This window comes from Kribbella hippodromi (genome assembly GCF_039531045.1).
Lineage (GTDB): Bacteria > Actinomycetota > Actinomycetes > Propionibacteriales > Kribbellaceae > Kribbella > Kribbella hippodromi.
In genome coordinates this window covers 1-115,343 of sequence record NZ_BAAAPH010000018.1, presented here as the reverse complement: position 1 = coordinate 115,343, position 115,343 = coordinate 1, and the positions used below count along the sequence as shown (strand labels likewise).

General features: G+C 68.0%; 99 protein-coding genes and 1 riboswitch (1 of these 100 running past the window's edge). Of the genes, 57 read left to right on the top strand and 42 right to left on the bottom strand.

The window, feature by feature from the left end:
• On the bottom strand, positions 1-73 hold the 5' portion of the coding sequence (locus ABD260_RS25980) for a GNAT family N-acetyltransferase (protein WP_344237307.1). 440 nt of this gene lie to the left of the window's left edge; 73 of the gene's 513 nt are visible here — the first part of the coding sequence; its start codon is at positions 71-73; its stop codon lies off the left edge, out of view.
• Between the two features lie 83 nt (positions 74-156).
• Here ABD260_RS25980 and ABD260_RS25975 point away from each other — a divergent pair, with 83 nt between their 5' ends.
• The gene (locus ABD260_RS25975; protein WP_344237305.1) at positions 157-1,728 is read left to right on the top strand and encodes a glycoside hydrolase family 10-like protein; all 1,572 of its coding nucleotides are present in this window, start codon (positions 157-159) and stop codon (positions 1,726-1,728) included.
• A gap of 3 nt (positions 1,729-1,731) precedes the next feature.
• On the opposite strand, the gene ABD260_RS25970 is transcribed toward ABD260_RS25975, so the two are convergent.
• Positions 1,732-4,110, bottom strand: a complete 2,379-nt coding sequence (locus ABD260_RS25970; RefSeq protein WP_344237303.1) for a hypothetical protein — start codon at positions 4,108-4,110, stop codon at positions 1,732-1,734.
• A gap of 57 nt (positions 4,111-4,167) precedes the next feature.
• Here ABD260_RS25970 and ABD260_RS25965 point away from each other — a divergent pair, with 57 nt between their 5' ends.
• The 3 genes from ABD260_RS25965 to ABD260_RS25955 are packed head-to-tail and all read left to right on the top strand — an operon-like array spanning position 4,168 to position 6,396.
• Positions 4,168-4,419 carry an acyl carrier protein gene (locus ABD260_RS25965; RefSeq protein ID WP_344237301.1) on the top strand — a complete coding sequence of 84 codons (252 nt, stop codon included), beginning with the start codon at positions 4,168-4,170 and terminating at the stop codon, positions 4,417-4,419.
• Positions 4,416-5,657 (top strand): AMP-binding protein, encoded by a 1,242-nt coding sequence (locus tag ABD260_RS25960; RefSeq protein ID WP_344237300.1) that lies wholly within the window; start codon positions 4,416-4,418, stop codon positions 5,655-5,657. Before ABD260_RS25965 ends, ABD260_RS25960 begins: the two co-directional genes overlap by 4 nt.
• Positions 5,650-6,396 (top strand): SDR family NAD(P)-dependent oxidoreductase, encoded by a 747-nt coding sequence (locus tag ABD260_RS25955; protein WP_344237298.1) that lies wholly within the window; start codon positions 5,650-5,652, stop codon positions 6,394-6,396. The genes ABD260_RS25960 and ABD260_RS25955 overlap by 8 nt, the downstream gene beginning before the upstream one ends.
• On the opposite strand, the gene ABD260_RS25950 is transcribed toward ABD260_RS25955, so the two are convergent.
• Positions 6,393-7,781, bottom strand: a complete 1,389-nt coding sequence (locus ABD260_RS25950) for an FAD-binding oxidoreductase (RefSeq protein ID WP_344237296.1) — start codon at positions 7,779-7,781, stop codon at positions 6,393-6,395. The two genes, ABD260_RS25955 and ABD260_RS25950, sit on opposite strands and share 4 nt — an antisense overlap.
• Before the next feature lie 133 nt (positions 7,782-7,914).
• Here ABD260_RS25950 and ABD260_RS25945 point away from each other — a divergent pair, with 133 nt between their 5' ends.
• Positions 7,915-9,120 carry a DUF2786 domain-containing protein gene (locus ABD260_RS25945; RefSeq protein ID WP_344237294.1) on the top strand — a complete coding sequence of 402 codons (1,206 nt, stop codon included), beginning with the start codon at positions 7,915-7,917 and terminating at the stop codon, positions 9,118-9,120.
• The gene (locus ABD260_RS25940) at positions 9,117-9,644 is read left to right on the top strand and encodes a dTDP-4-dehydrorhamnose 3,5-epimerase family protein (RefSeq protein ID WP_344237292.1); all 528 of its coding nucleotides are present in this window, start codon (positions 9,117-9,119) and stop codon (positions 9,642-9,644) included. The genes ABD260_RS25945 and ABD260_RS25940 overlap by 4 nt, the downstream gene beginning before the upstream one ends.
• Here ABD260_RS25940 and ABD260_RS25935 read toward each other — a convergent pair.
• Positions 9,622-10,212, bottom strand: coding sequence for a TetR/AcrR family transcriptional regulator (locus ABD260_RS25935; protein WP_344237291.1), 591 nt, complete (start codon positions 10,210-10,212; stop codon positions 9,622-9,624). The genes ABD260_RS25940 and ABD260_RS25935 overlap by 23 nt on opposite strands.
• A 124-nt stretch (positions 10,213-10,336) precedes the next feature.
• Here ABD260_RS25935 and ABD260_RS25930 point away from each other — a divergent pair, with 124 nt between their 5' ends.
• Positions 10,337-11,806 carry an MFS transporter gene (locus tag ABD260_RS25930; protein ID WP_344237289.1) on the top strand — a complete coding sequence of 490 codons (1,470 nt, stop codon included), beginning with the start codon at positions 10,337-10,339 and terminating at the stop codon, positions 11,804-11,806.
• On the opposite strand, the gene ABD260_RS25925 is transcribed toward ABD260_RS25930, so the two are convergent.
• From ABD260_RS25925 to ABD260_RS25910, 4 genes are all read right to left on the bottom strand, one after another.
• Complete coding sequence (locus tag ABD260_RS25925; protein WP_344237288.1) at positions 11,795-12,775, bottom strand: GNAT family N-acetyltransferase; 981 nt, start codon at positions 12,773-12,775, stop codon at positions 11,795-11,797. The genes ABD260_RS25930 and ABD260_RS25925 overlap by 12 nt on opposite strands.
• A gap of 36 nt (positions 12,776-12,811) precedes the next feature.
• Positions 12,812-13,846 carry an alpha/beta hydrolase-fold protein gene (locus tag ABD260_RS25920; protein WP_344237287.1) on the bottom strand — a complete coding sequence of 345 codons (1,035 nt, stop codon included), beginning with the start codon at positions 13,844-13,846 and terminating at the stop codon, positions 12,812-12,814.
• A 16-nt stretch (positions 13,847-13,862) separates the two neighbouring features.
• On the bottom strand, positions 13,863-15,545 hold the full coding sequence (gene argS, locus ABD260_RS25915) for an arginine--tRNA ligase (protein ID WP_425553393.1): 1,683 nt from the start codon (positions 15,543-15,545) through the stop codon (positions 13,863-13,865).
• Positions 15,546-15,674: 129 nt separating this feature from the next.
• On the bottom strand, positions 15,675-17,897 hold the full coding sequence (locus tag ABD260_RS25910; protein ID WP_344237285.1) for a bifunctional glycosyltransferase/CDP-glycerol:glycerophosphate glycerophosphotransferase: 2,223 nt from the start codon (positions 17,895-17,897) through the stop codon (positions 15,675-15,677).
• A 24-nt stretch (positions 17,898-17,921) separates the two neighbouring features.
• Here ABD260_RS25910 and ABD260_RS25905 point away from each other — a divergent pair, with 24 nt between their 5' ends.
• A complete protein-coding gene (locus ABD260_RS25905) occupies positions 17,922-18,695 on the top strand; it encodes a Fic family protein (protein WP_344237284.1) in 774 nt (257 codons plus the stop codon).
• A 285-nt stretch (positions 18,696-18,980) separates the two neighbouring features.
• Here the strand turns inward: ABD260_RS25905 and ABD260_RS25900 are convergent, their stop codons facing one another.
• Positions 18,981-19,772, bottom strand: coding sequence for an HAD family hydrolase (locus ABD260_RS25900; RefSeq protein WP_344237282.1), 792 nt, complete (start codon positions 19,770-19,772; stop codon positions 18,981-18,983).
• Between the two features lie 412 nt (positions 19,773-20,184).
• Between ABD260_RS25900 and ABD260_RS25895 the strand changes: the two genes are divergently transcribed.
• Together ABD260_RS25895 and ABD260_RS25890 are read left to right on the top strand one after the other, a co-directional pair.
• Positions 20,185-21,864 (top strand): chitinase, encoded by a 1,680-nt coding sequence (locus ABD260_RS25895; RefSeq protein ID WP_344237280.1) that lies wholly within the window; start codon positions 20,185-20,187, stop codon positions 21,862-21,864.
• A gap of 2 nt (positions 21,865-21,866) precedes the next feature.
• Positions 21,867-22,769, top strand: a complete 903-nt coding sequence (locus ABD260_RS25890) for a helix-turn-helix domain-containing protein (RefSeq protein WP_344237278.1) — start codon at positions 21,867-21,869, stop codon at positions 22,767-22,769.
• A gap of 1 nt (position 22,770) precedes the next feature.
• Here the strand turns inward: ABD260_RS25890 and ABD260_RS25885 are convergent, their stop codons facing one another.
• On the bottom strand, positions 22,771-23,220 hold the full coding sequence (locus ABD260_RS25885; protein WP_344237276.1) for an aminoacyl-tRNA deacylase: 450 nt from the start codon (positions 23,218-23,220) through the stop codon (positions 22,771-22,773).
• A 4-nt stretch (positions 23,221-23,224) separates the two neighbouring features.
• Positions 23,225-24,442, bottom strand: coding sequence for an MFS transporter (locus ABD260_RS25880; RefSeq protein WP_344237274.1), 1,218 nt, complete (start codon positions 24,440-24,442; stop codon positions 23,225-23,227).
• A gap of 71 nt (positions 24,443-24,513) precedes the next feature.
• On the opposite strand from ABD260_RS25880, the gene ABD260_RS25875 reads away from it, so the two are divergent.
• Both ABD260_RS25875 and ABD260_RS25870 read left to right on the top strand, forming a co-directional pair.
• A complete protein-coding gene (locus ABD260_RS25875) occupies positions 24,514-25,401 on the top strand; it encodes a LysR family transcriptional regulator (RefSeq protein WP_344237272.1) in 888 nt (295 codons plus the stop codon).
• A 78-nt stretch (positions 25,402-25,479) separates the two neighbouring features.
• On the top strand, positions 25,480-26,277 hold the full coding sequence (locus tag ABD260_RS25870; protein WP_344237270.1) for an SGNH/GDSL hydrolase family protein: 798 nt from the start codon (positions 25,480-25,482) through the stop codon (positions 26,275-26,277).
• Positions 26,278-26,373: 96 nt separating this feature from the next.
• On the opposite strand, the gene ABD260_RS25865 is transcribed toward ABD260_RS25870, so the two are convergent.
• Positions 26,374-27,912, bottom strand: a complete 1,539-nt coding sequence (locus ABD260_RS25865) for a cellulose binding domain-containing protein (protein WP_344237268.1) — start codon at positions 27,910-27,912, stop codon at positions 26,374-26,376.
• A 28-nt stretch (positions 27,913-27,940) separates the two neighbouring features.
• A complete protein-coding gene (locus tag ABD260_RS25860) occupies positions 27,941-29,698 on the bottom strand; it encodes a glycosyl hydrolase family 18 protein (protein WP_344237266.1) in 1,758 nt (585 codons plus the stop codon).
• A gap of 230 nt (positions 29,699-29,928) precedes the next feature.
• Between ABD260_RS25860 and ssd the strand changes: the two genes are divergently transcribed.
• From ssd to ABD260_RS25820, 9 genes are all read left to right on the top strand, one after another.
• On the top strand, positions 29,929-30,966 hold the full coding sequence (ssd, locus tag ABD260_RS25855; protein ID WP_344237264.1) for a septum site-determining protein Ssd: 1,038 nt from the start codon (positions 29,929-29,931) through the stop codon (positions 30,964-30,966).
• A 45-nt stretch (positions 30,967-31,011) separates the two neighbouring features.
• A complete protein-coding gene (locus ABD260_RS25850; protein ID WP_344237262.1) occupies positions 31,012-32,646 on the top strand; it encodes a TadA family conjugal transfer-associated ATPase in 1,635 nt (544 codons plus the stop codon).
• Entirely contained in the window at positions 32,643-33,479 is an 837-nt protein-coding gene (locus ABD260_RS25845; protein WP_344237260.1) for a type II secretion system F family protein, read from the top strand. The genes ABD260_RS25850 and ABD260_RS25845 overlap by 4 nt, the downstream gene beginning before the upstream one ends.
• Before the next feature lie 51 nt (positions 33,480-33,530).
• A complete protein-coding gene (locus tag ABD260_RS25840) occupies positions 33,531-34,250 on the top strand; it encodes a type II secretion system F family protein (protein WP_344237258.1) in 720 nt (239 codons plus the stop codon).
• A gap of 711 nt (positions 34,251-34,961) precedes the next feature.
• Positions 34,962-35,141 (top strand): DUF4244 domain-containing protein, encoded by a 180-nt coding sequence (locus ABD260_RS25835; RefSeq protein ID WP_344237256.1) that lies wholly within the window; start codon positions 34,962-34,964, stop codon positions 35,139-35,141.
• A gap of 323 nt (positions 35,142-35,464) precedes the next feature.
• Positions 35,465-36,316: a TadE family type IV pilus minor pilin gene (locus ABD260_RS25830; protein WP_344237254.1), complete on the top strand. Its 852-nt coding sequence runs from the start codon at positions 35,465-35,467 to the stop codon at positions 36,314-36,316.
• Complete coding sequence (locus ABD260_RS37645) at positions 36,313-37,071, top strand: Rv3654c family TadE-like protein (RefSeq protein ID WP_425553391.1); 759 nt, start codon at positions 36,313-36,315, stop codon at positions 37,069-37,071. The genes ABD260_RS25830 and ABD260_RS37645 overlap by 4 nt, the downstream gene beginning before the upstream one ends.
• Before the next feature lie 184 nt (positions 37,072-37,255).
• Positions 37,256-37,876, top strand: coding sequence for a response regulator (locus tag ABD260_RS25825; RefSeq protein WP_344237252.1), 621 nt, complete (start codon positions 37,256-37,258; stop codon positions 37,874-37,876).
• A 180-nt stretch (positions 37,877-38,056) separates the two neighbouring features.
• Positions 38,057-38,617 (top strand): hypothetical protein, encoded by a 561-nt coding sequence (locus tag ABD260_RS25820; RefSeq protein ID WP_344237250.1) that lies wholly within the window; start codon positions 38,057-38,059, stop codon positions 38,615-38,617.
• A 252-nt stretch (positions 38,618-38,869) separates the two neighbouring features.
• Here the strand turns inward: ABD260_RS25820 and ABD260_RS25815 are convergent, their stop codons facing one another.
• The 8 genes from ABD260_RS25815 to ABD260_RS25780 all read right to left on the bottom strand — a co-directional run bounded on the left by ABD260_RS25815 (position 38,870) and on the right by ABD260_RS25780 (position 49,249).
• A complete protein-coding gene (locus ABD260_RS25815; RefSeq protein WP_344237248.1) occupies positions 38,870-40,117 on the bottom strand; it encodes a CehA/McbA family metallohydrolase in 1,248 nt (415 codons plus the stop codon).
• 144 nt (positions 40,118-40,261) lie between these two features.
• Positions 40,262-41,503: an ABC transporter ATP-binding protein gene (locus ABD260_RS25810; protein ID WP_344237246.1), complete on the bottom strand. Its 1,242-nt coding sequence runs from the start codon at positions 41,501-41,503 to the stop codon at positions 40,262-40,264.
• A gap of 67 nt (positions 41,504-41,570) precedes the next feature.
• Positions 41,571-42,392 (bottom strand): carbohydrate ABC transporter permease, encoded by an 822-nt coding sequence (locus tag ABD260_RS25805; RefSeq protein WP_344237244.1) that lies wholly within the window; start codon positions 42,390-42,392, stop codon positions 41,571-41,573.
• Complete coding sequence (locus ABD260_RS25800; RefSeq protein ID WP_344237242.1) at positions 42,389-43,327, bottom strand: carbohydrate ABC transporter permease; 939 nt, start codon at positions 43,325-43,327, stop codon at positions 42,389-42,391. Before ABD260_RS25800 ends, ABD260_RS25805 begins: the two co-directional genes overlap by 4 nt.
• Entirely contained in the window at positions 43,327-44,763 is a 1,437-nt protein-coding gene (locus ABD260_RS25795) for an extracellular solute-binding protein (RefSeq protein ID WP_344237240.1), read from the bottom strand. Before ABD260_RS25795 ends, ABD260_RS25800 begins: the two co-directional genes overlap by 1 nt.
• 638 nt (positions 44,764-45,401) lie before the next feature.
• Positions 45,402-46,181 (bottom strand): hypothetical protein, encoded by a 780-nt coding sequence (locus ABD260_RS25790; protein WP_344237238.1) that lies wholly within the window; start codon positions 46,179-46,181, stop codon positions 45,402-45,404.
• Positions 46,182-46,510: 329 nt separating this feature from the next.
• Positions 46,511-46,903 (bottom strand): hypothetical protein, encoded by a 393-nt coding sequence (locus ABD260_RS25785; protein WP_344237236.1) that lies wholly within the window; start codon positions 46,901-46,903, stop codon positions 46,511-46,513.
• Positions 46,904-46,939: 36 nt separating this feature from the next.
• A complete protein-coding gene (locus ABD260_RS25780; protein WP_344237234.1) occupies positions 46,940-49,249 on the bottom strand; it encodes a DEAD/DEAH box helicase in 2,310 nt (769 codons plus the stop codon).
• 173 nt (positions 49,250-49,422) lie between these two features.
• On the opposite strand from ABD260_RS25780, the gene ABD260_RS25775 reads away from it, so the two are divergent.
• The 8 genes from ABD260_RS25775 to ABD260_RS25740 all read left to right on the top strand — a co-directional run bounded on the left by ABD260_RS25775 (position 49,423) and on the right by ABD260_RS25740 (position 58,961).
• Positions 49,423-49,782, top strand: coding sequence for an STAS domain-containing protein (locus tag ABD260_RS25775; RefSeq protein WP_425553390.1), 360 nt, complete (start codon positions 49,423-49,425; stop codon positions 49,780-49,782).
• A 237-nt stretch (positions 49,783-50,019) separates the two neighbouring features.
• Positions 50,020-52,320: a sodium-translocating pyrophosphatase gene (locus tag ABD260_RS25770; protein ID WP_344237232.1), complete on the top strand. Its 2,301-nt coding sequence runs from the start codon at positions 50,020-50,022 to the stop codon at positions 52,318-52,320.
• Between the two features lie 199 nt (positions 52,321-52,519).
• Positions 52,520-53,671, top strand: coding sequence for a DUF4142 domain-containing protein (locus ABD260_RS25765; protein ID WP_344237230.1), 1,152 nt, complete (start codon positions 52,520-52,522; stop codon positions 53,669-53,671).
• 275 nt (positions 53,672-53,946) lie between these two features.
• On the top strand, positions 53,947-54,939 hold the full coding sequence (locus tag ABD260_RS25760; RefSeq protein WP_344237228.1) for an ABC transporter ATP-binding protein: 993 nt from the start codon (positions 53,947-53,949) through the stop codon (positions 54,937-54,939).
• A 1-nt stretch (position 54,940) separates the two neighbouring features.
• The gene (locus ABD260_RS25755) at positions 54,941-55,705 is read left to right on the top strand and encodes a hypothetical protein (protein ID WP_344237226.1); all 765 of its coding nucleotides are present in this window, start codon (positions 54,941-54,943) and stop codon (positions 55,703-55,705) included.
• A 182-nt stretch (positions 55,706-55,887) separates the two neighbouring features.
• The gene (locus ABD260_RS25750; RefSeq protein WP_344237224.1) at positions 55,888-56,676 is read left to right on the top strand and encodes a DUF2785 domain-containing protein; all 789 of its coding nucleotides are present in this window, start codon (positions 55,888-55,890) and stop codon (positions 56,674-56,676) included.
• Positions 56,677-56,978: 302 nt separating this feature from the next.
• On the top strand, positions 56,979-58,283 hold the full coding sequence (locus tag ABD260_RS25745) for a cytochrome P450 (RefSeq protein WP_344237222.1): 1,305 nt from the start codon (positions 56,979-56,981) through the stop codon (positions 58,281-58,283).
• 180 nt (positions 58,284-58,463) lie between these two features.
• Positions 58,464-58,961, top strand: a complete 498-nt coding sequence (locus ABD260_RS25740; RefSeq protein WP_344237220.1) for an NUDIX domain-containing protein — start codon at positions 58,464-58,466, stop codon at positions 58,959-58,961.
• Here the strand turns inward: ABD260_RS25740 and ABD260_RS25735 are convergent.
• Complete coding sequence (locus ABD260_RS25735; RefSeq protein ID WP_344237218.1) at positions 58,958-59,761, bottom strand: TIGR03619 family F420-dependent LLM class oxidoreductase; 804 nt, start codon at positions 59,759-59,761, stop codon at positions 58,958-58,960. The two genes, ABD260_RS25740 and ABD260_RS25735, sit on opposite strands and share 4 nt — an antisense overlap.
• 193 nt (positions 59,762-59,954) lie before the next feature.
• Here ABD260_RS25735 and ABD260_RS25730 point away from each other — a divergent pair, with 193 nt between their 5' ends.
• Both ABD260_RS25730 and ABD260_RS25725 read left to right on the top strand, forming a co-directional pair.
• Positions 59,955-61,511, top strand: coding sequence for a GGDEF domain-containing protein (locus ABD260_RS25730; RefSeq protein ID WP_344237216.1), 1,557 nt, complete (start codon positions 59,955-59,957; stop codon positions 61,509-61,511).
• 19 nt (positions 61,512-61,530) lie between these two features.
• Entirely contained in the window at positions 61,531-63,096 is a 1,566-nt protein-coding gene (locus ABD260_RS25725; protein ID WP_344237214.1) for a GGDEF domain-containing protein, read from the top strand.
• Between the two features lie 18 nt (positions 63,097-63,114).
• On the opposite strand, the gene ABD260_RS25720 is transcribed toward ABD260_RS25725, so the two are convergent.
• Entirely contained in the window at positions 63,115-64,557 is a 1,443-nt protein-coding gene (locus tag ABD260_RS25720) for a DUF7059 domain-containing protein (protein WP_344237212.1), read from the bottom strand.
• A 202-nt stretch (positions 64,558-64,759) separates the two neighbouring features.
• On the opposite strand from ABD260_RS25720, the gene ABD260_RS25715 reads away from it, so the two are divergent.
• From ABD260_RS25715 to ABD260_RS25700, 4 genes are all read left to right on the top strand, one after another.
• A complete protein-coding gene (locus tag ABD260_RS25715; RefSeq protein ID WP_344237210.1) occupies positions 64,760-66,154 on the top strand; it encodes an alpha/beta hydrolase family protein in 1,395 nt (464 codons plus the stop codon).
• A gap of 220 nt (positions 66,155-66,374) precedes the next feature.
• Complete coding sequence (gene topA, locus ABD260_RS25710; RefSeq protein ID WP_344237208.1) at positions 66,375-69,119, top strand: type I DNA topoisomerase; 2,745 nt, start codon at positions 66,375-66,377, stop codon at positions 69,117-69,119.
• A gap of 42 nt (positions 69,120-69,161) precedes the next feature.
• Positions 69,162-69,593 (top strand): Fur family transcriptional regulator, encoded by a 432-nt coding sequence (locus tag ABD260_RS25705; protein WP_344237206.1) that lies wholly within the window; start codon positions 69,162-69,164, stop codon positions 69,591-69,593.
• A 160-nt stretch (positions 69,594-69,753) separates the two neighbouring features.
• Positions 69,754-72,537 (top strand): glycoside hydrolase family 2 TIM barrel-domain containing protein, encoded by a 2,784-nt coding sequence (locus tag ABD260_RS25700; RefSeq protein WP_344237204.1) that lies wholly within the window; start codon positions 69,754-69,756, stop codon positions 72,535-72,537.
• A gap of 7 nt (positions 72,538-72,544) precedes the next feature.
• Here ABD260_RS25700 and ABD260_RS25695 read toward each other — a convergent pair whose 3' ends face one another.
• From ABD260_RS25695 to ABD260_RS25685, 3 genes are read right to left on the bottom strand one after another with little or no spacing between them, the layout of a single operon-like run.
• Positions 72,545-72,952 carry a type II toxin-antitoxin system VapC family toxin gene (locus tag ABD260_RS25695; protein ID WP_344237202.1) on the bottom strand — a complete coding sequence of 136 codons (408 nt, stop codon included), beginning with the start codon at positions 72,950-72,952 and terminating at the stop codon, positions 72,545-72,547.
• Positions 72,949-73,224, bottom strand: a complete 276-nt coding sequence (locus ABD260_RS25690) for a type II toxin-antitoxin system Phd/YefM family antitoxin (RefSeq protein ID WP_344237200.1) — start codon at positions 73,222-73,224, stop codon at positions 72,949-72,951. Before ABD260_RS25690 ends, ABD260_RS25695 begins: the two co-directional genes overlap by 4 nt.
• A gap of 37 nt (positions 73,225-73,261) precedes the next feature.
• Positions 73,262-74,674, bottom strand: a complete 1,413-nt coding sequence (locus ABD260_RS25685; protein ID WP_344237198.1) for an aminotransferase-like domain-containing protein — start codon at positions 74,672-74,674, stop codon at positions 73,262-73,264.
• 63 nt (positions 74,675-74,737) lie between these two features.
• Between ABD260_RS25685 and ABD260_RS25680 the strand changes: the two genes are divergently transcribed.
• The 7 genes from ABD260_RS25680 (at position 74,738) to ABD260_RS25650 (ending at position 83,747) form a co-directional block, all read left to right on the top strand.
• Complete coding sequence (locus ABD260_RS25680) at positions 74,738-75,835, top strand: pyridoxal phosphate-dependent aminotransferase (protein WP_344237196.1); 1,098 nt, start codon at positions 74,738-74,740, stop codon at positions 75,833-75,835.
• Between the two features lie 9 nt (positions 75,836-75,844).
• Entirely contained in the window at positions 75,845-77,830 is a 1,986-nt protein-coding gene (gene tmk / locus ABD260_RS25675; RefSeq protein ID WP_344237194.1) for a dTMP kinase, read from the top strand.
• On the top strand, positions 77,827-79,035 hold the full coding sequence (locus tag ABD260_RS25670) for a DNA polymerase III subunit delta' (protein WP_344237192.1): 1,209 nt from the start codon (positions 77,827-77,829) through the stop codon (positions 79,033-79,035). Before tmk ends, ABD260_RS25670 begins: the two co-directional genes overlap by 4 nt.
• A gap of 135 nt (positions 79,036-79,170) precedes the next feature.
• Positions 79,171-79,830 carry a DUF4190 domain-containing protein gene (locus ABD260_RS25665; protein ID WP_344237190.1) on the top strand — a complete coding sequence of 220 codons (660 nt, stop codon included), beginning with the start codon at positions 79,171-79,173 and terminating at the stop codon, positions 79,828-79,830.
• Positions 79,831-79,856: 26 nt separating this feature from the next.
• Positions 79,857-80,903, top strand: a complete 1,047-nt coding sequence (locus tag ABD260_RS25660) for a DUF4190 domain-containing protein (protein ID WP_344237188.1) — start codon at positions 79,857-79,859, stop codon at positions 80,901-80,903.
• 193 nt (positions 80,904-81,096) lie between these two features.
• A complete protein-coding gene (locus tag ABD260_RS25655; protein ID WP_344237470.1) occupies positions 81,097-82,209 on the top strand; it encodes a PSP1 domain-containing protein in 1,113 nt (370 codons plus the stop codon).
• A complete protein-coding gene (locus ABD260_RS25650) occupies positions 82,206-83,747 on the top strand; it encodes an alpha/beta hydrolase (RefSeq protein WP_344237186.1) in 1,542 nt (513 codons plus the stop codon). Before ABD260_RS25655 ends, ABD260_RS25650 begins: the two co-directional genes overlap by 4 nt.
• Before the next feature lie 66 nt (positions 83,748-83,813).
• On the opposite strand, the gene ABD260_RS25645 is transcribed toward ABD260_RS25650, so the two are convergent.
• Positions 83,814-84,440 carry a hypothetical protein gene (locus ABD260_RS25645; RefSeq protein ID WP_344237184.1) on the bottom strand — a complete coding sequence of 209 codons (627 nt, stop codon included), beginning with the start codon at positions 84,438-84,440 and terminating at the stop codon, positions 83,814-83,816.
• An 88-nt stretch (positions 84,441-84,528) separates the two neighbouring features.
• On the opposite strand from ABD260_RS25645, the gene ABD260_RS25640 reads away from it, so the two are divergent.
• Complete coding sequence (locus ABD260_RS25640; RefSeq protein ID WP_344237468.1) at positions 84,529-84,867, top strand: sterol carrier family protein; 339 nt, start codon at positions 84,529-84,531, stop codon at positions 84,865-84,867.
• A gap of 71 nt (positions 84,868-84,938) precedes the next feature.
• Here ABD260_RS25640 and ABD260_RS25635 read toward each other — a convergent pair whose 3' ends face one another.
• The gene (locus tag ABD260_RS25635; protein WP_344237182.1) at positions 84,939-85,769 is read right to left on the bottom strand and encodes a hypothetical protein; all 831 of its coding nucleotides are present in this window, start codon (positions 85,767-85,769) and stop codon (positions 84,939-84,941) included.
• 212 nt (positions 85,770-85,981) lie between these two features.
• Between ABD260_RS25635 and ABD260_RS25630 the strand changes: the two genes are divergently transcribed.
• The 5 genes from ABD260_RS25630 to ABD260_RS25610 all read left to right on the top strand — a co-directional run bounded on the left by ABD260_RS25630 (position 85,982) and on the right by ABD260_RS25610 (position 91,471).
• Complete coding sequence (locus ABD260_RS25630; RefSeq protein ID WP_344237180.1) at positions 85,982-87,268, top strand: MFS transporter; 1,287 nt, start codon at positions 85,982-85,984, stop codon at positions 87,266-87,268.
• 13 nt (positions 87,269-87,281) lie between these two features.
• Positions 87,282-88,253, top strand: a complete 972-nt coding sequence (locus ABD260_RS25625) for a hypothetical protein (protein WP_344237178.1) — start codon at positions 87,282-87,284, stop codon at positions 88,251-88,253.
• A 40-nt stretch (positions 88,254-88,293) separates the two neighbouring features.
• Positions 88,294-88,477: riboswitch (cobalamin riboswitch) on the top strand.
• A gap of 26 nt (positions 88,478-88,503) precedes the next feature.
• Positions 88,504-89,526, top strand: coding sequence for an ABC transporter substrate-binding protein (locus tag ABD260_RS25620; protein ID WP_344237176.1), 1,023 nt, complete (start codon positions 88,504-88,506; stop codon positions 89,524-89,526).
• Positions 89,523-90,506 carry a FecCD family ABC transporter permease gene (locus tag ABD260_RS25615; RefSeq protein WP_344237174.1) on the top strand — a complete coding sequence of 328 codons (984 nt, stop codon included), beginning with the start codon at positions 89,523-89,525 and terminating at the stop codon, positions 90,504-90,506. Before ABD260_RS25620 ends, ABD260_RS25615 begins: the two co-directional genes overlap by 4 nt.
• Positions 90,507-90,541: 35 nt before the next feature.
• Positions 90,542-91,471, top strand: coding sequence for a FecCD family ABC transporter permease (locus ABD260_RS25610; protein WP_344237172.1), 930 nt, complete (start codon positions 90,542-90,544; stop codon positions 91,469-91,471).
• 94 nt (positions 91,472-91,565) lie between these two features.
• Here ABD260_RS25610 and pdxR read toward each other — a convergent pair whose 3' ends face one another.
• Entirely contained in the window at positions 91,566-93,038 is a 1,473-nt protein-coding gene (gene pdxR, locus ABD260_RS25605; RefSeq protein WP_344237170.1) for a MocR-like pyridoxine biosynthesis transcription factor PdxR, read from the bottom strand.
• Between the two features lie 28 nt (positions 93,039-93,066).
• Here pdxR and ABD260_RS25600 point away from each other — a divergent pair, with 28 nt between their 5' ends.
• The 4 genes from ABD260_RS25600 to ABD260_RS25585 all read left to right on the top strand — a co-directional run bounded on the left by ABD260_RS25600 (position 93,067) and on the right by ABD260_RS25585 (position 97,968).
• Positions 93,067-93,867, top strand: coding sequence for a methyltransferase (locus ABD260_RS25600; RefSeq protein ID WP_344237168.1), 801 nt, complete (start codon positions 93,067-93,069; stop codon positions 93,865-93,867).
• Complete coding sequence (locus ABD260_RS25595) at positions 93,864-94,004, top strand: hypothetical protein (protein WP_344237166.1); 141 nt, start codon at positions 93,864-93,866, stop codon at positions 94,002-94,004. The genes ABD260_RS25600 and ABD260_RS25595 overlap by 4 nt, the downstream gene beginning before the upstream one ends.
• Before the next feature lie 31 nt (positions 94,005-94,035).
• Positions 94,036-95,598: a CYTH and CHAD domain-containing protein gene (locus tag ABD260_RS25590; RefSeq protein WP_344237164.1), complete on the top strand. Its 1,563-nt coding sequence runs from the start codon at positions 94,036-94,038 to the stop codon at positions 95,596-95,598.
• 879 nt (positions 95,599-96,477) lie between these two features.
• Complete coding sequence (locus tag ABD260_RS25585; RefSeq protein ID WP_344237162.1) at positions 96,478-97,968, top strand: family 43 glycosylhydrolase; 1,491 nt, start codon at positions 96,478-96,480, stop codon at positions 97,966-97,968.
• 80 nt (positions 97,969-98,048) lie between these two features.
• On the opposite strand, the gene ABD260_RS25580 is transcribed toward ABD260_RS25585, so the two are convergent.
• From ABD260_RS25580 to ABD260_RS25525, 12 genes are all read right to left on the bottom strand, one after another.
• On the bottom strand, positions 98,049-98,462 hold the full coding sequence (locus ABD260_RS25580; protein ID WP_344237160.1) for a MerR family transcriptional regulator: 414 nt from the start codon (positions 98,460-98,462) through the stop codon (positions 98,049-98,051).
• 142 nt (positions 98,463-98,604) lie between these two features.
• Positions 98,605-100,233 carry a solute symporter family protein gene (locus tag ABD260_RS25575; protein WP_344237466.1) on the bottom strand — a complete coding sequence of 543 codons (1,629 nt, stop codon included), beginning with the start codon at positions 100,231-100,233 and terminating at the stop codon, positions 98,605-98,607.
• Positions 100,234-100,244: 11 nt separating this feature from the next.
• Positions 100,245-100,586 carry a DUF485 domain-containing protein gene (locus ABD260_RS25570; RefSeq protein WP_344237158.1) on the bottom strand — a complete coding sequence of 114 codons (342 nt, stop codon included), beginning with the start codon at positions 100,584-100,586 and terminating at the stop codon, positions 100,245-100,247.
• Positions 100,587-100,804: 218 nt separating this feature from the next.
• The gene (locus ABD260_RS25565; RefSeq protein ID WP_344237156.1) at positions 100,805-102,331 is read right to left on the bottom strand and encodes a sodium/solute symporter; all 1,527 of its coding nucleotides are present in this window, start codon (positions 102,329-102,331) and stop codon (positions 100,805-100,807) included.
• 2 nt (positions 102,332-102,333) lie between these two features.
• Positions 102,334-102,714 (bottom strand): hypothetical protein, encoded by a 381-nt coding sequence (locus tag ABD260_RS25560; protein ID WP_344237154.1) that lies wholly within the window; start codon positions 102,712-102,714, stop codon positions 102,334-102,336.
• A gap of 33 nt (positions 102,715-102,747) precedes the next feature.
• Positions 102,748-103,077, bottom strand: coding sequence for a LytR/AlgR family response regulator transcription factor (locus tag ABD260_RS25555; protein WP_344237152.1), 330 nt, complete (start codon positions 103,075-103,077; stop codon positions 102,748-102,750).
• A 13-nt stretch (positions 103,078-103,090) separates the two neighbouring features.
• On the bottom strand, positions 103,091-103,492 hold the full coding sequence (locus ABD260_RS25550) for a response regulator (protein ID WP_344237150.1): 402 nt from the start codon (positions 103,490-103,492) through the stop codon (positions 103,091-103,093).
• A gap of 30 nt (positions 103,493-103,522) precedes the next feature.
• Positions 103,523-103,714: a hypothetical protein gene (locus tag ABD260_RS25545; RefSeq protein ID WP_344237148.1), complete on the bottom strand. Its 192-nt coding sequence runs from the start codon at positions 103,712-103,714 to the stop codon at positions 103,523-103,525.
• Positions 103,715-103,770: 56 nt separating this feature from the next.
• On the bottom strand, positions 103,771-104,985 hold the full coding sequence (gene fdhA / locus ABD260_RS25540) for a formaldehyde dehydrogenase, glutathione-independent (RefSeq protein ID WP_344237146.1): 1,215 nt from the start codon (positions 104,983-104,985) through the stop codon (positions 103,771-103,773).
• A gap of 202 nt (positions 104,986-105,187) precedes the next feature.
• Complete coding sequence (locus ABD260_RS25535; RefSeq protein WP_344237144.1) at positions 105,188-106,318, bottom strand: histidine kinase; 1,131 nt, start codon at positions 106,316-106,318, stop codon at positions 105,188-105,190.
• Positions 106,319-106,335: 17 nt separating this feature from the next.
• On the bottom strand, positions 106,336-107,073 hold the full coding sequence (locus tag ABD260_RS25530; RefSeq protein WP_344237142.1) for a metallophosphoesterase family protein: 738 nt from the start codon (positions 107,071-107,073) through the stop codon (positions 106,336-106,338).
• 55 nt (positions 107,074-107,128) lie between these two features.
• Positions 107,129-108,310, bottom strand: a complete 1,182-nt coding sequence (locus ABD260_RS25525; protein WP_344237140.1) for a hypothetical protein — start codon at positions 108,308-108,310, stop codon at positions 107,129-107,131.
• A gap of 179 nt (positions 108,311-108,489) precedes the next feature.
• Between ABD260_RS25525 and ABD260_RS25520 the strand changes: the two genes are divergently transcribed.
• Complete coding sequence (locus ABD260_RS25520) at positions 108,490-109,896, top strand: serine/threonine-protein kinase (protein WP_344237138.1); 1,407 nt, start codon at positions 108,490-108,492, stop codon at positions 109,894-109,896.
• Here the strand turns inward: ABD260_RS25520 and ABD260_RS25515 are convergent.
• Positions 109,893-110,828, bottom strand: coding sequence for a hypothetical protein (locus tag ABD260_RS25515; protein ID WP_344237136.1), 936 nt, complete (start codon positions 110,826-110,828; stop codon positions 109,893-109,895). The genes ABD260_RS25520 and ABD260_RS25515 overlap by 4 nt on opposite strands.
• 122 nt (positions 110,829-110,950) lie before the next feature.
• Here ABD260_RS25515 and ABD260_RS25510 point away from each other — a divergent pair, with 122 nt between their 5' ends.
• From ABD260_RS25510 to ABD260_RS25495, 4 genes are read left to right on the top strand one after another with little or no spacing between them, the layout of a single operon-like run.
• Entirely contained in the window at positions 110,951-112,285 is a 1,335-nt protein-coding gene (locus ABD260_RS25510) for a dipeptidase (protein ID WP_344237134.1), read from the top strand.
• Between the two features lie 43 nt (positions 112,286-112,328).
• Positions 112,329-113,453 carry an NAD(P) transhydrogenase subunit alpha gene (locus ABD260_RS25505; protein WP_344237132.1) on the top strand — a complete coding sequence of 375 codons (1,125 nt, stop codon included), beginning with the start codon at positions 112,329-112,331 and terminating at the stop codon, positions 113,451-113,453.
• Complete coding sequence (locus ABD260_RS25500; protein WP_344237130.1) at positions 113,450-113,755, top strand: NAD(P) transhydrogenase subunit alpha part 2; 306 nt, start codon at positions 113,450-113,452, stop codon at positions 113,753-113,755. Before ABD260_RS25505 ends, ABD260_RS25500 begins: the two co-directional genes overlap by 4 nt.
• The gene (locus ABD260_RS25495; protein ID WP_344237128.1) at positions 113,752-115,122 is read left to right on the top strand and encodes an NAD(P)(+) transhydrogenase (Re/Si-specific) subunit beta; all 1,371 of its coding nucleotides are present in this window, start codon (positions 113,752-113,754) and stop codon (positions 115,120-115,122) included. The genes ABD260_RS25500 and ABD260_RS25495 overlap by 4 nt, the downstream gene beginning before the upstream one ends.
• Positions 115,123-115,343: the final 221 nt, after the last annotated feature.

Genomic DNA, 115,343 nt, shown 5'->3' with positions numbered 1-115,343 from the left:
CATCCCGATTGGCCTGCTGATTCCGCATGGTCAGAATCAAGCCGACATCGGCGTCGGTGGCGGTCCGCAGCATGCGCCTAACCTAGCGTCTTCTCATCAAAGCCCCGATGTGTAAACATCTTTCGACTTCACCTTGATCGACGGTCGGAGAGTGACATGAGAGTCTGGCGAGCCATGGGTGTACTGGGCGTGACGGCGGGGTTGCTGGTGAGCGGACTCACGAGTACGGCAACCGCCGCCGAAGCTGATCAGCAGAAATGCGCGCCCAGCACGAGTACGCCGCTCCGGCAGTTCCGGGCGAGCTGGGTCTCATCGGTGGTGAACATCGACTGGCCGTCGAAGACCGGGTTGAGTGCCGCGCAGCAGCAGGCCGAGCTGATCGGCTGGCTGGACGACGCGGTGCGGCAACGTCACAACGCGGTCGTCCTGCAGGTACGCCCGACCGCGGACGCGTTCTGGCCGTCGAAGGTCGAGCCCTGGTCGCAGTACCTGACCGGCCGTCAGGGTGGCGACCCCGGGTACGACCCGCTGGCGTTCGCGGTCGCCGAGGCGCACAAGCGGAACCTCGAACTGCACGCCTGGTTCAACCCGTACCGGCTGTCGATGGGTACTGACCTCAACGCGCTGGTGCCGACCCACCCGGCGCGGCAGCACCCGGACTGGGTGGTCAAGTACGGCGGCAAGCTGTACTACAACCCCGGCATCCCGGCCGCCCGCAAGCTGGTCGAGGACGCGATCATGGACGCGGTCGCGAACTACGACATCGACGGCGTGCACTTCGACGACTACTTCTACCCGTACCCGGTGGCCGGCCAGACGTTCGACGACGCCGCGACGTTCGCCCAGTACAACGACGGCTACACGAACCTGCAGGACTGGCGGCGGCACAACATCGACCTGCTGATCAGCGAGCTCAGCCAGAAGATGCACGCGCTCAAGCCGTGGATCAAGTTCGGCATTTCCCCGTTCGCGGTCTGGCGGAACAAGGCGACCGATCCGGAGGGCACCGACACCACCGCGGGCGTGCAGACGTACGACGACCTCGCCGCGGACACCCGGAAGTGGGTGCGCGAGGAGTGGATCGACTACATCGTCCCGCAGGTGTACTGGGCCCGTGGCTTCGCGCCGGCCGACTACGACAAGATCGTCCCGTGGTGGGCGGAGCAGGTCCGCGGTACGCACGTACACCTGTACATCGGCGAGGCGACGTACAAGGTCGGGACGTCCACGCAGTCGCCCGGCTGGTCCGTACCCACCGAACTGAGTGACCACCTGGCCCTGGACAGCACGATCCCCGAGGTCAAGGGCAACATCTACTTCTCCGCGAAGGACGTCCGCGCCGACCGGCTCGGTGCGACGTCGCTGGTCAACAGCACCTGGTACTCCAAGCCCGCACTGATCCCCGCAATGCCCGCGCTGGACTCCCGTCCGCCCCTCTCGGCCCACGCCGTACGCGCGACCCGCACCGCGGCAGGCGTACAGCTCAACTGGTCCAGGACGTCCAAGGACACCACCTCGTACGCCATCTACCGCCGCGAACTCCGAGGCACCGACCACTGCCCCGACAACGACGCCCGCAACCTCCTGACCACCCTCCGCGCCACCGGCCCCACCCAGACCTACACAGACCCCACCGCAACCCCCGGCACCGCCTACATATACACCGTCACCACCCTGGACCGCCTGTCCAACCAAGGCGTCGGAATCCCAGCAGTGTCACTCCGCTAGACGCTACGGCGACTGGAGCCCCGGCGTGGTGGGGAGTTGCGTTGGGGCTGGGGCTGTCGGGTAGGTCGGGGTTGTTGTGGTGGGGGAGGTGGGGAGGCTGTAGGTGGGTTGGGTGGGGAAGCTGGGGGTGGTGGGTGAACCCGGCGTGGGAGTTGAGCTGGGTGTGGAGGTTGGGCTGGGTGTGGGGGAGGGGGATTTGGTGGGGTACGGGGTTTCTGGTGGGGGTGGGTAGAGCTGGTAGACGCGGACGGTGCCCTGCTGGAATCTGAGGTCTGTCAGTTTGTCCAGGTTTTTGGGTGGGGTGCTGACTCGGTCGTCGAGGAGGAGCCACTGGACGCCGTACGTGGTGCGGAGGGTCTCGATCAGCTGGCGGGTGGGGTTGGTGAAGACCTCGTCGTTCAGGCTCAGTTGGTCCTGGTTCCAGTACGGGCCCTGGACGCCGGCGGGATACATGTCGTCGGCGCGGGTCTGGAACGACCAGCCCTGGACCAGTACGCGGCGTTCGGCGTAGCCGGCGATCCAGTACGAGCCGGTGGTGCAGTGGGATGACCTTGCTTGGTGGCAGTGCACATTCGTGGCGATGCGGTCGTCCGCGCCGGAGTTGCGGCGGATGAAGCGTGCTGCCTCGATACCGCCTGGTGCGATCGACTCGTACTCGGTCAGTGGCGGACTGGCGAATCGGCGTACGGACGCGACTGTCGGCGACACGGTCGTACCCACCAGCACTGCGACGGTGATCACAGCCCAGGTACGCCGGGAACCGCGCAATACCAGGCCGAACACCCCGATGCCGATTGCCGCGATCACCAGTGCGACTACCAGGCCCTGCCCAAAGCAGCTGGTCGATGTACACGATCCGTCAGACCGGTAGCGCCCCCAGTAGATCGCAGCGACACCAATCCCCAACGCCACCGCAGCGATCCAGTACTGCCTGCCCTGCAAAGACCCAAGACCCCAGCTAGCAAGAAGCACGCCCAGCACAAACCCGGTGCGTACGAAGAACAGCTGTGTGTCGCCCTGATCTGCCAGCAGTGATGCACCGAGCACCGCTGCGACAAAGCCGGCTACCAGGAACACCACCATCGGATCCCGGGCCAACCGCCGCTTGATCAGCAGTGCACCAGCCAACGGCATGACCCAGCCGACCACGACCACCACTGCGATCACCGGGACAGCACGACCACCGCCCATCCGGTCGGCCAAGCTGTCGAACGTCGCGCCCGGATCGAACCGCACACTCGACGCCACACCGCGCAGTACCAGGAAGAACGTCAGCGCGTACGCCGCCGCAACGCCCACACCGAGCAGTAGTGCCCGCAGGTTGAGTCGGCCAGCCCGGACAGTCAGGTAGATCCACGCAACAGCCAGTCCGGTCGCGTAGACAGGCAGTGCGGTCGCTTTGGTCAGTGCTAGCGCGGCAACAAGTACCCCAGCAGCTACGAACAGCCGGAACAGCTGCCCACGGGTCGTACCAGGACGGCGTCGCAGCAGTACCGCAGTGACGGCGATCAGGGGTAGCAGCAACACAGTGGAGAACGCCTGCGGCGGATTGGTCAGCTGACCCAAGGAGAACGGCCCGTCCGCGAACACCCGGTCGGACACCGCCCACGGCCAGGCCACCAGGTCACCACCGGCAACCACCAGGCCCGCAGCGATCGGTGCGGCAACTGAGCGACCGGTCAGCACCATCGCAACAGCAGCGGCACCCAGTACGGTCAGCAGGATCCACGCGAACGGCACCATCCGATGCGTCAGTACGTCCAGCGGCACGCTGGTGATCCAGTGCGCTGACGCGATGTGGTCGTACGCACCCCAGTGGCCGGTCAGCCATTTCCCATCGGCGTACGGCACCCGTGGCGGGAAGTGGTGTGCCAGCTCACCAGCCAGGGCCAGATTGTGCGGGGCGTCCGTGGCTGGTCGCAGTGCCTCCGGCCCGTTGAGTGGGATGAGCCGTGCGCCGACGCGTACGAACCACGCGGCCGCTGCGCCGACTGCAACCATCAGGCCGGCGATGGCCCACCAGGGCGTCGGCCGCTCCTGCAGTTTGCGCCGTGGCAGTGCGCGCCACACGCCGAAGGCCAGTGCGGGCATCAGCAGCGCGGCGAACGGCAGGTGGAAGAGCATCCCGAGCGGGTAGAGCAGCGCCTCGCAGGCGAGTCCGAACGCCGTACCCAGGATGACGTCCGCGGCGAACCAGCCGACGCCACCGGTCAGCCGCCGCCAGAACATGGTGCCCGGTACGACGATGACGACGAGCAGGTAGCCGAGGTACGCGGCCGGCATCCACGGCGGATGCTCCTGCAACGCCACGAACCAGGCCAGCGGCAGCACCGGCAAGCTCGCCAACGCCGCGGTCCGCTTGCCACGCCCGGCTCTGATCATCGCCAAAGTGTATGAGCCCAGCACGTCACCAAGACCGATGCCTTAGGCTTCATGACTATGAGTTCGGTGGCGCGGGGTCGGGTCCGGGAGATGATGGGTGAGGTAATGACGGCCCAGGGCCGCTCGTTGCCGGGTGATGACGCGGCGGACCTGCGCGAGATCGGGTTCCGGTCGCTGGACTTCTCCGAGCTGGCCCTCCGGGTGGAGGACGAGCTCGGTGACGAGCTGAATTTCGACGCCCCTGGGCTGCGCCGGATCGCGACGGTCGGCGACGTACTGGACTTCATCGAGCAACTCCAGTCGGCGTGAGCACGCGGCGCCGCACGACCGCCCTGATCGGCGACGACAACACCGTCGTCGTCGCGGGCAAGCGCCTGACCTGGCGGACCCTGCGCAAGCTCCCGCAGCTGCCGTCACCGGCGGCGGTGCTGGTCGACAACGGTGCGGACGCTCTGGCCGCGCTGCGGCACCACGCAGTCCACGGGACCGAGTTACTCGTCGCCACTGAGTCCCGCGTCGATGAGCTGATGCGAGAAGAGCTCGGCGAGTCCGGCTTTGCCGTTGTGCTGCCTGACGGCACGGTGACGCCCGCCAAGCTGCGGCGAGTGGAGGAGTCCGGGAGGGCCTGGCTGCTCACCTCTGGTTCCACCGGTCGGCCAAAACGCATCGGCCACACGCTGGAGACCCTGACCACAGTCACAGCGGATCAGCCGGCACGTACGTGGCTACTGCCCTACTCACCAGGGACGTACGCCTGGTGGCAGGTCGTGACGCTCTCACTCACTCAGCCCGACCAGGGCCTGGTAGTGATCGAGCCACACGAGCTGGAGGACTGGCCGGCCGTTGCCACTGAGCATGGCGTTACCGCTGCATCGGGTACGCCGACGTTCTGGCGGCAGGCGATCTACCGGGACGCGGAGGCGCTCGCGGGCGTACCGCTGGAGCAGATCACGCTCGGTGGTGAGCCGGTTGACCAGGCGATCCTCGACCAGCTCCGGGAGATCTTCCCGGCGGCGCGGATCTCCTGGATCTACGCCTCGTCCGAAGTCGGTGCGTCGATCGTGGTCCACGACGGCAAGGCCGGCTTCCCGAAGGCCTGGCTGGACCGGGAGCCTGACCCGGAGCGACCGGCGCTGTCGGTGGAGAAGGACGAGCTGATCATCCGCTCGCCGCACCACGGAGCCGGCCTGGTCGGTGCGGTCCACACCGGTGACCGGGTCGAGTACGACGGTGACCGGGTCCTGATCACCGGGCGGCTGGACAGCGACGAGATCAACGTCGGCGGCTCCAAGGTGTCGGCCGGTGTGGTCCGCAACGTGCTGATGGGACACCCGGGCGTCGCCTGGGCGCGCGTCTTCGCCCGCAAGGCCCCGCTGGTCGGCCGGATGGTGGCGGCCGAGGTAGTACCGAATCCGGCGCTCGGTCCGATCACCGACGCCGACCTGGTCCAGTGGTGCTCGAGCCGGCTACCGGACTACGGCGTACCGCGCCGGATCAAGTTCCTCGACCAGATCCCGCAGAAGGAAACCCTGAAGAGCGATGTCTGAAGTCAGCGTTGTCCCGCCCGCGTCGGTGGTCCTGGTGTCGGGCGGTTCCCGCGGCCTCGGCCTGGCGATCGTCACCGACCTGCTCGCGTCCGGCCTCAAGGTCGCGGCGTTCGCGCGTACGGTCACGCCCGAGCTGACCGCGCTCGGCGAGAAGTACCCCGAGCAGCTGCACTACGGTTCGGTCGATGTGAACGACGCGGCCGCCGCGCAGGCGTTCGTGAAGGCGGTCGAGGCCAAACTCGGTCCGATCGACGGGCTGGTGAACAATGCCGCGATCGGGCAGGACTCGCTGCACGTCCACACCTCCGCCGATCACCTGGCCGGCATCATCCAGACCAACCTGACGTCGCCGCTGGTGCTGACCCGGTTCGTCCTGCGCCGGATGCTGGCCAAGGGCCTGAAGGGCCGGATCGTCAACATCACCTCGATCTGCGCGCAGCGCGGGTTCCCGGGCCTGGTCGCGTACTCCGCCACGAAGGGCGGCATGGATGCGGCCACCCGCTCGCTGGCCCGCGAGCTCGGCGGCCGCATCCTCGCCAACGCGGTCGCACCCGGCTTCTTCGCGTCGGAAATGTCCGCGGTGCTCGGTCAGACCCAGCTCGACCAGATCGTCCGGCGCACCCCGACCGGCCACCTGACCGAACCGGACGACGTCCTCCCCGTCGTCCGGATGCTGCTGCTCGACAACACCAACATCAACGGCCAAGTACTCACCATCGACGGCGCCGCCTCAATCTAGGGCTTGATGTTCTGGTTTCGGTGGAAGACGTTGGCTGGATCATACTTTCGTTTCAGCTCGACCAGACGTTCGTACTTTCCGCCGTACGCCGCCCGTAGCCGCTCCGTGTCGAGGTCGGCCATGCCGTTCACGTAACTGCCGATGCCGATCGTGTAGGGCTGCAGCGCCGACCAGAACCTGCGCACCCACGTACGCTCCGCATCGAGTGTCTCGAGCTGGGGCGTGGTCGCGATGATGAACATGGCGTACCGCTTGGTGCGTTGCCCACTGAACGCGGTGGCGTCGTCCGCGGTCTCCAAGTACGCCTGGTCGAGGTGGTACAGCATCGAGACGGACATCGGTGAAGTCTTGCGGGGCATCTGCTCCGTGATCACCTCGATCGCCTCATCGGACAGTTCCTCGAGGTACGTGCCCTTCTCGTAGTGGTACATCCCCCACGCGTTCGGTTCGTCGAGCAGTTGCTGCACGGCGGCGTACGGCATCGGTGTCGCGAACTCGAAGAGCGGTGGCGCCATCTCGCGTACCCGCTCCATCGCCTCGGCGTGCTGTTCGGCCGATCCGAAACCGACCACGATCAGCGCGTACCCGAGCTTGAACTGGTGTTCTTCCGGTACGAACGGCGCCGGTGGTGCGTTCAGGCAGGCGATCAACGCGTTGATCTCCCGCGGCAACGCCGGGATCACGTCACGAGCCGCCCGGAGCAGATCCGTGCCCTGCTCCTGGCCCCAGAACGCGAGACCGTACTGCACGATCGGCCCGACCTCATGCAGCCGGAACTCGAACTCAGTGACCACACCGAAGTTCCCGCCACCACCTCGAACCGCCCAGAACAGGTCCGGGTTCTCGTCCTCGGCCGCACGCAATGCCTGTCCGTCGGCGGTGACTACCCGCACCGACTCCAGGTTGTCGATGCTGAGCCCGTGCATCCGGCTCAGCAGCCCCATACCGCCGCCGAGCGTCAATCCACCGACTCCGGTGTGGCTGACGACACCGGCCGGTACGGCCAGGCCATGCGCTTGCGTGGCGCTGTCGAGGTCCCCGAGCAGTGCGCCGCCGCCGACCCGGGCGCGCCGACCTGCTGCGTCCACCGAGACCTGGTTGAGCAGGCTGAGGTCGATCATCAACCCGCCGTCGACCGACGACAGTCCGGCCATGTTGTGGGCGCCGCCGCGAACCGCGATCTCCAGTCCTTCGGCCACCGCGTACCGGACGGCGGCCTGGACGTCCGCTTCGGAGCGTACTCGCGTGATCACCGCCGGCCGTCGGTCGTATTCACTGTTCCACAGCTGCCGCGCGCCGTCGTACCCGTCCTCGCCGGGTATCAGCACCGCTCCTTCCAGCGCGGCGCGCAGTGCGTCGACACTGGATTCCGCAAGCTGAGTCATTGCCGTTCCCCCTGTCCTTGCCGCCAGGCCTGATGCCTGACCCCCGTGGTCAGCATCCTGAGGTCCGGGTTTGTCCACAAGGGAACGGATTCCCGTTTGGGCGGGAACTTCGCGGAGTGTCAGACTCGTCCGCGTGAGTGACGAGGAGATCCGGCGATTGTTGCCGGTGACGGCAGCCGTGGTCGCCGTGCGTGACGATCGCGCCGACGCGCACCTGGCCCGGCTGGGTGCCTACGACGAGCGCGACCAGGCGCAGGTGGATCGCTGCGTGCGGGACTTTCTCAATGAACTGGTCCGCACGGCTTGGGAGCGCGGCTGGACGCCCGCCGACCTCGTCCGGCACGGCCGTCGCACACTGGACCCGGGCGGCGAGCCGCTGTTGCTGGCCGCGATCTCTTCCGAACACGTGAAGTATCGAGTCGCCACCATCGATCCTCGCTGGCTGGATCAACTGGACGAGTTCGGCGTCCCGCAACCCTTCGCCGAGCTGAGCCTGACGGCCTGGGCCGCCGCCGCGCGCGTCGGCCGCTTCCTCACTCTCCATCACGCCTTGTTCGTGGCCGGTTTCCTCCAGACCTTGCCGGTCCTTGCGCGGCTCGTTCCACTGCCGGGTGCTCCGGTGCGCCGCGAGCAACCTGCCATACCGGCGAACGGGAAGATGCTGGCGCGCATCCGTGCTCTGCTTGCGAAGGCGGAAGCGACCGAGTTTCCCGAGGAGGCAGAGGCCCTGTCTGGCAAGGCACAGGAGCTGATGGCCAAGTTCTCCCTCGACACCGCGTTGGTGCAGGCGGACGTGGAGATTCCGGACGACTCTGCTGCCTGCCGGATCTGGCTCGACACTCCTTACGTGTCGGCGAAGGCGCAGCTGGTCGGTGCGGTCGCCGCGGCGAATCGCTGCCGTACGGTCGTGATCGAGGACCTGGCCGTGGTGACGATCGTCGGCGCCGAGCTGGACCTCCGCCACACGGAGCTGCTCAGCACATCCCTGCTGGTACAGGCGAACCGGGCGATGCTTGCTGCTGGCAAACACTTTGGTCATCGTGGTGAGTCCAGGACACGATCGTTCCGGCAGTCGTTCCTGATGGCGTACGCGCAACGGATCGGCGAGCGCCTCGAGCAGACGACCGCCGCGACTCAAGCGGCCGTCTCCGAGGCGGATGCCGGCCGATTGCTGCCGGTGCTGGCGAAACGGGAGGAGCAGGTGGACGCGCTGTTCACCCAGCTGTTCCCGAAGACGACGACCCGGCGGACGCGGATCACCAACGGCGCCGGCTGGGAAGCAGGGCTCTCGGCTGCTGACCAGGCCCAACTGGAAGCGCGCCGGCAGGTACGCCGATGAACATCCACGAAACCACGATTCCTGGGGTGCTGCGGATCGAGCTGGAGGTCAAGGCCAATCCGGACGGCTGGTTCAAGGAGAACTTCCACCGGGAGAGGCTGGCCGCGCTCGGCCTGGAGGTCGTGCAGCACAACGTGGCGTACTTCGCGACGCCCGCGATCGTCCGGGGCATCCACGCCGAGCCGTGGGACAAGTACCTGTCGCCGTCGTCCGGCCGGGTGTTCGTCGCGCTCGCCGATCTGCGCGCCAACGACACCTTCGGCCGGGTCGAGACCTTCGAGCTCGGTACGTCGGACGCGCTTTTCGTACCGCGCGGTGTCGGGAACTCGTTCTGTACGGTGGCCGCGCACACCACGTACAACTTCCTCGTGAACGAGCTTTGGTCGCCCGAGCGCATCACGGTCGACCTGTTCGACCCCGAGCTCCACATCGATTGGCCGTACGAGCGCGCGCGACTGAGCTACACCGAACGGGACGCCGGCAACCCGCCGCTCGCCGAGCTCAGGACGCAGCTGCGGGTTTAGCCGGCCGGAGACCGCAGAGCACGATGTCGAGCAGCCGGTGGGCCTGCTCGGTCTCCATGTCGCGGCCCATGTTGATCCCGCCGACCAGCCGCATGATGTCCATCAGCTCCAGCTCGGGCCGGACATCGCCGGCCGCCTTCGCCTTGTCCAGCAGCAGCGCCCCGGCCTCCTGGACATTCACCTTGCAGGACTGGAAGAACGGCGAATCCTTGCCCAGCGCAACGGTCAGCTCCGAGGCCAGGCTGCCCTTGGACAGGCCGTACCCGAGGAAGCTGCGCAACCACGCGGCCAGCGCCTCGAACGGCTCGAGCTGCCGGTCGAACTCGTACGCCCGGTCGCAGACGGACTGGATCTCCTCGACGTAGACCGCCTCGAGCAGCGCGGTCCGGCTCGGGAACCGGCGGTACAGCGTGCCGATGCCGACGCCGGCGCGGCGGGCGATCTCCTCCAGTGAGGTGTCGGTGCCGTGCTCGGCGAACGTCTCCCGGGCGGCCGTCACCAGCCGGTCGTAGTTCCGCGCGGCGTCCGCGCGGGCCGGCCGCGTGCACGGCAGGGGTTGCGGCGCCATCCAGCCTCCTCCACACGAGTTCCGCCACAATAACGCTTGCAAAGTGGAGGGTGCCTCCGTATCGTATCCGGAGGAGCGCTCCGCTTTCTCTCTCAACTGTAACCCCCACGGGGTAAGGAGCAATATGTCGGCAACATCAGTCGGTTCCGGTACGCCGGTCCGGCGGCCGGGGGTGGTTCTGGCGGTCATCCTGGTCACCCAGCTGATGGTGATCCTGGACGGCACCGTGGTGAACATCGCCATGCCGCACATTCAGCAGGCCCTGCACTTCAGTCCGTCCAGCCTGTCCTGGGTCCAGAACGCGTACGCACTCGCCTTCGGCGGGTTGCTGCTGCTCGGTGCCCGCGCCGGTGACCTGCTCGGTCGCCGCCGCGTGTTCATCACCGGCATCAGTGTTTTCACGCTCGCCTCCCTGCTCGGCGGTCTGGCGCCGAACGCGGAGCTGCTGCTCGCCGCGCGAGTGCTGCAGGGCATCGGTGGTGCCATCGCCGCACCGGCGGCGCTGACCTTGCTGATGCTCACGTACCGCGAAGGTCCCGAGCGGATGAAGGCACTCGGCTACTACAGCCTGGTGTCGTCCGGTGGCGGTAGCGTCGGGCTGGTCCTCGGCGGCATGCTGACGGACTGGGTGTCCTGGCGCTGGGGTCTGTTCATCAACGTCCCGATCGGCATTGTGCTGGTCTTCGCTGCCCGCCGGGTGCTGACCGAGACCGCGCCGGAGACCGGCCGGTTCGACGTGGCCGGCGCACTCACCTCCACGCTCGGCATCACGTCGCTGGTGTTCGGCTTCATCCGGGTCGCCGAGAAGGGCTGGTCGTCGCCGGAGGTGCTGGCCGCGTTCTCGGCAGGTGTCGTACTGCTGGTGTCGTTCGTGCTGATCGAGCGCCGGGTCAGCCACCCGATCGTTCCGTTGCGGCTGTTCAAGTCCGCTCAGCGGTCGGCGTCGTACCTGACCATGCTGCTGGTGGTCGGGACCATGTTCGGGATGTTCTTCTTCCTGACGCAGTACCTGCAGGGCGTGCTCGCGTTGAGTCCGCTCGCGGCCGGTCTGGCCTTCCTTCCGCTGACCGGGTTGCTGTTCACCGCGTCGCGGGTCGTACCGAAGCTGGTGGCCCGGATCGACGGCGGGAAGCTGATGCTGACCGGGTCGGTGCTGATCACGCTCGGCACGATCTGGCTGACCCGGCTGGGTGCACACAGCGCGTACCTGCACGATGTGGTCGGTCCGCTGCTGCTGTTCGGCGCGGGCGCCGGGATGATCTTCATCCCGCTGGTCGGCCGCGCGATCGCGGGCGTCGCGCCGGAGGACTCGGGCGCCGCATCCGGCATGCTGAACGTGGTCCAGCAGGTCGGCGGCGCGCTCGGCCTGGGCATCCTGGTGACGATCTTCGGTACGGCGAGCCGCAACTCGACGTCGACGATTCCCCGCGAGGTGCTGGTCGACGGCGTGCACGCAGCCTTCATCGGCTCGCTCGTCTACGCGGCGGTGAGCCTGACCATGATCATCGTCACCGTCCGCCCGTGGAACTGGTTCCGGTCGCAGCCGGAGCCGGTCGAGACCCCGGCTCCGGCCGTCGTCGACTCACACGTCTGACGGCATCGGCAAGCTGTAGTTGATGTACTTGGAGTGAGTGGTGAAGCCGAGGCCCTCGTACAGGCCGAGCGCACCAGTGGGGTTGTCGGCGTCGACGCCGAGAGCACCCCGCTGGTACCCGGCCTGTGCGGCCTCGGCCAGCACCTTCGCCAGGGTCGCCCTGGCCAGACCGCGCCCGCGGTACGCCCGGCGGGTGCCGACCTGGCCGATGTACAGCTCCCGCACGCCGGTAGCGGCGGTGTTGGCGTCGTACTCGTAGCAGAGCACGTACGCCGCGATCGTCTCCCCGTCCATCGCCAGGTACGACTGGCCGCCCCGGAATGCCCGCGTCCCGGTGGTCCGGTTGGCCCAGGTCTCCGGGTCGCGTGGCGTCGAGCCCCAGTGATCCTGGAACGCCTCGTTGTGCGCCTGCCGGACCGCGTCGTCGTACGCCCGGTCGAACGGCATCACCCGGAACCCATCGGCCACCGGCACCTCGGGTACGGGCTGGTCCAGCGGCCGGCGCATGTCGATGTAGTACCGCACTTCTTCGAAACCGAAGCCGCTGAGCATGGTCGTCGCACCGGCATTGGTACTGATCGTGCCGGCACCGACCAGACCAGGCACTTCCGGGTGGTTTTCCGCATGCAGCTCTTGCGCCCGGCGGATCAGCCAGCGCACGAGTGCCGTACCCAGCCCCTGCCGGCGCCACTCCGGATGCACCGCGCCTTCGGTACGCACCCGGTCGACGTCCACCACGGCGGAGGAGACGACGGCCATGCCGAAGCCGATCATCCGATCGCCGGCCCACAGCCCGATGGTGTCCCGGGCCAGGTCGAGCTTCGGCGCCTCCAGTTGCTCGGCGAGATCCTCGACCCCGAGGTTCACGCCGTCCTGGTCGACCTTCTCCACGTCGGCGGCCAGCACGGCCCACGCCTCGACGTCACTCTTGTCGAGGGGGCGCGCCTCGATCCCATTCGGCCAAGTCATGGCTCGAAGGTACGGCGTCCGCACCGTGACAGCACGTCAATTAGCCGCGAGTTCTTGAGCCAGCCAGCGCACCGCCAGCGGATACCGGTACTCGATGCCGCCATGCGTCCCGTCGAACAGCTCGAAGTGCATCCGGTCGTCGGGTACGCCGGCCTGTTGCGCCGCCCGGTGGAACGCGGTCGCGCCGAGATCGAGGTAGTACTCATCCTCCCGGCCGGCGTCGATCCACACTGCCCGCAGCGAGCGCAGTGCGTCGGCGTACTGCGGCTCCTTGACCATCTCCACCGGGTCGCGGGACAGCCAGCGGGACCAGACCTCCGGGACGATCGCGCCCAGGTCGTCGAACGGCAGTAGTACGGTGCCGTCCGGTTCGGCTGAGTACGCCGATGCGTAGCCGTAGATCTCCAGCAGGTGCAGGTCCTCGTTCGTCGTACGCCCGGTCCGGGTCGCAAGTACCTCGAAGTACTTGTCGTAGCTGCCGTCGTACTTGTCCCGCAGGGTCCTGGCCCGGTCCGGGAACTCAGGGCGGTAGCAGACGTCGAACAGTGCGTCACCGGCGTGCGTAGCGAGCGCACCGAAGACATCCGGCCGCAGCAATGGAGTCACCATCGCCGTGTAGCCGCCACTCGACTTGCCGGTGACAGCTCGGTGATCGCGGTCCGGGATGGTCCGGTACGTCGCATCCACCCACGGCACGATCTCGTCGCACAGATACGACTGGTACTGCCCGGTGCCAGGGGAATCCAGGCATTGGCTGCCGCCGTACTTGGTCCACGAGTCCACGAACACCACTACTGCCCGCGGCACGCTCTCGTCCTGGAACATCGCGTCCAGCAACTCCGGGTACGGCTGCCGGAACGGCACGCGGTTGAACCACATGCCGACGTGGCCGGTGTAGCCCATGGTGACGTAGATGGACGGGTACCGGTCGTCCGACTCGTCATAGCCCGGTGGCAGGTACACGAGCACGGGGCGCTCGTGTGGATCGTCTAGCGGGTTCCCACGGAGCAGTTCACTCGTGTACGTCGTCTGTTCCAGGCGACCGGCGAAGTCGGCGGACCACGGCAGCATCAGCACCTCCGGTGACTTACATGGCGTTGGGGGCCTCGATACCGAGCAGGCCGAGTCCATCCTGCAACACATGCCGGGTCGCTGTGCAGAGTGCGATCCGGCTTGCGCGGGTCGCTCCGGCACTGCTGAGAACGGGGCACTGCTCGTAGAACACCGACAACGCGGACGCCAGCTCATAGAGGTACGTACACAGCTTGTGCGGCTGGAGCGTCTCCGCGACCTGGTTGACGGTACTAGCGAAGCCAGTGAGGAGGAGGGCGAGCCGCTGTTCCGCAGGTTCCTGCAGCTCGGTTACCTCACCACCTGTCGTTCCAGCCTTGCCCAGGAGCCTGGTGAGCCGGGCATGCGCGTACTGCAGGTACGGGCCGGTGTTGCCAGTCATAGCGACCATCCGGTCCAGGTCGAACACGTAGTCATTGCCCCGGTCGCTCGACAGGTCCGCGTACTTGACCGCACCGATCCCGACTGCCCGCGCGGTCGCCGCCCGATCAACACCCTCTCGTCCGGCAAGCAGGGCATCCGCTCTGGCCACAGCACTGTCCAGTAGCTCGACCAGCTTCACCGTGCCGCCGGCTCTTGTTTTGAAGGGCCTTCCGTTCGGCCCGAGTACGGTGCCGAACGAGACGTGCTCTGCTGGGACAGTGGTCGGTAGCCAGCCGGCTGTCCGGGCCAGTGTGAAGATCTGGTCGAAGTGCAATGCCTGCCGGTGGTCCACGACGTACACGATCCGGTTCGCGTGCAGCGTGCTCACCCGGTGCCGTACGGCGGCCAGGTCCGTTGCGCTGTAGCCGAAACCGCCATCTGACTTCCGGACGATCACCGGCAGCGGACTGCCGTCCCGGCCGAGGAACCCAGGCAGGAAAGCGCACATAGCGCCCTCTGACTCGGTCAGTAGCCCCTGCTGTTCCAGCTCCGCGACAACTCTCGGCAGGTCGTCGTTGTACGCACTCTCGCCAACTACATCGCTCCTTGTCAGTGCGGAGCCCAGGAGCGCGTACACCCGCTCGAAGTCATCCAGCGACACGTCCACCATGTGCCGCCAGATCGCCCGCGTTTCCGGATCACCTGACTGCAGCAGTACTACTCTGCCGCGGGACAGGTCCGCAAAGGTGCCGTCGGCATCGAAGTGCTTCCGGCTCCGCTCGTACAGGTGCTGCAAGCCCACCAGATCAAGGGATTCAGCCGTCAGCCCCTCCTCCAGGAGTTGCTCGATCATCATCCCGTACTGCGTACCCCAGTCGCCCACGTGGTTCTGCCGGATCACCTCGTAGCCGACGTGGTTCAGTACGTTGCAGAGCGCGTCACCGATGACGGTGGAACGGAGATGACCCACGTGCATCTGCTTCGCGACGTTCGGTTGGGAGTAGTCGACTACTACCCGTTGGCCGTTGCTGGTGAACGACTGTGGTTCGTTGACTGCCTTGGCCAGGGTGGACGGCAGTAGCGTCAGGTTGATGAAACCGGGACCGGCGATGGTGGGCGGTGCACACAGGTCGTCCAGCCGCATTGCTGCGACCAGGCGTGCGGCAACGTCCCGCGGCGATTGGCTGAGCGCATTGCCGAGCCGGAGCGCAAGATTGCTCTGGTAGTGCCCGAACTCGGGTTTGGTGGCCGACCGCAACTCCGGATCGACGTCGGCGTACGACGAGCCGAACGCGGCCGCGGCGGCAGCGGACAGTCTGGTGGCCAGGACAGGCAGAACTGCGGACATGGCAGAGTCCTTCGGGGAGACGCGACTGGAACAGGCTGGGGTGTTCAGACAGTGCGTCGTCGTCGCAGGCTGAAGCGCACGCGCAGAGCGTGGACGGGCTTCAAGCTGATCGACATGTCAGCCATTATGCACGAAGTACGCCGATGGTGCTGGTGAGCGGTCCGCCAACGGCACGACGGCTGGTACTTCGGTCTCGCCCAGGAACACCCGGCGTACGACCCGCTCGGCCGCCTGCCCGTCGTCGAACTCACAGAACCGCTCGCGGTACAGCTGCCGGTGCTTGGCCGCCTCCGGACTCGCGAAGGTGCCGTTGCGCAGCGCGGCGAACAGCTCCTCGGCGGACCGAGCCACCACCCCGGGTGGGAAGTCGGTGACGTCGAAGTACATGCCGCGCCGGCCACTGTAGAACCCCTGGTCCTCGACGTGCAGCATGATCGGGCGGTCCAGGTTCGCGTAGTCGAAGGTGATCGACGAGTAGTCCGAGATCAGTACGTCGGCCGCCAGCATCAGGTCCTCGACGCGCGGGTGCCGGGACACGTCGATCACCCGCCCGGAGTGCGATTCCGGTGCCTTCGACAACGAATAGTGCGTCCGGACCAGCACCCGGCCGTGCTCGCCGGCGGCGGCCGCCAGCCGGTCCAGGTCCAGCTGGATGCCGGAGCCGCCGAGGTCCATCAAGCCGGTCGGCATCCGGACCGAGTCGACCCCATCACGGAACGTCGGCGCGTACAGGATGACCAGGTGCGAGTCGTCGAACCCGAGCGCGGCCCGGATCGCCCGGACATCCTCGAGGCTCGCGGACAGCAGGCGATCGTTGCGCGGGTAGCCGTACTCCAGTTCCTCGAAGCGCGCCGGGTACGTACGCTCCCAGATCTCCGAGGAGTACCGGTTCGAGGACAGGTTGAAGTCCCAGCGGTCGACCTGGCGCATCAGCTCGTCGAGATCCAGGTCCTGCCCGGCGCGCGGGAAGTGCCGTAGATCGGTCCCCATCGTCTTCAGCGGCGTGCCGTGCTGGGTCTGCAGGTGGATCTGCCCCTCGCGTTTCACCAGGCCCTTCGGCCAGTTCATGTTGCTGATGAAGTACGTCGCCTTGCCGAGCAGCTTCTCGTACGCGGGGGAGTCCGCGACGACGTACTCGACGCCTTCGGGGACTGCGCTGAGCTGGTCGTTGTCGATCACCCACACCCCGCGGAGCTGCGGTGCGAGCTCGGCCGCCTTCTCGAAGATCGCCCGCGGGTTGCAGGCGTACTGCTTGAACCAGTACGCCGCGTACACGGCCAGGTTCGGGTCGAGCTTGCCGCGGCGGAGCAGCTTGCTGACGGCCTTCGGTGGCGTCGACGCGCGTAGCATCCGGGCGCTCAGCTTGAGCGTCGAGTACGTCGCGTAGTCGTCGTGGATGAGCAGCCAGCGCTTGAACCCACGGGCGGTCCTGTCGGTGCTGTACCCCTCCGGCTTCCAGCGCTTCGCGAACGCGTGCGCCGCGTGGAAGAAGTCGGCCCGGTCGTCGGCGTCGATCCGCTCCGGCTTCGCGAGTACGGCGAGGATGTGGTCGAGCGACCGGTCGAACGCGAACCGCCGCCAGCCGGCCAGCTCCGGGTCGGACTGGATGAAGGCGTGCACCCGGTCGTACTGGTCGAAGATGTCCCACTGCTGCCGGCCGCTGGTGGCGTGAATGTTCCCGCCGGTGCGGTGCTGGCGGTAGTGCACGACGACCTTGTCCAGGGTGGCGATCCGCTCGGCGGTCAGCATCGTCGAGTACGTCCACGGCGCGTCCTCGTAGAAGCCGGCGGTGAACGCGAAGCCGTGCCGGGTCAGGAACTCCCGGCGGTACGCCTTGTTCCAGACCACTTCGAGGAAGGTGAGGAAGATCGGCCGTTCGGCCGCCGTGAACACCCCGGCGCCCTCGCGGGCGAACGCGTCGTGCCGCTGGTTCCGGACCACGCGCCCGTCCCAGAAGATCCGCTCGTAGTCGAACAGCACGATGTCGGGCTGGCCGGCGGCGTCGATCCGGGCCGCGATCGCCTCCAGCGACCCGGGCTGCCAGACGTCATCGGCGTCCAGGAACAGCACGTACTTGCCGCGGCACTCCTTCAGCCCGGCGTTCCGGGTCGGCCCGAGACCGACGTTCTCGTCCAGGTGCACCACATGCACCCGCGGGTCGGCGGCCGCGTACTCGTCCAGAATCCGCCCGGACGAGTCCTGGTCGGCATCATCCACCCCGATCACCTCGAAGTCGGTGAACGACTGCCCGAGCACCGAGTCCAGACACGGCCGCAACCAGGCCCGCGAGCCATGGCAGGGGACCACGATGCTGAACCTGGGGACGGTGCCGAGCGCCATGCCACGTCATCCTAGGCTGCGGGTATGAGTGTTGATGTGTTCGAGCCGCTTGCGGGGCTGGAAGGGGTCGGGTCGGCGGCTCGGGCGGCGCGGGATGCGGTGGACGTGTTGCTGCGGGATCGCGGGCTGCGCCGGGTCAGCTCGGACGTGACCGCCGAGGCGCTGCTGCGGGGCGCACACGCCTCCGCCGCACTCGCGGGTAGTACGGCGACACCGGACGACGTACGCCGTGGTGCGGCCGACGGACTGGCCTCCGGAGCGGTCCGGATGACAGCCGAACTGATGACCTTGGCACCGCAGGTGGACACCGCGCCGGTGCAGGTCTGGACCAGACTGCACCAGCTGGCCGCGGCCGACTTGGGCCCGGCCGCTGAGCTCGGCCACCTGCGCACCGCCGCCGAGCCGATCCCGGACGACATCCCCGGCCTCCCGCCCGCGCCACCCGCCGCCGAAATGTGGGAACGGCTGAGCGCGCTCGCACAGAACCTCACCCGCCTGACCAAGGCCCCCGGACTGGTGGTGGCCGCGATCGTGCACGCCGAGCTGGCCGTGCTGCGTCCGTTCCCGACCGCGAACGGCCTCGTCGCACGCGCCGCCGAACGCTGCCTGCTGGTTGCCCGAGGCATCGACCCGGTCGCGGTCACGGTGCCGGAAGGCGGTCACTACCTGTTGCAGGCGTCGTACGCCGGCGGGCTCACCGACTACACAGAGCGAGGGCTGACCGGCGTCCGTGACTGGTTGCTGCGGTCCTGCGAAGTGCTGACAAAAGGTGCCGAGCTGTCGCCGCTGGTCTCCTGAGGTAGTTGCCCTCCGGACATGCCGACGGCGCTCTCGAGTGAGAGCGCCGTCGCTGGCACGCCATCCTGGTTACCATGCGTGCACCGGTTTGCCGCCACAGGACGAGGCCTGGGTCGCGCTGCCCGTTTGGGATGGGCTGGTCGCCGCGTGGGTACCGGGCTGGCGTGCAATCTCTATCCGGATCCGGAGATCCTTTGTTGATTCCTTTGTACTCCTGAAACCCCTTTCTGGGAAGGGGAAGCGGTGCCTTCATGGAGTTGAGAACAATGAAGCTATCTTCAGCTTTCAGGCCGTCCGGAACCGTCGGCGGTACGCCAGCAGCAGCGCGCCGGCAGCCACCGCCGCGACCAGGCCGGCGGCTACCGCGGGTCGCCGGACCCGGCCGACGCGCTCGCCCGGCTCGGTGAACTCCAGCACCGGCCAGCCGCGCTCGATCGCGATCCGGCGCAGCGCCTTGTCCGGGTTGACCGCATGCGGATGGCCGACCGCCGCGAGCATCGGCTCGTCGGTGATCGAGTCCGAATAGCCGTACGAGCTCGCCAGGTCGTACCCCTCGACCGCCGCGAGCGCCGCCATCGCGGTCACCTTGCCCGGACCGTACGCGTACTCGGCGATCTCGCCGGTGTACTTGCCATCGGCAACGACCATCCGGGTGGCGATCACCTTGTCCGCGCCGAGGATCGCACCGATCGGCTCCACCACCTCGGCGCCGGACGACGACACGATCACCACGTCCCGGCCGGCCGCGTGGTGCCGGTCGATCAGCTCGACCGCCTCGGCGTGGATCATCGGCCGGACGATGTGGTCGAGCGTGTCGGCGACGATGCCCTGCACGGTCGCGACGTCCCAGCCGGTGCACATCGCCGAGATGTACTCGCGCATCCGCTCCATCTGGTCGTGGTCCGCGCCACCGAGCAGGTACACGAACTGGGCGTACGCGCTGCGCAGCACGGTTCTTCGGTTGATCAGTCCACCGGCGTAGAACGGGCGCGAGAACGCGAGCGTGCTCGAGCGGGCCAGAATGGTCTTGTCCAGATCGAAGAAGGCCGCCGAGCGAGCCGTGCCGGGGTGCGCCATGGACCGAGCATAGGCAGCCGGGAGAAACGCCGGGGACCCCCGGGCTTTTGCGTCGGCCGGTATCCCGTTAGACTGGGGATCAGTGTGACAGTGGCTCTGTTTCGGGCCCTGGGTGGCGCGATCCGGTTGAGATTCAACTGAGATGTGTAGCACCAGGTCTCGGGGGGTACATAACTCCCTGACAGTGGCAGACTGTCGCCTCCTGAACGGCCCCCGGCTCCTCCCCCCGAGCCCGTGGCCGAAGACGGCCCCCGGTCACCCCCCCGCCGGGGGCCGTCGCCTTTCCTCTTACTGCTGGCTTGGTGCTGGCCTCGCGGGTAGCAGTAAAGATTTTCGCTTTCCTGCGCGTGGGAGCGTTCTCATTTTATGCAGGGTCTTGACAATGTAATCGCGCGGTCACAGTTTGTAGGGCATGAACCCGCCTGCACACCGCCCCCAGGCAGCGGTCCTCATCAGCCTGCTCGCCGTATTCATGGCCTTTCTGGTCCCCAGCTCCGCCACCGCGGCCACCAATCTCGTCACAAACGCCGGCTTCGAGTCCGGCACCTTGTCGGGGTGGAACTGCCCAGCCGGCGGCGTGACGACGACCGCACCCCACTCCGGCGCGTACGCCCTCCAGGCCGCGCCCAGCGGAAGCGACATCGCCCAGTGCTCACAGTCAATTGCGGTCCAGCCCAATACCGCCTACACGCTGTCGGCTTGGGTGAAAGGGTCGAATGTCTATCTCGGAGTCGACGGTGGTCCTAGTACGTGGACGACGAGTTCCAGCTGGAGTCAGCTGACCGTTCCGTTCACCACTGGTGCGTCAGCGACGTCGGTGACGATCTACGTCCACAGCTGGTACGCGCTGCCGGCGTACCAGGCTGATGACGTGGTGCTGGACGGACCTGGTGGGACGGCGGACACCACGCCGCCGTCGACGCCGACAGGTCTTGCTGTCGGTAGTCCTACGTCGAGCTCGCTGAAGCTGAGCTGGTCGGCGGCGTCGGACGCGAATGGCATCGACCACTACGACGTGGTCCGGGGTACGGGCGCGGCGCAGGGCGTCGGCAATGTGACCGGGTGGACAGCTACTGGGCTGACTGCGGCCACGACGTACTCATTCAAGGTGCGGGCGTGTGATCCGAGCGGCAACTGCTCGCCTTACGGAGCGGCTGTGTCGGGTACCACCTCCGACGGCGGCACCAACCCACCAGCAGGCAATCTGCCGGCGCATGTGCTCACTGGGTACTGGCAGAACTTCAACAACGGTGCGACCGTGCAGAAGATCTCCGACGTGCCGGCAGCGTACGACTTGATCGCAGTCGCCTTTGCGGATGCCGACGCGTCAAGGCCGGGTGGCATCACGTTCAACCTGGACAGCGCCGGACTCGGCGGGTACACCGTCGCGCAGTTCAAGGCGGACATCGCGGCGAAGCAGGCGGCCGGCAAGAAGGTGATCCTGTCCGTCGGCGGCCAGAACGGCACCATCTCGGTCGCTGACCCCACCGCTGCCGCGAACTTCGCATCGAGCGCACTGTCGGTGCTGCGGGAGTACGGGTTCGACGGGATCGACATCGACCTGGAGAACGGCGTCAACGCGCAGTACATGGGTCAGGCGCTGCACAGCCTGCAGAGTCAGTTCGGCAGCGGACTGGTAGTGACGATGGCGCCGCAGACGATCGACATGCAGAGTACGTCGGCCGAGTACTTCAAGCTGGCGCTGGCGATCAAGGACATCCTGACCATCGTCAACGTGCAGTACTACAACTCCGGCTCCATGAACGGCTGCGACGGTCAGGTCTACTCACAGGGCTCGGTCGACTTCATCACCGCGCAGGCCTGTCTGATGCTGCAGGGCGGTCTGCGTCCCGACCAGGTCGGTCTCGGTCTGCCGGCGTCATCTCGTGCCGCCGGTAGTGGGTACGTCTCGCCGTCTGTCGCCAACAACGCGCTGGACTGCCTCACCAAGGGCACCGGTTGCGGCAACTACAAGCCGAGCACGCCGTGGCCGTCGCTGCGTGGTGCGATGACTTGGTCGACCAACTGGGACGCGACGAACGGCAACCAGTTCGCGACCCAGGTCGGCGGCCATGTGCATTCGCTGCCCTGATCATGCACAGCTATCAACCGGCTCCGGTGCTGGAGGCGCTCGGTGTCTGCTCGGAGGACGAGCAGCTCTACCGGGTGCTTCTGGCCCGCCCGGAGTCCACTGCGACTGATCTGGCTGCTCTGGTCGACTGGCCCGCCCATCGGGTCAGTCGGCATCTCCGGTCGCTGCTGTCGCTCGGTCTGGCGTCCCGTACGCCAGGCCGTCCGGCTCGGTACGTTCCGGCTGTACCGGAGGCTGCGGTCGAGCTACTCGCGCTACGCAAGCAGGCGGCGATCGTGGAGGCCCGGCTGGGTGCGTCGGTGCTGACAGCCGAGTTCCGGCAGCCGGATGCGTTCACGGTCATCCGGGGTACTGAGGCGATCGCGCAGCGGTTCTACCAAGCGCAGCAGTGCGCTCGGGAGGAGGTACTCGTACTGGATCGGCTTCCATACACATTGCTGCGGGTAGGGCGCGGTGTTTCGTACCGGACGATCTATGACATGGCCTCGCTGGCTGAACCGGATGAGCTGGTAGCGGCACGTTCCACTGGGTGCCGGATGCTGCGTGACGTACCGCTGAAGCTCATGCTGGTGGATCGCCGGGCTGCACTACTCCCGACTGCGCCGGACGTGGTTGTGGAGCTTGGTCCGTCGAGCTTGCTGGACGCACTGCTCCGGCTGTTCGACCTGCTCTGGCATCAGTCGAGCCCGCTCACGCCCACGCTCTCCGGCGGTCCTTTGAGTTCAGAGGACCAGCAGCTCCTATCACTGGCCGCGGCTGGGTTGACGGATCAAGCCATCGCCCGTCGCCTGGGCGTGGCGCAGCGAACCGTGGAGCGCCGGATGCAGCGCATCCTGCGTTCTCTCGACGCCACCACCCGCTTCCAAGCCGGCCTGCGCGCCGGGCAGCAGGGGCTGCTCGCCTGAATCAGTCAGTCACATCCGCCACGGTGGCGCCCAGGGCCTTCGTCAGCGCCTGCGCGTCCACCGTGATCCCGACTCCGTGGTCACCGCCGCCGATCGAGATCGTCCCGGTGATCCGCTCATCCGCGATCACGGGCCAGGCCTGCGTACTTCCGAGCGGTGTGATCGTTCCGCGTACGTAGCCGGTGACCTCGTACGCGGTGTCCTTGTCCGGCATCGACATGCGCTTCACACCGAGCAGCGCCCGCAGCTTCGGCCAGGCGATCTCGCGGTCACCAGGTACCAGGACGAACCGGTAGTCGTCATCCGACAACCGCACGACGATCGTCTTGATCAGCTTGGCCGGTTCGATCCCGCGCGCCGCCGCGGCTTCCTCCAACGAGTTGACCCGGCCGTGCCTCGTCACCTCGTACGTGAGTCCCAACTGGTCAGCCGCATCGGTAGCTTTGGTCACTCAGCTAGTTTGGCACCCGGCTGGGAACGTTCTTGAGCAATAGCGCGAGGACGAAGGTCACACCGAACAGGACACCGGCCTCGGCCGCTACACCGGTCCACTGAGCGCGGCTCCACGCCGTACCCGCTAATCCTCCGAAGACCGAGGACCCCAAGTAGAACGAGAACAGGTACATGCTGGACGCCTGTCCGGTACCTACTCCACTGGCGTGCGCCCGGGCAGGTACCCAGCCGCTGGCGACGCCGTGTACCGCGAAGAACCCTGCTGTCATCACAGCGAGGCCTAGCACGATGAACGGCAGTGGAGCAGCCAGTGTGATCGCCACACCGGCCAGAGTGATCAGGCAGCCCACTGGTACGACAGCGCGGCGGCCGAAGCGGTCTGCCAGCGATCCAGCGGTCGCAGAGCCCGCGGACCCGAGTAGGTAGACGCAGAACACCAGCCCGGCGGCGCCTGCGCTCAGCTGGTACGGCGATCCGGACAGGCGGAACACCGCTCCGTTGTAGATCGCTACGAACGCGCCTACTGCGGTCGCTGCGATCCCGTACAGCGCGAGGAGTGCGGGATCACGCAGTACTCGTCCGGAGAACAGGTCGCGTGGACGTGCTGCACTGGGTTGGAAGTTCCGCGAGGCCGGCAGGAGCAGCCAGACGACGGTCGCGCACAGTACGCCGACGACCGCGATGCCGGCGGTTGCGAAGCGCCAGCCGCCGGCGTCGGACAGTCCGCCGGCAATGAGGCGTCCCGCCATCCCACCAACCGCCGTACCCGCGATGTAGAGGCCGCTGGCCCGCGCGTGACTGTCTTGGTGCACCTCCTCCCGCAGGTAGGCCATCGCAACAGCGGGTAGGCCGGCCATTGCGATGCCCTGCAGACCGCGCAGTACGAGCAGGGTGTTCCAGGTCGGTGCGAAGGCACTCAGCAGGGCGAACAGGGAGGTCGCAGCTACCGACCAGCGCATCAGGTTGGTCCGGCCGAGTACCTCCGAGGCTGGACCGGCCACCAGGAGTGCCAGGCCGAGGCCGAACGTCGCGATCGAGACGCTGAACGCACTCTGGCTGGGGGAGATGTGGAATGCGGTGACGAGCTGTGGGAGCAGCGGCTGGGTGCTGTAGAGCAGGGCGAACGTCGCGAGTCCGGCCGCGAACAGTGCGACGGAGAGCTTGCGGTACTCCTTGTCGCCGGGCAGGTACCCGGGCTGGTGCGCGACGGATTGGTGCATGTCTTCGACGGTCGCACGCGGAACGTGATACGTAAAATGTCGATCTCGGCAGAAATCGATACGATTTCAGTATGCATGTCGAGGATCTCCGGTGGTTCGTCGTCCTCGCGGACACCGAACACCTGACCGCAGCGGCGGCCGCACTGGGTACCAGCCAGCCGAACCTGACACGTTCGCTGCAACGGGTCGAGCGCGCTTTCGGCGTCGCACTGTTCGAGCGGGAACCACGGGGCGTCCGGCTGAACCCGTACGGGCGGCTGGTACTGGAGGCCGCGCGTACTGGAACGGCGGCCGTGGATACCGCCAAGCGCCGGATCGACGCGCTGCTCGACCCCGACTCCGGGACAGTGCGGCTGGCGTTCCTGCACTCGGTCGCGACCAGCCTGATGCCCGACCTGCTGAAGGAGTTCCGGGCGGCGGCGCCGCAGGTGGAGTTCGAACTCCGGCAGGAGCCGGCGCACGACATCGTCCAGGACCTCGAGTCGGGTGAGGCCGAGATCGCGATCCTCGCGCCCCGTGCGGACCCCGCGCTGTACGGCTGGCACCTGCTGGAGCGGCAGCGGCTGTGCCTGCACGTACCGCCTGGGCACGCGCTGGCGTCGCGGCACCGGGTCGAGCTGGAGGCGGCGCGGGACGAGGCGTTCGTCGGACTGCAGCCCGGCTTCGGGTTCCGGCGGGTGACGGATCGGCTGTGTCGCGAGGCGGGTTTCAGTCCGCAGCTGGCGTTCGAGGCGACCGACCTCGCGACCATCGACAGCTTGGTCGGCGCCGGGCTCGGGGTGGCGATCCTGCCCGCCGGATCGGTGCGTGGAAACGACAGTGGCGCGGTCTCCGTACCGCTGGCCGGCGTTCAAGCCCGGCGGGAGATCGGGTTGTCGTGGCGGTTGAGTACACCGCTGACCCCGGCGGCGGAGCGGTTCCGGACGTTCTTCCGGACTCGGCCGGTGACGTCCAGTTGACAACGATTGCCGGAGCGTTCGCTGAGAATCCAGGTGTCGACTTGCGGTGACAGGCCTTTCCCGCGCACTCTTTCCTGCGTGAGAAAGCCTCAGGATTCGTTCCGCCCGAGTCGCCGGCTGCTGTTCGCGGCCGGAACAGCGGCGGCCGCGTCGACAGTCGCGGCCTCAGCGGCTCCGGCCTCGGCGGCCGAGGCGGCGGCAGGCTCCCCGGCGGCGGCGATGGCGGCCGCCGATGGACTCACCTCGCTCGGCAACTACGGCTCCGGCGTGCTCGGCGCGTGGGACCGGCAGGCCCGGGCGATCTCGAACGAGGCACAGATCCGCCGGACCCGGGAGAGCGACGGCGTCTTCATGTTCGGCGACAGCATCGGCGTCCAGGACGGTCCGCCGCTGGCGCGGCAGCTGTCGAAGCTCGGGATCAGCATCGCCGTACACAACTGGGCCGGCCGTCCGGTGACACCGGCGGTGGATGCGCTGGAGACGTGGGCACAGGACTACGGCTTGCCGCACCGGATTCTGATGTCTGTCGGCTCCAACGACATCTTCACGCCGCCCGCGGTGGCCGCGCAGGTCGACCGGACGATGCAGATCGTCGGCGAGGAGCGGACCGTGTACTGGGTGAACGTGCAGGCCGCCCGGACCGCGCACGGCCCTGACGTCAAGGTCGCGGACCAGCGCAACAGCGCCTGGATCAACCTGCAGCTGGCCGACGCCCAGCGCCGCTACGACAACCTGCGGATCGTGCACTGGGCCGAGCACCTGGCCTCCAGCCCGAACCGGCTGGCCCGCTACCTGCGCGACGGCCTGCACCCGTCCGTGACGCTCGGGCAGAACGCCCGCAACGGCCTGATCATCGACGCGATCAAGGCCGGCTGAACGCGGGGTTGCGCTCAGCCGGCCTCCTCTAGAAGCCCGCGGTCGCCCTGTCTTGCTTAGGAGCCGGTGGGATCGCGGTTAGCCGGCCTGTCTTGTCTAGAAGCCCGCGGTGATGCGGGTGAAGTCCCAGTCGCCCTGGGCGATTCCACTGCAGTTGGACACCACCCCGCCACCGGCGCAGCCTCGATCCCGGTTCACGGACCAGAACGCCAGCCGGCCGAGCCCGTTGCTCTTCGCCCAGTTGGTGATGTTCTGCCAGGCCGCGGTGGTGGTCATCTCCTGCTGGTCGGACACTCCGTTCATACCGGAGATGCCCTGGTGCGCGTACGCCTCGGCGGTGGACCAGCCGAAGGTCGACTTCAGCTTGTTGTTCAGGCCCTGCGACGCGGCGACCGTGTCGTTGTAGATGTTCGAGCTGCCGAAGTCGAACGGCATCAGCGTGAAGATGTCGATGTTCGCGCCGAGGGCCTTGGACCGGTCGATCAGCCGGTTGCCGTAGTACGTCGGCCCGGTGGTCGACGTACCGAACGTGACGACCGTCTGGATGCCCGGGTTGTTCTGCTTGATGATCTTCAGCGCGGTCAGGATGCGGTCCTGTACGGCCTCGTTCTCGAACTCGTCGGAGTTCTCGATGTCGATGTCGATCGCCTTCAGGTGGTACGCGTTGATCACCTGCTGGTACGCGCCGGCGAGTGCTTCCGGCGTACTGCAGTTCGGCCCGAGCTTGTTGCCACTCCAGCCGCCGAACGACGGTACGACGTCACCACCGGCCGCACGGATCGCGGCGATCGCGTTGGCGTCCGCACTGCCCTGTAGCGGGCGGCTGCCGTCCCACGCCGGGTTGCAGCCACCGGACGAAAGCACGAACGCCATCGTGAACCACTTGATCCCGGTCGCGTTCATGACGGTTGCGGGGTTGGGCGGGTCGCCCCAGCCCATGTACAAGTACGGTGCTGCTTGCTTCGTACCCGTACTGCCGCCGGTGCCGGTCTTGACGGAGACGCTGCTGCTCTTCGGCCCTTCACCAGCACTGTTGGACGCACTGACCTGGTAGCTGTAGGACGTGTTCGCAGCGAGACCAGAGTCCGTGTACGACGCGCCTGTGGGGGAGCCGACCTTCGTACCGTTCCGGTAGACGTTGTAGCTGGTTGCACCGGAAGTTGCTGACCACGTAAGGCTGACGGTTGACGCGGACGCCGTACCGGACAGGCCCGTTGGCGTGCCGGGGACTGTGCCGCCACCGCCACCGGAGCAAGAGCCGCCGTTCAGTCGGCAGGAGGCGACGCCGGCGAAGTTACCCGGACTGCCGTTGAAACCGAAGCTGGTCGTCGCGCCCGGGGCTAGCGGTCCGGCCCAGCTTGGCGGAGTGAAGGTGTGGGTCTGTCCACTGCTGGTGTGGTTGGCGTCCCAAGTGCTGGTGACGGTGTAGCCGGACGGGAAGTCGAGAGCGACCGACCAAGTGCTGAGCGAGCTGGTAGTGCTGTTGGTGACGGTCACCTTGCCTTCGAAGCCACTGCCCCAGTCAGACACTTTGGTGAAGGTGGCGGTGACTCCTGCGGCGCTGGCCGCTGGTGCGGTGAGCAGGGCGACAACTACTGCGGTGATGGCCGCAATCGCCAGGGAGATGCGTTTCATGATGCTCCGATCAGTGGGCGGTGCTTGATCAGACCCGGCTCCAGAGGGCGGGGACGTTCGGGGGCTCCCAACCGGTCAGGGAGGTGTGACCCTGGATGCACTTGTAGGTGACGCCGTTGTAGGTGACTAGCGCACCCGTCGCGTACGCCGTGTTCGGCGCCCACGGGGTGGCGGTGCCTGGTGGTGTCGTGGGCGGCGTGGTTGGGGGCGTGGTCGGCGGTGTCGTGGGTGGGGTCGTCGGCGGCGTTGTCGGTGGCGTGGTCGGCGGGGTAGTAGGTGGCGTGGTGGGTGGGCCGCTGCATCCTGCTGTGCCGGCGTTGACCGCGTCGACCACGTTGTTGAAGAGGGTGACGTTCGGGTCCAGCGCCTCGAGCGAATACATCATTGCTCCGGCCAGCCCGTTGCAGTGCTGGTAATCGGCCTTCGCCTTGATCGACTGAGCATTGTCACCCGACCAGAACGTGCCGTTGCTGTAGAACCACGACGACTTGGTGACGTCGTCGAAGTGCGTCGCCGACGGGTTGTCGACGAAACCGGTCAGCTCCTTGTAGAACGAGACACCCGGAACGTTGCCGCTCAGTGCATGGCCGTCCGCCGGGCCGGTCGCCGTCTGGTACTTGCCGTTGTCAGTTGCCGGAACGCCCTTCCAGCCCCTGTAGTAGAAGGGGTATCCGATGCTCAACTTGTTCGCGGGGAATCCGCCAGGGATGCCGTACGCCGCGTCGCCGGTCGTCCATGCCTTCACCGCGGAGTCGATCGAGTACTTGCCCTGACCTGGCGGGATCGGATTGCTCGGGTCGTTGGGCGCGGTGTAGAGCGGGTCCTGGAAGTTCGTCGGACCGGTTGCCTCCCAGCCGCCATGCATGTCGTACGTCATCACGTTGTTGTAGTCGAGGTACTGCCCGATCTTGTTGGTCTCGATCGTGGCGATCTTGTCCTGACCGGCCGGGGTGGCCGCGGTGAGGTAGTACTTCTTCCCGGTCTGGTTGCCGTAGGCATCGAGTTGGGCACGGAACTCGGCCAGGAGCAGGGTGAAGTTCTGCTTGTCCGCCGCGCTGTAGTGGTTACCGGTGTGGCCGCCCGGAGAGCCCGGGTACTCCCAGTCGATGTCCACCCCGTCGAAGATTCCGGCTCCGGTACCCGGTCCGCCGAACCCGTCGATCACCGGCAGGTCACCCTTGAGGAACATGTTCACACATGAGCTGACGAAGGCCTTGCGCTTCGCGTCCGTGGAGGCGGCGTCGGAGAAGTACTTCGAGTACGTCCAGCCGCCGATCGATATCAGGATCTTCAAGTTCGGGTACTTCGCCTTCAGCTTCTTGAGCTGGTTGAAGTTCCCCTGGATCGGCTGGTTCCACACGTCACCGACCCCGTCAACGCTGATGTCGGCGCCGTACGACTTGCCGTAGTCGGCGAACGCGTCACCCGCGCCGTCACCGGCATTCGGGTTGTTCTCGTCCTGCGATGCGGCCTTGTTGGCCATGAAGCAGGTGTGATCGGTCGGGTGGATGTTCGCGAAGGCGTAGTTCAGGAAGTCCAGCTTGCCGGCCACGCCGGTCGTGATCAGGTTCTTCGGATAGAAGGCGTTGGCGTAGATCCCCCACTGGGTGAAGTACGCCGTCTTGACGCCGCCGCTGGTCGCCTGTGGCGCGGCAACGGCTGCATTTACTGGGGTTGCCGCGTCGGCGGCGCGGGCGTCCGGGCTCGCGAGCGAGACGCCGGCGGCGGCGATCAGGGCGGTGGCCGCGACGGTGGCCGTGGCGACGAGCGTGCGTAATCGACTCATCAGATTCCTCCGGAGCGTGGGGCGGAAGCGGTCCGGTGACTTTAGTTAAAGACGCTTCGAAAGGAACGGTAACCCTTCCCGGCGGCTTGGTCGCCGCCTCGCCGTGGCGGGTTCCCGCTGCTGACGGAAACCCGACAACCCCTTTGTCCACAGGGAATTCACTGCCGGTCCGAAACACCCCCCGGCAACGGCATCTTCTAGGCATGGACCCACAACCACCCTCGGTGCTGATGGCAACTACCAACGACGACCTACTCGAAGATCTGCTCCGCCTGACCGCGGCCGCCGCGGTCACCCCACTGGTCGAGCCCGACCTGCTGGGCCTCCGGCGCAGCTGGCACAGCTGCAATCTGGTGGTCGTCGGCAGCGACCTGGCCGAGCCGCTGGCCCGCGTTCGGCCCGCGCACCGTCCCGGCGTCGTCGTGGTCGGTTCGGCCTTCGACGGCGACGAGCTCTACCGCTGCGCTTTCGACGTCGGTGCCGATGTCGTCTGCCGGCTGCCCGACGACGAGGCGGTGCTGGCCGGCAAGATCTCCGACGCCCTGGACGGCGCCACCCGCACGGCCGTCACGCTCGCCTTCGTCGGCGGCTGCGGCGGTGCCGGTTCAACCACCCTCGCCGCCGCCGTGGCCCTGCTCGGCAGTCGTCGCGGCTTCCGCACGATGCTCATCGACGGCGATCCGTTGGGCGGCGGAATCGAGCTGGCCCTCGGCATCGAACACGACCCCGGCGATCGCTGGCCCAAACTCCTGAATGCCTCCGGCCGCATCAGCGCAGCCGCTCTCCGCTCCGCCCTGCCATCCGTCGACGACCTGGCCGTCCTCTCCTGGGACCAGTCCGACGTGACCGTCCTCCCACCCGAAACCATGACCTCGGTCATCGACGCCGCCCAACGCAGCAACGACTTGGTGGTCCTGGACCTCCCTCGCCGCCCCGACCCAACCGCTGAGGAAGGCTTCATCCGGGCCACCGCCACCCTCTTGGTAGTCCCCTGCGACGTCCGCTCCACCGCCGCCGCAAAACGCCTGACCGGTCCCCTCCGCACCGTAGCCGCCGACCTCCGCTTGGTAGCCCGCCAGTCCCGCCACGCCCTCTCCGCCAACGACGTGGCGACTCACCTCTCCTTGCCCCTAGCAACACAACTCGGCACCGACCGAGCCCTCCCGCTAGCCATGGACCAAGGCCGCTTCACCCCGACTCCCCGAAGCCCCCTAACCCAAGCCGCCACCACTCTCCTAAGCCTCTTCAACCCACCCATCCAGGCCTAATGCCGACCCGACCTGCACCAGCCCCGATCAACCAAGGCGGCCCGCATGCTCACCCCACTCGCCAACCGCACCACCACTGCCGACGTCCCACCGGACCTCCTGGACCGAGTCCGCACCACCCTCGCCCTGACCGGTGCCGCCCCAACGCCCACCAACGTCGCAGCCGCCCTCCGTGCCGACGGCACCGTCTGCGGCGACGCAATGGTTCTCGCAGTAGTGACAGCGCTCCGCAGAGAAGCCCTCGGCGCCGGCCCCCTCGACACTCTCCTCGCCGAACCAGGCGTCACCGACATCCTGGTGAACGGCCCCGGCGAGGTCTACATAGACCGCGGCCACGGCCTGGAGCTGGTCCCCATCCACACCGGCGACGAGCCATCCATCCGGCGCCTGGCCACTCGCCTGGCCGCCGCAGCCGGCCGCCGCCTCGACGACTCCACTCCCTACGTAGACGTACGCCTCTCCGACGGCACCCGCTTCCACGCCATCCTTGCCCCCATCGCCTCACCCGGCACGTGCTTGTCGCTTCGAGTCCCCGCCCGCCGAATCTTCACCCTAGAAGACCTCATCGCCGCCGGCGCCCTACCCGAAGCCGGCGCCACGATCCTCCAAGACCTGCTCGACTCCCGCGTCGCGTTCCTGATCAGCGGCGGTACCGGCACCGGCAAAACGACGCTGCTCAACTCCCTCCTCTCCCTCACCGACCCAGACGATCGCCTGGTACTCGTAGAGGACGCCAGCGAGCTACACCCGGCCCACCCGCACGTGGTCCGCCTGGAAGCCCGCCCACCCAACATCGAGGGCTCCGGCGAAATCTCCCTCCGAGACCTGGTCCGCCAAGCCCTCCGCATGCGCCCCGACCGCCTAGTAGTAGGCGAGGTAAGAGGTCCCGAGGTAGTTGACCTCCTGATCGCCCTGAACACAGGTCACGAAGGCGGCTGCGGCACCATCCACGCCAACTCCGCCGCCGACGTCCCAGCCCGCCTGGAAGCCCTGGGCGCCCTGGCAGGCCTCCCACAACAAGCCATCCACAGCCAAGCCGCCTCCGCCCTGCACGCCGTAATCCACCTGACCCGAACCCCCACCGGCCACCGCCGAATCTCCGAAATCCACACCCTCACCAAATCCCCCCAAGGCCCCCTGACCACCCACCCCGCCGTCACCTTCCACCCCGACAACACCCTCACCCTCCACCCACCCGCCCACCTCTTCACCACCCGCACACCCACCGACCTCGCCCAAGCCGACCTCGCCCAAGCCGACCTCGCCCAAGCCGACCTCGCCCAAGCCGACCTCACCCAAGCCGACCTCACACGGCCCCTCGCCACCCGCCCAACCACGCACCCAGCCCAAGCCGACCTCACCCGGACCCTCGCCACCCGCCCACCACGATCCCCCACGCGCCCGACCACCCCACCTGTGCGCCCAGGAACAACGAACCCCGCAACCGCACCCCGCCAGCCCGGCCCGCCACGCCCCACAACCCCACCCACCCAGCCCGGCCAGCCCCGCCCCGCAACCTCACCCACCCAGCCGGCCGCACACCCCACGACCCCAGCCGCGCATCGCTCAGCCCCCTACAGCCTCCCCAACGCACCCGCTCCTGCTACCCCAAGCTCCGCCCCGCCCGCCGCGCTCGCCGCACCTCACCTTGCGCCAACCGCATCGACGCGTACCCGATGACCGCCCCATTCCTCGCCGCCTTCCTAGCTTTCCTGACCTGCACCCTCGCCTTCCCCTCCCGAACCTCCAGCCTCCACCGCCTGAACCCCTCAAAGCGCCTGCCACCAACCTCCGCGCCACCGCCAAATCCCCACCACTCCCAGCGAAAACACCTCTGGACCCGACACCCCCAAGCCTGGCTCCTCGCCCCACCAGCCCTCCTGATCACCGCACTCCTCGGCTCCCAGGCCATAGCCATAACCCTCGCAATCGCGACAGTTCTAGCCCTAGTAGCGACCCAAAGAGCCCGCCACCAGCAAGAGAAATCCGAAGCATCCCGCCGCACCCAAATCATCGAAGCCCTGGACGTACTAGCCGCAGACCTATCGGCCGGCCGCCCACCAATAGCCGCCCTGGAAGGCGCCGCCTCCATCAGCCCAGACCTGGAAGTAGTCCACGCCGCAGCCAAACTCGGCGCGGACGTCCCCACCGCCCTCACCCGAGCGTCAACCACCCCCGGCGCCTCAAGCCTCCGCGCCCTAGCCGCCGCCTGGCGAGTAACCGAACAATCCGGAGCCGCCTTCGCCACCCTCACCGAACGCCTGGCCAACTCCCTGAGATCCGACGAAGCCATCCGCCGCCAAACAGAATCCAGCCTCGCCGGCGCCCACTCCACCGCCCGTCTACTGGCAACCCTCCCCGCCTTCGGCATAGCCCTCGGCTACGCCCTAGGCGCCCACCCCCTCACCTTCCTGACCGCCACCCCACCCGGCTGGCTCTGCCTGGCAACAGGCCTGGCCCTAACCGCCACCGGCCTCCACTGGACCACCCACCTAGCCAAACCACCCACCTAGCCAAACCACCCACCTAGCCATGCCACCCACCTGACAACCCGAGCCTCGATCGTGCCCAGTCTCCTCGCCGCCACAGCCGTTGCCCTAAGCACCTATCTACTGATCCCACCGCGCCCCGACCTTCGCCGCCTGACCCCACCCCAGTCCCGCACCCCACGGCGACCCAAACCCCCACGCCCCATCCGCCTAGCAACCATCGCGGCCTCCCTGATCACCCTCCTCCTGATCGGCCTCCCCTGGGGCGTACTCCCAGCTGCCCTCGTGTACTACGCCATCCCGAAAGCAATCTCCCGCCTGGAACCAACTGCCACCAAACAACGCAACGCCCAACTAGCCCGCGACCTCCCACTCGCCATCGACCTCCTGACCGCCTGCCTCCGAGCCGGCCGCCCACCCCAACACGCCCTGACCCTCGTAGCAGAAGCCCTCCCCGGCCCCTTGGCCGACATCTTCACCCAGATCGCCCACCACCTGGCCCTAGGCGCCGACCCCGCAACAGCCTGGTCCCGCCTACGCGCCGAACCACCCTGCGTACCCCTCGCCCGAGCGATAACCCGCTCCCTCCGCTCCGGCGCCCCACTCTCCAAAACCCTCGAACACCTCTCCGACGAGTCCCGCCGTACCCGCCACCACACAGCCGACCAACAAGCCCGCTCCGCCGAGTCCCGAGCAGCCCTCCCACTAGGCCTCTGCTTCCTCCCTGCCTTCGTCCTCCTCTCCATCGTCCCCACCGTCGCCGACGCCCTGATCCCCGCCTTCCTCAACCCCTAACCGCTAATCCACAACCCAAAAGTCATCACCAGCAAGCCCACCCAACAACGGCATGTTGTCAACGAGCCCACCCCGCCAGCTCACCCAGGAGCCCAAATGCCAACCCAGAAAGTAGCCCAAAGCAACAACCCCCACACCACCGACCGCCCCACCACCCCCACCCCAACCCACCACCCCAAGTCCCCCAACCACCCAACGGTCCTCGACCACCCCACGGCCCCTGACCGCTCCACGGCCCCTGACCGTCCCACGGCCCCTGACCGTCCCACGGCGCTCGACCGTCCCACGCTCCCTGACCGCTCCACGGCCCCTGACCGCTCCACGGCCCCTGACCGCTCCACGGCCCCTGACCACCTCACAGCCCTCGACCGCCCCACGCTCCCTGACCACCGCACGGCGCTCGACCGCCCCACGCTCCCTGACCACCGCACGGCGCTCGACCGCCCCACGGTCCCCGACCACCGCACGGCCCTTGACGACCGCACAGCTCTTGACCACCGCACAGCCCTCGACAACCCCACGGCGCCTGACCGCTCCACGGTCATCGGCCACCCAACGGCCGCCGATCACCCCGCCGAGCGCGCACCCGCCTTGGACCCGCCCACCAAGCCGGCCAGGACGAACGCACTCGAACACCTGCAACTCCGCGCCACCCCGCGATGCCGCCACACGAGGACCTTCGCCTCACTGAAACCCCGCATCCTCCGACCCTTGCGCCTCCGCACGGAACGCGGCGCCGCCACCGCCGAGTACGCCGTCACCATCGTCGCCGCCTGCACCATCGCCGGTGCCCTCGTCGTCCTCCTCAGATCCCCCGCAATGTCGAATGCCCTCAAGGCCATCATCAACTACGCCCTGAAGATCGCAGGCGTGGACGGCGTACACCTCTGACCCGCAAGTCCCCCAAGCAGGCGACCGGTCGGCCCACCCCTCCCGGCCGGTCGCCACCCCTCCAAGGAGCCCCCATGCCCGCCCGCTTCCCACCCACCACCAACCCACCCACCACCAACCCACCCCGCACCACACCTACAACCGACCCCATCCACAACCCCGCACCCGCCCACGTACCCACACCCCTCGCCAACCCCGCACCCGCCCACGCACTTGCATCTGCCGAGGCGCCTGCGCCCGTCCACGCATGTGGGCATGCGGACGTACTGACCGCCGCCCACCTACCCGCGCCCGAGGAAACATCTCTCCCTGCCCACGACCTCGTGTCCGCCTCCGCGCCGGTGCCCTTGAATGCGCCAGCGGACGCGCATATCGCGGCCACGTACGTGCTCGCCGATACACCCAAGCCCGCCGAGGTACAGACTGCGTCCTACGTACCCAAGGACGTGCCTTTGCCTGTGCCTGTGCCTGGCGATGTGCCGGTGCATGCGCTTCTGCTGGCGGACGCTCGCGCCGACGACGCACCAACTCCCGCGTACGTGGTATCCGGCGCCGAGCTCACCGATGTGCCCGGCGCAGCTGACCGACTGAACGCATGCGTCGACATCGCCAACCGTGCCTGCGTCGACGATGGTGGGTTCGGCCAGCAAGACGACCGCTGTCCACAGCAGCACCAGCGTGTGCGTCAGCAGCTCTGCTCTACCGGCGTTGGTCGCGTACGCCCTGACAGCCGCAGCCGCAGCCGCAGCCGCGGTCGCAGTGGTAATGGTAGTTGCGGCCGGGATGTGAGTCGAGGGCGCCTTTCTCATTGCGGGTCTACGGATCGGGGTGAGCGTGGTGCTGTTACGGCTGAGTTCGCGATTGTTCTTCCGATGCTGTTGTCCCTTCTTCTGTTGGGGGTCTGGGCTATCGGGTTGGTGGTTCTGAACCTGCAGTGCATTGACGCTGCTCGGGACGTTGCGCGTGCGGTGGCGCGCGGCGAGTCGCCGGAAGAAGCGCAGGCCATTGGTCAACGTGCGATTCCCGGCGGCGCGGTCGTCGTCACACGTGATGGATCGGACGTGCGCGTGACGGTGTCCGCGGTGCCCAGCCGTACGCCACCGCTGCTTGGGCGACTGTTCGCCCCGCGCCTCACCGCGACCGCTGTCGTTCAAGCTGAACCGGAGACCCAATGAGCCAGCGCACTAAGGCAAGTCGGCGCGGCGACCGGCGCTGTCGGAACAACCGGTGCGACCAACGGCGCCGCCGGAGCGAACAGTGCACGTCCAGCGAACAGTGCAGGTCGAGCGGACAGTGCAGGTCGAGCGGACAGTGCAGGCCGAGCGGACAGTGCAGGTCGAGCGGGCGGTGCAGGTGGAGAGTACGAGTTGGGCGATTTGTATGGAGCGGGAAGGGTGTGCGGAGTTTGCGGGGTGAGCGTGGTGGTGTGACTGTGCTTGCGGTCTTCGCTTCGGTGCTTCTTATGGGGGCGCTTGGTGTGGCTGTGCTGTGGGCGAGTGTCTCCACTGCGCGGCACAGGGTCGCGGCGGCGGCTGATCTGGCTGCGCTTAGTGCTGCGCAGGCTCTGGTTACCGGTCAATCGACTGCGGCGGTTGGATCGGGGCCGCTGGAGGGAACTGCTCGTGGCGGCGCTGCCGGACGAGTGGGCGCTGATGAGTCCGCGGGTTTGCTGGGGTCTGGCCGCGATCTGGGGATCGGGGCGGATGGGGTGGTGGCCGAGTGGTCAGGGATGGGCGCCGGGGGCGGTGGAGGTGGAGGTGGAGGTGGCGAGCCTTGTGAGGTTGCGGCGCGGGTGGCTGGGATTAACGGAGTGCGGCTTATTGGTTGTGCTGTGGAAGCGGGTGCTGTGACGGTGCGGGTTTCGGTGCAGGTTGAGCTTCCGGTGGGGCGGGTGTCGCTTGATGCCAGTGCTCGCGCGGGGCCTGTGTGAGTGGGGTTTGCTGCGGTGTCAGCAGGCGTGGTGCAGGGTGGGTCGCGATCTGGTCGCAATCTGGTAGAGATGCCGCGTTGATGTGGACGTGGTGTGCGAGCGCGCTCCATGATCTGGAACCGAGTACTGCTCATCTTCCCGGACGTACTTCCCCGGCGCCCGGACGGTTACCTCGGAGGCTCGTTTGCCCGACCGGATTCGGCTGCTGCTGGTCGATGACCAGATCCTCAACAGAGGCTTGCTGCGCAGCGGTCTGGAACGTGAGCGAGATCTGGAGATCGTTGCCGAGCTCAACCGTTCCGACGATGTGGTGGGTGCGGCGAAACGGCATCGGGCGAACGTCGCGCTGGTCGACGCGGCCGGACCGGGGAACGACAGCATCACGGTCACGACGAAGCTGCGTACGTCGATGCCGGAGTGCCGGGTGGTGATGCTGACGACGTACGGCCGGCCGGTGCATTTGCGGCGGGGGCTGGACGCCGGCGCGAAAGGGTTCGCGCTCAAGGGGAGTCCGGCGCCGCAGCTGGCGGATGCGGTGCGGCGGGTGCATCTTGGGCTGCGGGTGGTCGACGCGAATCTTGCGGCTGAGAACCTCAGGTACGCCGAGACGCCGCTGAACGAAGGCGAGACCGACACGCTGCGCGCGGCGCGCGAGGGCGGGTCGGTGGCGTTGATGGCGAAGAAGCTGGAGGTGTCCGAGCGGGTGGTGCGTACGCGGTTGTGGTCGGCGATCGGGAAGACCGGAGCACGTACTCGGTTTGATGCGGTGCACATTGCTGAACAGAACGGATGGTTGCTCGACTGATCTGCCCGGACACGCAAGCTCTCGCCCGTCATGCCGAGCTTGCGGGTTGCGCGAAGCGGTTCATGCGACGTGGTGGGTTGCTCGGAGCGGTTCGCGCGAGGTGGCGGGGTTGCTCGAAGCGGTTCATGCGACGTGGTGGGTTGCTCGCGGTGGGTGGGGGTGGGCGGGCAGACTGGGGGGATGGTTGAGGTGCGTGGGCGGGTCGTTGTGGTTGACGCGGCGAATGTTGTTGGTTCGCGGCCGGACGGGTGGTGGCGGGATCGGGTGGGGGCGGCTCGGCGGTTGCTGAGTCGGCTCGTTCTGCTGCAGGAGCAGTTGGCGGATGTGGAGATCGTTGTCGTGCTGGAGGGTGCAGCTCGGCGGGCGGTTGCTGGGGAAGATGCGCCGGAGGTTGGGCGCGTACGGGTGGTGCTTGCCGAGGGCTCTGGTGACGACACGATCGTTGAGGTCACGAGGTCGGCGGTGACGCAGACGGATCGCGCCGATGACAAGACTCGGTCGCATCACGCGGATTCGGTTGGTGACACGGCTCGGCCGGAAGGCGCGGATCTGGCCGGCGAGACGGCTCGGTCGGACGGCGCTGACCGGGCTGGTGACAGGGCTCGGTCGGACGGTGCTGATCCGGTGGAGGTTCTGGTTGTGACTGCGGATCGGGGGCTGCGGGAGCGGGTGGAGGCCGTGGGGGCTGGTACGACGGGGCCGCGTTGGTTGCTTGAGCAGCTGGATGGGTTGCCGAGCTAGCACACCTGGAAGGTCGCGGGGGTGGGCTCGTGGGTGCGTGGGCTGGGCTAACGGGTGCGATGAGCTGGCAGATGCGCTTGGCGGGGTGGGGATGTGCGGTGGTGGGGTGCGCGTGGTGGCGGGGTGCGGTGGGCTGGTGGGGGTGCGCGTGGCGTGGCGTGGCCTGGCGGGTGCGTGTGGTGAGTGCTGCGGGTGGTTGGCGGGGTGCGGTGCCGTGGTGGGGGGCGCGGGGTGTGGTGGGGTGCGGGTGGGTTAGGTGCAGGTGGAGAGGATTTTGCCGGTGTGGGTTATTAGGAGGTGGGGGCCGGGGGTGGCGGGGAGGTGGGCTTCTGGGGTTCGGATGGGGTGGCGGGTGCCGGTGGGGGTTATGACGAGGGCGTTGGGGGCGTTGAGGGCTACCAGGTGGTCGTCGGCGCGGACCAGTACGGGGGCGGTGTAGGACCAGGAGAGGGCGGTTCGGCCGGCGGTTAGGGCTTCCAGGGTGGCGGTGGGGAGTTCGTTGGGGCCTTCGGCGGAGGCGTCTACGGCTACCCAGGTGGTGGGGGAGCCGGGTGGGGTGGGTGAGCTGGGGTTGTGCCAATCGCTGCCGCCGATGGGGGTGGTGCCTTCGAGGCCCCAGGCTTGCCACCAGGCGACGGGGCCGCCCCAAGTGTGGTCCAGCCAGGAGGAGTGCCAGATCTCTGCCAGGGGTGGATGTTCGGGGAGCGAGTGGCGCCAGGAGCAGTCGCCGCCTAGCGGGTGGTTGATGGAGAGGAGACCGCCGCGGCGGGCGACCTCGGAGACCCAGGTGGCGGCGGGGCGGCGGAAGTCGATTGGGCCGATGGGGCCGAACGCGTTCGCGTGGCCGGTGTCGGTGGTGACTTCCTGGCCGGGGATCAGGCCGATGCCGAACTGTTTGCTCAACGCTGGGAGTTCGGCGTGATGGGCGACGGTGTTGTGGTCGGTGACGGCGAGTACGTCGAGGCCGGCTGCGACGCCGAGGGCGGCCAGGTTCGCGACTGGGGTGGAGCCGTCGGAGTGCAGGGAGTGGGCGTGGAAGTCGGCGGCGATCCACTTCAGGCCGGCGGAGGCGGGGAGCGTACGGCGTGGTGGGCGTGCGGGTACGGCGATCGCGGCGGTTGCGTCGGTGTACTCGCGGAGGCCGGGGATGTCCGTGACCGGGCCGGTGACCGCTTCTACCAGGAGTTCGACGCCTTCGACGGGGAGGCGGTGGAGGCCTAGGACGATTGACCAGGTGCCTGGCTCGAGTTCGCCGGGTACGTAGCCGGGGGTGGCGGCGTCGGGGGTGATCGCGAAGGTTTGGCGGGCGCCGCCGGACCAGCCGCGCCAGGCGGTTGCGCCTTCGCAGCCCAGGTCGATGACGGTGCCGGGTACCGGTGGGACGGTGAGGGTGACGAGGAGGCCGGGGCAGTCCGGTGGGATGTCGACCGGGAGGGAGTGCCAGACGGATTCGGCGCGGTCGTCGAGTGTCCAGCGTCGGCGGTACGAGGTGACAGCCATGGGGTCGGCTCCAGGCGTGGTGCGATCGGGTGGCTCGGCTCGGCGAAGTGCGGTGGTGGGTGGAGATTGCGGGTGGCGGAGTCGTGCCGTGCCGTGTGGGTTGGTCGGACACGGACCGGGTCGTGCGGTGCGTTGGTGCGGTGGTTAGGGGACTGGGGTTGGTTGGTGGGTTAGGAGGTCGCCGGTGTCCTTGGTGTACAGGAGGACTCGGGTGGGTGGGGCGGTGAGGGTGACCGGGGTGCCCGGGGCCGGTTCGGTTTCTTCGGGGACGGTGACGCCGATCAGGGTGCCGTCGCAGTCGACGGTGACCAGGGATTGGGTGCCGAGGTTCTCGGCGACGACGACGGTGCCGCGGAGGGCGGGGCCGGGGATGTCCGACGTGGTCAGAGTCAGGTACTCGGGGCGGATGCCGACGGTTACCTCTGCGCCGGCGGGGGTGGAGATGGTTGTCGCGGGCAAGGAACCGCCGGCGACTGAAACCACGCCTACCGCTCCGTTGGCTGAGCCGGAAGCGGCGACGACGGAGGTGGGGGATGCCCCGGCGGAAGTGACTGCCCCGGCGGAAGTGACCGCCCCGGCAGAGCTGGAGGCGCCGGCGTCGGTGGGGTGATCGGCAGCCGGAGCAGGGGCGCCGGCGGACGTGGTGACTGTGCCGGGGAGGAGGTTCATGGGGGTGGAGCCGATGAAGTTGGCTACGAAGGTGTTGGTGGGGCGGGCGAAGACTTCGCGCGGGGAGCCGAGTTGGCGGAGCTTGCCGGACTCCATGACCGCGATCCGGTCGGCGAGGGCGAGGGCTTCGGCCTGGTCGTGGGTGACGAAGACCGTGGTGATGCCGAGGTCGCGCTGGAGTTTCTTCAGGAACGTCCGCGCCTCGAGCCGGAGCCGGGCATCCAGGTTCGAGAGTGGTTCGTCGAGCAGCAGGACCTTGCCTTCGGAGGCGATCGCGCGGGCCAGGGCGACGCGCTGTTGCTGGCCGCCGGAGAGCTGGCCGGGCTTGCGTTCGAGCAGGCCCTGCAGCGACAGTTCGCCGGCGGTACGCTCCGCGGTTTCGGTACGGGTGGCAGCGGCGACCCGGCGTACTTTCAGCGGGTACGTGATGTTCTCCGCGACGCTCATGTGCGGGAAGAGGGCGTAGTCCTGGAAGACCATCGCGACTCCGCGCTTACCCGGTTCCGTTCGGGTGACGTCGGTGGCGTCGATGCGGACGGTGCCTTCGGACGCGGTCTCCAGGCCGGCGATCGTCCGCAGCAGGGTGGTCTTGCCGCAGCCGGACGGCCCGAGCAGCGCGAAGAACTCGCCGTCGGCCACGTGCAGGTCGAGGCCGTCGACGGCGCGTACCCCGTTCGGGTACACGGTCGCGAGGCCTTCGATGTCGATGCCCGCCATCAGCAACCGATCCTTTCTTGCCCAGACAGGACAGACACAGTAAGGACAGACACAGACAGGACAGACATCAGCTCTTGATCCCTCCGTGGAAACGGAACCCGTAACGCGAGTTCACCAGCAGGTACAGCACGACGACCGGGATCGAGAAGAGCAGTGAGAACACCGGCAGGACCTGCAGGTTCACGCTGCCGCCTTCGTCGGTGAGGGTCTGCATCAGCACCGCACCGGGCTGCTTGTCGATCGACCGGATCAGCAGGAAAGGCACCAGGAAGTTGCCCCACGAGTTCACGAACGCCCAGACCATGATGGTCGCGAGACCGGGCCGCGCGACCGGGAGTACGACGTCGCGCAGGATCTGCCCGGTGGACGCGCCGAAGACCCGGGCCGATTCCTCGTACGACTTGGGTACCGCGTCGACGAAGTCCTTCAGGATGAAGATCGCCGCCGGCAGCAACCCACCGGTCATCACCAGCGCGACGCCGAAGCGGGAGTCGATCAGCCCGAGCTGGAACATCATCACGAAGATCGGCACCATCGCCGCGGTCCCGGTCACCACCGATGACAGCAGCAGCAACCCGTACAGCAACGCGTCCCGTCCCGGAATCCGCACCCGGGACAGCGCGTACGACGCGAGCGCGGCGAACGCGGTGACAGCGATCGCGGTGGTCACGCAGATGAGCAACGAGTTGACCATCGAGTGCAGCGCGTACGGGTGGTCGAGCGTTTTGCGGATGTTCTCCAGCGTCCAGTCCGGCCAGCGCACCCCGAGACCGGGGTTCTTGTCGAACGGCGCCGACGCGATCCACAGCATCGGTACGGCGAAGAATAGGGTGATCGCGCAGATCAGGACGTAGAACCCGATCCGGCGTACGACGTACCCGGGCCTCATGCGCGCCTCCGCAGCAATCGCAGGTAGACCAATGAGACCAGCAGGTTCGCGATCAGCAGCAGGAACGAGATCGCCGACGAGTACCCGAGCTCACCGCCCTGGAGCGCGACGTTGTAGATGTAGACCGGCACTGTCTCGGACTCGTGGTTCGGTCCGCCCTTCGTGAGCAGGAACGGCGAGAAGTCGTTCGCTGTCCACAGGGAGATCAGCAGCGTGTTCGTCAGCACATGCCCGCGGATATGCGGGAACACCACGTCGCGCAGCGTCTGCCAGCCGGACGCGCCGACCATCCGCGCGGACTCGAGCTGCGACGGCGGTACGGCCTGCAGCGCCGACGAGTAGAGCATCATCGAGAACGCCGTACCGCGCCAGGTGTTGAACACGACGAGGCAGATCATCGGGTAGTCGATCAGCCATGCGGTACCGGGCGTACCGAGCAGGCTGTTCAGCGTGCCGCCGTCCCGGTCGTAGAAGGCGACCCACAGGTACGCGACCACCGTCGACGGCAGAATCCAGGCGAGCAGCGTGAGACCTTCGACGGTACGGCGCACAGCCGGCCGCGTACGCCGGAGAATCCAGGCCAGCGTGAAGCCGAGGATGTTCTGCCCGATGATCGCCGAGCCGAGGACGAACAGCATCGTCAGCCAGAGCGCGTTGTGGAAGAGCGCGTCGTTCAGCGCCTTCGTGTAGTTGGACAGCCCAACGATCGACGGTGACACCGCCTCGACGCCGGTGAGCCGGTAGTTGGTGACGCCGATGTAGATGGTCCACAGCGCGGGGAAGATCAGGAACGCGCCGATCAGTAGCAGGGCGGGCGCGACGAAGCCGAGGGCCCGGCCGACGCCGAGGCCCGCGACGTCCCGCGCGGGTCCCCGGGCCGGTCCACGTCCCGGTGCCGGTTTCGCGGGCGCCGGAGGTGCGGAGGCGGAAGTCATCAGTTACTGGCGACCTTGTCCTTGCCGCCGACCGCTGTCTCGACCGCCTTCTGGTACGCGGCCGCGGCCTGGTCGGTGCTCTTCCCGCCAACCACGTCCGCGGTGGCCTGCTGCAGCGCGGCCGACACCTTCGGGTACTCGGCCAGGCCTGGACGGTACTGCGTGAGCGGCAGCACCTTCTCCGCGACGAAGCTCAGCATCGGATCGCTCTTCAGTACCTCGCTGTTGACGTCCGACCGCTGGGTGATCTTGGCGGCGCCGTCCAGCGACTCCTTGACCATGGTCGCGGAGTTCATGAACTGCAGGAACTCCCAGGCCTGCTGCGGGTACTTGGTGTTCGGGTTGATCACGGTCGCGCCGCCACCGGACATCGAGACGAAGTCCTGGCCCTTCACGCCACCGCCCGGCTTGGCGGCCGGGATCAGCGCATAGCCGACCGCGCTGTCCCGGTCGGCCATCTTGGCGACGCCCTCCTTGGGCTCGACCACACTGCGCCAGAAGTAGTCGCTCTCCAGCAGGATGCTGATCTTGTTCGCGGCGAACTCGGCGAACGACTTGTCCCGGCCCTTGGCCTCTCGCTGCAGTACCGGGTCGCCCAGCCCGGTCGAGTAGACCTGGTGGTAGAAGTCCAGCACCTGGCGGAGCTGCGACGTGTTGCCGAGCCATTTGCCGTCGGCGTTCACCGTGGTGCCGGTGCCGACGAGCAGCGGCAGTACGCCCTGCATGGTGGTCGCCTCGCCCATCGCCGTACCGGCGTTGATCTGGATCGGGGTGACCCCGGACAGCTTCTTCAGTGCCTGGCCTGCGGAGATGATGTCGTCCCAGGACTTCGGCTGCCAGTCCGCGGGCAGTCCGGCCTGCTGGAACAGTTTCTTGTTGAAGTACAGCACGCGGCCGTCCGTACCGCCGGGGACGCCGTAGCGCTGGCCGTTGTAGCTGCCGAGGGCCTGTACGGACTCCGGGATCTGCTTCCAGCCGTCCCACTCGTCCACCTTGCCGGCCGCGCCGACGGTGTCGGTCAGCGGCTTGATGTAGTTCGCCTGGGCGAACTCGCCGACCCAGATGCCGTCGATCTGGAACAGGTCCGGGCCGGACTTGTTCGACAGGTCGAGGGAGAGCTTCTGCTTGTAGACCTCGTCGTCGGAGCCGTCGCCCTGGAACTTGACGGTGACATCGACGCCCTTGCCCTTCTGGTCGGCGACGAACTTCGGGATCAGCACGTCGGAGATGAAGGTCGCGCCGGCGCTGCTCTTGCCGCCCATGACCGAGTTGGAGCCGAACGTCAGCTCGACCTTCTTCGCCTCTGCGTTCCGGTTCGCGTCCTGCCCGCCGCTGTCGCCGGAGCCCGAGCCGGACGAGCCGAGACAGCCGGTGAGCAGGGCAAGGGCCGCGGCGCCGAGCACGCCGGCGGTGGTCACCCGGGAAAGAGATCGCATCAACGCTCCTAGCGAAAGTGGTCCACAAGGCCGGTCGAAAAGAGTGCGAAGAACAGTGAAGGTCAAAGATTGGCACTCCCCGGCGACTATGTGAAGACTTTTTCCCAACCCGATGGCGAACGTTGTCAGGGGCTTACGGCAACGACCGGTCCGGCTGTCAAGTCGCGATCCCGCCTGACGCGTTGCGGAAGAGTTAAAGGATGCTCAAGGTTCCATGGCAACAGGTAGTCGAGTAGATACAGAACGTGATCGGCGGAGGTAGCGTCTTGCCGACCGGTTCAGTGGATCGGAGGTGAACGACATGGGACTACTGCACGGAGTTGCCTGCCTTCTCGACGACCTGCTTGATCACTGCCATCACTGGTGCTGGTGGTGATCGTGGCCGCCTGGTGACGGCTGCCGGCCGGACGGTCTCGCGGTGACGACGACTCAGGGCTCCCGCTGACGCGCAAGCAGCGGGGAAACCGAGAGCCATCCCCGAGCATCGAGCGACCGTCGGGCCGGCTCACCAGGCAAGATCACGAAGCCAAGACAACGAAACAGCAGTGTCGGTCCGAAAACAGAAACGGCCGGCCCCGACGATGTCGGGGCCGGCCGTCCTCTGTTGGGCACTGGGCCCGGTTGGGATCCTCCTTGGATCAGCGCTGCGCCAGCTGCATCATCTGCTTCGGCAGCTCGGTCATCTGGGCCGGGATCGGCACCTGCGGCCGGACCAGCTGCAGCAGGCTGGCCGCCGCGCCCGCGATCGGCAGCGGCAGGGCCAGGCCCAGCGATGCCAGCAGCGCGTTCACGAGGGCCAGGACGGCGCCCAGGATGTCCAGGCTCGGTACCGGCAGCCCGGCCCAGGCCTGGATCGGCGTGCCGGCGGTGCTCATGCTGCCGGTCGGTTGTGCCTGCTTGGCCTTCCCCTTGCCAAGCAGCGAGGTCAGGGCGAGACCACTGGCGGCGTTCACGAACGTGCCCGCGCTCTCGTCGTAGCTCCACTTCTGGCCGTCACCACTGCGGCACGGCAGCACCAGGAGAGGCGCGGAAGCCGGCACCTTGGCCACGTCCGCACCGCTGTCCAGGCAGGCACCGGTCGAAGCAAGGGCGCCACCGACGCTCTTGCTCATCGCGACCTGCAGCTGGCCGGACTTGGTGTAGATCCACTCCTGGGTCTTGCCTTCCTTGCCCGGAGCACAGGCCATCATGACCGCCATCGGAACCTTGTCCGCGGTCACGAAGGTCAGGCAGTACCGGGTGTCGGAGCGGGTGGCGATCTGCTGGGCCACACCGACCTTGACGGCCTGGGACGATGAACCGGACGACGAACCGCCGGATCCGGGGTTCGCGGCCTGGGCCGGGATGGCGGTGGCCAGCGCCACGCTGACCGCCAGTACCACCACGCCGGTGCGGCTGAACAGCTTACGGATGATCAAGACAACCTCCAGAGGTCGTGCTTTCTCAGAGCGTCAGGTCGTCGGGACCACGTGGCGCGAGCCGAAATGCCGGCAGTGACTCAGCGCGACGTTGACGCCACAACCAGTAAGGCACAGGTCGGACCGGGGAGGTTATGCCGATTCCGCGAAACTTGATGCCAATGGCAACTAACTGCCAGCCCGAAGTCGTTGCGCAAGGCATCGAAATCGGGCTGCTGGGCCACTGTGCTGGTGCCGTGTCGTGGCTGTGAACTGTTCGAGATCCGCCGTCCCCGCCTGGTGATTCGGGTACATCGCCGCGTCGGCTGATGCCGGAGGCAACAGAGTTGTCAGTGCGGCTGATGGGTCTGCCGGTGCTCCTCGGCGCTCTCGTCCGCCCCCGCCGGCAGGTCCGTACGAGCCGCGTCCGCGCGCCCTTCGTCCAGCCGGCTGTCGTCGCTTTCCGTGGTCAGCTCCGGAGCGGTGTCACTGTGTGTGACCTGGTTGCGGAGGTCGCGCATCTCCTTGCGCCGGCGGTACGTCCGGCCGAGGCCCTTCTTCAGCAGCCAGACGCCGACCACCAGGCAGGCGCCGGCGAGCGCACCGAGGAAGAACACCGTCGGTACCGCGACGCCGAAGTCGACGCCGAAGACCTCCAGCTTGGTGGACGCGGTGGATGACACCGATACGCCCAGGCCGAACAGCACGGCAAGGACGACCAGGACGATTCCGAGTACGGCCATGGCAAGCTGCCTTTCTGCCGGCGGCGGGCCGGCCTTTCAGGCCTCACTGCTCAGAAGTGCGGTGAGCAGCACTACCGCGCCGCTCTTGTCGAGTGGGTTGTTCTGGTTCCCACACTTGGGTGACTGTACGCACGAAGGGCATCCCTCTGTGCAATCACAGTGTGCAATCGCCTGGCGTGTCGCCGTCAACCACTCACGCGCCGCCGCGTACCCGTGGTCGGCGAATCCGGCGCCGCCCGGGTGGCCGTCGTACACGAAAACGGTCAGCCGGCCGGTGTCCGCATGCCGTGCGGTGGAGACGCCGCCGATGTCCCAGCGGTCGCAGGTGGCGAAGAGCGGCAGCAGGCCGATCGACGCGTGCTCGGCCGCGTGCGCCGCGCCCGGTACGTCGGCCAGACCCAGACCCTCGACAACACTGTCCGGCACCGTCCACCACACCGCTTTGGTCCGCAGGGTGCGCTCCGGCAGGTCCAGAGGCTGTTCGTCGAGTACGTCGCCGGTCGCGATCAGCTTGCGCTGGTAGGAGATGACTTGGCTGGTCACCTGGACCCAGCCGCGGGACAGTTCCGCCGTACCCCAGGTGCATGTCTCTTCGGTGGCGAGGATGCCGATCTCGGTGACGTCCCGCGCGAAGGTCGTGTAGTCCGGTGAAGCCGGCTCGACGACGGCGGCATGCTCTTCGAGATCCAGCGATCGCACCAGGTACGACTCGCCGCCATGTACGTACACAGCACCGTCGTGTACGGACGAATGCGCCGAGCCGCCATCGACGGTACCGAGCAACCGTCCGGTCCGGTCCTCGACGATCTGTACTGTCTTGCCGCCGGCCGATCGGATGTCGATGGCATCGACGGCGCGCTCCCGCCGGGTCCAGAACCACCCGTGCGGGCGCTCCCGCAGCAGTCCCTGCCGGACGAGTTGGGCGATCACCGTTTCGGTCGTACGCCCGAAGATCTCGAAATCGGCCGCGGTCAACGGGACCTCCTGCGCGGCAGCGCACAGCTGTGGTCCGAGGACGTACGGGTTCTCCGGGTTGAACACTGTTGCCTCTACCGGCCGCCCGAAGATTGCACTCGGGTGCCGGACGAGGTAGGTGTCCAGTGGATCGTCCCGTGCGATCAGCAGTGCCAGCGCGTCCCCACCGGCTCGTCCGGCGCGACCAGCTTGCTGCCAGAGGGATGCGCGCGTTCCAGGCCAGCCAGACAGCAGTACCGCGTCCAGGCCGGCAATGTCGATGCCAAGCTCCAGGGCGTTGGTTGCAGCCACTCCAGTGAGTTCACCGCTCTGCAGCATGCTCTCGAGCCGTCGGCGCTCCTCCGGGAGGTATCCGGCCCGGTACGCCGACACCTGGTCCATCAGCGTGGGGTCCACCTCGGCCAGGTTCTCCCGGGCGGTCATCGCAACGGACTCTGCGCCACGGCGGGAGCGGACGAACGCGACAGTGCGAACACCTGTGATGACCAGGTCAGTGAGTAGGTCCGCTACCTCCGCTGTAGCCGACCGACGGACCGGTGCGCCGTTCTCGCCATGCAGAGAGGTCAGTGGCGGCTCCCAGAGCCCAAAGGCGACGCCGCCTCGTGGAGAACCGTCCTCCGCTACCTCCACCATCGGTAGCCCAGTCAGACGCTCGCCAGAGACGGCCGGCTCAGCCACAGTTGCTGAAGCGCAGACGAACACCGGATGTGCCCCGTACTGCGCACAGACCCGCCGCAACCGCCGCAGTACGCCGGCCACATGTGCACCGAAGACACCGCGGTAGTGGTGGCACTCGTCAACCACCACGTACTGCAGGCAGCCCAAGAAGCGCGCCCAGCGTTGGTGGTTGGGCAGTACGGACCGGTGCAGCATGTCCGGGTTGCTCAGCACGTACGTCGCGTGGTCGCGCGCCCAGTCCCGCTCCGTACGCTCCGAATCCCCATCGAGAGTCGTCGCCCGCAGACCAGGCACTGTGTACGACGAAACAGCACGGAGCTGGTCATGGGCCAGCGCCTTCGTCGGAGACAGGTACAACACTGACGCGGTCCGGCGATGGGGCGATGCGGCCTGCGCGATGCTCAACGTCGCGAAGGCCGGCAGCAGGTACCCGAGTGATTTGCCCGAGGCAGTACCGGTTGCGACGACCACATGCTTCCCCGCGTACGCCGCTTCCGCCGTGGCGATCTGGTGCGTCCATGGAGCCGTGATGCCCGCGTCGCGCAGCTGGCCGAGCACCTCGTCCGGCACCCAGCGCGGCCAGGCACAGGTCTGCCCGAGCCGTGGCGGCACGGTCTCGACATGCGTCAGCCGCTCGTCCCGCCCGGCGGCCAGGCGCTTCAGGACGGCCGCCGCCTCACCACCCGCACGCATGCGGCGAGCCTATGTCCAGCCAAGGACAGTTGCCTGCCCGAGTGCCCACTGAGTGCCGGCTGAGAATGCACGCGCGGATGCACACGGCATTTTCGGGGCGGGAATCGACTTCGGTCGGGCGAGATGAAAGAGTTTTCGGCAACGGGTCTCACTCACGGTCCGTACATGGTTGAATGCAGCAGTTCACGGGATCGGAGGCCGAAGTGGATCTGTCGCTGACCGCGCGCGCCGAGGGCGGGCGCACCGTCATCGAGGTGGCGGGGGAGATCGACGTCTACACCGCACCGAAGCTCCGCGAGAAGATCGCCGCGCTCGTCGACGAAGGGAGCCACGACCTCGTCATCGACCTGGAAGGCGTGGAGTTCCTGGACTCCACCGGCCTCGGCGTCCTCGTCGGCGGACTGAAACGGGTGCGTACCCACGACGGCTCGCTGTCCCTGGTCTGCACCCAGGAACGGTTGCTGAAGATCTTCCGGATCACCGGGCTGACGAAGGTCTTCGACATCCACCCCGATGTCGCTTCCGCTATCTGAACAAGTGAAAACGTATCCCTGTCGCTACGTTGGGTGACGGTAGCGCTCAGGTTTCGGCACACCTCTTGCCGTTTCGGCCCGGTATGGCGTAGACCACCCTGTCGTCAGGTCTGGTCGGTCACCCGTTAGAGTGACCCACCGCGTCAGACCCCTGGCGCTGTGTCGTATTTTCCCAACCCTTCGGTTGCGGCAGACGGGGGCCGTCAAGCCCGGACGGGTTGCCTACAAGGAGGACGGATGTCCGCGCTGCTTGCTGCACAAGCGGTGGATCTTTCGTCGAGCAACACCACACTGGTGATCGTCGTCGGAGTGATCGCGATTCTCGCGGTCGCGATCGCGATGGTCTTCCGGGGCCAGGTGCTTGCCGCGAACGATGGCACCGAGAACATGAAGACGATCGCCGCCGCGGTCCAGGAAGGCGCCTCGGCGTACCTGAGCCGGCAGTTCCGGACACTGTCCGTCTTCGCCGTGGTCGCCTTTCTGCTGCTCTTCCTGCTGCCCGCCCACGGTAGCAACGAGACCACGCTGAAGATCTTCCGATCGGTCTTCTTCCTGGTCGGTGCGGGTTTCTCCGCGCTGATCGGCTACCTGGGCATGTGGCTCGCGACCCGCGCCAACGTCCGGGTCGCCGCGGCCGCGCGGGACGAGGGCCGCGACCCGGCGATGCGGGTGGCGTTCCGGACCGGCGGCACGGTCGGCATGGCCACCGTCGGTTTCGGTCTGTTCGGTGCCGCGCTGGTGGTGCTGCTCTTCAAGGGTGACGCCCCGACCGTGCTCGAGGGCTTCGGTTTCGGTGCCGCGATGCTGGCCATGTTCATGCGGGTCGGCGGCGGTATCTTCACCAAGGCCGCCGACGTCGGCGCGGACCTGGTCGGCAAGGTCGAGCAGAACATCCCCGAGGACGACCCGCGGAACGCCGCGACGATCGCCGACAACGTCGGTGACAACGTCGGTGACTGTGCCGGTATGGCGGCCGACCTGTTCGAGTCCTACGCCGTGATGCTGGTGGCCTCGCTGATCCTGGGCAAGGCCGCGTTCGGCGAGCAGGGCCTGGTCTTCCCGCTGATCGTGCCGGCCATCGGCGCGCTCACCGCGGTCGTCGGTGTCTTCCTGACCCGGCCGCGGACCGGTGAGAACGGCCTGCGCACGATCAACCGTGCCTTCTACATCTCGGCGGTCATCTCCGGCGTGCTCTGTGCGGTGGCGGCGTTCGTCTATCTGCCGGGGAGCTTCAAGGACCTGACCGGCGCGGCCGGTACCTCGATCGCGAACACCAGCGGAGACCCGCGGCTGATCGCCACCGTCTCGGTGATCATCGGCATCGTGCTGGCGGCCGTCATCCTGGCCCTGACCGGTTACTTCACCGGGACCGAGGACAAGCCGGTCAAGGACGTCGGCAAGACCTCGCTGACCGGTGCGGCCACCGTCATCCTGTCCGGTATCTCGGTCGGCTTCGAGTCCGCCGTGTACACCGCCGTGGTGATCGCGGCGGCCGTGTACGGCGCGTTCCTGGTCGGTGGTTCCGGCGTCGTCGCGCTGTTCGCGATCGCGCTGGCCGGTTGTGGTCTGCTCACCACCGTCGGCGTCATCGTCGCGATGGACACCTTCGGCCCGGTCTCCGACAACGCGCAGGGCATCGCCGAGATGTCCGGCGACGTCGAGGGCGAGGCGGCCCAGATCCTGACCGAGCTGGACGCCGTCGGCAACACCACGAAGGCGATCACCAAGGGCATCGCGATCGCGACCGCCGTACTGGCCGCGACCGCGCTGTTCGGCTCGTACACGGACGCGATCCGGACCGCGCTGGCGGACAACTACGCCAAGTTCGAGGCGGACGCGCTGGTGTTCAACCCGGGCACGCTGGTCGGCCTGATCCTCGGTGCGGCCGTCGTGTTCATGTTCTCCGGGCTGGCCATCAACGCGGTCGGCCGCGCGGCCGGCGCCGTCGTGTACGAGGTGCGCCGCCAGTTCCGGGACATCCCCGGGATCATGGAAGGCACCGGCAAGCCGGAGTACGGCAAGGTCGTGGACATCTGCACCCGCGACTCGCTGCGTGAGCTGGCCACCCCGGGTCTGCTCGCGATCACCGCGCCGATCGCCGTCGGCTTCGGTCTGGGTGCGCCGGCGCTGGCCGGTTACCTGGCCGGTGCGATCGGCGCCGGTACGCTGATGGCGGTCTTCCTGGCCAACTCCGGTGGTGCCTGGGACAACGCCAAGAAGCTGGTCGAGGACGGCAACCACGGCGGCAAGGGCTCGCCCGCGCACGAGGCCACCGTCATCGGTGACACCGTCGGTGACCCGTTCAAGGACACCGCCGGCCCGGCCATCAACCCGCTGATCAAGGTGATGAACCTGGTCTCGGTGCTGATCGCCCCGGCCGTCGTCGGCTACTCCGCGATCGGCAACAACACCAACACCGCGCTGCGGATCATCATCGCGGTCGTCGCGCTGGCGATCCTGGTGGTCGCGGTGTACATCTCCAAGCGCCGGGAGTCGGTCATCGCCGACACTCCGGCGGAGGCGAAGGCCGCGGCCTGACCCAGTAGCACCACCCGAAACGGCTCGCCGGCTGGACCGGCGGGCCGTTTCGTCCGTCGGGACCCGAGGGCGTGCGTCTGGACCCGGAGCGCGTGTCGTTTTAGTGTCGTACGGACGACAGGGGGTAGCCGTGCCTTCTTCCCGGCGAACGACGACGGTGTTGCTGCTGATCCTGCTAGCGGCACTGGTGGGGCTCCCAATGGCAGCACAACCGGCGTACGCGGCCACTCCGCAACCTGATCTCGACTATCTCAACCGCGCACACCAGCTGAACCTGACCATCATCCGGGCCGCACAGCTGGCGCAGACCAACGGCCGGAGTGCGTGCGTACGCAAGGCGGGCGCCCAGCTGGAACGGGACCATCGCCGCCTGTCCGCGCAGGAGCTCGCTGTAGCCGATCGACTCGGTCTTGGCCTGGTGGCGATCCCGTCGCTGGCTGAGCGACAGCAGCTCGACGCACTGACCGCCAAGGGCAAGACAGCTGCATTCGACAACGCTTGGCTGGTGTTCCAGCGCCAGGAGCACCAGCAGTACCTGACGCTGATCGGAGGCGACCTGCCGCAGGCAGCATCGCCCGCAGTGGAAGCTGTCGCGAACGGTGCCAAGCCAGTAGTCGAGATGGACCTGCGGCTGGTGGCCGGTCCCTGCCGCACGGCGTCCGGCACGCCGGTCGTACCTACTGGTGACGGCGGGCAGGTGGCAGCCGCACAGCAGGCCCGTTCGCGTACGGCGGTGGCGCTGCTCGCTCTGGGCGTACTACTCATTCTCGTCGGCAAGGCGATCTCCGTACGGCGGCGTGTCGTTGGAGTTGCCGCACTGGCGATTGGACTCGTACTACTCTTCGGAAAACAACCACCTGATACAGGCGACGTACCAAAGGCAGGACCGGCAGCGGAAGAGCGTGAAGCGGCCGTACCGCCCGTGCGGCTGAAACTGCCTGGTGTGCTGACAGCTGCTGTACAGCCAGTGGCTACCGGCGGCGACGGCCGGTTGCAGCTGCCCGGGTCAGCGGCCGACGTGGGGTGGTGGGCGGCCGGTGCGGCGCCCGGATCGGCCGGCGGCACGGTACTACTGGCGGGCCACATCGACACGACTCGCGGACGCGGTGTGTTCGCCGCATTGCCTGATGTACCGGTCGGTGCGCGAGTAGCGGTGACAGGCGGCGACGGAGGCGTGCACTGGTACCGGATCGTCTCACGTCGTACGTACGCGCAGAATGCCCTGCCGGCGGACCTGTTCAGCGGCGCGGCGAAGCCCCGGCTCGCGCTGGTGACCTGCACCGGCTCGTACGATCGCGCCACCCATCGCTACAGCCAGAACCTGGTGCTGTACGGCGTACCGCTCGACTGAACCGCCCGGTTTCGCGATAAACCCGGGCCCTTCCGCGCCGAAAGTCCGGCCCGCATCGACTTTCGGCTGATGCGCGGCCGCGGCGCATAGGGGAGGGTCGGGGTTGTGGTCAGGGCTTTAACCGATGGCAGCCGCGCGGCGGGGGACGGAAGAATCAACCCACGGGTGGACACACCGGTTCCGCCCGAGGTCCGATGCTTCCGGCCCAGGTGACCTCGATACTTGTTACCGACAGTCCACAACACCAGGTGCGCCACCGAACGAGGAGTACGGCGATGATCGAGGCAAAGGGCCTCACCAAGCGATACGGCGCGACCGTTGCCGTTGACAACCTGTCTTTCGAGGTCAAACCCGGCAAGGTGACCGGCTTCCTCGGCCCGAACGGGGCCGGCAAGTCGACCACCATGCGGATGATCCTCGGGCTCGACACCCCGACGTCCGGCGAAGTCACCATCGACGGGCAGCGCTACCGCGACCTGCACAAGCCGCTGACCAAGGTCGGCGCGCTGCTGGACGCCAAGTGGGTGCACCCGAACCGCTCGGCCCGCGCCCACCTGACCTGGATGGCGGCGTCCAACAAGCTGCCGAAGTCGTCGGTGGACAAGGCGCTCGACATGGTCGGCCTGTCCGCGGTCGCGAACAAGCGGGCCGGTGCCTTCTCGCTGGGTATGTCGCAGCGGCTCGGGATCGCCGGCGCGCTGCTCGGTGACCCGGAGGTGCTGCTCTTCGACGAGCCGGTGAACGGCCTCGACCCGGAGGGCATCGTCTGGATCCGGACCTTCATGCACAAGCTGGCCGACGAGGGCCGGACCGTGCTGGTCTCCAGCCACCTGCTGTCCGAGATGGCGCTGACCGCCGAGGAACTGATCGTCATCGGCCGCGGCAAGCTGATCGCGCAGAGCAGCACCCAGGAGTTCGTCGACCGCGCCAGCGGCACCACCGTCAAGGTGCGGACCCCGCAGCTCGACCAGCTGGCCGGCGTCCTGAACCAGCAGCAGCTGGTGACCCGGATCGAGGACGTCGAGGACCAGGGCAAGGTGCTGTTCGTCGAGGGCGACCTGACCACCGACCAGGTCGGTGAGGCCGCCGCCGCGCACGGCATCGTGCTGCACGAGCTGACGCTGCAGCGCGGTTCGCTGGAGCAGGCGTTCATGCAGATGACCGGTGACTCGGTCGAGTACCACGCGCACGACGAGGTCGCTGCCGTGACCCAGCTTGCCGCGCCATCGGGTTCCGAGGTGGCCGCGGGTCCGAAGGAGGACAACTGACATGTCGGTGATCACTGTCGAGCGGATCAAGCTCTTCTCCACCCGCTCGCCGTGGTGGTGCATGATCGTCGCGGCCGTGCTGACCGTCGGGTTCGCGGCGCTGACGACCGGCTTCCTCAAGGGTGACGAGGAGCGGCAGGCGACGATCTTCATCACCCAGCCCGGCGCGCAGCTGAGCCAGATGGTGATGATGGTGATGGCCGCGCTGGCCGTCACCACCGAGTACCGGTTCGGCACCATCCGGACCAGCTTCCAGGCCGTCCCGCAGCGGGCCGCGCTGCTGCTCGGCAAGACCGCGGTGGTCGCGTTCCTGTCCGGCATCATCGGCCTGATCGCGTCGTTCGGCGCCTGGGGCGTCGGCAGCCTGTTCGCCAGCAACGCCGACCTGGCCATCAAGACCGGGGCCGAGTGGCGGCTGCTGGCCGGTCAGGGTCTGGTGTTCGCGATCTCCGCGGTGTTCGCGGTGGCCGTCGGCATCCTGATCCGGCAGAGCGCCGGTGCGATCGCGATCCTGATCCTCTGGCCGCTGCTGGTCGAGAACCTGGTCAACCTGATCCCCAAGATCGGTGACGACCTGGCCCGCTGGGCGCCGTTCGCGAACGGTTCCTCGTTCCTGAACCAAGGGCAGGACTTCGGCCTGGCCGGTTCGAACGCGGGCGCGGGCCAGTACGCACTGACGCCGTGGTGGGCCTTGCTGTACTTCCTCGGCTGGGCGGTCGCGCTGATGGCGGTCGCGTTGTTCTCGGCGAGCAAGCGCGACGCGTAGTAACCCGAACCACCCCGGTCGGAGTTGAGGGGCCCTGACCGGGGCACGGGGCCCGGCCGGGCTGAGGGGTCCTGGTCGCGACGGTCCGTGGCACATCTGGGCAACCGGATGAGCCACGGGCCGTTTCCCATTCCGGACCCCGGGGTGGCGCCTGGCCCCGGCAAACGCTTACGGTGCCGCGCATGACCGATTGGGCGCAGGTCCGCGACTCCGGGTACGAGGTCCCCACCGACCGGCCGCTGGACGTACTGGTGGCTGAGCTGGTGGCGATGCTGCGGTCGCCGGATCCGGTCGTCCGGGACCGGCAGGCGTACTTCACGCTGGCGACCTGGATCGAGCGTGGCGTGCTGTCCACGGGGCAGCTGCGGGCGCTCGGCGACGAGATGGTGGCGCGGTTCGCGGACAGCGAGGTCCAGGCGCGGACGTTCGCCCCGCTGGTACTGGACGCGATCGTGACCGCCGGCGTGTTCGAGCCGAGCTGGGTGCCGCCGTTCGAGCGCTGGTACGTGGCCGAGGCGGACCTCCGCGGGTACGACGAGAAGCTCGGCTGGCTGCACGCGGTGGCCCACGGCGCCGACCTGCTCGGCACGCTCGGGCTGCACTCCGCGGTCGAGCCGGTGCAGATGCTCCGGCTGGGCATCGGCCGGCTGCTGACCCCGACGGAGTACGCGCTCAAGGACCTGGAGGACGACCGGCTCGGTTACGCGCTGGCAGCTACCCTGACTCGTACGGACCTGAACGATGAGGACGTCACGGGCTGGCTCGATCCGGCTCTGCGGGCGCTGTCGAATCCACCGGTCGAAGGGATCAGGCCAGAGGTCACCAACACGATTCGTACGCTGCGGGCCCTGTACGTGCTCGCGGATCACGGGGTACGGGTGCGCGACCGGATCACCGTGATCCCACGGCGCGACCAGGTCAAGACAAAGCTGGTGGACGTTCTTCGCGTCGTCACGCCGTACTACTTCTGAACATCGTGGACGAAGGCAACAACCCGAAGTCTGACACCGGCCCCGACTTTCGTCTGGTTTTTCCCTGAAAGCTCCCCTAGGCACGGCATGTCGCGCGCCAGGGCGGAGTACAGGTGGTTTCAGGTGGCAGTGAAGGCCCCGTCCGTGACAGGGTTCTCTGCTGGCAGGCCATGGCCCCCTCCCATGGTGGTGCCAACGCCACTACCGGAGTAGTGCCAACACCATCAGATCTGGTCCTCGGCGACGTTAAATTTTGAGTGACGAAAGCCGTCGGGGCGCAGTAGAGAGGGACCATAGAAGTCATGGTTGCGACATACCTGAAGCGTTGGGTCGGCAGCCGGATCCTCAACAGGACCACTCGCAAGGGTGGTCTCGACCTGTCGAAGATGCGGATGTTCCCGAGCCAGGTTTCGATGCCGCTGCGCCGGCAGGGCCTGGATCCGGTGCCCGAGCTCGCGCGAGTGCGGGAGACGGAGCCGGTCCACAAACTGGCCCACCTGTTCGGGATGAACGTCTGGATGGTCAGCGGGCACGCCGAGGCGAAGGTCGTGCTCAGCGACTCCACCAACTTCAGCAACGACATCCGCCCGCTGGTCGGCTCGGACCCGAACAAGCCGTCGGAGGGGATCGGCGGCCTCGGCTTCACCGACCCGCCGGACCACACCCGGCTGCGGAAGCTGCTCACCCCGGAGTTCACCAAGCGCCGGCTGGCCCGGCTGGAGCCGGCGATCGAGAAGATCGTCAACGACCAGCTCGACCTGATGGAGGCCAAGGGCCCGGTCGTCGACATCGTCTCGGACTTCGCCTTCAACGTGCCATTCCTGCTGATCGCGGACCTGCTCGGCGTCGAGGAGCAGGACCGGGACCGGTTCCGTGCCCTCGGCCCGGCCCGGTTCGACCTGTCCGGCGGCGGGATCGGTGTGTTCGGGTCGGCCAGCGAGTCGCGGGAGTTCCTGTTCGAGATCGTCCGGAAGCAGCGCGCGAACCCGGGCGACGGGCTGATCGGGTCGATCATCCGCGAGCAGGGTGACGCGATCGACGACGTCGAGCTCGGTGGGCTCGCCGACGGCGTCTTCCTGGGCGGGTACGAGACGTCCGCGAGCATGCTCGCGCTCGGCACGTTGGTGCTGATGCGGGATCCGGAGAACTTCGAGCGGATCCGGACCGAGCCGGGCGCCGTCGACGGGATCGTCGAGGAGCTGCTGCGGTACCTGACCGTGGTCCAGGTCGCGTTCCCGCGGTTCGCCAAGCACGATCAGGAGCTGTTCGGTCACCAGCTGAAGAAGGGCGACCTGGTCGCCATCTCGCTGTCCGGCGCGGACCGCGACAAGGCGATTTTCGGCCCGGACGCGGAGGACTTCTACCCGCGCCGGAACGCCTCGGCCGCGCATCTCGCCTTCGGCCACGGCATGCACCGCTGCGTCGGCGCCGAGCTGGCCCGGATGGAGCTCCGGGCCGCGTTCACCGCGCTCGCCCACCGCTTCCCCGACCTGGCCCTCGCCGTCCCGGAGACCCAGCTCCGCTTCCGCGATTTCTCCCTCGTGTACGGCGTCGAAACCCTCCCTGTTCGTTTGCACGCCACCACCCCCGAGCAAGCTGCCGGGTAACGCCGCCCGGGGGGTGCCCGCCGGCTTTCATCAAGTGGGTGCTGCGTTCCCCAAACCGGTTTGGGGCGGTTTTGTACGTGGAGCGGGGAAGGTTGCACTCCCGGAATGGGCCGTTCCATTCCCCAAACCGGTTTGGGGAACCGGGTTGGAGGGGCGTGGTGCACTGGTGGGGAGGACCTGATGGGCGTGGGCGAAACGGTGCCGGAGTACCCGGAGTACCTGGCGGGGTTGCCGCGGAAGCGGGTGGCTGCCGGGGTGCTGTTCCGGTCGGCGGACGGGCGGGTGCTGCTGGTCGAGCCGTCCTACAAGTCGAACTGGGAGATCCCCGGCGGTGTCGTCGAGGCCGATGAGTCGCCGTGGGCCGGGGCGACGCGGGAGCTGGCCGAGGAGCTCGGCACCGATCGCGCGGTCGGCCGCCTGCTGGTCGTCGACCACGTGCACGGGTCCAAAGGGCGCCCCGACGCGATGGTGTTCGTGTTCGACGGCGGCGTGCTGGAGGAGGCTGACGTCGCGGGGTTCGTCTTCCCGGACGGCGAGATCCTGTCGACCGGTCTGTACACGCTCGATCAGGCCCGTACGCTCGGCAAACCGATGCTCGCGCACCGCCTGACCGCTGCTTTGGACGCGATCCGCGAAGGCACCGTCGTGCTCTGCGAGGACGGCAAGCGGGTGTCCTAAATCAGCCGTTCGGCGAAGGTGGTCAGGTCAGCGAGGTCGGCCGAGGTGACGACAAGGCGGGTGACGCCTTGCTCCGCGTACGCCGCGACGGCCTCCGCGGTCAGGTCGATGGACGCCCAGCGGGTGTACTCGAGATCGTCCCGGCCGGCTGTTGTCCGGACGAGATCCCACTGTGCCGCGCGCTCGGCGGGGGTCAGCGCGCCGCCCGGGAAGTACCCGTCGCCCCGGGCGCCGGCGCGGCGAGCGGCGACCCGGCTCGATCCGCCGATGTGGATCGGCAGCGGTGCCAACGGATGCGGAAAGCTGCTCACGTTCTCGAACTCGAAGAATTCGCCCGAGTAGCTGACGTCGGCGCCCGACCACAGCAGCCGCAGTACGTCGATCGCCTCGTCCGTCCGTCGCCCGCGCGAAGCGAAGTCGATGCCCATCGCCCGCGCCTCGCCCGGCAGGCTCCCGACCCCGACTGTCAGCAGCCGCAGCCGGCCCTGGGACAGCACGTCGATCGTCGCCAGCCGCTTCGCGAGCTGCACCGGGTGGTGGTAGGGCAGCAACAACACCGCGGTCCCGAGCAGCAGCCGTTCAGTGGCCCCCGCGACAAAGGTCAGTAGCTCGAGCGGATCGCCGTACGGAAGGTCGGCCGGCAGCTCGTACCCGCCGAAGGTGGCGCCCTGGTGGAGGGCGAGGTGCTCGGGTACGTACAAACCCTCGAAGCCGCAGGCCTCGGCGTGCCGCGCGAACCGGACCAGCCGCTCGGGATCGGTCCCGTACGCGGGCGTGCTGTAACTGACGGAGAACTTCACCGCCGCACGGTAAAACCCTGCCCCTGGGGGCAAGGCAAATGGCGACGCGGCGTGTACTGATTGTGGCACCAGGTGGTCGCTGGCGGTATCGGGTCGTGACAGGAGCCGGGTCGGTGGCCACAATGGGCGGTCCGGCCCGAGGTGCGGGTGACGGATCAGGAAAGGGCCGTCTGCGGGTATGGGGAATGGCGCGATGCCGGCGGACGCGGCGCTGACCGCCCGGATCGCCGGGGCGATGACCGCTGCGCAGTCGGGCGGGCATGCCGGCGCTGCGGCCGAGATCGAGGCGGTCCGGTCCGAGCTCGGCGGCGTACCCAGCTACGCGCTGGCGGCGGCCGAGTACGTCCGCGGAGTGACTGCGCATCACGCCAGTGATGCCGACGAAGCGCTCCGGGCAGTCGACGCGTGCATCGAGATCGCCCGTGCGATCGACGAACCGGGCTGGGAAGCGAACGCGCTGCCGATCCGGATCATCAACCTCGCGCGCAGCGGCCGGGGTGGGGACACGGTCAACGACCTGGTCGCCGCCGAAGCCGCGCTGAACCGGACGAAGGACGCCGGCCTGACCGCCTGGGCACACACCGGTCTCGGGTACGCGTACGACGTGCTGCGCTTGTTCGAGCTGTGCATTCCGCACTACGAACGGGCCACCCAGCTGGACGACGACGTGTTCGAGCTCGCCGAAGCCGAGGCGATCGACCGGCTGAACCTCGCCGAGACGTACCTGCGCTGGGCGCACGAACTGGAACGGCTCGGCGATCCTTTGTATACAAGGGAGATCGCCGACCGGCTGGCCTCGGCCGCGTACTGGGCCCGGGAGGCCGAGCGCGTGGTCGTGGACGACGAGAGCCAGGAGTTCTGGCGGCTCAGTGCCCGGCTCTGGCTGGCCGCGGCCGCGACCGGCGAGGACCCGGCGAAAGCGGTTGCCGACCTGACCGGGATCCGGGACGAGATCAGCAAGCTGGGTGAGACCGAGCGGCTCGCGATCGCCGGCGCGTACCTGGCCCGCGCGTTACAGGCAGCGGGAAAGTCCGAGCAGGCGAAGGCCGCCGCGGACCGGGCCGCTGCCGATCTGATTCCGTTGGCCGACCCCGCGACTCAGGTGCTGGTCCTCCAAACCCGGTCGGAGCTCGAGGCGATCGGTGGTGATCCCGGCGCGCTGGCCGGTTTGGCGTACGCGCAGTCGGTCGCACGGGGCTGGTGGAAGGAGCGGCAGCGGGCGCTCAACGCGGTCCGGCATGCTCTGGCCGCGCACGACCTACCGGCCCGGCACGACGCCGAGTGGCACGCGGCGCGGCAGGATCCGCTGACCGGTGTGGGCAATCGGCGGGCCCTGACCGAGCGGCTGACGGCGGCCCGTGACTCGGGCCGCGCGGTCACCTTGCTGGCGATCGACGTGGACAACCTGAAGATCGTGAACGACAGCTTCGGGCACGCGTGCGGCGACGAGTTGCTGCAGGTTGTGGCAAATCTGCTGGTAGAACAGGCACGAGCCACCGATGCCGTGGTTCGATCGGGGGGCGACGAGTTCTTCGTGGTGCTCGATCAGCCCGACGCCAAGGGCGGTGCCCAGCTGGCCGAGCGGATCCGGGTAGCGGTCGAGGCGATCGCGGCGGCGACGGAGAAGCCGTGGCTGCGCCGGCTCGGGCTGAGCCTCGGGTTCGCGGCGACGGCCGAGGGAATCGCGGTGGATCAGCTGGTCGCGGTGGCGGACCAGCGCCTGTACGCGGACAAGCGACGGAAAGTGTGAGACTGGGAGGGGAGGTGCGGTGCGGGAGACGTCGGGGGTGACGACACGGATCGCGGCGGCGATGACGCGGGCCCAGTCCGGCAGTCCGGCCGAGGCCGGGCAGGACATCAGCGCGCTGCTCGCCGAGCTCGGCCCGGAGCCCAGTCACGAGCGGGCGGCCGCCGAGTACGTGCGGGCCGTCGCGGCGCACCACGGCACCGACGCGGCCGAGGCCCTGGACGCGGTCGACGGCTGTATCCGGGTCGCGCGGGCGATCGACGAGCCGGGCTGGGAGGCGAACGCGATCGCGCTCCGGATCGTCACCCTGATCCGCACCGGCGAGGGCGGTGACTCGGTCGCGGACCTGGTCGCCGCGGAGAACGCCTTGTCGCGGACCCGGGATCTCGGTCTGGCCGGCTGGGCGCACACCGGCCTCGGCTACGCGTACGACCTGCTGCGGCTGTACGAGTTGTGCATCCCGCACTTCGAGCTGGCGGCGGACGGCGACCATGATCCGCTGGGGCTCCGCGAAGCGCCCGCGATCAACCGGCTGAACCTGGCCGAGTCGAACCTGCGCTGGGCGCACGAGCTGGAGCGGCTCGGCGACCAGTCGTACGACGAGGAGATCAGGCAGCGCCGGCAGGCCGCGCACCGATGGGCCGCTGAGGCGGTGGACGCGATTCTTGCCGCTGACCTGCTCGGGTACTGGCCGATGGCCGGGCGGATGTGGCTGGCGGCGAGCGACGACGAGACCGGTGCGGCCGAGGCGTCGGTGATCCTGAAGGACTGCCGGGACCAGCTCGCGAAACTGGGCGACTACGAGCTGGCGGCGATCGCGGGTACGTACCTGGCGCGGGCGTACCTCTCGCTCGGGCGGATCGACGAGGCACTGGCCGCGGCGGACCGGGCGGCGAGTGATTTGCCGCCGACCTCCGATCCGCCGGTGGAGGCGCTGATTCGGCACACGGCAGTGCAGATCGTGGCGGAGTCCGGGGACACCGGCGCGACCGTCGGCCTGCAGTACGCGCGGGCGATCAGCCGTGGCTGGTGGGCCGAGCGGTTGCGCGGTCTGTACGCCGTACGCAGCGCCCTTGCCAACCATGAGCTGTCAATCCGGCATGACGCCGAGTGGAAGGCGGCCCGGGAGGACCCGCTGACCGGAGTGGGCAACCGGCGAGCTCTGGACGAGCGGATGTCAGTAGCGCACGACTCTGGTCGCTCGGTGGCAGTAGTGGCGATCGATGTGGACAACCTGAAGGTCATCAACGACAGCTACGGGCATGCGTGTGGTGACGAGGTGCTGCGGCGGGTCGGACAGCTGCTGACTGAGCAGTGCCGTGCGGAGGATGTGGTAGCTCGTGCAGGTGGTGACGAGTTCGTCGTAGTGCTGGACAACCCGGATGAGCGTGGTGCGCCCGAGTTGGTTGAGCGGATCAAGTCCGCGGCGGAGCGGGAGGCTGAGCGGGCTGAAGCGCCTTGGTTCGCGATGCTGCGGCTCAGCGTCGGTCAGGCGAGTAGTGCGGACGGTACGTCGGTTGGTGACCTGCTGACGGAGGCGGATCGCCGCATGTACGCGGAGAAGCGCCGTCGCCGCTCTGCCCAGTAGTCCCTGCCAGTAGTCCCGTCAGTAGTCCAGGAAGCCTTCTACTACAAGCTGTTTGACCTGTGGGAGGTACTCCGACAGCACGTCGACCACCGGCCGCTCCATGAGGTCAGCCAGGGCGGCAAGGATCTGTCCGGTGCTCAGCTCGCCGTCACACGCGCCGACGAAGCCGGCCAGTACGGTGTCGACCTGCTCGGCCCTACGCATCCCACGCTGACGTCGCAGCACGATGGTGGCCGGGTCCTCGGCGCCTGGTTGACCAGTGGTTTCCTGGATCACGTCCTCGGCGACGCGGAAGTGCAGACCGGTCAGATCGGCCGGCAGGCCCTCAACGCGTTCGAACCGGTGCAGTACGTGCGGACCGATCGGACGCTCGATCTCGTACGGCCAGGACTCGGCGTACAGCGTGCCGTCGACGTTGTGCAGGCTGATCCAGCCCATGCCGATGGCCTCTACGTCGTGCTGGTCCAGGTAGCGCATCCACTCGTCGTACCTGGTCGCGTACGCGGGTGAGCCGTGCAGCCCCGCGTCGCGCAGCCACAGCTCCACGTACTCCGACGGGTCGAGCTGTTCGCGCTGGACCGCCCATGCGGAGCGGTCACCCGTCCACCGGGCAATGCGGTCCTGCCACGGCTCGCCGCGTACACAGGTCCAGTTGGCGAGTAGCTGGCACCAGCCACCATCAGTCAGGTGCTCCGGCGCTTCTCGTACGAGCTGCTCGACCACGGTGTCACCGGCGAACCCGGTCTCGCGGTACGTGAGGTCACCACCGGGCGGTGAGATGACGTACGGCGGGTTGCTGACGATCAGGTCGAAGCGCTCGCCCCGCACCGGCTCGTACAGACTGCCGTCGCGGAGGTCGACGTCGACGTGATTGAGCGCAGCGGTCCAGCCGGCGAGCTGCAGTGCGCGCGGGTTGACGTCAGTCGCGACCAGCTGGTTGACCCGGTCCGCGAGGTGCAGCGACTGAATCCCACAGCCGGTGCCGATGTCCAGCGCGCGGTCCGCCTTGACCGGAACAGTCAGCTGCATCAGGCTCAGGCTGGCCGGTGCGATGCCGAGGACGTAGTCGCTGCGCATCGCCTCGCGGCGCCCGTCCAGGCCCGGGGTGAGGTCGGCGACCACCCAGCAGTCCCGCTCGTCGTCCGCGAACGGGCGGATGTCCAGCACCGCGCGGGCTTCGCCGCCACTCACCTCGATGATGCCCAAGGCAACCAGCTCGACACCGGGAAACGCGTTGCGGACAAGCTCTTCTGGCACGCTTCGCTGCAGCAGAAACAACCGGATCATGGTGTCCAGCGGATCGTCGCTCCCCGTACGCGCTGCCGCCGGCGAGGTCTCGTTCCGCGCAAGCGCCGCGTTCGCCTCCGCCCCCAGCCGCTCCGCAACCCCAGCCACGGTGTACCCGGCCGACACGAACGCCGCCCGCAACCCGTCCACCACCCGCCCCGCCAACTCTCGCATCCCGTCATCTTGTCAGCAGCTTGCCCCCTGCACCTGCGGGGCTGACCCCTGAGTTGGAGGGTTGCCCCCTGAGAATTCGAGGGGCCAACCCTGCACCTGCGGGGCTGACCCCTGAGTTGGAGGGTTGGGGTGAGGGCGGCTGTCATCGAGTTGGGATGTGGTCTTCATCACGGAGAGAAGCGTGGCGGTGACCATGAGTCGCATGCCGCGTCAACGACTCAGCAGCCACAGCAGCCTCAGCAGCCTCAAGCCAACCAGGCGTCACGTGCTCACGGCCGGTGCGGCTGCGGGGTTGGCGCTCCTCATGCCGGGCCTCGCGTCCGCGCGACCGCTCGATCCGGACCAGTTCCGTACGCCGCTCGACCCGGACGAGTTCCGTTCACGGGTCGATCCGGGCGAGTTCCGTACGCAGGGCGACCCCGACTTTCATCCGGTGAGGTTCCGCGTACCGGCGCCGACCGGGCGGAAGGCGCTCGGGACGACCGCGATCCATCTGATCGACCGGTCCCGGCAGGACCCGAGCATGCCGAGCGGGCAGCGGGAGCTGATGATCAGCGTCTGGTACCCGGCGTCGATGTCGGCGAGTGCACCGTTCGCGAGGTACATGCCGCCGAAGACTGCGGCCGACGTGGACGAGGCGTGGACCGGCGAGGAAGGGCTGGCGCTGCCGCCCGGGTCGTTCGACTTCGCGAACACGCTGACGCACGCGCGCGTCGACGTCCCCGTCCAACCGCTCCGCCACCCGGTCGTCCTGTTCTCGCCCGGCCAGGGGGACAGCCGGTTCGTGAACACCGCGCAGGTCGAGGACCTGGCCAGCCGTGGGTACGTCGTGGTCACGATCGACCATTCGCACGAGTCGCCGGTCGAGTTCCCGCGCGGGCGCTTCCTGCCCGGAGCGCCGGCGCCCGAGGTGCCTGATCCGGCCTGGACCCGGACAGCACTCGAGACGCGTACGGCGGATGCGCGGTTCGTACTGAACCAGTTGGAGCACCTCGCCGACGGGCAGAACCCGGACGCCGACGGAAAGGACTTGCCGGACGGACTCGCTGACAGCCTCGACCTGCGCAAGGTCGGCATGTTCGGCTACGGGCTCGGCGGGTACACGACCGCGAACACGATGCTCGTGGACCGGCGGGTGGCCGCCGGAGTGGACCTGGACGGCACGCTCCAGGACGACCGGGCCAAGGGGCCACTTGGTGAGGTCGCCGAGAAGGGGCTGAATCGGCCGTTCCTGCTGTTCGGGTCGGACCAGAGCCAGCGCACCGACCCGGGCAAGGACAACTACGACCCGTCCTGGGCGAGTTTCTGGGCGGCGCAGCGCGGCGGCCGGCTGAATCTGGCACTGCTGCACACCAAACAGAAGGCGTTCACCGACTACCAGTTCATCTTCTCCCAGCTGTTCCACGACATCTACGGCAACGACCCGGTCATCGGCTCGGTGATGCGGGCCTTGGTCGGCAGCGCGAAACCGGCCCGGAGCGTGCTCGCGCAGCGCGAGTACCTGGGCGCGTTCTTCGACCTGACGCTGCGCCGCCGCCCGGTCCTGCTGCTCCGCGGCGATTCGCCGAAGTTCCCCGAAGTACGGTTCGCCGGCTGAGACGGCGTACGCTCGTAAGCCTGGTCGCGACGCGCGGTCCGGGTGGGGCGTTCGCCACTTTCTGAAACCCTGGGAGGCGTACCAGGGGCCGGACCGGTTACCGTGCGTTGAGAAATGCGTTGCCGTCGGCCGTACTCTGTCCTCGGGCGAGTCGGTCTGTGCCGGGGGAACAGGCGTCGGTGGAAGGGCGTTGTCGGCAGGGACGAGAGTAGGGAGCGCAGTGGCAGGGGCAGCAGGGACGAAGACAGCGGCGGGCACGCGTCTGGTGATCGTCGAGTCGCCGAAGAAGGCGCGGATGATCGCCGGCTTCCTCGGGTCCGGGTACGTGGTGGAGTCCAGCTTCGGCCACATCCGGGACCTGCCGAGCGGCGCCGACGAGATCCCGGCGAAGTACAAGGGCCTGCCGTGGGCACGGCTCGGCGTGAACGTCGAGGACCACTTCGACCCGCTGTACGTGGTGCCGGCCGACAAGAAGGCGCAGATCCGCAAGCTCAAGGACCTGCTCAAGGGCGCCGACGAGCTCTTCCTGGCGACAGATGAGGACCGTGAGGGCGAGGCGATCGCCTGGCACCTGCTGGAGGAGCTGAAGCCGAAGGTCCCGGTCCGCCGGATGGTGTTCCACGAGATCACCCCGAAGGCGATCCAGGACGCGGTCGGCAACGCCCGGGACATCGACGAGGCGCTCGTCGACGCCCAGGAGGCGCGCCGGATCCTGGACCGGCTGTACGGGTACGAGGTTTCGCCGGTGCTCTGGAAGAAGGTCATGCCGAGGCTGTCGGCGGGCCGGGTGCAGTCGGTCGCGATCCGGATGGTGGTCGACCGCGAGCGCGAGCGGATCGCCTTCCGCAGCGCCTCGTACTGGGACCTGGACGCGACCTTGGACGCCGGTGAGAGCCGGACGCCGCGGCAGTTCCCGTCCCGCCTGGTCTCGGTGGACAGCAAGCGAGTGGCGCAGGGCCGCGACTTCAGCTCGACCGGTGAGCTCAAGGGCGCGAACACGGTCCACCTGAACGAGGCGACCGCGACCGCGCTGGCCGGTGCGCTGCGCGAGTCGCAGTTCACGGTCCGGTCGATCGAGTCCAAGCCGTACACCCGCAAGCCGTACGCCCCGTTCCGTACCACCACGCTGCAGCAGGAGGCCGGGCGGAAGCTCGGTATGTCCGCGTCGCAGACGATGCAGGTCGCCCAGCGGCTGTACGAGAACGGCAACATCACCTATATGCGTACCGACAGCGTGACGCTGTCGGACACCGCGATCACCGCCGCCCGGGCGCAGGTCCGGGAGCTGTACGGCGCGTCGTACCTGCCGGAGAAGCCGCGCGTCTACACCTCCAAGGTGAAGAACGCGCAGGAGGCACACGAGGCGATCCGGCCGGCCGGCGAGACCTTCCAGACTCCGGCGCAGACCGGTCTGAGCGGCCCCGAGTTCCGGCTGTACGAGCTGATCTGGATGCGGACGATCGCGTCCCAGATGAAGGACGCGGCCGGGAACAGCGTCTCGATCAAGATCGACGCGACCGCCTCGACCGGGGAGAAGTGCGAGTTCACCTCGTCCGGCCGGGTGATCACGTTCCACGGGTTCCTCAAGGCGTACGTCGAAGGCGCGGACGATCCGTCCGCCGGCACCGACGACCAGGAGACCCGTCTCCCGAACGTGGAAGAGGGCGACGTACTGCCCGCGCTCGAGGTGCTGGCTTCGGGGCACGAGACGAAGCCGCCGGCGCGCTACACCGAAGCGACGCTGATCCGCGAGCTGGAAGAGCGCGAGATCGGCCGGCCGTCGACGTACGCGTCGATCATCGGCACGATCCAGGCCCGCAAGTACATCTACAAGAAGGGCCAGGCGCTCGTACCGGCCTGGCTGGCGTTTGCCGTGGTCCGGCTGCTGGAGGAGCACTTCACCCGGCTGGTGGACTACACCTTCACCGCCTCGATGGAGGACACCCTCGACGAGGTCGCCGCCGGTGACCTGCAGCGCGAGGGCGTGCTGGCCCGGTTCTACTTCGGCGACGACAACCTCGAGGGCCTGCAGTCGATGGTGACCGACCTGGGCGACATCGACGCCCGGGAGATGTCGACGTTCCCGGTCGGCGGGGACGACAGCGGGGTCGTGGTCCGGGTCGGGCGGTACGGGCCGTATGTCGAGGACAAGGACGAGCGGCGCGCGAACGTACCCGAGGACCTGCCGCCGGACGAGCTCACCGTCGACAAGGCGAAGGAACTGCTGGAGCAGCCGTCCGGGGTCGAGCACGAGCTCGGGAACGCGCCGGACACCGGCTTGAAGGTGGTGGCCAAGGCGGGGCGGTTCGGTCCGTACGTGACCGAGGTGCTTCCCGAGGACGCGCCGAAGGGTGCGAAGCCGCGGACCGGGTCGCTGCTCAAGTCGATGACGCTCGAGTCGATCGGGCTGGACGACGCGATGAAGCTGCTGTCGCTGCCGCGGGTGGTCGGTGTCGATCCGGAGAGCGGTGACGAGATCACCGCGCAGAACGGGCGCTACGGGCCGTACCTGAAGAAGGGTACGGACTCGCGGTCGCTGTCCTCCGAGGAGCAGATGTTCGACATCACCCTCGAAGAGGCGCTGAAGATCTACTCGGAGCCGAAGCAGCGTGGTCGCCGGGCGGCCGCACCGCCGCTGAAGGAGCTGGGCGAGGACCCGGAGTCGAAGAAGCCGGTGGTGGTGAAGGAGGGCCGCTTCGGTCCGTACGTCACCGACGGGGAGACGAACGCGACGCTCCGCAAGGACGACTCGGTCGACACCATCTCCTTGCTGCGGGCGGCTGAACTGCTGGCGGAGAAGCGAGCGCGTGGGCCGGTGAAGCGGCCGGCCAAGAAGACTGCCGCCAAGAAGACAGCTGCCAAGAAGACCACGGCGAAGAAGACTGCCGCGAAGAAGACCACGGCGGCCAAGAAGACGACCGCGAAGAAAACGACGGCCAAGAAGAGCGCGACGAAGAAGTCCTGAGCCTGGTTTGATGGTGCCCAGGGCGTAGACGAAGGAGCGCGGATGACGAGTGCGGTTGAGGTCAGCGCGCAGCGGTTGCGGGATCGGGGCGAGCGGGTCACCCCCGCTCGGCTCGCGGTGGTCGAGGTGCTCGCGGGCACCGAAGAGCACCTGAGTGCCGAGCAGATCGGTGAGCGGGCCGAGCAGTTGCGGCCGGGGATTCACCGGGCGACTGTGTACCGGGCGCTGGATGCGCTGGGTGAGTTCGGGCTGGTCACGCATGTGCACCTTGGGCGGGCCGGGACGACGTACCACCTGGCGGGGGATCTGGCGCCGCGGCATCTGCATCTGCGCTGCTCCGAGTGCGGCACGGTGATCGACGCGCCCGGCGACATCCTGGAGTCGGCCCGCAAGAAACTGGCCCGCGAACTCGGCTTCCACCTGGCCCCGGAACAGGTAGCCCTGGTCGGCATCTGCAAGAACTGCCAGCCATAACCCACGCCCCGCCTCCCAACACCCAACCGCCCAACGCCCCACCCCACGCCGCCCCGCGCCCCGCCCGTGCTGTTGCTCCGGGTGAGTGGTTGGGGGTTTGTTGTCCATATCTGTTGATAGGTGTGGAGTTGTGAACAAGTTGGCCGTAGGCTCGGGTCTCGTGAGTGACTACGTTGAGGACTTCGGGTCCGGGGCCAACCTGCTGCCCCCGCGTTCCTGGCTGGATGACGACGCCCGGCGGGTGCCGCTCGGCGGGGAGTGGAGCTTCCGGCTGTCGCCGACGGTGGCGACCGCCCCGGACGACCTGACCGACCCGGACACCACCGGCTGGGACACCATCACCGTCCCGGGCCACTGGCAGCTCAGCGGGTACGGCAAGCCGGCGTACACGAACGTGGTCTACCCGTTCCCGCTCGAGCCGCCGTACGTGCCGACCGACAACCCGACCGGCGACTACGTCCGCACCGTCACCGTCCCGGACGACTTCGCGGGCGCCCGGATCGTGCTCCGGTTCGAGGGCGTCGACTCCCGGTTCGCGGTGTACGTGAACGGCGAATGGGTCGGGTGGTCCTCCGGATCCCGGCTGGCCTCGGAGTTCGACATCACCGAGCTGGTTGCTCCCGGCAACGAAGCACAGATCGCGGTCCGCGTACACCAGTGGTCGGCCGGCAGCTACGTCGAGGACCAGGACATGTGGTGGCTGTCCGGGATCTTCCGCGAGGTCAACCTGCTCGCGCTCCGCCCGGACGCGCCGACCGACGTGTTCGTGAAGGCGGCCTGGGACCACGTCGACGGCGCCGGCACGCTGCTGGTCGAGTCCGACGTCGCGGGCACGGTGAGCATCCCGGAGCTCGGGCTGGAGGTACCGACCGGCGAGCACACCCGCGTCGAGGGCGTGCAGCCGTGGAGCGCCGAGGTGCCGCGGTTGTACGACGCCGTGCTGCGTACCGCCGGTGGTGACGTCCGGTTGCGGATCGGGTTCCGTACGGTCGCGATCGTCGACGGGATCTTCACCGTGAACGGCAACCGGGTGCTGTTCAACGGCGTCAACCGGCACGAGTTCCACCCGGATCGCGGCCGTGCGGTGACCGAGCAGGACATGCTCGACGACGTACTGATCATGAAGCGCGCCGGCATCAACGCCGTACGCACCAGCCACTACCCGCCGCACCCGCACTTCCTGCAGCTGTGCGACGAGTACGGCCTGTACGTGATCGACGAGTGCGACCTGGAATCACACGGTTTCGGGTACGAACCGCAGCCGCCGAAACTGCCCAACCCGGTGATGGACGAGCGGTTCCGCGACGATCTGGTGCACCGGATGCGCCGGACCGTACACCGCGACAAGAACCACCCGTCGATCGTGATCTGGTCGCTCGGCAACGAGTGCGGGATGGGCGACAACCTGAAGGCCATGTACGACCTGGTCAAGGAACTCGACCCGTCGCGGCCGGTGCACTACGAGCGCGACACCGAGGCGGAGTTCGTCGACATCTACTCGCGGATGTACGCGTCGCCGGAGCAGTGCGCGGAGATCGGCGCGGACACCTCGAAGTACCGGAACCTGCCGTACATCCTGTGTGAGTACGGGCACGCGATGGGCAACGGGCCGGGCGGGCTGCTGGACTACCGCGAGGTGTTCGAGAAGTACCCGCGCTGCCAGGGCGGTTTCATCTGGGAGTTCATCGACCACGGGCTGCGGACCACGATCGACGGGCGCGAGGTCTACGCGTACGGCGGTGACTTCGGCGAGTCGATCCACGACGGGAACTTCGTCTGCGACGGGCTGCTGTTCCCGGACCGGACGCCGTCGCCCGGGATGCACGAGTTCATCAAGGTGATCGAGCCGGTCCGTATCGTTGCTGATGGCAACGGTGGGGTGACGGTGACGAACCACTACGAGGTGCTGGACACCAGTCATCTCGTGTTCACGGCGCGGGTCGAGGTCGAGGGCGAGCTGGTCGAGAGCAGCGCGTTCTCCGTTCCGGTGCTTGCGCCGGGTGAGTCGGCGTCGGTCGAGCTGCCGCCGGCGCTGGACAAGCTGCGCGCCGAGGGCCGGCCGGAGACCTGGCTGACTGTCACCGCCGAGCTGGCGGAGGCGACCTCGTGGGCTGACGCCGGTCATCGGATCGCCTGGGGTCAGGTTCGGCTGGACGAGCCGGCCGCGAGCGCTCCGGTGCTGACTGGTACGCCGGCCGCGGGTACGACCGGGGTGAACGGGATCGACGTTGCCGGGCTGAAGAACGTTCGGCTGGACGTGTGGCGGGCGCCGATCGACAACGACGCGATTCCTGGGGTCGCGGACGCGTGGCGTGAGCAGGGCCTGCACCGCGTACAGCACCGGATCGTTTCGCAGGGTGAGAACGACGGTGCGTGGGAGGTTGTCACTCGTACTGCGCCGCCCGCGCTGCAGTGGGGTCTGCGCGCTACGTGGCGTTGGACTGCGGTTGAGGATGGTGTGGTGCTGCAGCTCAGCCTCGTACCCGAGGGGCTGTTCCCGGAGGTGCTGCCCCGGTTGGGCATCACGTTCGAGCTGCCGAAGGTGCAGCAGGTCGAATGGTTCGGTACTGGGCCGAACGAGGCGTACGTGGACACCCGCGCGGCCGCGGCGGTCGGGAAGTACACCGCCACTGTCGCCGAGCTGCAGACCCCGTATGTCCGTCCGCAGGAGAACGGCCAGCGAATCGACACCCGCTGGGCCAAGCTCGACGCTCTCCGCATCGAAGCGGCAGACGACCTCTTCGGCCTGACCGTCCGCGACTGGACCACCCAGGACCTGGAGTCCGCCAAACACACCCCAGACCTGGTCCCCGGCGACACCACCTACGTCACCTTGGACATCGCCCAAACCGGAGTAGGCACAGCCGCCTGCGGCCCCGCCCTCCCCGACCGAGACAAACTGAAAACCACCCCCGCCCACCTGACCCTCCACTTCACCAACTAGCGGACGGTCAGCCGGCACCCGGAGCCGCGGTAGGCAGCCCCACCTCACCTGCCGCGGCCAACAACCGCTTGTCATAGGTGACAAGCGCCGTCAGGGACATACCTTCGAGCACAAGCGTCTGAGCACTCGCGAGGTGAATGGCGTCGAGTGTTCTCAACATGGGGTCCGAGTAGGCAGCCGCTGTGGCGAGTACGGTCTCGTCCACCGCGACGCGGTCCAGCCTGGCGAGCACGGTCGGCACAGCGGCGAGCCGTCCAGGGTCGGAGCGCCGGAGTGCCCTGGGCACCTCGGTGAGTACCAGCGCCGACGCCACGAGCTGCTTGTCCGGCTGCGTCGCGAGCCAGGTCTCGAGCGCCGCGCTCTCCGCCTCACGCCGGATCATCTTCACAATCGCCGCCGAGTCGAGGAAGATCACAGCCGCTCCTCGCGGAGGTCCGCGATGATCTCGGTGGAGTCCACCGAGAGGTCCGGCTCACCTGGCGGCAGGACGAGTGGCCCGGGGTCGCTGGCCGGAATCAGCCGACCTCGGCGAATCAGATCGCTGCGGACGGTGCTGCCGTCGTCGATGGGAACCAGCCGAGCCGCCGGGCGACCGCTCACCGTGATTTCGAGTGACTCGCCGTTGGCAACCCGAGCCAGCACCGCACTGGTGTGCTGGTTGAGTTCGCGTACCGGGATGCTGTCCATGGTCCAAGTGTAGAACGTTGTGTTCTACACCTTCCAGTCAGATGGCGAGGGTTGGGTGGGGGACTGGGTGGGTGGTTGGTGGGTTGTAGGCGGCCCAGGCTTTGGTCAGGCGGTGGACGGCTTCGGTTAGGGCTGGGGGTTGGGCTCGGAAGTGCAGGCGGATGTACGGGGTTCCGGCGCCGGTGATGTCGAGGCCGGTGCCGGGGAGGACTGCCAGGCCGTGGCGTAGGGCGGTTTGGGCGAAGGAGGCGCCGTCGCCGTACGGGAGGCGTACCCAGAGGCACTGACCGCCTTGGACCGTCGGGACCTGCCAGCTGGGCAGGGACCGGGCTAGCAGGGCATGCAGGTGGTCGTGCCGGGTCTTCAGGGTGGTGTGAAGGGCCGGCGCGTCCAGCAGGGGCAGGAGGTGTACGGCGGCCAGCTGCGTGGGGACATTGCCGCCCAGGTCATGTACGGCGCGCAGCCGGGCCACCCGGTTGATCAGAGGAGCCGCAGCACGGATCCACCCGATCCGCAGACCGCCCCAGACGCTCTTGCTGAGTGAACCGATGGAAATGGCAGCGGAGCTGTACGCGGCCAGCGGCGCGGGCTGCACTTCACCAGGGAAACCCAGGTCCGCCGGCACCTCGTCCTCGATCACTGGAACACCCACACCGGCCAACCGCTGCCGCGTCAGCGCAGACATCACCGACCCAGTGGGGTTGTGGTAGGTCGGAATGACATAAGCCACCGCCGGACGCCGCTCCCGGACCGCTGCCTCGATGCCCTCCAGCCCCACCGGCAAACCATGCAGCACAGCCCCCTGCTCCCGGAACGCCTCCAGTGCACCCGGATACGTCGGCGCCTCCACCAGCACCCGATCACCCGGCGACACCAACGCACGTGCCAGCAAGGACAGTGCTTGCTGACCTCCGTTGGTCACCATGACCTGCTCTAGCCCAGTAGGCACACCACGGGCCGTGTAGCGATCAGCCAGTGCCTGCCGCAAGGCCGGATGCCCGTACGGGTAGTAGCCGATGTCGTGGTCAAGTGCAGCGAGCTCCGGGGCGATCCGTACGTACGCCTCGGCCAGCTCCTTGGGTGGATCGCCAGGAGCCGCGCAGATGGCCAGCAGTACGTCGTCGTCACGCGCTTCCAGTGAGTCCAGGAACATCGGATCAACCGGTGCGTCCGGTACGACCCCACCGGACGGTACGCCGGCTACTTGCGTACCACTGCCCTGCCGGCGGGTGATGCGCCCTTCGGCACGCAGCAGGTCGTACGCGGCGACCACCGTGGTACGCCCGACCGCTAGCGCGCCGGCCAGTGCACGGTCCGGCGGCAGCACTGCACCAGGCGGGAGTTCGCCGTCGTCGATCAGTTGCCGGAGGCGGGTCGCGAGCAGCACATACAGAGGGCCGCGGCCGGACGACCAGCGGCCCAATCGGTCAACCACTTCGATTGGTCTCATCCGCGAACCAATTCTGCCGGATTGGCTCTGCAGACACCAGCGCAGGCCCGCAACCATGGCCGTATGCCCACTTTTCCGCGTCACCAGATCATGTCTCTGACCGCCGAGCACGTTCAGCACGACCTGGGCGAGAGCTACGGCCCGGACCTCCGGCTCGCGGACCTGCTGACGCCCGAGCTGGCGGACCTGGAGCTCGGTTACGGTACGGCCGACGGTGACGCCCGGTTGCGTACCGCGATCGCCGACCGCCACGGCGTACGCCCGGACCAGGTCGTCGTCACGATCGGCGGAATGCACGGCATCTTCCTGCTCTCCTACCTCCTCGCCGACGCCGGCGGCCAGGTAGTCACGACCGCCCCGCTCTTCCCGATGACCAGCAGCACGTACGAGTCGCTGGGCGCGGACGTTCGGGTAGTCCCGCTGACCTTCGACGACGCGTACCAACTCACCGCCGAAGCGGTCCGCGCCAAGCTGACGCCCGAGACCAAACTGGTCAGCCTGGCCACAGCGCAGAACCCGTCCGGCGTCACGATCCCGCGCGATGTCCTGCAAGACGTGGTCGCAGCCATGGCGGAGATCTGTCCGGAGGCCTATCTCCTGGTCGACGAGACCTACCGCAGCGCGACCTACGGCGACGACCTGGTCGCCAACACCGCGCTCAGCCTTGGCCCAAAGGTCATTTCAGTGGCCTCCCTGTCGAAGTGTCATGGAGCAGCCGGGTTGCGCATCGGCTGGGTGATCAGCACCGACGACAACCTCGTGGAGCAGCTGGTCACCGCGAAGTTCAACACCGTCGTCTCCGCGTCCCCGGTCTGCGAGGCGCTGGCGGTCCGCGTCTTCGAGCAGGAAGACACCATCCTGGCGCACCGCCGGTCCTGGCTTCAGGAGAACCTTCAGATCACCCAAGACTGGGTGCAGAGCAACAAGTCGGTGGAGTGGGTACGCCCCGACGCCGGCGCGTTGTGCGTGATCCGCCTGAAGCCGGACGTCGATTTGGCGCGGTTCCGGCGTACGACGGCCGAGCTGGGCGTACGCCTGGCCGACGGCGACTGGTTCGGTGACGAGCCGAACGTCTTCCGGCTCGGCTTCGGGTACCCGGCGCCAACGGAGCTGAAGGCGGCACTGGATGCACTGAGTGAGGCTGTCCACGCTGCCCACTAGGCTTTAGGCGTGCCGGAGGCCTATGACCCGTTGACCGATCCTGCACCGTCGCACGACGTGCGCGCGGTGTTGCGCATCCGGGCGTTCCGGCGGCTGTGGATCGGGTTCGGGCTGTCCAGCCTGGGTGACTGGATCGGTCTGCTGGCGCTGACCGCGATGGCGAAGTCGTTCGCCGGCGACAACTACCAGCTGGCGAACTTCGCGATCGGCGGCGTGCTGTTCCTCCGGGTGCTGCCCGCGCTGGTGATGGGGCCGGTGGCCGGCTGGGTCGCGGACCGGCTGGACCGGCGGGCGACGATGATCGTCGGCGACCTGGTCCGGGCCGCGTTCTTCGTCACGATCCCGCTGGTCGGGACGCTGACCTGGCTGCTGGTCGCGACCGTACTGATCGAGATCGTCAGCCTGATCTGGGGCCCGGCCAAGGACGCCAGCGTGCCGAACCTGGTGCCCCGGCACCGGCTCGAGGCGGCGAACCAGCTGAGCCTGATCACCACGTACGGTTCCGCGCTTCCGGCGGCCGCCATCTTCACCGCGATCACCCTGGTCACCCGCTGGGCCGGCGACTTCTCCATCGACCTGGCCGTATACGTGAACGCGGCCACCTTCGCGATCTCGGCCTTCGCGATCGTGTCCGTCGCCGAGATCGGCCGCGCGGTGCACGACCACGAAGAACACCCGACGCTGTGGCGGACGATGGTCGAAGGCTGGTCGTACGTCACCGGGACGCCGGTGGTCCGCGGCCTGGTGATCGGCATTTCCGGAGCCTTCGCGGCCGGCGCGGTCGTGATCGGTCTGGGCCGCACGTACGTCGAGGACTTCGGCGCCGGCGATCCCGGGTACGGCCTGCTGTTCGGTGCCGTGTTCGGTGGGCTCGCGCTCGGGATGGGCTTCGGCCCGCGGATCTTCTCCGGGCTGTCGCGGCGCCGGCTGTTCGCGGCCGGGCTGGTCGGCTCCGGCATCTGCCTGACCGGGCTGGCGCTGATCCAGCAGCTCGAGATCGCCACGATGATCGCGATCCTGCTCGGCTTCTGCGCCGGCGCCTCCTGGGTGTCCGGGTACACGTTGCTCGGCCTGGAAGTGCCGGACGCCGTCCGCGGCCGTACCTTCGCGTTCGTGCAGTCGGCGGTCCGGACGGTGCTCGCGATCACGCTGGCGATCGCGCCGTTCGCCGCCGGGGCGATCGGGCGCCACACCTGGACGATCGGCGGGCACTCGGCGACGTACAGCGGTGCCTCGATGACGATGCTGGCCGCTGCGATCCTGGCTGGGGTGATCGGTCTGCTCGCCTGGCGGCAGATGGACGACCGGCCGGGCGTTCCGTTCTGGCGGGACGTGCGGCGCAGTTTCGGCAAGACCCGCGGCGACTACCCGACGACCGGATTGTTCATCGCGCTCGAAGGTGGCGAGGGTGCCGGGAAGTCGACGCAGTCCGAGTTCCTGGTGAAATGGCTGAAAGAGCAAGGCCAGCAAGTGCTGCTGACCCGCGAGCCCGGTGCCACCGAGCTCGGCAAGACCCTGCGGCAGATCGTGCTGGACCCGGCGACCGGCGACATCTCGCACCGCGCGGAAGCCTTGATCTACGCGGCCGACAAGGCCGAACACGTCGATTCGGTGATCAAACCCGCGCTGAAGGCCGGTGCGGTCGTGATCACCGATCGGTACGTCGACTCCGCGTTGGCGTACCAGGGGTCCGGCCGGGATCTCGACCTTTCCGACGTCGAGCGGGTGAACCGCTGGGCCACTGACGACCTCAGGCCGAATCTGACCATTCTGCTCGACCTGCCGCCGAAGCGCGGGCTCGGCCGGTTCACCGAACGGGACCGGATCGAGGCGCAGTCCGACGACTTCCACGAGCGGGTCCGGCTCGCGTTCCTCGAGCTGGCCGCCGCCGAGCCGCAGCATTACCTGGTCGTCGACGCGACCCAGGACCGCGAGGACATCGCCCAACAGATCCGCGCCAGACTCCAACCGCTGCTGCCGAAGGTGGACCTATGAGTGTTTGGGACGACCTGGTCGGCCAGGAGCCGGCGGTTGCCGTGCTGCGGAAGGCTGTCGGGGGTGCGGCCGCGGTTCTGCGCGGTGAGAGTGGGCCTGCGGTGGCCGGGATGACGCACGCCTGGCTGATTACCGGGCCGCCGGGTTCCGGCCGGTCGAACGCGGGCCGTGCCTTCGCGGCGGCGCTGCAGTGCGCGAACGACGGCTGCGGCGAGTGCAACGAGTGCCGGACGGCGCTCAGTGGCGCTCACCCCGACATCTCCCTGATCCGGACCGAGCTGTTGTCGATCCGCGTCAGCGAGGTCCGCGAGCTGGTTCGCCGGGCCGCGATGAGCCCCACCCAGGGCCGCTGGCAGGTGATGGTCGTCGAGGACGCGGACCGCCTGACCGAGCAGGCCGCCGACGCGCTGCTGAAGAGCATCGAGGAGCCGGCGCCGCGTACGGTCTGGGTGCTGTGTGCGCCGACGGTCGAGGATGTCGTACCGACGATCCGGTCGCGGTGCCGGTTGCTGGTGCTTCGTACGCCGCCGGTCGCGGCCGTCGCGGAGATGCTCGCCCGCAAGCTCGAGGTGGATCAGGAGCTGGCCTGGTTCGCGGCGCGGGCGGCGCAGGGCCACATCGGCCGGGCGCGGGCGCTGGCCCGGGACGAGGCGGTCCGGGAGCGGCGCAGCAAAGTACTGGAGGTTCCGTTCACGCTGCGTGACCTCGGCGCCTGCCTGAAGGCCGCGCAGCAGCTGCTCGAGGCCGCCAAGGTGGAGGCCAAGGCCAGCGCGGAGAAGGTCGACGAAAAGGAGCGGTCGGCGCTCGAGCAGGCGCTCGGAGTGGGTACGAAGGGCGCCAAGCCCCGCGAGGCGAATGCGGCGCTGAAGGAGCTGGAGGACCAGCAGAAGGCCCGCGCCAAGCGCTGGGAGCGTGACGTCCTGGACCGCTCGCTGGTCGACCTGATGGCGCTGTACCGGGACGTGCTGGTGGTCCAGACGCGCTCCGGCAGCGAGCTGATCAACGCCGAGCTGGGGCGGAACATCGAGCAGCTCGGCGCCCGCACGACGCCCGAGCAGACGATCCGCCGGATCGACGCGATCGCCACCTGCCGGGAGGCGATCGAGGCCAACGTCGCGCCGCTGGTCGCGCTCGAGGCGATGACGGTCGGGCTGTTCGAGGGCAGCAGCGACGGCTTCAGCATCCCGCGCCGGCTCGCTCGCTGAGCGCCTGCTGAGAAGGTGTGGTGAGGCCTGCGTCACGGCGGCACGCGGGTGGTGTAACACCGAGACCGGCAGGTCCGATGACTGAGTGTCCGGGCGAAGTGGACCGCTCGGTGCCACAGTCTCGAACGGACGCCGATGAACACCTCCCCGATCCAGCCCGCGCGGCCGTCGCTGCCGTCGGCTGAGTCCTGGCTGGAGGGTGTTCCGGAGCCGAAGCGGAAACCGGACGGGTACGCGGTGGCGGCGCTCGCGACCAGCCTGCCCGGCCTGGTGCCGCTCGCGGTCGTCCTCGGCGTGGTCGCGCTGCGCCGGATCAAACGCACCGGCAGCCAGGGAAAACGGCTCGCGCAGGCGGCGCTGCTGCTGTCGCTGTGCTGGGTGATCGCGATCGGGGTCGCCGTCACGATGAACCTGATCGGCGAGCGGCGGGCCGGAATCGGCCGGACCGTACCGATCTCGAAGGTCGAGGTCGGCCGCTGTTTCGACGCCGACCTGGACACGTCGTCGCTGCAGCTGGTCCGGATCGCGGATTGCGCCGGGGCGCACAGCGGCGAGGCGTACGCCAAGGTGCGCGCCGCGCTGGCCGGGCTGTCCGCGGCCCAGACCGGGGCGGCGGCGACGCAGCAGTGCGCCGGGGCGTTCGTGGATTTCGTCGGGAAGCCGTACGAGCGGTCCGAGCTGGACATGTACTACGTCGTACTGGAAAATCGTGCTGTTGCTGACGGCAACGTACTGTGCCTGGTCGGTATGCCGGGAACCCGGCTGACCGGTACGATGCGCGGATCGCAGCGCTAGACGCGCGGGGGAGCACTGGGGGAAGCGTGAGTCAGCCACCGTACGAGCCGGCACCTGAACGCCCACAGGACCGGCCACAAGACCGTCCACACGATCCGACACGCGCGTTCCCGTCGTACGCGAACCCACAACAACCACAGCCGCCCCAGCCGCATCAGCCTGGTGCGCAGCAGCCCGCGGCGCCTCCGGCTGGTCCGGCGCCTTGGGTTGCGCCGGGGCAGCAGCCGCCGCCGTACGGGCAGCCGTCCTATGGGCAGCCGTCCTACGGACAGGGCTCGGCGCAGCCGCCTTACGGGCAGGGCGCTCCGCAGGCGCCGTACGGGTCGGCGCCGGCGGGGCAGCAGGCACCGTACGGTTCGGGGTACGGGCCGGGGCAGTACCCGCAGCCGTACGGGCAACCGCCGGCGGCGTACGGGTACGGGTACCCCGGCTCGACGGCCTCCACGAACGGGCTCGCGACCGCCGCGCTGGCGACCGGGATCGGCGGCTTCTTCATCGGCCTGTCGGCGCCGGTCGCGATCGGGCTCGGGATCGCGGCGCTGGTCCAGATCAAGCGCACCCGCCAGGGCGGCAAGGGGATGGCGATCGCCGGTCTGGTGATCGGATCAGTCGTCACGATCGGGTACGTGCTGCTGTTCACGCTGCTGTTCGCCTACGGTTCGTCGGTGGATGACGATTACGGCTCGGGGCGGCCGGTGTCGTCGTACTCGAACAGCCCGACCACCCCGGTCGACGACCTGGTGATCGGAGAGTGCTTCGACGAGTCGGGCCAGGACTTCGAGGTGATCCGCCAGCCCTGCGACATGCCCCACGACGGCGAGATCTTCGCCCGCCCGGACCTCCCCGCGGGCCCCTGGCCGGGCGACAAGGGCGTCGACCAGGCCACCGAGCGCGCCTGCGACCCCCTCTTCGCCTCGTACGTAGGCAAGGCGACCGCAGACTCCGAACTGGAAATCACCTACTGGACCCCCACCAAGTCCCAGTGGACCCGCACCGACCGCCTGGCCATCTGCGCCGCCTACGGCCCCAACCAAAACCCCCTGACCACCACAGTAAAAAACAGCCACCGCTAACACCCAAGCACCCGCCGCTCCCGCCGAACCTCCGAAGTGGACTGGCCCGCGGAGAGGCGAGGGCGCACGCATGCTCCCCGAGCGGGCATCCCCACCCCCCCACCGTCGGTAACGGTGACTAACGGACTGTGGTGCGCCCGTTGCCTGCCTGGGGACAGGTGGGGAAGGGGGGAAGTAGGCTGCGGACGTGGGCATGGTTATGGCGGTGTCGTTCGAGCGGTATGGGCGGCTTTACTACCTTGATCCGGGTGAGTTTCGGCCTCGGGTGGGGGACAAGGTGCTGGTGCCTACCGACGACGGGCCTGAGGTCGCGGAGTGTGTCTGGGCGCCGCAGTACGTGACCGAGGACATCGGCGGCCTCCCCGCCTGCGCGGGTATCGCCTCGGCGGCCGACCTGGATCGGGACGAGCAGAACCGCCAGCGCCGCGCCGACGCGCGCGTGATCGCGAAACGCACCATCCGCCAGCACGGGTTGCCGATGAAGGTGGTCGGGATCGACTTCGTCGACCGGCGCCCGGACATCGACCAGCTGGTGATCGTGTACTTCTCCGCGCCGCACCGGGTAGATTTCCGCGAACTCGTACGTGACCTCGCCCGCGCGCTGCGAGCGAGGATCGAGCTCCGGCAGGTCGGCGCCCGCGACGAGGCCCGGCTCCAAGGCGGGATCGGCCCGTGCGGGCGGGACCTGTGTTGCGCGACGTTCCTGAAGGACTTCGAGCCGGTCAGCGTACGGATGGCGAAGGACCAGGATCTGCCGCTGAATCCGTTGAAGATCTCCGGCGCGTGCGGGCGGCTGATGTGCTGCCTGAAGTACGAGCACCCGCTGTACCAGGAGTTCAACGCGAAGGCGCCGGCGGTCGGGAGCGCGGTGGAGACCCCCGCGGGTGATGGAGTGGTGGTCGGGCACAACGTACCGAGTGACACGGTGGTCGTGCGGCTGGCGGCTTCGGGCCGGCGGTGCGCCTGCAGCCGCGCGGACGTGTGCTCGCCACGGCAGCAGTACGAGGCCTCGAGTACGACGACCCCGGACGCCCCGCCGATCGAGGCCGCGGTACGAGAACCACTGCCCGAACCACCCACCACAACCGAACCGAACGCCGAGCAGCCCGACCGCACCAAGCCGGCGGACCGCACCGAGCAGCCCGACCGCACCGAGCAGCCCGAACCGCGCGCTGAGCAGGCCGAAGCGCCGACCGAGGCGGCCGGAGCGGAACCCGAAGGTGAGTCGCGGGCAGCGCGCCGGGTGCGGAAGCCGCGGCGGCGGCGCCGGCTGCATCATGACGACGAGGGAGAAAGTACGCAGTGAAGGTCCGCAGGCCGATCGTGCTGGTGGCAGTTCTCGCGGTACTGGTGAGTGGGTGTGGCGTAGCCAGTCGCGCGCAGAACGCCGGCGGTGGGAGTACGGCGCCGGGCATCGGCAGTAACCCGCCGAGTGGCCCCGCGGGGCCGATCCCGGCCGGGCTGGCGAAGTTCTACCAGCAGAACGTGGACTGGGAACGCTGCGGCTCGAACCAGCAGTGCGCGACCATCGAGGTCCCGCTCGACTACACGAAACCGGCCGGCCAGACGATCGAGCTGCGGGCCCGGAAGGTGCTCGCCAAGGACCGCGGCGGCCGGATCGGCACGCTCTTCGTCAACCCGGGCGGACCGGGCGCGTCCGGTCAGGAGCTCGCCCAGCAGGCGCCGATGCTGTTCGGCACGCCGCTGCTGCGGAAGTTCGACATCGTCGGCTGGGATCCGCGCGGTGTCGGCGAGTCCACGCCGGTGAAGTGCCTGGACACCGCGCAGCTGGACACGATGATCGCCACCGACGGCACGCCGGACAACCCGGCCGAGATCACCGATCTGGACAAGCAGGCGAAGATCTTCGCCGCCGGCTGCGAGAAGCGCTCCGGCCGGCTGCTGCCGCACGTGTCGACGAAGGACACCGTGCGCGATCTCGACGTACTGCGTGGCATCGTCGGCGATGCGCAGCTCAACTACCTGGGCATGTCGTACGGCACGTACCTCGGCGCCACGTACGCCGAACTGTTCCCGAAGAACGTCGGCCGGATGGTCCTCGACGGCGCGGTCGATCCCTCGCTGACCTCCGAGCAGATGGGAATCGCGCAGGCGCAGGGTTTCGACAAGGCGCTGGACGCGTTCGCCGAGGACTGCGCGCAGCGGTCCTGCAAGCTCGGCAGTACGAAGAGCGAGGTGCTTGCCAAGGTCGACCAGCTGGTCAAGGACAGCGACGCCAACCCGCTGCCGGGCAACGGAAACCGCAAGGTCACGCAGGCACTGGTCGTGCTCGGCCTGATCTACCCGCTGTATCTGAAGGACTTCTGGCCGCGGCTCGAGGATGCGGTCGCGGACGGTCTGGCCGGGAACGGTGCCCGGTTGCTCGCGCTCGCCGACGAGTACACCGATCGGCAGCAGACCGGGTACGCGGACAACTCGAACGAGGCGATCATCGCGGTGAACTGCCTCGATCACCCCGATGTCACGTCGATCCCGCAGCTGCAGGCGGAGCTGCCGAAGTTCACCGCGGCGTCACCGCGGTTCGGCTCGTTCCTGGCCTGGTCGTCGGTGTCGTGCATCAACTGGCCGGTGAAGCCGAACAACACCCCGCACAAGATCGCGGCGGCCGGCGCGAAGCCGATCCTGGTCCTCGGTACGACCCGCGATCCGGCCACCCCGTACGAGTGGGCGGTCGGCCTCGCGCACCAGCTGGAAAGCGGTATCCTCGTCACCCGCGACGGCGACGGCCACACCGCGTACCTGTCCGGCAACGCCTGCGTGAAGAACGTGGTCGAGAGCTATCTCGCCCAGGGCAACACCCCGGCCGCCGACATCAAGTGCTGAAACCCACCAACTCCCCGCCCCACCGTGCGCCACGCCAGCCCCGCCCCAAACCGGTTTGGGGCGGGGTCAGTTCGGGCGGTTGTCGTTGGCGGAGACGGGAACCTTGAGGGTGTCGGTCGCGTGCTGGAGGATGGCGCGCAGGCCGGCTTCGTCCTGCGGGCGGCCGCCGACGGTGATCTCGACCGCGGTCGACTGGCCCTGATCGGTGGAGATCCAGCGGGACAGCCCCATCCGCGGACCACGGTTCTGGTCGACGTAGGTGTAGACCAGCAGGCCGTCGTCGCGGCTCATCACCTTCAGCTCGCGCTCGTCGATGCTGCGCTCGCGGCTGACCACCAGCTGGTCCGGGGTCTGCTTGCTGCCGCGCGTGTCGAACCGGATCTGCCACACGCCGGTCGGGTCGACGAACTTGGGCCGGGTGCCGTCCTGGGAGCTCTTCCAGCCCGCCGGGACCTCCGCGGACACCGGCTCGTCCCCGGTGCCGAAGTTCTGCACGACGTACTGCAGGCCGGCCGCCTGGAGGCCGTCGGTGTGCGACGGCTGACCGGTCGGAGCCGGAGTCACGACCCCCACTTGCGGCTCGGCGGCGAACGGATTGCCGCCGTTGATGGCGAGCACCGCGCCGAACACGGCTACGCCGACGGTCATTCCCGCCAGCGTCATCAGCAGCGCCTGGTGCCTGGGCGTGAGCATCCCGACCTCGCTTCCTCTGTCCCGCCCGATTATCGCTGACGAGAGGGGCGTTACCGCAAACTGCCGCGTACGCTGGCACGTCGTGGAGATGCCCGTTCCCTTTCAGCAGGCCTTGCAGCGTTACGACAACGGTACGGCCGATCGCGCCGACCTGAAGCTGTTGACGAAGGAGTTGCTGAAGATCCTGGTCGCGAAGGCGCCCGGACATGCGGTCGAGGTACGCGTACCGCCCTATGGCGCGGTGCAGTGCATCGAGGGACCGCGGCACACCCGCGGTACGCCCGGCGCGGTGATCGAACTACCGCCGGACCTGTGGATTTCGGTCGCTCTCGGCCGTACGACGTGGGCGGAGGCCGGTACCACCGGCAAACTCCGTGCCAGCGGTGAGCGCACCGATCTGAGCGCGCTGCTGCCACTGACGGCATGAGTGAGCCGCGGCGCCCCCGCCTGGGTCGCCGCGGCTCAGTCCGGTGTCCAGCGTCAGAGGACGCTGGGCGATCAGCGGCCGGTGTTGCTGGCCCAGATCGGGGTGCGGCCGTAGACGACCACGAGGTTGCCGTCGTCCTGCATCTGCAGGACGGCGCCGCGGCGGACGGTCTTGGTGGCCCAGAGCGGGCGCTTCGCGGCGCTGTACACGACGAAGTTGCCGTCGGTCTGCATCGTCGCGTACCCACCCTTGCTGATCGTCTTGGTGCTCCAGATCGGCGTCCGGCCGTTCTTCACGATCACCGCGTTGCCGTCGGACTGCATCTGCAGCCGGTAGATCCGGTTGTGCGAGTACAGCGCGTTCGGCCAGGTCAGGTTCCGGCCGGAGCCGAGCGTGACCATGATCATGTAGCGGCTCCAGGCCGCCTTGTGCCGGGTGTTGTAGATGACCAGGTTCGAGTCGTTCTGGACCTCGAGGTGGGCGCCGGTGCTGCCGTCGGTGCCGCTGGCCCAGACCGGGGTGCGGCCGGAGATGACGACCAGGTTGCCGTCGCGCTGCATGATCAGCGTCGAGGCCTTGCGGTTCGTCATCGTCGCCCAGATCGGGGTCCGGCCCTTGATCAGCACCGCGTTGCCGTCGGTCTGCATGACCAGGGCGTAGATGCCGTTCTTGGACCGGCGGTACTGGCCGGGCTTCAGGTACTGCCCGGGCAGCAGTACGTCCGACACGGCGGTCGCGCGGGTCGCCGCGGTGGTGGCCGTCGCAGTGGTGGCGGCGGTGGCGGCGGTTGCCGCGGTGCCCGCTGCTTGCGCGGCGGACGGAACAAGCAGGGTGGTACCGGCGGCGGCGCCCGCGACGAGGGTGCCGAGCAGCCGGGAACCGACCGACTTGATCGAGATCATGCGGTGTCTTCTTTCGTCTTCACGATGCGTCTTCACGGGGGTCCGGCCGGATTTCCGGGCCGGGAAGATTGACGCCCTGGGCAACCAATCGGTTCCCACCGTAGGACGCCGGGGGTCAGTCGACCGGTGTCCAGCGACCCTTTCGACGCAGGTGGAAATGGTTGCCCAAAAACAGGTTCGTCCGCGCCGCTAGGTGCTGTCACCATACTCAGGTGGCTCTAAGTCTCCGGACCCGCTTTTCCCGGCTGCGGGTGGATCTGACCCCGTGGCACGGCTCGCGGGATTTCCGCATTCTGCTGGTGTCCGGGTCGGTGTTCTTCCTCGGCGGCATGGTCGGGTACGTCGCGCTGCCGTACCAGCTGTACCAACTGACCGGCTCCAACTTCGCGGTCGGCGCGATGGGCCTGGTGACGATCGCGCCCCTGGTCGTGTTCGGTCTGTACGGCGGCGCGCTGGCCGATCATGTGGAACGCCGGAAGCTCCTGGTCGGTACCGGACTGGCCCAGGTGGTCATTTCTGCGCTGATGGTCGCCAACACCCTGCTGCCGAACCCGCAGATCTGGCTGATCTACGTCTGCGGCGCACTGAACGCGATCGCCTCGTCACTCCAGCGGCCGAGCCGCGACGCGTTGCTGCCGCGGGTGGTGAAGCACGCGGAGATCCCGGCCGCGGTCGCGCTGAGCTCCCTGACCGCCCAGATCGGCCAACTGGCCGGCCCGGCGCTGGGTGGGGTGCTGGTCGGTTCGGTCGGCGTGACCTGGGCGTTCAGCGTCGAACTGGTCGGGATCGTGTTCGCGACCCTGCTGTACGCCCGTCTTGGCTCGTACCGGCCGAGTGGGCAGACGAGCGCTCCCAGTCTGCGCGCGATCGGGGGCGGGATCACGTACGCGTTCCGGCGCAAGGACCTGCTCGCGACGTACCTGGTGGACATGGTCGGGATGTTCCTGGCGATGCCGATCGTGCTGTTCCCGGCGTTCGCGACCGAAGTACTGAAGGAACCGAAGCTGCTCGGGCTGCTGTACAGCGCGGAGGCGATCGGGGCGATGTGCGCCAGCCTGACCAGTGGCTGGGCGAAGCGCGTCCATCATCAAGGGCGCGCGGTCGTACTGGCGACGATGAGCTGGGGCGCGGCGGTCGGGGTCGCCGGGCTGGCACCGAACATCTGGTTCGCGATCGCGTTCTTCGCCGTCGCGGGCGCGGCCGACATGGTGTCGGGGCTGTTCCGCGCGGTGATCTGGAACCAGACGATCCCGGACGAGATGCGCGGCCGGCTGGCCGGGATCGAGATGCTCGGCTACTCCCTCGGCCCGCTCGGCGGCCAGGCCCGTTCCGGCGTGGTCGCGGACCTGACCAGTGTCCGGACCGCGATCGTCAGCGGCGGCGCGCTGTGCGTCGTGGGCGTGCTCGGCACAGCGGCCTGGCTGCGCGAGTTCTGGCGCTACGACGCCCGCACCGACGAACACGCCGTCCGCGAAAGAGCTGTCCGCGCCGCCGGTTAGGCTTCCAGTCATCATGCGTATCCGCCGGGTAGTGATCACAGGGCTGGTGGCCGGGCTGCTGGCCGGCTGTGGCGGGCTGAAGCCGGAGAACGCGCCGAGTGCGCCGCCGCTGGTGTCGGTGAGTACGCCGCCGGACTCGGAGACCCCGTCTGCGACGCCCTCGATCACGCCGAGTGAGCCCGCGAAGGCCGCCGACACGTTGTGCGTACGCATGAACGCGACCTTGGTGAAATCGACCCTGGGCGTACCGGTCGCGAACGTTCAGCCGAAGACACCGCCGGCCGACTTCGGCTTCCCGACGTACGACGTCTGTCAGCTGGAGCTCAGTATCGGCCCGAACGGCCCGGTGCTGAACGTGGAGACTTCGGTGCTGCCGGCAACAAAGGCGACGCTGGCGGCGACCCAGAAGGCGTACGCGGCGACCAAGGGCGAACCGGCCAAACCGGCAGTCGTCGGCGAAGGTGCGTACGGGACCAGTACGTTCGTGGTGTTCTTGCTGGACGGCAAGCTGTACAAGATCGCCGGGCCGAAGGCGACGCCGGCAAAGTACGTCGAGATCGCGCGCGATGCCGTACTCCAGGCGCCGGGTCTGCCGGACGCGGAATGGCAGCTCAAGCGGCCGGAGTGCGAGCGCGGATCGTCCGCGGCCGAGAAGGTGATGGGCGCCGCCGCGATGATCCGGCGGGACGGTCAGACGCCGGCCGGCGACCCGGTGTGCGGCTGGGTGAGCTCGACGAACCTGCTGTACAGCACGGTCCGGCGGACGCCGAACGCGAAGGCGCTGATGGCTCCGATCAGCAAGCTGGCGACGGCCCAGTCGGTGCCGCTGGGTGACGAGGGGTACGTCGACACCGCGACCGGGCGGACCACGATCCGGGTCGGCGACGACAAGCTGGTCGACCTGGTCCCGCTGCCGGCGCGCGCGATCAATCCCGATCTGATGCCGCAGTTCGCGCTCGCGATGTCGCCGCTCTACACCCGCTGAGACGTTTGTCGCGACGCCCGCCGCGACCGGATCGCGGGTGCTAGTGTGGCGGCGCCGTGGTGTACGGGAAGCCGGTGAAGTACCGGCGCGGCCCTCGCCACTGTGATCGGGATGTGCATCAGTCGTACCCGCAAGGGGACCACTGGCCGCGTGCGGCTGGGAAGGTCAGACCGGTGGACGCGGTACCCGTCAGCCAGGAGACCGGCCACGGCGTTGACCCGTCCACGAGGTGCTGGAGGAGCGGTCCGCCATGGCCGTCGTACGCGTTTTTGCTGCTGTCCTTTCCCTGTCGTTGCTGGCCGGCTGCGGTCCAGCCGCCGAAGCCGGCTCGCGCGCCGACGCGATCACCGTGCGGAACTGCGGGATCGACGTCACCGTCAACGGCCCACCGAAGCGCGTGTTCGCCGCGTACCAGCCGGCCATCGAGATGGCGCATGCGCTGGGCATTTCCGATCGATTGGTCGGCACGGCGTACCTCGATGCGCAGGTGCTGCCGGAGTACGCCGCCGCGCAGGCGAAGGCGAAGTACTTCAAGAACCTGCCGAGCCGCGAGGAACTACTCAGCCTGAATCCGGATTTCGTGCTGTCCGGGTTCAACGACGTGTTCAGCGCGGCCGGTAGCGACTCGAGCTTCGGTAGCCGGAAGAGCCTGGCCGACCTTGGCGTACGCACCTGGATCTTCAGTCCGCTCTGTCCGACCGCGGACGGCAAGGGCGACGAGGCGATCGACCCGGCGACGGTCTCGATGGACAACGTGTACGCGGACCTGCGTGATCTCGGCCGGTTGTTCGGCGTCGAGGACCGCGCCGAGAACGTGATCGCGGAGCAGCAACGCCGGATCGCCGCGGTCGGGAACGCGGTCAAGAACGCGCCGCGGCCGACCGTCGCGATCATCCGGCCGGCGCTCGAGGGCGGCGGGCTGACGGTTTCCGGCGGGCCGGATTTCGGGACGGTACTGATCCGGCAGGCGGGTGGCGTGAACGCGTTCGCGGACCTGACCTCGAAGCGGAACGTGAAGATCAGCGTCGAGGAATTCATCAAGCGCGATCCGGACTACGTACTGATCAGCGGGTGTTGCGACGCGTCCATGACTGCCGCGTCGTCGCAGCCGGATGTGGCCAAGCTGCTCGCGAATCCGGCGTACGCGAACCTCAAGGCGGTCCGCAACCGGCACGTGATCCCGTGGTTGTTCGCGAATCACTCGGCCGGCGTGCGAGGGGCGTACACGACCGAGAACCTGGCGCACATCCTGCATCCTGACCTGGTCAAGTGAGGAAGGCGGGCGGTCTCGCCCTGTGTGTCGCGGTGCTCGGGATCGCCGTGGTGCTGTCGTTGTGCGCCGGGAGCCGGTGGATCGGGGTCGGGGAGGTGTACCGGGCGCTGGGTGAGTTCGGCGGGAGCGATACCGATCGGGTGGTGCGGTATCTGCGGTTGCCACGGACGCTTGCCGGGGTTCTGGTCGGCGTCGCGCTGGGGCTGTCGGGCGGGGTGATGCAGGGCGTGACGCGCAATCCGCTCGCCGATCCGGGCATCCTGGGCGTGAACGCTGGCGCCGCGGTGGCTGTGGTTGCGGCGATTGGGCTGTTCGGGGTGCACAGCCTGAACGGGTACGTGTGGTTCGCGATGGGTGGGGCGTTGGTGGCTACCGTCGTCGTGTATCTGGTGGGGGCGGTTGGCGGGACGACGCCGGTGAAGCTCGCGCTTGCCGGCGCGGCGATCTCCGCACTGCTGGGCTCGATCACCTCGGCGGCCACGTTGCTCGATCTGTCGACGTTGAACGAGTACCGCTTCTGGGTGGTTGGGTCGTTGTCGCTGGCTGATCAGGGGATGGTGCTGCAGGCCGTGCCATTTATTGCTGTAGGCACCTTTTTGGCGTTGGTGCTCGGTCGATCGCTCAATCAGCTTGCGCTGGGAGAAGATCTGGCTCGGGCGCTGGGTACGCGAGTGATGCTGGTGCGGGTGCTTGCCGGTCTGGCGGTGGTTGTGCTTGCGGGTACGGCGACTGCTATTGCTGGCCCGATCGGGTTTCTCGGGCTGGCTGTTCCGCATGTGGCGCGGACGATTGTCGGGCCGGATCAGCGGTGGATTTTGCCTTGGTCGATGGTGCTTTCGCCTGCTGTGTTGCTGCTTTCGGATGTCGTTGGGCGGGTGGCGGCGCGGCCGGCTGAGTTGCAGGTTGGGATTGTCACGGCGTTGGTGGGTGCGCCGTTGTTCATCGCACTGGTTCGGCGGCGGCGGATGGCCTCGCTGTGAAGGTTTCCAGTGGTGTGGTTTCGGGGATTGCGTGGGTGTTGATTGCGATGGTCGGCGCGTTTGCGCTGACTCGGGGCGATTACACGCTGCCGCTCGGGGAAGTACTTCGTACGCTGTCCGGGCATGGCACTTTGATCACGTATGACGTGGTGGTGAACAATCGATTGCCTCGTATTCTCACCGGAATCGGCGTGGGGATGGCGTTCGCGATGTCGGGGGCGATCTTTCAGCGGCTGGCCCGGAATCCGTTGGTCAGTCCGGATTTGATCGGTATCAACGCGGGGGCGGCGCTGGCGGCCGTACTGATCATCACTGTGATCGGGAGCGGGTGGATTCCGCTCGGGGCACTTGTCGGATCGCTGGTTTCGGCGTTGTGCGTCTACTTGCTTGCGTACCGGGGCGGGGTGTCCGGGAATCGGCTGGTACTCGTTGGGGTTGGTGTGACGGCGATCGTCGGGTCGTTGACTGCTTACTTGCTGACGTTGGCTGATATCTACACGGCGAAAAGTGCGTCGATGTGGCTGGCGGGCAGTTTGGCGGGGCGGTCGTGGACGCATGTCGTACTGATCGGAATCACCTTGTTTGTGGGGGTTCCGGCCGCGGTGGTGGTCGAGCGGCAGCTGCGGCTGTTGGAGCTTGGTGATGATTTGGCGCGGGCGCTGGGTGGGCGGGTCGAGAGTGCGCGCGGCGTGCTGATCACGCTTGGCGTCGGCCTGGCCGCGATGGCGACGGCGACCGCGGGACCAATCGGCTTCGTCGCCTTGGTCGCTCCGCAGCTGACCCGTCGCCTGACCGCGGATCGCACAGCCAGACTGCCAACCTCGGGCGCGATCGGCGCGCTGCTGGTGGTCAGCTCAGACCTCATCGCCCGAACGGTGGTCGCACCAACAGTCCTACCGGTCGGCATAGTCACCGCCTTCCTCGGTGCGCCCTACCTGCTGTTCCTGATCACCCGCCGAGCCTGATCGGCCGTAACGACAGGAGGTGTCGGCTTCGCCTGGTGGTTCGCACGCTCAGCGGCGGGTTGGCAGCGCGCTTTGAGGGCACTACCTCCTGTCGTTAGGGCAACTCGGCGGCGATGGTGGTGATGGCGGCGGTGATTTCGGTGGGGGTGCGGGCGGCGTAGCCGAGGACCAGGCCGGGGGCGTGGGGGAGCTGGCAGTGCCACGAGAGGGGATGGCATTTGACGCCGCTGCGGAGCGCGGCGGCGGCCAACTCGACGTCGTCGATCGGATCGTCGAAGGTGATGGTCAGGTGCAGGCCGGCGGCGGCCCCGTGGATGGTTGCTGTGGGCAAGTGGTTCTGGATCGCGGTGACCATTGCGTCCCGGCGGGTCCGGTGCCGGCGGCGGAGGAAGCGGAGCTGCCGTTCGAGTTCACCGGACTCCATCAGGTGCGCGAGCGTGAGCTGCGGCAGGGCCGCGTTGCCTAGATCGGCGAGCCGTTTCTTGTTGATCAGTTCTTCCTTGTACTGCGCGGGTGCGAGCATCCACCCGATCCGTAGCGCAGGAGCGAGCAGCTTCGAGACACTGCCGACGTAGATCACCTGGTCGCCGAGCATCGCCCGGAGCGCGGGCACGGGCGGCCGGTCGTACCGGTGCTCGGCGTCGTAGTCGTCCTCCACGATCAGCCCGCCGTCGGCTGCCCACTGGATCAGTTCGCGCCGCCGTTCGCCCTCCAGCACGACGCCGGTCGGGAAGTGATGGGCGGGCGTCACCATCACCACCCGGGACTGAGATTCCCGTAGTGCGTCCACGCGCAGGCCGCGATCGTCGACCGGGATCGGCGGGACCTGCATCCCCCAGCTGTGCAGGTGCTGGCGCGATCCGAGTGAGCCCGGGTCCTCGACGGCGATCTCGTGGATGCCGCGCTCGGCGAGGACCTGCGCGACCAGGCCGATCGCCTGCGCCACACCGGCGACGATGATCAAGTAGTCCGGGTCGGCGGCGATCCCGCGATACTGCGCCAGCCAAGCGGTGACTGCCCGGCGAAGCGCAGGAGTCCCCGCCGGATCGCCGTACCCGAACTGCGCCGAGGCCAGATCTCCCAGCACCGCCCGCTCCGCCCGCAACCACCCACTCCGCGGAAATGCCGCCAAGTCCGGCACCCCTGGCGTCAGATCAATCCGCGCCCGCGCATCCCGCAACTGATCAAAGATCTCCATTCCAGGCTCGTTCAGGTGTGTTCTCGTACCCGGAGGGTTGTTGTTTGTGGGCGGTGCTGTGCTGATCGGCGCAGCAACAACCACCGTCCCCGCACGACCTTTGCCCGCGACCTGCCCGTCCTCGGTCAGGCGTTGGTAGGCCTCGGTGACTACGCCGCGAGAGATGCCGAGGTCGGTGGCCAGGGTGCGAGTGGCGGGGAGGCGGGTGCCGACCGGAAGGTGGCCGGTGGAGATTGCCGTGCGGAGGTGGTCGGTGAGCCAGTCCGCGAGGCCGCCGGCGGGTGCCTCGGCGGGGTCAAGCTGGAGGAAGTCCGCCCCGGTGGACTGACCATTGGACCTGCCAATATCGGACTGATTGGACCTGTTCACAGGACCATTGTCGCGCGACTGTGGAGACATGGGAACTGACTACGTCCACGGCTACACCCCGGCAGAGACCCGCCGCCTCACCGAGCAGGCCGGGACACTCGCCGAACTGCTGCACGGCGGCACCACCTACCCACCGGGCAGTCGTGTCCTGGAAGCCGGCTGCGGCGTCGGCGCGCAGACCGTACAGCTGGTCACTCGTAGCCCGGGCATCGAGCTCGTGTCGGTGGATGTCTCCGAGGAATCGCTCGCGCAGGCGAAGGCACGGCTCGCGGCGGCAGCGCCGTACGCGACTGTCGACTGGCGGCACGCGGACCTGCTCGACCTGCCTGACGAGAAGTTCGACCACGTGTTCCTGTGCTTCGTCCTCGAGCATCTCGCCGACCCGCACGATGCGCTCGCCCGGCTCCGCGACCACCTCAACCCCGGCGGCACCATCACCGTGATCGAAGGCGACCACGGCTCGGCGATCTACCACCCGCGCAGTCCGCGCGCGCAAGCAGTCGTCGACTGCCTCGTCGATCTCCAGGCCGAAGCGGGTGGCGACGCACTGATCGGCCGGCGGTTGTATCCGCTTCTGCAGCAGGCCGGGTACTGCGACGTCCACGTCGAGCCGCGCGCCGTGTACGCCGATCCGACTTTGCCGGAGCTCGTCGACGGGTTCACCCGCAAGACGTTCATCGCGATGGTCGAATCCGTCCGCGAACGCGCACTCGCCGCGGGTCTGCGTACCGAAGCCGAATGGGCTGCCGGCATCCGCGACCTCGAACGTTCCGCCGAGGCCGGCGGCACCTTCCACTACACGTTCTTCAAGGGAGTTGGGCGAAGATGATCGGGTTCCTCGGGCTGATCGCGATCCTGTGCTGGGCGCTGAACCGGAACCGGCGGCGGCAGCTCCGGCCCACCACGTTCGGCCTTCCGGATCGCGATCTCGAGCGGCTGGTGGCCGATCTGCGGGCGATCAGCTGACCAGTTCATGAACGGCTGGTAAACATGGGACATGGCACCGACCGAGCAGCTGGAAATCGAGACGAAGTACGACGTCGACGAGAGCACCATCCTGCCTGCGCTGCACGAGCTGCCAGGAGTCGCGAGCGTCGCCCAACCCGTCACCCTGGACCTCGAAGCGGTGTACTACGACACCGCCGGGCTCGACCTCGCCGCGAACAAGGTGACCTTGCGCCGCCGGACCGGTGGTGAGGACGACGGCTGGCACGTGAAGTTCCCGGGCTCGTCGGGCGGGCGGCTCGAGGTGCGGCATCCGCTGGGCAGTTCTGTACAGGACGCGCCGGTCGATTCAGTACGGGATGCGCCGGTCGATGAGTCGCCGGGTGGTGAGGTGCCGGTCGACGAGGTGCCGGTCGACGTGGTGCGTACGGTTCGCGTGCTTGTTCGGGATCATCGGCTCGATCCGGTCGTGACGTTGCGGACTCGGCGCGTCGTGCACCGGCTGCTTGATGCCGAAGGCGGCGTACTTGCGGAGTTTGCCGACGATCGGGTGACCGCGACCGTTGCCGGTGGTGAGCCGGAAAGCTGGCGTGAGTGGGAAGTCGAGCTTGTCGACGGGGACAGCGTTCTGCTCGAGGACGCGGGTGAGTTGGTGCTCGGTGCCGGGGCGCGTCCGGCATCCGGTCCGAGCAAGTTGGCTCGCGCGTTGGGCGATCGCATCCCTTCGTACGCCGAGTGGACGTTGCCGAAGAAGCCGTTGACGTCGGATTTGTTCCGCGCGTACGCCGGTGCGCAGGTGCAGGCGATCCGCGAACGCGACCCGGAGGTACGGCGCGATGTGCCGGACTCGATTCACAAGTTCCGGGTTGCGACCCGGCGGCTGCGGTCGGCGCTGGCGACGTATCGTCCGGTGATCGATCGGGCCGCGGGTGACGAGCTCCGGGCCGAACTGAAATGGCTGGCCGGCGAGCTCGGCGTTGCGCGGGACGCCGAGGTCCAGCGTGAGCATTTCGCCGCGGAAGTCGCGGAACAGCCGGTCGAGTTGGTGATCGGGCGCGTGGCTGGGCGGATCGATGACCATTTGCGGGGCGTTTACCAGGAAGGCCGGGCCGGGGCGCTCGCTGCGCTGGAGAGCGAGCGGTACTTCCGGTTGCTCGATGCGCTGGACGAACTGATCGCGCGGCCGCCCGTGACCGGGGACGATCACAAGGCACGGAAGCAGATCCGCGCGCTGCTCCACCATGACTATCGGCGGATGCGTAAGGCCGTACGACGGTCGGAATCCGCGCCGACGGTTGCTGAGCAGGACCACGAACTGCACGAGGTGCGAAAGGCCGCGAAACGGCTGAGGTACGCAGCCGAGTCTGCCGTTCCGGTCCTTGCCGACGAGGCCGAGACGCTGGCCGCGCGTGCCGAAGAGGTACAGGAAATCCTCGGCGAACACCAGGACTCGGTCGTCTCCCGCGACCTCCTCCACCAGCTGTCCCTCCAGGTCTTCGCCGACGGCGGAAACACCTTCACCTACGGCCGCCTCCACGCCGCCGAAGAAGCCCGAGGCACCACCTCCCGAGAGTCCTTCTACAAACTCTGGCCCACCCTGAAATTCCACCTGTAAACCGGACTGTGGTGAGCCCACGCGGCGCTGCGCCCGGCTCCTTCGTCGCCGTGCTACTGACCGCTCCCACCCGCCCCGGGCTGTGCGCCAGGTGCTGTGGTTGTTGGTGATGCTGTGTGGGTGTGTGACTGGGCCGGGTTTGTTGGGTGGGATGTGGTTAGCCCACGCGGTGCTATGCGCGGCTCCTTCGTCGCCTGCTGCTCACCGCTCCCACCCATCCCGGGTTGTGCGCCAGGTGCCGTACTTGTTGCTGGAGGCGTGCGGGTGCGTGGCTGCGCCGGGTTGTCGGGGGAACTGAGGTGAGCCCACGCAGTGCTGCGCGTGATCGGCGGGGTTGGGATTCCTTCTGAACGGCAAGCGCCAGCAGGTCCACCTACACTGAATCACATTGCACTCGAGTGATTCATCCCTGGCGGTTGCAGGCAGGTAGACGCGGACGATGATGCGGGTGCCGGCGCGTTCTCCACCGGCCGATCGGACATGTAGAACGCGCCGTCGACGGCACCGCGGATCGCGAGTACTAGGTGGCGACGTAGGAGCCGCGCACAGCGCCCCGTGGGCTCACCATGTCCCCACGACAACCCTCCACAGCCACCTACCCGCACCGCACCAGCAACAAGCGCAGCACCTCGCGCACAGTCCGGGGTGGGTGGGAGCGGCGCGTAGCACGGCGACGTAGGAGACGCGCGCAGCGTCGCGTGGGCTGACCACGGTCCCCAATCAACCCGACGCACAGCACCATCAACAAAGCGCCGAGGTCTTGTCGTTGTGGCTGCGGCGTGCATACTCTTATTTTCGAAATGGGGTTGCTATTTTCGATATAAGAGAAAAGGAGGCGGAGTTTCCGGCGGGGCTGGTTCTTGGGTATCGGGAGGTGCGATGTTGCGGGTGCGAATGGTGCTGGCAGTCGTGGTGATGTTGATGGGTTCGGTCTTTGCGGTCAGCCCGGCCGGGGCGGGTGTGCCGGGGGAGACGTTCCGTAATCCGATCAAGCTGGGGGCGGCCGATCCGCAGATCGTGTACTCCGGCGGGTACTACTACCTGACCTACACGCAGGGCGACATCATCACGCTGACGCGGGCGGCGTCGATCAAGGGGCTTGCGTCCGCGACGCCGACGAAGGTGTGGGACGGGTCCAGCGGTGCGGCGATGGGTGCCTGTTGTGACATCTGGGCGCCGGAGCTGCATCGGATCGGGGATCGTTGGTACATCTACTACACGGCCGACGCCTCGCCTGGGGATTTCGGCAGTCACAACATGTACGTGTTGCAGTCGGCGGGTACTGATCCACTCGGGCCGTACACGAACCATCAGCTGACCAGCGACGGTGCGTTCTCCATCGACGGCACGGTGCTGCAGCAGAACGGGTCGCTCTACCTGGTCTGGTCGCGCATCCCACCGGGCGATCCGCACGCCGAACAGGACATCGTGATCGCACCGATGAGCGATCCGCTGACGGTCAGCGGCAGCTTCGTCACGCTGTCCCGGCCGACCAACCTGTGGGAGCAGAGCCGGGGCTGGGTCAACGAAGGGCCGACCGTGCTGCAGCACGGTGGCAAGACCTACATCGTGTTCTCGGCCAGCGGCTGCGCCTCACCCGACTACGGCCTGGCGATGCTGACACTGACCGGCAGCAACGTCATGGACCCGGCGCAGTGGACCAAGTCCTCGTCGAAGGTGTTCGCCCGCGCGGACGCCAACTGGGTGTACGGACCGGGGCACAACAGCTTCTTCACCTCTCCGGACGGGACCGAGGTGTGGAACGTCTACCACGCCGTCGGCGACTCCGCCGGAAGTTGCGGCGGCGACCGGTCCGCCCGGGTGCAGCGCGTCAACTTCGCCGCGGACGGCACGCCGGACTTCGGCGTACCCGCGGCCACCTGGCAGTCGCTGGCACTGCCCTCCGGCGACCCCGGTCTGCCGGCGGTACCCGCTGGCACGTACCGATTGACGCCGCAGCACGACACCGGGAAGGCACTCGACGTCGGCGGCTGCGTGACGACGAACAACGCCACCGTGGACACGTACAAGTACTGGGGTGGCGACTGCCAGAAGTGGAACATCACGCCCGCGACCGGTGGCGCGTACAAGATCACCGCGGTCAACAGCGGTCTGGCCCTGGAGGTGCTGGCGTGTAACCCGGGCCGTGCGTCACAGGTCGACATCTATCCGTACCGGCCCGGCGATGGGTGCCAGCAGTGGTACCTCGATCCGGTCGGCGACGGGTCTTACCGGATCAGCCAGCAGTCCACCGGGCAGGCTCTTGATGTCGCCGGCTGTACCAAGAACGACGTGAACGCCGTGGACATCTGGCCGTACTGGGCGACCGGCTACGGCACCTGCCAGCAATGGCGGCTCGACCCAGTCTGATCGACCGAGGCGGGCGCGTCCAGCGTCACGTTCCGACGACGCGGTCGCGGTCCCGTTTGCTCCGGCAGCAAGCGGGACCGTCAGTGCTTTGCGCTGGGGGCGGGTGGGATCTTGGCAGCGATGCGTTCCCGGGCGTGGGGGCAGGTCGCGAACGTATCGGGGCAGTCCAGAGCGTGCTCGACCAGGGCCTTGGCGGTCTGGGCTTGGGTGATGCGGTTTTCCAGTTCGGTGACGTGGCGGCGGAGTACGTCGCGCTGATCCATCGGGTTGCCGGTGGCGAGCAGGGCGCGGAGTTCGGTGAGCGAGAAGCCGGCTTCTTTGCCCATCAGGATCAGCGCTACTCGTTCCAGGTCGGTGGAGGCGTAGTAGCGGGCGCCGGCCCGGTCACGGGCGGGGCTGAGCAGGTCCATCGTTTCCCAGTGCCGGAGTACGTGGGTGGCCAATCCGAACCGTTCGGCCAGCTCGCCGATGGACATGTCGCCGGTTGACTTCATGCGTACATTAATCGCCACGCTGGCGGTCATGAGCAAGCAAACGTTCGCGGTAACCGCGTGATCAACTCGTGCGTACATGGACGAGCCCACGGGGGCGAAGGCACTCACCGCCTCGCCGCCGTGGGCTCGTTCGGGGCGGGGGCTAGTGCTGGACCGCCTTCTCGGCGCCGGCGCCGGTGAGGGAGCGGACTTCCATTTCGGCGAACTTGTCGGTGTCCACTTGTTCCTTGCTGGTGACGGTGCCGAGCCAGCCGAGCAGGAAGGCGAGCGGGATGGACACGATGCCGGGGTTGTCCAGCGGGAACCAGTGGAAGTCGATGCCGGTGTCGGTGATCATCGACAGGCTCTTGCCGGTCTTGGCGTCGACCTTGCCGGAGACGACCGGGCTGAACGCGATCAGGATGATCGTCGACGCCAGGCCGCCGTAGATGCTCCACAGTGCGCCGCGGGTGTTGAAGCGGCGCCAGAACAGCGAGTACAGGATGGTCGGCAGGTTCGCACTTGCCGCGACCGCGAAGGCGAGGGCGACCAGGAACGCGATGTTCTGGCCGTTCGCGAAGATGCCGCCGACGATCGCGACCAGGCCGATCACGACCGCGGTGTAGCGCGCGACGCGTACCTCACCGTCGCCGCTGATCTGGCCCTTCTTGATGATCTGGCCGTAGATGTCGTGCGCGAACGACGTGCTCGCGGTGATCGTCAGGCCGGCGACCACGGCCAGGATGGTGGCGAAGGCGACCGCGGAGATGATGCCGAGGAGTACCTCGCCGCCGAGTTCGAACGCGAGCAGTGGTGCGGCCGAGTTCGCTTTGCCGGGCGCGGCCTTGATCCGGTCCGGGCCGACGATCGCGGCGGCGCCGTACCCGAGCACCAGCGTGAACAGGTAGAAGATGCCGATGATCCAGATCGCCCAGCTGACGCTGCGGCGCGCTTCCTTGGAGTCCGGCACGGTGTAGAAGCGCATCAGTACGTGCGGCAGGCCGGCGGTGCCGAGCACCAGCGCGAGCGCCAGCGACAGGAAGTCCAGCTTCGTGACGCCGGTCAGGCCGTACTGCAGTCCCGGGTTGAGCAGCTTCTCACCGGCCGCCGGGCTGTTGTCGACGGCCGCGCCGAGCAGCCCGGACAGGTTGAAGGTGTACTTCGCCAGCACCCAGAGCGTCATGATCCCGGCGCCGATGACGAGCAGGACGGCCTTGACGATCTGTACCCAGGTCGTGCCCTTCATGCCGCCGACCAGGACGTACACGATCATCAGGACACCGACGACGGCGATCACGATGCTCTGCCCGGCCCGGCCGGAGACGCCGAGCAGGAGGGCGACGAGACCCCCGGCGCCTGCCATCTGCGCCAGCAGGTAGAAGAAGCAGACGCCGAGGGTCGAGATCGCGGCCGCCATCCGGACCGGCCGCTGCTTGAGGCGGAACGACAGCACGTCGGCCATCGTGAACCGGCCGGTGTTCCGTAGTAGCTCTGCAACTAGTAGCAATGCAACTAGCCAGGCGACGAGGAAGCCGATCGAGTACAGGAAGCCGTCGTAGCCGTTCAGTGCGATCGCGCCGGCGATACCGAGGAACGACGCGGCCGACAGGTAGTCACCGGCGATCGCGATCCCGTTCTGCGGACCGGTGAAGGACCGGCCGCCGGCATAGAAGTCGGCGGCGGTCTTGTTGTTCCGGGACGCCCGGAGCACGATCGCGAGCGTGGCCAGCACGAACAGTGCGAAGATCAGGATGTTCACGGTCGGGTTGCCGACCGTTGCCAGCGGCAACATCAGCGGGGCGGTCACTGCGATTCTCCCTCGATCTGTTCGCGCAGCTTCTTGGCATCCGGGTCGATCCGGCGGTCGGCCCAGCGGACGTACGCCAGCGTGATCGCGAACGTCGACACGAACTGGCCGAGCCCGAACAGCAGGGCGACGGTGATGTTGCCGCCGACCTTGTGCGACATGAAGCCGTGCGCGTAGTCGGCGAGCAGGACGTAGACGAAGTACCAGACCAGGAACAGCGCGGTCATCGGGAACACGAAGCGCCGGAACCGGCGACGCAGCTCGGAGAAGTCCGGCGAGAGCTGGACATCCCGGTACGTTGTCAGGTTCCGATCGCCCGCTGATCTTGTGTCACTCATAGCGGGTGACCTCCAGACGGGGGATCGAGCCGGGCGAAGCCAGGCGGAGGGGTGCTGGGTCGTACTGTGTCCCGGGTCACCGCGGGCGGACAGCACCAGCACGCGTCGAGCGCTCAGCGGGCAGACCAGTCGTTCGGTGGATCACTCCGCTGCGACGAGCGGTAGGAACCGCACGACGAACGGTGCCAGCTAGCAGGAGGGTCGAGTCCGCGCCGGTGCTAGCCGCGGTCCACGTCGACTGCCTCCGGCGTATGCAGTCGCACCATGCTCCGAGCAGTCCCGGCCGGAATCCGGTCCGGAGTCAGCTTCGACACCACGATCACGGTCAGGAACGCAAGCGGCATCGTCCACGCGGCAGGCTGCCCGACCAGCGCCCGCGGCCACCCACCCTGCGGCGCACCAGCAACGTTGACCAGTGCGGCCGCGCTAGCAGCGATCCCACCCACCACCAGCCCCGCAGCAGCTCCAGTAGTGGACATCCGCCGCCACCAGATCCCCAGCACCAGCAACGGGCAGAACGTCGACGCAGCCAGTGCGAAGGCCAGACCGACCGTGTCAGCCAGACTCAACGCACCGGTCACCGTGAACGCGACGTACGGAACCACCATCGCGATCAGCGCCGCGATCCGGAAGCTACTGACCGCGACATAGTCACCGCCGGTCCAGCGATGCAGGCGGCTGCGCAACAGGTCCTGGTCGATCACACCGGCGATCGCGACAGTCAAACCGGATGAGGTCGACAGGAACGCGGCAAAGGCACCAGCCGCGACCAGTGCACCGAGCAAATCACCTGCTGTACCAGGGAAAACCCGTCCGGGCAGCTCGAGTACGACGGTGTCCCCGCCGTTGTTCACCAGGTCCGGCGCGAACGTCCGCCCAAGTACTGCGTACATCGGTGGGAACAGGTAGAAGAACCCGAGTAGTGCGAGCACCACGACAGTAGTACGACGTGCTGCTCTGCCATCCGGGTTCGTGTAGAAGCGCACCAGTACGTGCGGGAGTCCCATCGTTCCGAAACAAAGGGCCAGCAGCAACGAGTACGTCGCGTACAGCGGGTGGTCGCGGCCGCCTGCACGAGACAGTGGTTCGGCCCATTCACCGGCCGCTCCGTGCAGTGAGTCGAGTACGCCAGTGGGGTGATGCCAGGCCAGCAGGATGACGAAGATGGGTGCTGCCAACGCAGTGAGCTTCAGCCAGTACTGGAACGCCTGGACGAAGGTGATCGACCGCATCCCACCCGCGGCCACGTTGATCACCACAATGACCGCCACGACTGCCGCACCAACCTGTGGTGGCGCACCGGTGACAGTCTGAACGGCCAGCCCGGCTCCGTGCAGCTGCGGCAACAGATAGAGCGTTCCGATGCCCACTACGAGCCCAGCACAGATCCGGCGTACGGCAGCGGACTCGAACCGGGTCTCAGCGAAGTCAGGCAAGGTGTACGCACCGGACCGGCGCAGTGGTGCCGCTACGAAGACCAGCAGCATCAGATAGCCGACGGTGTAGCCGACAGAGAACCACAGCATGTCCGCGCCGTTCACCAGCACCAGTCCGGCAACGCCAAGGAACGACGCGGCCGACAGGTACTCGCCGCTGATCGCTGACGCGTTCCAGCGTGGGCTGACGGCCCGGCTGGCAACGTAGAAGTCACTGGTAGTGCGTGAGATGCGCAACCCGAACAGACCGATGCCGATGGTCGCTGCGACCACCAGACCGATCGCAGCCACGCTGATCGCCGGCGACACTGCTACTGCCGCCCCACGAACTCGGTGAACTCGGTTTCGATCCGCTCTGCCTGGCGTACGTAGATGCGCGCGGCGACGTACACCACCGGATACACCAGGATGCCGAGGATCACCCACGGCAGTGGGATGCCCAGTACTAGCAGCGTCCGCGACGGTGGGACGAGCCAGAACAGCAGAGGGATGCTGCCGAGGACCACCAGTACACCGGCTATCACCGCGAGAGTGAGTCGGAGCTGCGACTGCACCAGCGAATGCATGTAGATCTCACCGAGCCGGGTCTGCTCGTCAATCTCCCGCGTACCGGTCGGAACAGGCAGCCGCCGGGCCGCACTGGTCCGCGGACTGGTGACCCGCACCCGCCGCGGGCCTTCCGGCGTACTCACAGCAAGGCCCAACTCATAGCAGCAACGCCCTGCTCATCGCAGCGAGGTAGAGCGGACCAGGAGGTCGCGCAGCTCGCGGGTGTGCCGGCGGCTTACCGGAAGCCAGTCGTCGCCTACCCGGACCGCGCAGCGTCCACTGTCGACGCGCATCTCATCCACGTGCTGCAGCGCGACCAGCGTGCTCCGGTGAATACGAGTGAACCCTGCGTCTCGCCAGCGCTCCTCCAGGGTGCTGAGCGGGATGCGGACCAGATGTGAGTTCTGTCCGGTGTGGAGCCGGGCGTAGTCGCCCTGAGCCTCGACATACCGAACTGTGGACCGCTGGACAAACCGGGTGACTCCAGCCAGCTCGACCGGGATCACCTCGTCCTCTGTCTCATCTGGTGACTGCAGCGCGGTCGGTGCGCCTTGCGTGACCACACGGCGTACGGCCTCCCGCCAGTCGCTCCTGCCGGACCGGCTTCATCACGTAGTCAGTAGCTTCCAGGTCGAACGCCGCCACCGCGTGCTCGTCGTACGCCGTGACGAACACGATCTGTGGCCGGCTGGCGAACTTGGAGAGCACCCGGGCCAGGTCGATACCGTCCAGACCAGGCATCTTGATGTCGCAGAACACCACGTCCAGGTCGGTGGCCTGCAGCAGCTTCAGCGCGTCCGGGCCGTTCGACGCGGTCCGGATCTCGCCGATCCGGTGGTCCTGGCCGAGCAGATAGACCAGCTCGGCCAGCGCCGGCTCCTCGTCGTCGGCGACCAGCGCACGCAGGGGAGTATCGGCCATAGTGCGAACAGTAGCGGCCGGACCGCCCGCTTACGACCGCATCCGGGGTGGCAAGTCGGGCTGGTGCTCCCAGCGCAGCCGGTGCGATCCGTACCCGGCCGCGTGCACACCGTCGTGTCCCCGTGGACGCCGGCAGTAGTAGTACGGCGAGTACAGGTCCTTGCAGGAGTCGGCGTTGCTCGTGTACGCGAACTCCAGGTCCAGCCGCCCGTCACTGGTCATACGTGCTCCCGGTCCGCGGCGGGAGCAGGTACCACCCGCGCCCGCCGCGTCGCCGGTTACCTGATCAGTCCGTGCGGATCGAGGATGTACTTGCGGGCCGCTCCGTGATCGAACTCGGCGTACCCGGTGGGCGCCTGATCGAGTGAGATGACGGTGGCGTTCACGTTCTTCGCGATCTGTGTCCGGTCGTGCAGGATCGCCTGCATCAACTGCCGGTTGTACCGCATCACCGGGCACTGCCCGGTCGTGAACGACAGCGACTTGGCCCAGCCGAGACCGAGCCGGATCGACAGCGAACCGGTCTTCGCCGCCTCGTCACCCGCGCCCGGGTCGCCGGTCACGTAGAGCCCCGGGATGCCGACCGCGCCACCGGCCTGGGTCACGTCCATGACCGTGTTCAGCACGGTCGCCGGCCGCTCGGCCTGGGCGTCGCTGCCGTGGCCGTGCGCCTCGAAGCCGACCGCGTCGATCGCGCAGTCGACCTCGGGTTCACCGAGGATCTGCTCGATCTGGTCCTTGGGGTCACCCTGGGACACGTCGATCGGCTCGCAGCCGAAACTGCGCGCCTGCTCGAGCCGGTCCTTCTGCAGGTCCGCCACCATCACGACGGCCGCGCCGAGCAGGAACGCCGCGGTCGCCGCGGCCAGCCCGACCGGCCCGGCACCCGCGACGTACACCGTCGATCCGGTGCTCACGCCGGCCGTCACGGCGCCGTGGTACCCAGTCGGGAAGATGTCCGCCAGCATCGCCAGGTCACGGATCTTCTCCAGTGCCTGTGCCTTGTCCGGGAACCGCAGCAGGTTCCAGTCCGCGTACGGCACCAGCGCGTACTCCGCCTGGCCGCCGACCCAGCCGCCCATGTCGACGTACCCGTACGCCGAGCCCGGCCGGTCCGGGTTCACGTTCAGGCAGACCCCGGTCTTGCCCTCCTTGCAGTTGACGCACCGCCCGCAGGCGATGTTGAACGGCACCGACACCAGGTCGCCGACCTTGATGAACTCGACGTCCCGGCCGACCTCCACCACCTCGCCGGTGATCTCGTGGCCGAGCGCGAGCCCCGGCGGCGCCGTGGTGCGGCCGCGGACCATGTGCTGGTCGCTGCCGCAGATGTTCGTCGCCACCACCTTCAGAATCGCGCCGTGCGGCACCTGCCGGCCGACGTTTGCGGGGTTGACCCCCGGTCCGTCCTTGAGTTCGAGGGTCGGGTAGTCGATCGTCTCGACCGCCACCGAGCCCGGACCCTTGTAGATGACTGCCCTGTTTCCCGGCACGAGCGATGCTCCTCTCCAGGATTCTCCACCGCACGAGGTGGAGACGTGCGCTGTCGCGGGCCGCGATCGCCACTGGGAGAGAAGGCGATCCGGTCGTCGCCTGCCCCGGTCGATGTCATCGGGGGATGCTGCCGACGCTAGTCCGCCCCGCCGGAACCGTCAACGAAACAAGACGTTCCAGCAGCTGCCGTAGCTGGTGCGGTCAGGGAGACGCGTGCACACCCGAGGAGTACTTCGGGATGCGGAACGTCACCTTCGTACCGGCATCCACCGCTGTCTCCACGATCAGCCCGTACGCGTCGCCGTACACTTGACGCAATCGCGCGTCGACGTTGCCGAGGCCGACCGAGTCGCTGCCGGACTCACCGGACAGGGCGGCGCGGATCACCTCTGGATCGCTCCCCGCGCCGTCGTCCTCCACACTGATCTCTGCCTCGTTGATCCGGTCCCGGGCGCGGATGGTGATGTTGCCGACGCCGGTAGTACCTTCCAGCCCGTGGCGTACGGCGTTCTCCACCAGCGGCTGCACCACCAGGAACGGGATGACCACCGGTAGTACCTCAGGAGCAATCAGCAGCGACACCTTCAACCGGTCACCGAACCGCGCCTGCTCCAGGACCAGGTACCGTTCCACGTTGCGCAGCTCATCCGCCAAGGTGGTGTACTCCCCGCCCCGCCGCAGCGCGTACCGGGAGAAGTCGGCGAACTCCAGCAGCAGTTCACGCGCCCGCTCCGGATCAGTACGGACGAACGACGCTATGGCAGCCAGTGCGTTGTAGATGAAGTGCGGACTGATCTGCGCGCGTAGTGCACGCAGCTCGGCCTCCATGGCGCGCGTACGCTCCTTGTTGAGCTCAGCCAGCTCCACCTGGCCGGACACCCACCGGGCCACCTCCTCCGTCGCTCGGACCAGCGCGGCCGAGGTGTTGTTGCTGTACGCGAGTAGCACCGCCACGACCCGCTCTTCCGTAACGATTGGCGCGACCACTGCGGTACGGATCGGGCACTGCGGATCACCGCATGCCACATCGTGTGCACCGAGCACTGCCGTACGCCCGGAGCGGAGCGTCGGTCCGGCGAGGTCCTTGGCGTCGCGGCGGTGGTTGCTCTCGTAAGGTCCACCGACTCCATCCCAGGCCAGTACGCCGGTGGAGTCGCAGATGGCGATCGCTGCCGTACCGAGGAGGTCCCGGAGGTGCTTGCTGGCCTTGCCGGCCGCTGCTGGGGTCAGACCCTCGCGCAGGTACGGGCTGGCCAACGAGGCGGTATGCAGGGTCGCATACGTCGCCTTGTCAGCCGGAGTGCCGAAATGCTTCCGTCGCCGCGCGAACACCCCCTGACGGTAGCGGCTCAGCTCTCCGCACGCGGCCTGAACACCTCTAGTACTTCCGTGTCGGAGTACGTCTGCAGCAGGTACTCCGCTACCCACTCCTCGCGCCCTGGGTATGTCGACTCATTCACGATCCGATCCGCCGCACGACGAGCATCAAGCGGTGCGCGCCGTAGCTGGAAGCCGTTCTCGCTGAGCAGCGCCCACGACGGACCAGGAGCGCCGTACGGCATGCCGACACTGCCCGCGTTCACCACCATCCGCCGGTCGACCAGTCTGGCGTACGGCATGTGCGTGTGTCCGCAGACCACCGTCCGCACCTCACCGGGCAGCCCGTCGAACACCTGTGCCCACCGGGAGATCGGGCTGTCGACCAGCACCATCTCCTCGTCGTCACGCGGGGTGGCGTGACAGAACAGCATCTCTCCGATAGTCACAGTGGTAGGCAGCGGTGCGAGCAGTTCGACCTGGTCCGGCCGCAACTGTTCGGCCGCCCACGGACTGACAGCATCGGGCGGCTCCGCGGTGTACGTCCCGCGCCGCATCTCCACGAGCTCCCGGTCCGCGTTCCCGCGTACCCACACCGCCCGTTCGCCCAGCGACACCAGCAAGTCCAGCGTCTCCACCGGCTGCGGCCCGCTGGCGATATCTCCGGCCAGCACGATCACATCCGCCGATGCGACGTCCTTCTCGGCCAGCACAGCCTCCAGCGCGGGCAGCACTCCGTGTATATCAGCCAGCACGGCAACAGTCGTCATACCGGCAGTCTGCCGCGAAACGTGTTGTTCCAAAGGCACATCTGCCCAGAGCAGATCAGGACCCGATCAGTAGTGGGCCCTTCGCCAGCGGAGTGGCCAGCTCGCACGCCCCCGTACTGACGGTGCAGCGGACGATCGAGGCCGGACTGTCCTGACCTGTGTCGGCGAGCAGCAGCAGGTGCTGGTCGTCCTCAGGGATCGTCTGCCGGAACACACCGGACCACTCGTGCAGCAGTCCGCCGTTCTTGGCATCCAGCGCCGCGGTGATTCCGTCGGCGTACCCGTCCTGGTACTTCGGTCCGGCGATCACTGTGGAGCCGTCCGGAGTGAAACCGGTGATGATGTAGTCGCAGGTACGCCAGAGGCGTTTGCCCGACCGTACGGACAGGAGGTTGCTGCAGCTGCTCTGGTCGGACTGAGCGGTCAGTGAACCAGCCGTACCGGCGCTGGAGACCGCTGTAGGCCGCGGGACGGACTTGAGCTGCGTGACCTTCGGATCGCCGGGCGTCCACTCGTACAAGCTGCTGGGACCGCCCTGCGTGATGGATGCATCGAAGTAGACCTTGCCGCCGACGTAGCTGAGCAGTGTCGTGTCCCAGACGCCCGGCACCTTCACCTGCTGCACGCCCTGCGCCTGGTCCCGTTCGGCGTAGACAATCGCGCCGGGCAGCGCCTCACCCGTGGACTTCTGCTGCGTACCGACATACGCCGCGGCCGTGCTGTCAGCAGTGGTGACGATCTGGGTCACCCCGGGCGTACGGCGGGTCACAGTGCTCTGGCTGTCGATTGTCAGCAGTTCGTTGCCGGCACCCTGGCTGACCACGGCCAGAGCCGTGTTGCCCAGTCGGGCCACGTCCTGGATGTCAGTACTACCCGGCACCTTGATGTCCTCGCCCGCACCGCCGCGGATGGTCCGGCCGCTCAGGTACGTCACCTGCGGCGCCCGGCCAGGCGGCAGCTTCTTCAGGTCGATGGCGGTCTTGACCGGGCCGGTGGCGACAGGCTTGGACGTCGGCGGAACGGTCGGCGTCCGCTTGGCCGCGGCCGCCGGGGTGCTCGCGCTCGGTGACGGCGTCGGTGACGGCGTCTGGGCGGTGGAGGCGGTGGTGGAGAGCGGGGCCGCGTCGGCCTGGGCGGTCTGCGGGCCCTGCCGGTAGGCGAGGGCGCCGCCGCCGGTGATGGCGGCCACGGCGACGGCGGCGACGAGGGCGACCAGGCGGCCGGTCTGCGCTGGCATCGGCGATCTCCTAATGATCACGGTCCGACCAGGACAGGTCGGCAGGCACGGGTCGGTCGTGCGGCGGACCACGGCCGGGCGGGACTCCCATCCCGCTTGTCGGGGGATGTGACGTCCGGAAACACCGGTTTGTTCGGTCCAGCGAACCGGTCGCAGGACGGATCGAGCATAATTGCGCCATGGACCAGCCACCGCGGATCGGCCGGTACTCCCTGGTCCGCCGGGTGGGTGCCGGAGGTTTCGCGACCGTCTGGCTGGCCCGGGACGAGCAGCTGGACGCCGAGGTCGCGGTCAAGATCCTGTCCGAGAACTGGGTCGAGGACGAGGACGTCCGGCGCCGGTTCCTGGCCGAAGGGCGGTTCCTGCGAAAGGTCGACTCGCTGTACGTGGTGGGCGTACACGACATCGGCGAGGCGGACGACGGCCGCCCGTTCATGGTGCTCACGTACGCCGACGGTGGCACCCTGGCGGACCGGATCAAGGCCGGCCAGCTGGAGTTCGCCGAGGCGGTCCGGATCATCACCCAGGTCGGCCGCGGCCTGAAGCACCTGCACGCCCGCGGCGTCCTGCACCGGGACGTGAAGCCCGCCAACGTACTGTTCCGCACCGATCCGGCCGGTGACCGGGCGATGCTGTCCGATCTGGGTCTGGGCAAGTCCCTGGCCGAGGTGTCCCGGATCACGATGCCCGGCGGCACACCGGCGTACGTAGCGCCGGAGCAGGTGCGCGGAGAGCGGCTGGACCACCGCGCGGACCTCTACTCGCTCGGAGCGGTCGCGTACGCCGCGTTCACCGGTCAGACCCCGCACGGTGTCGCCAGCCTCGGTGCGGTGATGCAGATCGACGCACCGCCGCCGTCGATGACCACGCTGCGCGAGGACGTACCGGACGCGATCGACGTGGTCGTACGGCGCGCACTGGAGCCGGACCGGGACAAGCGCTGGCCGGACCTGGACAGCTTCCTCAACGCGCTACGCGAGGCGCACACCACCGGCAAGGTCCCGCCGGGCCTGGTACCAGCTGCGGAGATGCCTGCGGCCGCCACGACCGGACCGGTCGACCAGGCGACCGCACTGGCGAGCTCGAACCAGCTGACGGTCGCAGCGCGTCCGAAGCGGCGGCGTACAGCGGTCATCGCAACCACCGCGGCAGTGCTACTAGCAGCCGGCGGAGGCTACGGCGGCTACCAGTACGTCCTGACTCGTCCGGTGAAGGTGGAGGACAAGGGGTTCTCGGTAGAGGTCCCACGGGCCTGGGGGCAGAAGGCAGTCGACAGCGGCCAGTCCCTTGTGGTCAGCACGAGCACCTCGGGCTGGCAGACCGACCCGAGCACAGAGGGCGTGTACCTCGGGCTGGTGAACGCCTCGAACCTGCCAGAGCGCGCCACGCCTCCAAGCGGCTGCACCGGAGGGTCCACGACCGCTGCGGAGGGCGTGGTCACCTTCAACTACAGCTGCAGCGGACCTGGTGTCGTCGAGCAGTACAGGAAAGTCAGCAACAACACGCTGCTCCGCGTCCAGGTCCGCGACAGTGACAACCAGGCCCGTCAACAGGTGCTCGACTCAGCCGAGTACACCAAGCCCTAAGGCACCAGCGACGTCAGCGAGCTGATGGACGCCTTGTGCATGCGTGGGATGACGTTGAGCGTGGCCGGGTCGGACGCGTACAGGTGCGAGCCGGACTCGTACACCAGGTACGCCGTCCCGTTGTACTCGGTGATGCCCTCGGTCATGCTCGGTGCGCGGAAGCAGCTCAGTGCGGCAGCGTCCAGGTCCTTCTGGCCGCGCTTCACTACGTACAGGTTGCTGCGGTTCCCACGCCCGTACGACGTGCTGTAGATGAAGTGGTTCGCGGTGACGGTCAGCCCCTGCGTCTTCGTGGGGACCTCCCAGGCGCCGGCCACGGTCGTCAGCGTTCCGTCGTCGGCGATCTTGTACTCGTACATCGTCCCGCGTCCGGTGTCGTTGAACGTCCCCGCGAACAGTGAGTCACCGTAGCTGCCGATGAAGGACGCTCCGTTCACGTCACGTGCAGTACCGACTTGCGCGAGGTACGGCGTACCGGCCGCCTTCAACGCGTCCCGTAGCTCGGTCAGCTTGTACTTCCGGATGCTGTTGCCCTGACCGGACACGAACGCCCAGCCCTTGCTGACAGTGATGCCGCCGACATGTGACTCCGCGATCGCGACCACCCCGACGGTCGAACCAGTCGACGGGTCGATGCCGTAGATCTGCGAGTCCGCACCGGCGCGGTACGAGGCGACCAGGAGCAGGTTCTTGCCGGAGCCGTCCCAGTTGTACCAAGTACCAGCGCCTTGCGGGGTGTGCGTACTCAGATTGGGAATGCTCACGCTGTTGCTGAACCGCGCGTCGTACTTCTTCGACGCGGACGGTCCGTCGTAGAACGTGGATCCGCCGGTGGTCGCGGTGTCACAGCTGATGGCCGCGTCCGCGGGTGCTGTGGAGGTAAGGGCCGCCGCGATGACGGTGATCGTGATGGCAAGGGGGCGCTTGACCATGATGACCTCTTCGGTTGTATTTGGCGAAAACTTTCCAGATTTTCAGAGTAAGACGGCAATGATTGACATGGCCAGGTGTTCCGGGCGTCGGGATCGCGAACAGACGCCGTACCGTAGGCCTCATGACCGATCTGTCCGCGGCGATCGACCGCGTCCTGCCCAGCGTCCGTGCCGACCTCGAGGACCTCATCCGGATTCCCTCGGTCAGCTACGAACCGGCCCGCGCGGCCGACGTCCAGCGCTCCGCTGAAGCGACCGCGGCGCTGTTCGAGGCGGAGGGGTTCACGGTCAAGATCGTCCGGGCCGGCGACGGCGCACCGGCCGTGATCGCGAAGAAGCCGGCCCCGGCCGGCAAGCCGACCGTGCTGCTGTACGCGCACCACGACGTGCAGCCGACCGGCGCGGTCGAGCAGTGGACCTCCGAGCCGTTCGAGCCGACCGAGCGCGGTGACCGGCTGTACGGGCGGGGCGCCGCCGACGACAAGGCCGGTATCGCCGCGCACCTGGCCGCCGTACGGGCCTTCGGCAACGATCTTCCGGTCGGCGTGACGGTGTTCGTCGAGGGTGAGGAGGAGATCGGTTCGCCGACCCTGCTGCAGTTGCTCGACGAGTACGCCGACGAGCTCGCCGCCGATGCGATCGTGATCGCGGACTCCGGCAACTGGGAGGTCGGTACGCCCGCGTTGACGGTCTCGTTGCGCGGGCTGGTCGAGGCGTACGTGGAGGTGCGTACGCTCGACCATGCGGTCCACTCCGGACTGTTCGGCGGGCCGATCCCGGACGCACTGTCCGCGCTGTGCCGGCTGCTCGCGACGCTGCACGACGACAAGGGCGATGTCGCGGTCGACGGTCTGCACGCGTCCCGCGCAGCCGATGTCGTGTACCCGGAGGACCGGCTGCGGGCCGAGTCGAGCGTGCTGGACTCCGTCCGGCTGACCGGCTCGGGTTCGCTGGTCGACCGGTTGTGGACGCGGCCGGCGATCGCGGTCGTCGGCATCGACGCGCCGTCGGTCGCCGAGGCCAGCAACACGCTGGTGCCGGTCGCGCGGGCCAAGGTCAGCCTGCGGGTCGCCCCCGGTGACGACGCGGTGAAGGCCAGCGCCGCCCTCAAGCTGCACCTGGAGGAGCGCGCCCCGTGGGGCGCGAAGGTCACGGTGACGGAGGGCCAGACCGGTCAGCCGTGCAGCGTGAACGCGCGCGGCGGCGGGTACGAAGCGGCCCGGTCCGCGTTCCAGGAAGCCTGGGGCGTCGAGCCGGTGGACATGGGGATGGGCGGCTCGATCCCGTTCATCGCCGAGTTCCAGCAGGCCTTCCCGAAGGCCGCGATCCTGGTCACCGGCGTCGAGGACCCGGACACCCGCGCGCACGGAATCGACGAGGGCCTGCACCTCGCCGAATTCCGCAAGGTTTGCCTCGCCGAAGCCCTTCTCCTTCACAACCTGGCAAACCAAGAGTGAACGGGCTTTCCGGCGACCCAGTGTTTGGCATAGGTTTCGGCGAGTGAAGATCGCAGTCGTACGGGAGACCAGACCGGCCGAGCGCCGGGTCGCGCTGGTGCCGGAACAAGTCGCGAAACTGATCGAGCTCGGGTACGAGGTCGCGGTCGAGCCGGCCGCCGGTGAACGCGCGCTGTTCTCCGACGACCAGTACCGCGAAGCCGGCGCCGAGGTCGCTTGGGGTGCTGACCACGCGGCCACCATCGTCGCCTCGGTGCAACCGCTGGAACGCGAACGCCTGCAGCGGTTGCACGCGGGTACGGCGCTGATGTCGTTCCTGCCGACCAACCCGCCGGACGTGGTGCGGACCGCGACCCGGGCCAAGCTGACCGTCTTCGCGATGGAGCTGATCCCGCGGATCTCCCGGGCCCAGTCGATGGACGCGCTGTCCTCCCAGGCGCTGGTCGCCGGGTACCGGGCCGCGATCGTCGCCGCCGAACGGCTGCCCCGGTTCTTCCCGCTGAACATGACCGCGGCCGGTACGGTCCCGCCGGCCCAGGTCCTGGTCCTCGGCGCGGGCGTCGCCGGCCTGCAGGCGATCGCCACCGCGAAACGCCTCGGCGCAGTGGTGAAGGCGTACGACGTGCGCACCGCCGCCGCCGAGGAGATCGCCTCGATGGGCGCGATCCCGATCGAGCTCGAACTCGGGACCCTCGACGGTGCCGGTGGATACGCGCGGGAGATGACACCGGAGCGTGCACAACTCCAGCGGGACCTCCTCGCTCCGTACGTGGCTGCCGCTGACGCCTTGATCACCACCGCCGCCGTACCCGGCCGGACCGCGCCGATGCTGGTCTCGCGGTCGATGGTCGAGCAGATGAAACCCGGCTCCGTCGTCGTCGACCTCGCGTCCGAACAGGGCGGCAACGTCGAAGGATCGGTCGCCGGTACGGAGCTGACCATCGGCGACGCACTGGTCTGGGGCGGCGCGAACGTACCGTCCCAGATGGCCGGCCCGGCGTCCCGGCTGTACGGCCAGAACATCGCGAACCTGATCCGGCTGATGACCCGGAACGCCGCCTTCGACCCCGACTTCGACGACGAGATCGTCCGCGGCTGCTGCGTCACCCACGACGGCAGCGTCCTGCACGAGCCGACCCGTGCCCTCCTGGAAGGACCCTCGGCATGAGCGAGTCCATAGCCCTGCTGACGATCTTCGTGCTCGCGGCCTTCGTCGGCGTCGAGGTGATCAGCAAGGTCTCCTCGACCCTGCACACCCCGCTGATGTCCGGCGCGAACGCGATCCACGGTGTCATCCTGGTCGGCGCGATCATCGTCACCGGCGCCGCCGAGTCCGCGATCGTGGTGGTCGTCGGCCTGATCGCGGTCGTGCTCGCAACCGTGAACATGGTCGGCGGCTTCGTCGTCACCGACCGGATGCTGGAGATGTTCAAAGGTCCGGGGGCTCGTCAGAAGGAGTTGCGGAAGTGATCCCCACCTGGGCCCAGATCGGCTATCTGGTTTCCGCGGTCTGTTTCATCGTCGCGCTGAAGGCGTTGTCGTCACCGCGGAGCGCCCGGACCGGGAACCTGATCGGTGCCGCCGGCGCGGTGCTGGCCGTGATCATCACGTTCGCCGCGTACAAGCCACAGCACCTGGCCGCGATCCTGATCGCGCTGGCGATCGGCACCGTCGGCGGCGTGATCGGTTCGCGCCGGGTGCAGATGACGCAGATGCCGCAGCTCGTTGCCTTGTTCAACGGTGTCGGCGGTGGCGCGGCCGCGCTGGTCGCGCTGCTGGAGCTGGACGAGGTCAGCTCGGACGCGACCGTGGCCGCGATCGCGTCGGCGTTCACGATCCTGGTCGGGGCGATCAGCTTCTCCGGCTCCGTCGTCACGTTCGCGAAACTGCAGGAGCTGATGACGACCCGGCCGGTGACGTTCCCCGGGCTGCCGGTGATCTTCATTGCTTCGCTGCTGGGCGGGTTGGCACTCGCGGGCTGGCTGGTTTCGGACCCGCGGGTCTGGGTGGGCATCCTGCTCTGCCTGCTGGGGCTCGCGATCGGCGTCATGCTCGTACTGCCGGTCGGCGGCGCGGACGTACCGATCGTGATCTCGTTGCTGAACGCGTTCACCGGCCTGACCGTCGCGGCCGGCGGGTACGTACTCGGCAACACGTTGCTGCTCGTCGCCGGAACACTGGTCGGCGCGGCCGGTTCGCTGCTGACCAAGCTGATGGCGAACGCGATGGGGCGGTCGGTCTTCAACATCCTGTTCGGCGCGGTACGCGGCGGATCGACGCTCGGCGCCGGCACCGCGTCCGACCGGCCGGTGATCTCGGCCGGGCCGGAGGACGTGGCGATCCTGCTCGGGTACGCCGGCAAGGTGATCATCGTGCCCGGGTACGGCCTCGCCGTCGCCCAGGCGCAGCACACCCTGCGCGATCTGGTCGAGGAACTGCACAGCCGCGGCGTCAAGGTCGACTACGCCATCCACCCGGTCGCCGGCCGGATGCCCGGCCACATGAACGTACTGCTCGCCGAGGCCCAGGTCCCGTACGACCAGCTGCGCGAAATGGACGACATCAACGGCGACTTCAAAACCACCGACGTGGTCCTCGTCGTCGGCGCCAACGACGTCGTCAACCCCGCCGCCCGCACCACCCCCTCGGCCCCCATCTACGGCATGCCGATCCTGAACGCCGACGAGGCCAACCGAGTCATCTTCCTCAAACGCTCCATGCGCCCCGGCTTCGCCGGCATCGAAAACGAACTCCTCTACGACCCCAAAACCACCCTCCTCTTCGGCGACGCCCGAGAAACCCTCACCAAACTCCTCGCCGCCCTGAAAACCATCTGACCCCTCGCCCCGGCCAACCCCCGGCCCGCCACCCTTTCGCCGAATTCCGGCCTGCCGCGCCTTGGCCGGCCGGCCGTCGCGCCATTTGAGGCGTTAACCTCCCGCCCCGCGGGTTCACCCGTTACCTTCTTCGTGATCCCGCGGTGCGGGGTTCTGGTCGCTGGGTTCGGTATGACTTACTGCCCCTGTCGTAGGCATGATCCGGGGGGTGTTGTCGCCGG

Bases quoted from the DNA above. Each gene is read 5' to 3' on its own strand.
- ABD260_RS25590 (WP_344237164.1), top strand. From the start codon at position 94,036: ATGGCACCGACCGAGCAGCTGGAAATCGAGACGAAGTACGACGTCGAC.
- ABD260_RS25965 (WP_344237301.1), top strand. From the start codon at position 4,168: ATGAGTTCGGTGGCGCGGGGTCGGGTCCGGGAGATGATGGGTGAGGTA.
- ABD260_RS25805 (WP_344237244.1), bottom strand. From the start codon at position 42,392: ATGAGGCCCGGGTACGTCGTACGCCGGATCGGGTTCTACGTCCTGATC.
- ABD260_RS25880 (WP_344237274.1), bottom strand. From the start codon at position 24,442: ATGCACCAATCCGTCGCGCACCAGCCCGGGTACCTGCCCGGCGACAAG.
- ABD260_RS25910 (WP_344237285.1), bottom strand. From the start codon at position 17,897: ATGGCGCTCGGCACCGTCCCCAGGTTCAGCATCGTGGTCCCCTGCCAT.
- ABD260_RS25715 (WP_344237210.1), top strand. From the start codon at position 64,760: ATGCCGCGTCAACGACTCAGCAGCCACAGCAGCCTCAGCAGCCTCAAG.
- ABD260_RS25570 (WP_344237158.1), bottom strand. From the start codon at position 100,586: ATGAGTGACACAAGATCAGCGGGCGATCGGAACCTGACAACGTACCGG.
- ABD260_RS25530 (WP_344237142.1), bottom strand. From the start codon at position 107,073: ATGACGACTGTTGCCGTGCTGGCTGATATACACGGAGTGCTGCCCGCG.
- ABD260_RS25705 (WP_344237206.1), top strand. From the start codon at position 69,162: ATGACGAGTGCGGTTGAGGTCAGCGCGCAGCGGTTGCGGGATCGGGGC.
- ABD260_RS25785 (WP_344237236.1), bottom strand. From the start codon at position 46,903: ATGGCCGTACTCGGAATCGTCCTGGTCGTCCTTGCCGTGCTGTTCGGC.
- ABD260_RS25520 (WP_344237138.1), top strand. From the start codon at position 108,490: ATGGACCAGCCACCGCGGATCGGCCGGTACTCCCTGGTCCGCCGGGTG.
- ABD260_RS25730 (WP_344237216.1), top strand. From the start codon at position 59,955: ATGCCGGCGGACGCGGCGCTGACCGCCCGGATCGCCGGGGCGATGACC.
- ABD260_RS25595 (WP_344237166.1), top strand. From the start codon at position 93,864: ATGATCGGGTTCCTCGGGCTGATCGCGATCCTGTGCTGGGCGCTGAAC.
- ABD260_RS25815 (WP_344237248.1), bottom strand. From the start codon at position 40,117: ATGGCTGTCACCTCGTACCGCCGACGCTGGACACTCGACGACCGCGCC.
- ABD260_RS25740 (WP_344237220.1), top strand. From the start codon at position 58,464: ATGGGCGTGGGCGAAACGGTGCCGGAGTACCCGGAGTACCTGGCGGGG.
- ABD260_RS25720 (WP_344237212.1), bottom strand. From the start codon at position 64,557: ATGCGAGAGTTGGCGGGGCGGGTGGTGGACGGGTTGCGGGCGGCGTTC.
- ABD260_RS25935 (WP_344237291.1), bottom strand. From the start codon at position 10,212: ATGGCGCCGCAACCCCTGCCGTGCACGCGGCCGGCCCGCGCGGACGCC.
- ABD260_RS25575 (WP_344237466.1), bottom strand. From the start codon at position 100,233: ATGTTGCCGCTGGCAACGGTCGGCAACCCGACCGTGAACATCCTGATC.
- ABD260_RS25770 (WP_344237232.1), top strand. From the start codon at position 50,020: ATGTCCGCGCTGCTTGCTGCACAAGCGGTGGATCTTTCGTCGAGCAAC.
- ABD260_RS25655 (WP_344237470.1), top strand. From the start codon at position 81,097: ATGGTTATGGCGGTGTCGTTCGAGCGGTATGGGCGGCTTTACTACCTT.
- ABD260_RS25800 (WP_344237242.1), bottom strand. From the start codon at position 43,327: ATGACTTCCGCCTCCGCACCTCCGGCGCCCGCGAAACCGGCACCGGGA.
- ABD260_RS25550 (WP_344237150.1), bottom strand. From the start codon at position 103,492: ATGGCCGATACTCCCCTGCGTGCGCTGGTCGCCGACGACGAGGAGCCG.
- ABD260_RS25585 (WP_344237162.1), top strand. From the start codon at position 96,478: ATGTTGCGGGTGCGAATGGTGCTGGCAGTCGTGGTGATGTTGATGGGT.
- ABD260_RS25810 (WP_344237246.1), bottom strand. From the start codon at position 41,503: ATGGCGGGCATCGACATCGAAGGCCTCGCGACCGTGTACCCGAACGGG.
- ssd (WP_344237264.1), top strand. From the start codon at position 29,929: ATGGCAACTACCAACGACGACCTACTCGAAGATCTGCTCCGCCTGACC.
- ABD260_RS25780 (WP_344237234.1), bottom strand. From the start codon at position 49,249: ATGCGTGCGGGTGGTGAGGCGGCGGCCGTCCTGAAGCGCCTGGCCGCC.
- ABD260_RS25820 (WP_344237250.1), top strand. From the start codon at position 38,057: ATGGTTGAGGTGCGTGGGCGGGTCGTTGTGGTTGACGCGGCGAATGTT.
- ABD260_RS25690 (WP_344237200.1), bottom strand. From the start codon at position 73,224: ATGGACAGCATCCCGGTACGCGAACTCAACCAGCACACCAGTGCGGTG.
- ABD260_RS25665 (WP_344237190.1), top strand. From the start codon at position 79,171: ATGAACACCTCCCCGATCCAGCCCGCGCGGCCGTCGCTGCCGTCGGCT.
- ABD260_RS25580 (WP_344237160.1), bottom strand. From the start codon at position 98,462: ATGAAGTCAACCGGCGACATGTCCATCGGCGAGCTGGCCGAACGGTTC.
- ABD260_RS25925 (WP_344237288.1), bottom strand. From the start codon at position 12,775: ATGACTTGGCCGAATGGGATCGAGGCGCGCCCCCTCGACAAGAGTGAC.
- ABD260_RS25685 (WP_344237198.1), bottom strand. From the start codon at position 74,674: ATGAGACCAATCGAAGTGGTTGACCGATTGGGCCGCTGGTCGTCCGGC.
- ABD260_RS25635 (WP_344237182.1), bottom strand. From the start codon at position 85,769: ATGATCTCGATCAAGTCGGTCGGTTCCCGGCTGCTCGGCACCCTCGTC.
- ABD260_RS25895 (WP_344237280.1), top strand. From the start codon at position 20,185: ATGAACCCGCCTGCACACCGCCCCCAGGCAGCGGTCCTCATCAGCCTG.
- ABD260_RS25865 (WP_344237268.1), bottom strand. From the start codon at position 27,912: ATGAAACGCATCTCCCTGGCGATTGCGGCCATCACCGCAGTAGTTGTC.
- ABD260_RS25765 (WP_344237230.1), top strand. From the start codon at position 52,520: ATGGCAGCACAACCGGCGTACGCGGCCACTCCGCAACCTGATCTCGAC.
- ABD260_RS25750 (WP_344237224.1), top strand. From the start codon at position 55,888: ATGACCGATTGGGCGCAGGTCCGCGACTCCGGGTACGAGGTCCCCACC.
- ABD260_RS25940 (WP_344237292.1), top strand. From the start codon at position 9,117: ATGAACATCCACGAAACCACGATTCCTGGGGTGCTGCGGATCGAGCTG.
- ABD260_RS25920 (WP_344237287.1), bottom strand. From the start codon at position 13,846: ATGCTGCCGTGGTCCGCCGACTTCGCCGGTCGCCTGGAACAGACGACG.
- ABD260_RS25640 (WP_344237468.1), top strand. From the start codon at position 84,529: ATGCCCGTTCCCTTTCAGCAGGCCTTGCAGCGTTACGACAACGGTACG.
- ABD260_RS37645 (WP_425553391.1), top strand. From the start codon at position 36,313: ATGAGCCAGCGCACTAAGGCAAGTCGGCGCGGCGACCGGCGCTGTCGG.
- ABD260_RS25755 (WP_344237226.1), top strand. From the start codon at position 54,941: ATGTCGGTGATCACTGTCGAGCGGATCAAGCTCTTCTCCACCCGCTCG.
- ABD260_RS25860 (WP_344237266.1), bottom strand. From the start codon at position 29,698: ATGAGTCGATTACGCACGCTCGTCGCCACGGCCACCGTCGCGGCCACC.
- ABD260_RS25515 (WP_344237136.1), bottom strand. From the start codon at position 110,828: ATGGTCAAGCGCCCCCTTGCCATCACGATCACCGTCATCGCGGCGGCC.
- ABD260_RS25500 (WP_344237130.1), top strand. From the start codon at position 113,450: ATGAGCGAGTCCATAGCCCTGCTGACGATCTTCGTGCTCGCGGCCTTC.
- ABD260_RS25510 (WP_344237134.1), top strand. From the start codon at position 110,951: ATGACCGATCTGTCCGCGGCGATCGACCGCGTCCTGCCCAGCGTCCGT.
- ABD260_RS25620 (WP_344237176.1), top strand. From the start codon at position 88,504: ATGGCCGTCGTACGCGTTTTTGCTGCTGTCCTTTCCCTGTCGTTGCTG.
- ABD260_RS25645 (WP_344237184.1), bottom strand. From the start codon at position 84,440: ATGCTCACGCCCAGGCACCAGGCGCTGCTGATGACGCTGGCGGGAATG.
- ABD260_RS25545 (WP_344237148.1), bottom strand. From the start codon at position 103,714: ATGACCAGTGACGGGCGGCTGGACCTGGAGTTCGCGTACACGAGCAAC.
- ABD260_RS25900 (WP_344237282.1), bottom strand. From the start codon at position 19,772: ATGGCGCACCCCGGCACGGCTCGCTCGGCGGCCTTCTTCGATCTGGAC.
- ABD260_RS25975 (WP_344237305.1), top strand. From the start codon at position 157: ATGAGAGTCTGGCGAGCCATGGGTGTACTGGGCGTGACGGCGGGGTTG.
- ABD260_RS25525 (WP_344237140.1), bottom strand. From the start codon at position 108,310: ATGCCAGCGCAGACCGGCCGCCTGGTCGCCCTCGTCGCCGCCGTCGCC.
- ABD260_RS25905 (WP_344237284.1), top strand. From the start codon at position 17,922: ATGAGTGTTGATGTGTTCGAGCCGCTTGCGGGGCTGGAAGGGGTCGGG.
- ABD260_RS25745 (WP_344237222.1), top strand. From the start codon at position 56,979: ATGGTTGCGACATACCTGAAGCGTTGGGTCGGCAGCCGGATCCTCAAC.
- ABD260_RS25890 (WP_344237278.1), top strand. From the start codon at position 21,867: ATGCACAGCTATCAACCGGCTCCGGTGCTGGAGGCGCTCGGTGTCTGC.
- ABD260_RS25775 (WP_425553390.1), top strand. From the start codon at position 49,423: ATGCAGCAGTTCACGGGATCGGAGGCCGAAGTGGATCTGTCGCTGACC.
- ABD260_RS25850 (WP_344237262.1), top strand. From the start codon at position 31,012: ATGCTCACCCCACTCGCCAACCGCACCACCACTGCCGACGTCCCACCG.
- ABD260_RS25930 (WP_344237289.1), top strand. From the start codon at position 10,337: ATGTCGGCAACATCAGTCGGTTCCGGTACGCCGGTCCGGCGGCCGGGG.
- ABD260_RS25625 (WP_344237178.1), top strand. From the start codon at position 87,282: ATGCGTATCCGCCGGGTAGTGATCACAGGGCTGGTGGCCGGGCTGCTG.
- ABD260_RS25670 (WP_344237192.1), top strand. From the start codon at position 77,827: ATGAGTGTTTGGGACGACCTGGTCGGCCAGGAGCCGGCGGTTGCCGTG.
- ABD260_RS25795 (WP_344237240.1), bottom strand. From the start codon at position 44,763: ATGCGATCTCTTTCCCGGGTGACCACCGCCGGCGTGCTCGGCGCCGCG.
- ABD260_RS25875 (WP_344237272.1), top strand. From the start codon at position 24,514: ATGCATGTCGAGGATCTCCGGTGGTTCGTCGTCCTCGCGGACACCGAA.
- ABD260_RS25950 (WP_344237296.1), bottom strand. From the start codon at position 7,781: ATGACTCAGCTTGCGGAATCCAGTGTCGACGCACTGCGCGCCGCGCTG.
- ABD260_RS25600 (WP_344237168.1), top strand. From the start codon at position 93,067: ATGGGAACTGACTACGTCCACGGCTACACCCCGGCAGAGACCCGCCGC.
- ABD260_RS25760 (WP_344237228.1), top strand. From the start codon at position 53,947: ATGATCGAGGCAAAGGGCCTCACCAAGCGATACGGCGCGACCGTTGCC.
- ABD260_RS25955 (WP_344237298.1), top strand. From the start codon at position 5,650: ATGTCTGAAGTCAGCGTTGTCCCGCCCGCGTCGGTGGTCCTGGTGTCG.
- ABD260_RS25845 (WP_344237260.1), top strand. From the start codon at position 32,643: ATGACCGCCCCATTCCTCGCCGCCTTCCTAGCTTTCCTGACCTGCACC.
- ABD260_RS25970 (WP_344237303.1), bottom strand. From the start codon at position 4,110: ATGATCAGAGCCGGGCGTGGCAAGCGGACCGCGGCGTTGGCGAGCTTG.
- ABD260_RS25680 (WP_344237196.1), top strand. From the start codon at position 74,738: ATGCCCACTTTTCCGCGTCACCAGATCATGTCTCTGACCGCCGAGCAC.